The organism is Aequorivita echinoideorum (genome assembly GCF_018476645.1).
Lineage (GTDB): Bacteria > Bacteroidota > Bacteroidia > Flavobacteriales > Flavobacteriaceae > Aequorivita > Aequorivita echinoideorum.
The window spans coordinates 1-115,343 of the sequence record NZ_JAHCTB010000006.1 but is presented as its reverse complement, the minus strand read 5'-3'; the positions used below and the strand labels follow the sequence as shown (position 1 = coordinate 115,343).

At 38.5% G+C, this 115,343-nt stretch carries 118 protein-coding genes and 3 tRNA genes (1 of these 121 running past the window's edge); 51 read left to right on the top strand and 70 right to left on the bottom strand.

What is annotated here, in order from left to right; translation table 11 throughout:
- On the top strand, positions 1-334 hold the 3' portion of the coding sequence (locus tag KIV10_RS13090; RefSeq protein WP_214114467.1) for a phosphatase PAP2 family protein. Its footprint begins 239 nt before the window's first position; the window shows 334 of its 573 coding nt (coding positions 240-573); its start codon lies beyond the left edge, outside the window; the stop codon is at positions 332-334.
- On the opposite strand, the gene KIV10_RS13085 is transcribed toward KIV10_RS13090, so the two are convergent.
- The 8 genes from KIV10_RS13085 to kynU all read right to left on the bottom strand — a co-directional run bounded on the left by KIV10_RS13085 (position 317) and on the right by kynU (position 8,468).
- Positions 317-961 (bottom strand): O-methyltransferase, encoded by a 645-nt coding sequence (locus tag KIV10_RS13085; RefSeq protein ID WP_214114466.1) that lies wholly within the window; start codon positions 959-961, stop codon positions 317-319. The two genes, KIV10_RS13090 and KIV10_RS13085, sit on opposite strands and share 18 nt — an antisense overlap.
- A 45-nt stretch (positions 962-1,006) precedes the next feature.
- The gene (locus tag KIV10_RS13080; RefSeq protein ID WP_214114464.1) at positions 1,007-2,110 is read right to left on the bottom strand and encodes an amidohydrolase family protein; all 1,104 of its coding nucleotides are present in this window, start codon (positions 2,108-2,110) and stop codon (positions 1,007-1,009) included.
- A gap of 24 nt (positions 2,111-2,134) precedes the next feature.
- On the bottom strand, positions 2,135-2,920 hold the full coding sequence (locus KIV10_RS13075) for an SDR family oxidoreductase (RefSeq protein WP_214114463.1): 786 nt from the start codon (positions 2,918-2,920) through the stop codon (positions 2,135-2,137).
- A 71-nt stretch (positions 2,921-2,991) separates the two neighbouring features.
- Positions 2,992-4,440, bottom strand: a complete 1,449-nt coding sequence (locus tag KIV10_RS13070; protein WP_214114462.1) for an aldehyde dehydrogenase — start codon at positions 4,438-4,440, stop codon at positions 2,992-2,994.
- 2 nt (positions 4,441-4,442) lie between these two features.
- Positions 4,443-5,102 carry a hypothetical protein gene (locus KIV10_RS13065; RefSeq protein ID WP_214114460.1) on the bottom strand — a complete coding sequence of 220 codons (660 nt, stop codon included), beginning with the start codon at positions 5,100-5,102 and terminating at the stop codon, positions 4,443-4,445.
- A 25-nt stretch (positions 5,103-5,127) separates the two neighbouring features.
- The gene (locus tag KIV10_RS13060; protein WP_214114459.1) at positions 5,128-5,562 is read right to left on the bottom strand and encodes a RidA family protein; all 435 of its coding nucleotides are present in this window, start codon (positions 5,560-5,562) and stop codon (positions 5,128-5,130) included.
- Positions 5,563-5,678: 116 nt separating this feature from the next.
- Positions 5,679-7,112, bottom strand: coding sequence for an FAD-dependent oxidoreductase (locus KIV10_RS13055; RefSeq protein ID WP_407650205.1), 1,434 nt, complete (start codon positions 7,110-7,112; stop codon positions 5,679-5,681).
- An 84-nt stretch (positions 7,113-7,196) separates the two neighbouring features.
- Positions 7,197-8,468 (bottom strand): kynureninase, encoded by a 1,272-nt coding sequence (gene kynU, locus KIV10_RS13050; protein ID WP_214114455.1) that lies wholly within the window; start codon positions 8,466-8,468, stop codon positions 7,197-7,199.
- A 160-nt stretch (positions 8,469-8,628) separates the two neighbouring features.
- On the opposite strand from kynU, the gene KIV10_RS13045 reads away from it, so the two are divergent.
- Positions 8,629-10,782 (top strand): T9SS type A sorting domain-containing protein, encoded by a 2,154-nt coding sequence (locus KIV10_RS13045; protein WP_214114453.1) that lies wholly within the window; start codon positions 8,629-8,631, stop codon positions 10,780-10,782.
- Positions 10,783-10,786: 4 nt separating this feature from the next.
- Here the strand turns inward: KIV10_RS13045 and KIV10_RS13040 are convergent, their stop codons facing one another.
- Positions 10,787-11,479: a hypothetical protein gene (locus KIV10_RS13040; protein ID WP_214114451.1), complete on the bottom strand. Its 693-nt coding sequence runs from the start codon at positions 11,477-11,479 to the stop codon at positions 10,787-10,789.
- A gap of 68 nt (positions 11,480-11,547) precedes the next feature.
- Between KIV10_RS13040 and KIV10_RS13035 the strand changes: the two genes are divergently transcribed.
- Positions 11,548-11,826: a GNAT family N-acetyltransferase gene (locus KIV10_RS13035; RefSeq protein WP_214114449.1), complete on the top strand. Its 279-nt coding sequence runs from the start codon at positions 11,548-11,550 to the stop codon at positions 11,824-11,826.
- 62 nt (positions 11,827-11,888) lie between these two features.
- On the opposite strand, the gene KIV10_RS14010 is transcribed toward KIV10_RS13035, so the two are convergent.
- The 5 genes from KIV10_RS14010 to KIV10_RS13015 all read right to left on the bottom strand — a co-directional run bounded on the left by KIV10_RS14010 (position 11,889) and on the right by KIV10_RS13015 (position 15,084).
- A complete protein-coding gene (locus KIV10_RS14010; RefSeq protein ID WP_262898442.1) occupies positions 11,889-12,020 on the bottom strand; it encodes a hypothetical protein in 132 nt (43 codons plus the stop codon).
- A gap of 39 nt (positions 12,021-12,059) precedes the next feature.
- Complete coding sequence (locus tag KIV10_RS13030; protein WP_214114443.1) at positions 12,060-12,218, bottom strand: lmo0937 family membrane protein; 159 nt, start codon at positions 12,216-12,218, stop codon at positions 12,060-12,062.
- 184 nt (positions 12,219-12,402) lie between these two features.
- On the bottom strand, positions 12,403-13,062 hold the full coding sequence (gene msrA / locus KIV10_RS13025) for a peptide-methionine (S)-S-oxide reductase MsrA (RefSeq protein ID WP_214114442.1): 660 nt from the start codon (positions 13,060-13,062) through the stop codon (positions 12,403-12,405).
- A 120-nt stretch (positions 13,063-13,182) separates the two neighbouring features.
- On the bottom strand, positions 13,183-13,965 hold the full coding sequence (locus KIV10_RS13020; protein ID WP_214114441.1) for a zinc ribbon domain-containing protein: 783 nt from the start codon (positions 13,963-13,965) through the stop codon (positions 13,183-13,185).
- Positions 13,966-13,968: 3 nt separating this feature from the next.
- A complete protein-coding gene (locus KIV10_RS13015) occupies positions 13,969-15,084 on the bottom strand; it encodes a Nif3-like dinuclear metal center hexameric protein (protein WP_214114440.1) in 1,116 nt (371 codons plus the stop codon).
- Between the two features lie 78 nt (positions 15,085-15,162).
- Between KIV10_RS13015 and lpxK the strand changes: the two genes are divergently transcribed.
- A complete protein-coding gene (gene lpxK / locus KIV10_RS13010; RefSeq protein ID WP_214114438.1) occupies positions 15,163-16,161 on the top strand; it encodes a tetraacyldisaccharide 4'-kinase in 999 nt (332 codons plus the stop codon).
- Here the strand turns inward: lpxK and KIV10_RS13005 are convergent.
- The 6 genes from KIV10_RS13005 to KIV10_RS12980 form a co-directional block, all read right to left on the bottom strand.
- On the bottom strand, positions 16,158-18,395 hold the full coding sequence (locus tag KIV10_RS13005; protein WP_214114437.1) for a response regulator: 2,238 nt from the start codon (positions 18,393-18,395) through the stop codon (positions 16,158-16,160). The two genes, lpxK and KIV10_RS13005, sit on opposite strands and share 4 nt — an antisense overlap.
- Before the next feature lie 45 nt (positions 18,396-18,440).
- Entirely contained in the window at positions 18,441-19,439 is a 999-nt protein-coding gene (gene gap / locus KIV10_RS13000) for a type I glyceraldehyde-3-phosphate dehydrogenase (RefSeq protein ID WP_214114435.1), read from the bottom strand.
- Between the two features lie 15 nt (positions 19,440-19,454).
- Complete coding sequence (gene lipA / locus KIV10_RS12995) at positions 19,455-20,327, bottom strand: lipoyl synthase (protein ID WP_214114434.1); 873 nt, start codon at positions 20,325-20,327, stop codon at positions 19,455-19,457.
- Between the two features lie 81 nt (positions 20,328-20,408).
- Positions 20,409-20,972 carry an RNA polymerase sigma factor gene (locus tag KIV10_RS12990; RefSeq protein WP_214114432.1) on the bottom strand — a complete coding sequence of 188 codons (564 nt, stop codon included), beginning with the start codon at positions 20,970-20,972 and terminating at the stop codon, positions 20,409-20,411.
- On the bottom strand, positions 20,963-22,057 hold the full coding sequence (locus tag KIV10_RS12985; protein ID WP_214114431.1) for a glycosyltransferase: 1,095 nt from the start codon (positions 22,055-22,057) through the stop codon (positions 20,963-20,965). Before KIV10_RS12985 ends, KIV10_RS12990 begins: the two co-directional genes overlap by 10 nt.
- 31 nt (positions 22,058-22,088) lie before the next feature.
- Positions 22,089-22,310 (bottom strand): membrane or secreted protein, encoded by a 222-nt coding sequence (locus KIV10_RS12980; RefSeq protein ID WP_214114430.1) that lies wholly within the window; start codon positions 22,308-22,310, stop codon positions 22,089-22,091.
- A gap of 89 nt (positions 22,311-22,399) precedes the next feature.
- Here KIV10_RS12980 and KIV10_RS12975 point away from each other — a divergent pair, with 89 nt between their 5' ends.
- Positions 22,400-23,011 carry a fasciclin domain-containing protein gene (locus KIV10_RS12975; protein WP_214114428.1) on the top strand — a complete coding sequence of 204 codons (612 nt, stop codon included), beginning with the start codon at positions 22,400-22,402 and terminating at the stop codon, positions 23,009-23,011.
- Here the strand turns inward: KIV10_RS12975 and murB are convergent.
- Together murB and KIV10_RS12965 are read right to left on the bottom strand one after the other, a co-directional pair.
- Positions 23,008-24,021: a UDP-N-acetylmuramate dehydrogenase gene (murB, locus tag KIV10_RS12970; protein ID WP_214114427.1), complete on the bottom strand. Its 1,014-nt coding sequence runs from the start codon at positions 24,019-24,021 to the stop codon at positions 23,008-23,010. The genes KIV10_RS12975 and murB overlap by 4 nt on opposite strands.
- Complete coding sequence (locus KIV10_RS12965; protein WP_214114425.1) at positions 24,021-25,211, bottom strand: pyridoxal phosphate-dependent aminotransferase; 1,191 nt, start codon at positions 25,209-25,211, stop codon at positions 24,021-24,023. Before KIV10_RS12965 ends, murB begins: the two co-directional genes overlap by 1 nt.
- Positions 25,212-25,354: 143 nt before the next feature.
- Here KIV10_RS12965 and KIV10_RS12960 point away from each other — a divergent pair, with 143 nt between their 5' ends.
- Positions 25,355-26,662 (top strand): aspartyl protease family protein, encoded by a 1,308-nt coding sequence (locus KIV10_RS12960; protein ID WP_214114424.1) that lies wholly within the window; start codon positions 25,355-25,357, stop codon positions 26,660-26,662.
- Between the two features lie 58 nt (positions 26,663-26,720).
- On the opposite strand, the gene KIV10_RS12955 is transcribed toward KIV10_RS12960, so the two are convergent.
- Positions 26,721-27,119: a DUF1573 domain-containing protein gene (locus KIV10_RS12955; RefSeq protein ID WP_214114422.1), complete on the bottom strand. Its 399-nt coding sequence runs from the start codon at positions 27,117-27,119 to the stop codon at positions 26,721-26,723.
- A 128-nt stretch (positions 27,120-27,247) separates the two neighbouring features.
- On the opposite strand from KIV10_RS12955, the gene KIV10_RS12950 reads away from it, so the two are divergent.
- Both KIV10_RS12950 and KIV10_RS12945 read left to right on the top strand, forming a co-directional pair.
- Positions 27,248-29,905, top strand: a complete 2,658-nt coding sequence (locus tag KIV10_RS12950) for a valine--tRNA ligase (RefSeq protein WP_214114421.1) — start codon at positions 27,248-27,250, stop codon at positions 29,903-29,905.
- A 360-nt stretch (positions 29,906-30,265) separates the two neighbouring features.
- Positions 30,266-30,508 (top strand): hypothetical protein, encoded by a 243-nt coding sequence (locus KIV10_RS12945; RefSeq protein WP_214114419.1) that lies wholly within the window; start codon positions 30,266-30,268, stop codon positions 30,506-30,508.
- 9 nt (positions 30,509-30,517) lie between these two features.
- Here KIV10_RS12945 and KIV10_RS12940 read toward each other — a convergent pair whose 3' ends face one another.
- From KIV10_RS12940 to rsfS, 6 genes are all read right to left on the bottom strand, one after another.
- A complete protein-coding gene (locus KIV10_RS12940) occupies positions 30,518-30,784 on the bottom strand; it encodes an acyl-CoA-binding protein (RefSeq protein ID WP_214114418.1) in 267 nt (88 codons plus the stop codon).
- Positions 30,784-31,434 carry a phosphatidylserine decarboxylase family protein gene (locus KIV10_RS12935; RefSeq protein ID WP_214114416.1) on the bottom strand — a complete coding sequence of 217 codons (651 nt, stop codon included), beginning with the start codon at positions 31,432-31,434 and terminating at the stop codon, positions 30,784-30,786. The genes KIV10_RS12940 and KIV10_RS12935 overlap by 1 nt, the downstream gene beginning before the upstream one ends.
- Positions 31,424-32,275 (bottom strand): phosphatidate cytidylyltransferase, encoded by an 852-nt coding sequence (locus KIV10_RS12930; protein WP_214114415.1) that lies wholly within the window; start codon positions 32,273-32,275, stop codon positions 31,424-31,426. The genes KIV10_RS12935 and KIV10_RS12930 overlap by 11 nt, the downstream gene beginning before the upstream one ends.
- 2 nt (positions 32,276-32,277) lie before the next feature.
- A complete protein-coding gene (locus tag KIV10_RS12925) occupies positions 32,278-32,889 on the bottom strand; it encodes an LUD domain-containing protein (protein WP_214114413.1) in 612 nt (203 codons plus the stop codon).
- 111 nt (positions 32,890-33,000) lie between these two features.
- On the bottom strand, positions 33,001-34,953 hold the full coding sequence (gene ftsH, locus KIV10_RS12920) for an ATP-dependent zinc metalloprotease FtsH (protein ID WP_214114412.1): 1,953 nt from the start codon (positions 34,951-34,953) through the stop codon (positions 33,001-33,003).
- A gap of 17 nt (positions 34,954-34,970) precedes the next feature.
- Positions 34,971-35,342, bottom strand: a complete 372-nt coding sequence (gene rsfS, locus KIV10_RS12915) for a ribosome silencing factor (protein ID WP_214114410.1) — start codon at positions 35,340-35,342, stop codon at positions 34,971-34,973.
- Positions 35,343-35,425: 83 nt separating this feature from the next.
- Here rsfS and KIV10_RS12910 point away from each other — a divergent pair, with 83 nt between their 5' ends.
- A complete protein-coding gene (locus KIV10_RS12910; protein WP_214114408.1) occupies positions 35,426-36,154 on the top strand; it encodes a biotin--[acetyl-CoA-carboxylase] ligase in 729 nt (242 codons plus the stop codon).
- Positions 36,155-36,158: 4 nt separating this feature from the next.
- Here KIV10_RS12910 and KIV10_RS12905 read toward each other — a convergent pair whose 3' ends face one another.
- Positions 36,159-36,551, bottom strand: a complete 393-nt coding sequence (locus KIV10_RS12905; RefSeq protein ID WP_214114406.1) for an SRPBCC family protein — start codon at positions 36,549-36,551, stop codon at positions 36,159-36,161.
- Between the two features lie 179 nt (positions 36,552-36,730).
- Complete coding sequence (gene pyrE, locus KIV10_RS12900) at positions 36,731-37,372, bottom strand: orotate phosphoribosyltransferase (RefSeq protein WP_214114405.1); 642 nt, start codon at positions 37,370-37,372, stop codon at positions 36,731-36,733.
- Between the two features lie 7 nt (positions 37,373-37,379).
- Between pyrE and KIV10_RS12895 the strand changes: the two genes are divergently transcribed.
- Positions 37,380-38,009, top strand: coding sequence for an NUDIX hydrolase (locus tag KIV10_RS12895; RefSeq protein ID WP_214114403.1), 630 nt, complete (start codon positions 37,380-37,382; stop codon positions 38,007-38,009).
- Here KIV10_RS12895 and KIV10_RS12890 read toward each other — a convergent pair.
- Entirely contained in the window at positions 37,971-39,734 is a 1,764-nt protein-coding gene (locus tag KIV10_RS12890) for a M14 family metallopeptidase (protein WP_246516307.1), read from the bottom strand. The genes KIV10_RS12895 and KIV10_RS12890 overlap by 39 nt on opposite strands.
- 74 nt (positions 39,735-39,808) lie before the next feature.
- On the opposite strand from KIV10_RS12890, the gene KIV10_RS12885 reads away from it, so the two are divergent.
- The gene (locus KIV10_RS12885) at positions 39,809-40,654 is read left to right on the top strand and encodes a T9SS type A sorting domain-containing protein (protein ID WP_214114401.1); all 846 of its coding nucleotides are present in this window, start codon (positions 39,809-39,811) and stop codon (positions 40,652-40,654) included.
- 141 nt (positions 40,655-40,795) lie between these two features.
- On the opposite strand, the gene rho is transcribed toward KIV10_RS12885, so the two are convergent.
- Entirely contained in the window at positions 40,796-42,520 is a 1,725-nt protein-coding gene (gene rho, locus KIV10_RS12880; protein WP_214114400.1) for a transcription termination factor Rho, read from the bottom strand.
- Positions 42,521-42,718: 198 nt separating this feature from the next.
- Between rho and KIV10_RS12875 the strand changes: the two genes are divergently transcribed.
- Positions 42,719-43,129 carry a DUF4293 domain-containing protein gene (locus KIV10_RS12875; protein WP_214114398.1) on the top strand — a complete coding sequence of 137 codons (411 nt, stop codon included), beginning with the start codon at positions 42,719-42,721 and terminating at the stop codon, positions 43,127-43,129.
- Positions 43,130-43,211: 82 nt separating this feature from the next.
- On the opposite strand, the gene KIV10_RS12870 is transcribed toward KIV10_RS12875, so the two are convergent.
- Complete coding sequence (locus KIV10_RS12870) at positions 43,212-43,703, bottom strand: metallophosphoesterase family protein (RefSeq protein WP_214114396.1); 492 nt, start codon at positions 43,701-43,703, stop codon at positions 43,212-43,214.
- Between the two features lie 152 nt (positions 43,704-43,855).
- Between KIV10_RS12870 and truA the strand changes: the two genes are divergently transcribed.
- Both truA and KIV10_RS12860 read left to right on the top strand, forming a co-directional pair.
- Positions 43,856-44,602: a tRNA pseudouridine(38-40) synthase TruA gene (truA, locus tag KIV10_RS12865; RefSeq protein ID WP_214114394.1), complete on the top strand. Its 747-nt coding sequence runs from the start codon at positions 43,856-43,858 to the stop codon at positions 44,600-44,602.
- A 53-nt stretch (positions 44,603-44,655) separates the two neighbouring features.
- Complete coding sequence (locus KIV10_RS12860) at positions 44,656-46,425, top strand: ABC transporter ATP-binding protein (RefSeq protein WP_214114392.1); 1,770 nt, start codon at positions 44,656-44,658, stop codon at positions 46,423-46,425.
- Between the two features lie 2 nt (positions 46,426-46,427).
- On the opposite strand, the gene KIV10_RS12855 is transcribed toward KIV10_RS12860, so the two are convergent.
- From KIV10_RS12855 to folP, 3 genes are all read right to left on the bottom strand, one after another.
- Positions 46,428-47,213, bottom strand: coding sequence for a DUF3667 domain-containing protein (locus KIV10_RS12855; protein WP_214114390.1), 786 nt, complete (start codon positions 47,211-47,213; stop codon positions 46,428-46,430).
- 6 nt (positions 47,214-47,219) lie between these two features.
- Positions 47,220-47,993, bottom strand: coding sequence for a diadenylate cyclase CdaA (gene cdaA / locus KIV10_RS12850; RefSeq protein WP_214114382.1), 774 nt, complete (start codon positions 47,991-47,993; stop codon positions 47,220-47,222).
- A 76-nt stretch (positions 47,994-48,069) separates the two neighbouring features.
- Positions 48,070-48,900, bottom strand: coding sequence for a dihydropteroate synthase (gene folP / locus KIV10_RS12845; RefSeq protein ID WP_246516306.1), 831 nt, complete (start codon positions 48,898-48,900; stop codon positions 48,070-48,072).
- A 53-nt stretch (positions 48,901-48,953) separates the two neighbouring features.
- On the opposite strand from folP, the gene KIV10_RS12840 reads away from it, so the two are divergent.
- From KIV10_RS12840 to KIV10_RS12815, 6 genes are read left to right on the top strand one after another with little or no spacing between them, the layout of a single operon-like run.
- Positions 48,954-49,502: a DUF1599 domain-containing protein gene (locus KIV10_RS12840; protein ID WP_214114380.1), complete on the top strand. Its 549-nt coding sequence runs from the start codon at positions 48,954-48,956 to the stop codon at positions 49,500-49,502.
- Positions 49,503-49,515: 13 nt separating this feature from the next.
- On the top strand, positions 49,516-51,228 hold the full coding sequence (locus KIV10_RS12835) for a BT_3928 family protein (protein ID WP_214114378.1): 1,713 nt from the start codon (positions 49,516-49,518) through the stop codon (positions 51,226-51,228).
- Positions 51,228-52,301 (top strand): ABC transporter permease, encoded by a 1,074-nt coding sequence (locus tag KIV10_RS12830; protein WP_214114376.1) that lies wholly within the window; start codon positions 51,228-51,230, stop codon positions 52,299-52,301. Before KIV10_RS12835 ends, KIV10_RS12830 begins: the two co-directional genes overlap by 1 nt.
- Positions 52,302-52,349: 48 nt before the next feature.
- Positions 52,350-53,105, top strand: a complete 756-nt coding sequence (gene tpiA / locus KIV10_RS12825) for a triose-phosphate isomerase (RefSeq protein WP_214114374.1) — start codon at positions 52,350-52,352, stop codon at positions 53,103-53,105.
- Between the two features lie 47 nt (positions 53,106-53,152).
- The gene (gene prmA, locus KIV10_RS12820; RefSeq protein ID WP_214114373.1) at positions 53,153-53,980 is read left to right on the top strand and encodes a 50S ribosomal protein L11 methyltransferase; all 828 of its coding nucleotides are present in this window, start codon (positions 53,153-53,155) and stop codon (positions 53,978-53,980) included.
- Between the two features lie 45 nt (positions 53,981-54,025).
- Complete coding sequence (locus tag KIV10_RS12815) at positions 54,026-54,301, top strand: ATP-dependent Clp protease adaptor ClpS (RefSeq protein WP_214114370.1); 276 nt, start codon at positions 54,026-54,028, stop codon at positions 54,299-54,301.
- Here KIV10_RS12815 and KIV10_RS12810 read toward each other — a convergent pair.
- Positions 54,298-54,456 (bottom strand): hypothetical protein, encoded by a 159-nt coding sequence (locus KIV10_RS12810; RefSeq protein WP_214114364.1) that lies wholly within the window; start codon positions 54,454-54,456, stop codon positions 54,298-54,300. The two genes, KIV10_RS12815 and KIV10_RS12810, sit on opposite strands and share 4 nt — an antisense overlap.
- Before the next feature lie 121 nt (positions 54,457-54,577).
- Positions 54,578-54,654 (bottom strand) — tRNA-Arg (locus tag KIV10_RS12805).
- 368 nt (positions 54,655-55,022) lie between these two features.
- Between KIV10_RS12805 and KIV10_RS12800 the strand changes: the two genes are divergently transcribed.
- Together KIV10_RS12800 and KIV10_RS12795 are read left to right on the top strand one after the other, a co-directional pair.
- Entirely contained in the window at positions 55,023-55,163 is a 141-nt protein-coding gene (locus tag KIV10_RS12800) for a hypothetical protein (protein WP_214114362.1), read from the top strand.
- A gap of 4 nt (positions 55,164-55,167) precedes the next feature.
- A complete protein-coding gene (locus tag KIV10_RS12795; protein WP_214114360.1) occupies positions 55,168-55,683 on the top strand; it encodes an adenine phosphoribosyltransferase in 516 nt (171 codons plus the stop codon).
- 5 nt (positions 55,684-55,688) lie between these two features.
- On the opposite strand, the gene KIV10_RS12790 is transcribed toward KIV10_RS12795, so the two are convergent.
- Entirely contained in the window at positions 55,689-55,841 is a 153-nt protein-coding gene (locus tag KIV10_RS12790; protein WP_214114358.1) for an SsrA-binding protein, read from the bottom strand.
- A gap of 125 nt (positions 55,842-55,966) precedes the next feature.
- Here KIV10_RS12790 and KIV10_RS12785 point away from each other — a divergent pair, with 125 nt between their 5' ends.
- A complete protein-coding gene (locus KIV10_RS12785; protein WP_214114356.1) occupies positions 55,967-56,920 on the top strand; it encodes a calcium/sodium antiporter in 954 nt (317 codons plus the stop codon).
- 7 nt (positions 56,921-56,927) lie between these two features.
- On the opposite strand, the gene KIV10_RS12780 is transcribed toward KIV10_RS12785, so the two are convergent.
- From KIV10_RS12780 to KIV10_RS12770, 3 genes are read right to left on the bottom strand one after another with little or no spacing between them, the layout of a single operon-like run.
- A complete protein-coding gene (locus KIV10_RS12780) occupies positions 56,928-59,366 on the bottom strand; it encodes a T9SS type B sorting domain-containing protein (protein ID WP_214114354.1) in 2,439 nt (812 codons plus the stop codon).
- Positions 59,367-59,413: 47 nt separating this feature from the next.
- Positions 59,414-60,244 carry an ABC transporter permease gene (locus KIV10_RS12775; protein ID WP_214114352.1) on the bottom strand — a complete coding sequence of 277 codons (831 nt, stop codon included), beginning with the start codon at positions 60,242-60,244 and terminating at the stop codon, positions 59,414-59,416.
- Between the two features lies 1 nt (position 60,245).
- A complete protein-coding gene (locus KIV10_RS12770) occupies positions 60,246-61,142 on the bottom strand; it encodes an ABC transporter ATP-binding protein (RefSeq protein WP_214114350.1) in 897 nt (298 codons plus the stop codon).
- 248 nt (positions 61,143-61,390) lie between these two features.
- Here KIV10_RS12770 and KIV10_RS12765 point away from each other — a divergent pair, with 248 nt between their 5' ends.
- Positions 61,391-62,323 (top strand): peptidylprolyl isomerase, encoded by a 933-nt coding sequence (locus tag KIV10_RS12765; RefSeq protein WP_214114349.1) that lies wholly within the window; start codon positions 61,391-61,393, stop codon positions 62,321-62,323.
- A gap of 63 nt (positions 62,324-62,386) precedes the next feature.
- On the opposite strand, the gene KIV10_RS12760 is transcribed toward KIV10_RS12765, so the two are convergent.
- A complete protein-coding gene (locus tag KIV10_RS12760; protein WP_214114347.1) occupies positions 62,387-62,944 on the bottom strand; it encodes a thioredoxin family protein in 558 nt (185 codons plus the stop codon).
- Between the two features lie 155 nt (positions 62,945-63,099).
- Here KIV10_RS12760 and KIV10_RS12755 point away from each other — a divergent pair, with 155 nt between their 5' ends.
- From KIV10_RS12755 to KIV10_RS12745, 3 genes are read left to right on the top strand one after another with little or no spacing between them, the layout of a single operon-like run.
- Complete coding sequence (locus KIV10_RS12755) at positions 63,100-63,411, top strand: phosphoribosylpyrophosphate synthetase (protein WP_214114345.1); 312 nt, start codon at positions 63,100-63,102, stop codon at positions 63,409-63,411.
- Positions 63,404-63,739: a tRNA-binding protein gene (locus KIV10_RS12750; protein ID WP_214114342.1), complete on the top strand. Its 336-nt coding sequence runs from the start codon at positions 63,404-63,406 to the stop codon at positions 63,737-63,739. Before KIV10_RS12755 ends, KIV10_RS12750 begins: the two co-directional genes overlap by 8 nt.
- Before the next feature lie 34 nt (positions 63,740-63,773).
- Positions 63,774-64,286: a DUF6265 family protein gene (locus KIV10_RS12745; RefSeq protein ID WP_214114340.1), complete on the top strand. Its 513-nt coding sequence runs from the start codon at positions 63,774-63,776 to the stop codon at positions 64,284-64,286.
- On the opposite strand, the gene KIV10_RS12740 is transcribed toward KIV10_RS12745, so the two are convergent.
- From KIV10_RS12740 to KIV10_RS12725, 4 genes are all read right to left on the bottom strand, one after another.
- Positions 64,283-65,899 (bottom strand): SulP family inorganic anion transporter, encoded by a 1,617-nt coding sequence (locus KIV10_RS12740; RefSeq protein ID WP_214114338.1) that lies wholly within the window; start codon positions 65,897-65,899, stop codon positions 64,283-64,285. The two genes, KIV10_RS12745 and KIV10_RS12740, sit on opposite strands and share 4 nt — an antisense overlap.
- 57 nt (positions 65,900-65,956) lie before the next feature.
- Entirely contained in the window at positions 65,957-67,831 is a 1,875-nt protein-coding gene (locus tag KIV10_RS12735; RefSeq protein WP_214114336.1) for a mechanosensitive ion channel domain-containing protein, read from the bottom strand.
- Between the two features lie 122 nt (positions 67,832-67,953).
- Positions 67,954-68,340: a PUR family DNA/RNA-binding protein gene (locus KIV10_RS12730; protein WP_214114334.1), complete on the bottom strand. Its 387-nt coding sequence runs from the start codon at positions 68,338-68,340 to the stop codon at positions 67,954-67,956.
- A gap of 67 nt (positions 68,341-68,407) precedes the next feature.
- On the bottom strand, positions 68,408-70,165 hold the full coding sequence (locus KIV10_RS12725) for an ABC transporter ATP-binding protein (protein ID WP_214114333.1): 1,758 nt from the start codon (positions 70,163-70,165) through the stop codon (positions 68,408-68,410).
- 126 nt (positions 70,166-70,291) lie between these two features.
- Between KIV10_RS12725 and KIV10_RS12720 the strand changes: the two genes are divergently transcribed.
- The 4 genes from KIV10_RS12720 to yajC all read left to right on the top strand — a co-directional run bounded on the left by KIV10_RS12720 (position 70,292) and on the right by yajC (position 73,308).
- On the top strand, positions 70,292-71,392 hold the full coding sequence (locus KIV10_RS12720) for a Glu/Leu/Phe/Val family dehydrogenase (RefSeq protein ID WP_214114325.1): 1,101 nt from the start codon (positions 70,292-70,294) through the stop codon (positions 71,390-71,392).
- An 84-nt stretch (positions 71,393-71,476) separates the two neighbouring features.
- Positions 71,477-72,421 carry a transcription antitermination factor NusB gene (gene nusB / locus KIV10_RS12715; RefSeq protein ID WP_214114323.1) on the top strand — a complete coding sequence of 315 codons (945 nt, stop codon included), beginning with the start codon at positions 71,477-71,479 and terminating at the stop codon, positions 72,419-72,421.
- 52 nt (positions 72,422-72,473) lie between these two features.
- The gene (locus KIV10_RS12710) at positions 72,474-72,983 is read left to right on the top strand and encodes a DUF1573 domain-containing protein (RefSeq protein ID WP_214114321.1); all 510 of its coding nucleotides are present in this window, start codon (positions 72,474-72,476) and stop codon (positions 72,981-72,983) included.
- Between the two features lie 40 nt (positions 72,984-73,023).
- On the top strand, positions 73,024-73,308 hold the full coding sequence (gene yajC / locus KIV10_RS12705) for a preprotein translocase subunit YajC (protein ID WP_214114513.1): 285 nt from the start codon (positions 73,024-73,026) through the stop codon (positions 73,306-73,308).
- 73 nt (positions 73,309-73,381) lie between these two features.
- On the opposite strand, the gene pepT is transcribed toward yajC, so the two are convergent.
- Positions 73,382-74,641, bottom strand: a complete 1,260-nt coding sequence (pepT, locus tag KIV10_RS12700; protein ID WP_214114320.1) for a peptidase T — start codon at positions 74,639-74,641, stop codon at positions 73,382-73,384.
- Between the two features lie 86 nt (positions 74,642-74,727).
- On the opposite strand from pepT, the gene KIV10_RS12695 reads away from it, so the two are divergent.
- The 5 genes from KIV10_RS12695 (at position 74,728) to KIV10_RS12675 (ending at position 79,401) form a co-directional block, all read left to right on the top strand.
- A complete protein-coding gene (locus tag KIV10_RS12695) occupies positions 74,728-75,762 on the top strand; it encodes a quinone-dependent dihydroorotate dehydrogenase (protein WP_214114318.1) in 1,035 nt (344 codons plus the stop codon).
- The gene (locus KIV10_RS12690) at positions 75,759-76,373 is read left to right on the top strand and encodes a LysE family translocator (RefSeq protein WP_214114309.1); all 615 of its coding nucleotides are present in this window, start codon (positions 75,759-75,761) and stop codon (positions 76,371-76,373) included. Before KIV10_RS12695 ends, KIV10_RS12690 begins: the two co-directional genes overlap by 4 nt.
- 104 nt (positions 76,374-76,477) lie before the next feature.
- Positions 76,478-77,341, top strand: coding sequence for a hydroxymethylglutaryl-CoA lyase (locus tag KIV10_RS12685; RefSeq protein WP_214114307.1), 864 nt, complete (start codon positions 76,478-76,480; stop codon positions 77,339-77,341).
- A 1-nt stretch (position 77,342) separates the two neighbouring features.
- Positions 77,343-78,884 (top strand): bifunctional metallophosphatase/5'-nucleotidase, encoded by a 1,542-nt coding sequence (locus tag KIV10_RS12680; protein ID WP_214114305.1) that lies wholly within the window; start codon positions 77,343-77,345, stop codon positions 78,882-78,884.
- A gap of 43 nt (positions 78,885-78,927) precedes the next feature.
- Positions 78,928-79,401, top strand: coding sequence for a heme-binding domain-containing protein (locus KIV10_RS12675; protein WP_214114299.1), 474 nt, complete (start codon positions 78,928-78,930; stop codon positions 79,399-79,401).
- 2 nt (positions 79,402-79,403) lie between these two features.
- Here the strand turns inward: KIV10_RS12675 and KIV10_RS12670 are convergent, their stop codons facing one another.
- Positions 79,404-79,652: a hypothetical protein gene (locus KIV10_RS12670; protein ID WP_214114298.1), complete on the bottom strand. Its 249-nt coding sequence runs from the start codon at positions 79,650-79,652 to the stop codon at positions 79,404-79,406.
- 236 nt (positions 79,653-79,888) lie between these two features.
- On the opposite strand from KIV10_RS12670, the gene guaB reads away from it, so the two are divergent.
- Positions 79,889-81,361, top strand: coding sequence for an IMP dehydrogenase (gene guaB, locus KIV10_RS12665; RefSeq protein WP_214114297.1), 1,473 nt, complete (start codon positions 79,889-79,891; stop codon positions 81,359-81,361).
- 61 nt (positions 81,362-81,422) lie between these two features.
- Here the strand turns inward: guaB and KIV10_RS12660 are convergent, their stop codons facing one another.
- Both KIV10_RS12660 and KIV10_RS12655 read right to left on the bottom strand, forming a co-directional pair.
- Entirely contained in the window at positions 81,423-81,938 is a 516-nt protein-coding gene (locus KIV10_RS12660) for an OmpH family outer membrane protein (protein WP_214114296.1), read from the bottom strand.
- Between the two features lie 148 nt (positions 81,939-82,086).
- Positions 82,087-82,308, bottom strand: a complete 222-nt coding sequence (locus KIV10_RS12655; RefSeq protein WP_246516305.1) for a hypothetical protein — start codon at positions 82,306-82,308, stop codon at positions 82,087-82,089.
- Positions 82,309-82,572: 264 nt separating this feature from the next.
- On the opposite strand from KIV10_RS12655, the gene KIV10_RS12650 reads away from it, so the two are divergent.
- From KIV10_RS12650 to KIV10_RS12630, 5 genes are all read left to right on the top strand, one after another.
- On the top strand, positions 82,573-84,528 hold the full coding sequence (locus KIV10_RS12650; RefSeq protein ID WP_214114294.1) for a peptidylprolyl isomerase: 1,956 nt from the start codon (positions 82,573-82,575) through the stop codon (positions 84,526-84,528).
- Complete coding sequence (locus KIV10_RS12645) at positions 84,525-85,379, top strand: peptidyl-prolyl cis-trans isomerase (protein ID WP_214114293.1); 855 nt, start codon at positions 84,525-84,527, stop codon at positions 85,377-85,379. The genes KIV10_RS12650 and KIV10_RS12645 overlap by 4 nt, the downstream gene beginning before the upstream one ends.
- Positions 85,357-86,814 (top strand): peptidylprolyl isomerase, encoded by a 1,458-nt coding sequence (locus KIV10_RS12640; RefSeq protein WP_317194743.1) that lies wholly within the window; start codon positions 85,357-85,359, stop codon positions 86,812-86,814. The genes KIV10_RS12645 and KIV10_RS12640 overlap by 23 nt, the downstream gene beginning before the upstream one ends.
- A 10-nt stretch (positions 86,815-86,824) precedes the next feature.
- On the top strand, positions 86,825-87,778 hold the full coding sequence (locus KIV10_RS12635; protein ID WP_214114291.1) for an AAA family ATPase: 954 nt from the start codon (positions 86,825-86,827) through the stop codon (positions 87,776-87,778).
- Between the two features lie 261 nt (positions 87,779-88,039).
- Entirely contained in the window at positions 88,040-90,307 is a 2,268-nt protein-coding gene (locus KIV10_RS12630) for an aconitate hydratase (protein ID WP_214114289.1), read from the top strand.
- Between the two features lie 54 nt (positions 90,308-90,361).
- Here KIV10_RS12630 and KIV10_RS12625 read toward each other — a convergent pair whose 3' ends face one another.
- The 8 genes from KIV10_RS12625 to KIV10_RS12590 all read right to left on the bottom strand — a co-directional run bounded on the left by KIV10_RS12625 (position 90,362) and on the right by KIV10_RS12590 (position 97,014).
- On the bottom strand, positions 90,362-91,036 hold the full coding sequence (locus KIV10_RS12625) for a hypothetical protein (RefSeq protein ID WP_214114287.1): 675 nt from the start codon (positions 91,034-91,036) through the stop codon (positions 90,362-90,364).
- 627 nt (positions 91,037-91,663) lie between these two features.
- Positions 91,664-92,278 (bottom strand): SET domain-containing protein, encoded by a 615-nt coding sequence (locus KIV10_RS12620; RefSeq protein WP_214114285.1) that lies wholly within the window; start codon positions 92,276-92,278, stop codon positions 91,664-91,666.
- A gap of 153 nt (positions 92,279-92,431) precedes the next feature.
- Complete coding sequence (locus tag KIV10_RS12615) at positions 92,432-93,124, bottom strand: lycopene cyclase domain-containing protein (protein ID WP_246516304.1); 693 nt, start codon at positions 93,122-93,124, stop codon at positions 92,432-92,434.
- The gene (locus tag KIV10_RS12610; protein WP_214114281.1) at positions 93,124-93,573 is read right to left on the bottom strand and encodes a sterol desaturase family protein; all 450 of its coding nucleotides are present in this window, start codon (positions 93,571-93,573) and stop codon (positions 93,124-93,126) included. The genes KIV10_RS12615 and KIV10_RS12610 overlap by 1 nt, the downstream gene beginning before the upstream one ends.
- A gap of 7 nt (positions 93,574-93,580) precedes the next feature.
- On the bottom strand, positions 93,581-94,423 hold the full coding sequence (locus KIV10_RS12605; RefSeq protein ID WP_214114279.1) for a phytoene/squalene synthase family protein: 843 nt from the start codon (positions 94,421-94,423) through the stop codon (positions 93,581-93,583).
- Positions 94,420-95,886: a phytoene desaturase family protein gene (locus tag KIV10_RS12600; protein WP_214114277.1), complete on the bottom strand. Its 1,467-nt coding sequence runs from the start codon at positions 95,884-95,886 to the stop codon at positions 94,420-94,422. Before KIV10_RS12600 ends, KIV10_RS12605 begins: the two co-directional genes overlap by 4 nt.
- Positions 95,887-95,940: 54 nt before the next feature.
- Positions 95,941-96,840: a MerR family transcriptional regulator gene (locus KIV10_RS12595; RefSeq protein ID WP_214114275.1), complete on the bottom strand. Its 900-nt coding sequence runs from the start codon at positions 96,838-96,840 to the stop codon at positions 95,941-95,943.
- 91 nt (positions 96,841-96,931) lie between these two features.
- Positions 96,932-97,014, bottom strand: a tRNA-Leu gene (locus KIV10_RS12590).
- A gap of 321 nt (positions 97,015-97,335) precedes the next feature.
- On the opposite strand from KIV10_RS12590, the gene KIV10_RS12585 reads away from it, so the two are divergent.
- Positions 97,336-98,565, top strand: coding sequence for a cation:proton antiporter (locus KIV10_RS12585; protein WP_214114273.1), 1,230 nt, complete (start codon positions 97,336-97,338; stop codon positions 98,563-98,565).
- A 62-nt stretch (positions 98,566-98,627) separates the two neighbouring features.
- On the opposite strand, the gene KIV10_RS12580 is transcribed toward KIV10_RS12585, so the two are convergent.
- Positions 98,628-98,700, bottom strand: a tRNA-Lys gene (locus KIV10_RS12580).
- Positions 98,701-98,928: 228 nt separating this feature from the next.
- Between KIV10_RS12580 and KIV10_RS12575 the strand changes: the two genes are divergently transcribed.
- Positions 98,929-99,450 carry a shikimate kinase gene (locus tag KIV10_RS12575; protein ID WP_214114271.1) on the top strand — a complete coding sequence of 174 codons (522 nt, stop codon included), beginning with the start codon at positions 98,929-98,931 and terminating at the stop codon, positions 99,448-99,450.
- On the opposite strand, the gene KIV10_RS12570 is transcribed toward KIV10_RS12575, so the two are convergent.
- Both KIV10_RS12570 and KIV10_RS12565 read right to left on the bottom strand, forming a co-directional pair.
- A complete protein-coding gene (locus tag KIV10_RS12570) occupies positions 99,442-99,945 on the bottom strand; it encodes a phosphoribosyltransferase family protein (protein WP_214114269.1) in 504 nt (167 codons plus the stop codon). The two genes, KIV10_RS12575 and KIV10_RS12570, sit on opposite strands and share 9 nt — an antisense overlap.
- Positions 99,946-99,964: 19 nt before the next feature.
- Positions 99,965-100,354: an RNA-binding S4 domain-containing protein gene (locus tag KIV10_RS12565; protein ID WP_214114267.1), complete on the bottom strand. Its 390-nt coding sequence runs from the start codon at positions 100,352-100,354 to the stop codon at positions 99,965-99,967.
- A 79-nt stretch (positions 100,355-100,433) separates the two neighbouring features.
- On the opposite strand from KIV10_RS12565, the gene KIV10_RS12560 reads away from it, so the two are divergent.
- Entirely contained in the window at positions 100,434-101,354 is a 921-nt protein-coding gene (locus KIV10_RS12560; RefSeq protein WP_246516303.1) for an FKBP-type peptidyl-prolyl cis-trans isomerase, read from the top strand.
- Positions 101,355-101,409: 55 nt separating this feature from the next.
- On the opposite strand, the gene KIV10_RS12555 is transcribed toward KIV10_RS12560, so the two are convergent.
- The gene (locus KIV10_RS12555) at positions 101,410-102,363 is read right to left on the bottom strand and encodes a transketolase family protein (RefSeq protein WP_214114265.1); all 954 of its coding nucleotides are present in this window, start codon (positions 102,361-102,363) and stop codon (positions 101,410-101,412) included.
- Between the two features lie 22 nt (positions 102,364-102,385).
- Positions 102,386-103,231, bottom strand: a complete 846-nt coding sequence (locus KIV10_RS12550) for a transketolase (RefSeq protein ID WP_214114263.1) — start codon at positions 103,229-103,231, stop codon at positions 102,386-102,388.
- Positions 103,232-103,408: 177 nt separating this feature from the next.
- On the opposite strand from KIV10_RS12550, the gene tgt reads away from it, so the two are divergent.
- The 6 genes from tgt to KIV10_RS12520 all read left to right on the top strand — a co-directional run bounded on the left by tgt (position 103,409) and on the right by KIV10_RS12520 (position 110,581).
- Positions 103,409-104,539 (top strand): tRNA guanosine(34) transglycosylase Tgt, encoded by a 1,131-nt coding sequence (gene tgt / locus KIV10_RS12545; protein WP_214114261.1) that lies wholly within the window; start codon positions 103,409-103,411, stop codon positions 104,537-104,539.
- Position 104,540: 1 nt separating this feature from the next.
- Positions 104,541-105,620, top strand: coding sequence for an LptF/LptG family permease (locus KIV10_RS12540; RefSeq protein ID WP_214114259.1), 1,080 nt, complete (start codon positions 104,541-104,543; stop codon positions 105,618-105,620).
- Positions 105,607-106,509 (top strand): DMT family transporter, encoded by a 903-nt coding sequence (locus tag KIV10_RS12535; RefSeq protein WP_214114257.1) that lies wholly within the window; start codon positions 105,607-105,609, stop codon positions 106,507-106,509. Before KIV10_RS12540 ends, KIV10_RS12535 begins: the two co-directional genes overlap by 14 nt.
- Before the next feature lie 51 nt (positions 106,510-106,560).
- Positions 106,561-107,514, top strand: coding sequence for an acetyl-CoA carboxylase carboxyltransferase subunit alpha (locus KIV10_RS12530; protein ID WP_214114255.1), 954 nt, complete (start codon positions 106,561-106,563; stop codon positions 107,512-107,514).
- 167 nt (positions 107,515-107,681) lie between these two features.
- Positions 107,682-109,235 carry a replicative DNA helicase gene (gene dnaB / locus KIV10_RS12525; RefSeq protein WP_214114253.1) on the top strand — a complete coding sequence of 518 codons (1,554 nt, stop codon included), beginning with the start codon at positions 107,682-107,684 and terminating at the stop codon, positions 109,233-109,235.
- A gap of 161 nt (positions 109,236-109,396) precedes the next feature.
- The gene (locus KIV10_RS12520) at positions 109,397-110,581 is read left to right on the top strand and encodes an asparagine synthetase B (protein WP_246516310.1); all 1,185 of its coding nucleotides are present in this window, start codon (positions 109,397-109,399) and stop codon (positions 110,579-110,581) included.
- 11 nt (positions 110,582-110,592) lie between these two features.
- On the opposite strand, the gene KIV10_RS12515 is transcribed toward KIV10_RS12520, so the two are convergent.
- From KIV10_RS12515 to thrS, 5 genes are all read right to left on the bottom strand, one after another.
- Positions 110,593-111,537: an OmpA family protein gene (locus KIV10_RS12515; protein WP_214114249.1), complete on the bottom strand. Its 945-nt coding sequence runs from the start codon at positions 111,535-111,537 to the stop codon at positions 110,593-110,595.
- Between the two features lie 110 nt (positions 111,538-111,647).
- Entirely contained in the window at positions 111,648-111,992 is a 345-nt protein-coding gene (gene rplT, locus KIV10_RS12510; RefSeq protein WP_214114247.1) for a 50S ribosomal protein L20, read from the bottom strand.
- 112 nt (positions 111,993-112,104) lie between these two features.
- Entirely contained in the window at positions 112,105-112,302 is a 198-nt protein-coding gene (gene rpmI / locus KIV10_RS12505; RefSeq protein ID WP_214114246.1) for a 50S ribosomal protein L35, read from the bottom strand.
- A 97-nt stretch (positions 112,303-112,399) separates the two neighbouring features.
- Positions 112,400-112,912: a translation initiation factor IF-3 gene (gene infC, locus KIV10_RS12500; RefSeq protein ID WP_317194746.1), complete on the bottom strand. Its 513-nt coding sequence runs from the start codon at positions 112,910-112,912 to the stop codon at positions 112,400-112,402.
- 58 nt (positions 112,913-112,970) lie between these two features.
- A complete protein-coding gene (thrS, locus tag KIV10_RS12495) occupies positions 112,971-114,917 on the bottom strand; it encodes a threonine--tRNA ligase (protein ID WP_214114244.1) in 1,947 nt (648 codons plus the stop codon).
- Positions 114,918-115,343 lie beyond the last annotated feature (426 nt).

The following is a 115,343-nucleotide window of genomic DNA, read 5'->3' as shown; positions in this document are numbered from 1 at the left end:
TTATGTGGCAAGATTACGACCCAATAATGTGGAGGAATTGGGAAAACTGATTCGCATCCTTCAAAAACCGACCAACTACAGTTTCTTTTCAGGTCACGCATCATCAAGTTTTTCCGTTACCACATTTGTGGTTTTAGCACTTCAGAAATATACCAAATGGATTTATTTGGTTTACCTGTGGCCGTTGATTTTTGTAATGAGCCGTATCTACGTGGGCGTCCATTATCCAAGTGATATCTTTGTGGGAGCCTTGGTAGGAACTACTTTCGCCTTTTTATTTTTCTATTTATGCCGAAAGGTATTGTTGCACAAAAAATTATTCCCGAACGCGTGAAATGGTTAGCCCATCGCGGATTGGCAGTAAAACGGTTTCCAGATTTTCGTGTTCGTTTAATAGTTTATTGTAGAGGAGAAGCGCTTTTGTGTCAACATCATCATTTTTCAAGGGCTCTATCACCTTTCCGCTCCATAGCACGTTATCACTTAAAATCACAGAACCTTTTTTTAGTTTCGAAAGAATTATTTCCAAATAGTTGGGATAATTACTTTTATCCGCATCGATAAATACCAAGTCGAAGGATTTTTCAAGTTTCGGGATTATTTCCAAAGCATTGCCCAAATGTTGAAAAATCTGTTTCCCAAAAGAAGATTTATCAAAATATTTCCGCTGAAAGTCGAACAATTCCTCATTTATATCTATGGTGTGGAGTTCGCCATTCTTCGCCATTCCCTCTGCCAAGCACAATGCGGAATACCCAGTATAGGTGCCAATTTCCAAAATATTTTTAGGCTGTATCAATTTTGAAATCATACTCAAGACGCGCCCCTGAAAATGACCACTTATCATACGCGGCTGCAATTGTTTTTGCCAGGTTTCACGGTTCAATTGTTGCAACAAGTGCGGTTCTGCCTGTGAATGCGTTTCTACATAATCGTTTATTTTATCTGGGAGAAAGTCCATTTTTTAGTGGTCAGTGTCCTTTTTATTCAGAATTATATTTCGACATTAATTTCCCCCTTTGGGGACTAGGGGGCTTATTCTATCCAATAGTTTTTGTTTTGCATTTTCATCATCTCCACATAACCACTGGATAACGTTGTCTTCCCACATTGCGTCTGCTTGTTCTTTAGTTACAATATTTCGCTCCAACGCCAAATCAAGTATTTTTCCGGGATAGGAAGATTGTGGTGCACTTTCCATTTCGCCAAGGGGATAAGGATCGTCCAAACCTACCAAAACCTGCTTGGAACCTTGATTTTTCATTAAAAGCTCCAAGGAACCAGTATCATGGACCAATGTATCGAAGAAAATATTTTTATGCCCCACCGATTTTCGGGGATGCGTTTTTCCTTTAAACAAATCGGGGCGACCATCAAAACCTTGGATTCTTCTTCCCAAATTAATCTGTGCCAATTGTCCGCCGTGCGCAAAGCAGGTACGCATTCCCGGAAATTTATCGGCGTAACCATTCAAAGTAAGGAAATGATAGGCATCGGCGCATTGCGCAAGCATCCAAATAAGGTGAAAACGCCAGGCCGTATTTTCAAGTTTTATGAATTTTTCCCCGTCGTAAGGATGGATTTCAACCGCCAAATTATATTTTGAAGCGAGTTCAAAAATCGGTTCATTTTCTTCGTCAAAAATGCAACGCCACGTTCCTATTGTGTCCATGTAATGCGTTGGCAAGCACAATAATCGAAGATCTAAAGTTTCCACGCAACGTTCTATTTCCCAAAGCGCACCACGCACAAAACCGGGATGTACCACAAAACCACACGTAAATTTTGAAGGATGGTCGTGCTGTATTTTTGCATTGAAATCATTTTGAAACCGAAGCGCTTGCTTCATTTCCTCAACGCGAAGGCCGTTTCCGTACAACTGCGAAAGATTCAAAACCACGGCGTGGTCAATTTTGAAACGCTCCATCCATTCCAACTTTTCATTCAGAAAAAAACTGGAATCGGTAACGGGACGGCTCCAATCTTTTTGAAGCATAAATTTTCGATCCTTATCTACCCAAAAAATTCCCTTATCCTTCATAAACTGAGGGATTTCCTCAGGATAGGGAAGCAGGTGCGAATGGCCGTTAATGCGAAGTTTTCTAGTCATGAGAAATTGTTAGCTTGGTTAAAGTTACAGACTTTTGGTGCGCCCACCATCCACGGGAAGGTTAATTCCGTTAATATAGCTTGCGGCTTCACTAGCTAGAAAAGCAACGGCATTTGCAATTTCACCGGGTTGTGCAAAACGGCGGGCGGGAACAATACTTTTCATAAAATCGCTGGCTTCCTTTTCGGTTTTGTCCATTTTTTTTGCAGCGTTGCCCACAATATCGTCCAATCTGTCCGTAGCTGTAAAACCGGGCAGAACGTTATTTACGGTTATTCCGAATTGGCCAAGCTCATTTGCCAAAGTTTTGCTCCAGCTTGCCACGGCACCGCGAATGGTATTGCTCACACCCAGTCCATCAATCGGCTGTTTTACCGAAGTGGAAATAATATTAATGATTCTTCCATAATCAGCCTTTTTCATTCCGGGAACAACAGCTTGCGCCAAAATTTGATTGCAAATAAGGTGCATTGAAAATGCTTTCTTGAATTCGTCAGTTTCCGCAGAAAAAATAGGTCCGCCTTTCGGTCCGCCGGTATTATTTACCAAAATATGAAAGGTTTTATTTGAAGCAGCCAATTCAGCTTTCTTTTTTACTTCTTCGGGCTTGGTAAAATCTGCCACAAAATAATTGTGTTTTTGTCCCTTTTCGTGCGGAAGCTCGATTAAAGTTTCCTTCAATTTTTCTTCATCGCGCGCAACTAAAGTTACCGTTGCACCCAATTTTGCCAATTGAATTGCTGTTGCTTTTCCAATGCCAGCGGTACTTCCGCAGACTAATGCATTTTTATCTGTTAAATCTAAATTCATATTCAATATTCAATGTTCAATATTCAATTTTTAATCTGCAACCCCAAACCTCAAACCTCAAACCTCAGATCTCATACCTCATACCTAATGCAGACATTTTTCGCCTCCGTAAAAAACCGAAGCGCTTCAAAACCGCCTTCACGGCCCACGCCGCTATCTTTCATTCCGCCGAAAGGCGTGCGCAAATCTCTGTTTAACCACGTATTTACCCAAACTATTCCCGCTTCAATTTCTTTTGAAATACGCATCGTTCGGTTAAGATCTGAAGTCCAAAGTGTTGACGACAAGCCGTATTTTACCGAATTCGCCATTCGCAATGCTTCTTCCTCGGTTTCGAAAGACATAATAGTAACTACGGGACCGAAGATTTCTTCTTGGTTTACACGGCATTGATCATCAAAAACTTCGATAATTGTTGGTTCCAAATAATAGCCATTTTCAAAATCTTTTACCGTTACCCGGTTTCCACCAAATAGGATTTTTCCGCCTTCTTTCTCAGCAATTTTTATATACGATTCCACTTTTTCCAAATGCGGCTTTGAAACCAAAGCTCCAATATTGGTAACGGCATCAAAAGGATTTCCGATTTTCAGTTGCTTCACTTTTTCGACAAAATCTTTTTTGAATTTCTCATAAATTGGTTTTTCAACAAAAATCCTACTTCCGCACAGACAAATTTGTCCTTGATTTGCAAAGGAAGAACGCACAGTAGTTTCCAGCATTTTCTTGTAATCGCAATCGGCGAAGATGAGGTTTGGATTTTTTCCGCCGAGCTCCAAAGATAATTTTTTGAACATCGGTGCAGCCGTTCGTGCAATGTGTTCACCTGTTTTGGTTCCTCCAGTAAAGGAAATCGCTTTAATATTTTTATGCTCCACAATCGCTTGTCCAGCAGATGGTCCCGTACCGTGAACGATATTCAAAACTCCTTTTGGAAGACCCGCTTCGTTGCAGATTTCGCCCAAAAGAAAAGCGGTCAGCGGTGTAACCTCACTCGGTTTTGCAACTACCGTATTTCCCGCGGCAATTGCCGGAGCGATTTTCCAAGAAAATAAGTATAATGGAAGATTCCACGGAGAAATACAACCGACAACACCAATAGGTTGACGAAGGGTAAAATTCATCGTGTTCAAACCAATACTTTCGTGCGCTTCGCTTGAAAATTGGGTGATGGCATTTCCGAAAAAACGAAAGTTCGCGGAGGCTCTTGGAATATCAACTGCCAGCGCCAAGCTAAGCGGTTTGCCGTTATCCTTTGCTTCGGCCTCGGCCAATTCAACTAATTTTTCATCTATTAAATCGGCAACTTTTAAAAGAATGCTGCTTCGCTCGTCAATCGTTGTATTGCTCCATTTTGGAAATGCTTCCTTTGCGGCCTGATAAGCACTTTCAATATCGGTTGCGTCGGAATTTGCTATAAGTGAATATATTTCGCCATTGGACGGATTGTAGTTATCCAACCATTTTTTTGAATGCGGTTCAACATATTCGCCGTTTATGTAGTTTAGGATTTTTTGCATAGTTAACTAACTCCTTGAATTTCAAAAATTAAAATATCTTCATCCAATAAGTCTTTTTTAAGTTTATTTAAAAAGTCGAAAAATGGTTTTATGTTTTCTGCATTCACAGATTCATTCTTTGGAATTGATTCGATTAGTTTTTTTGAAACACTCTTTTGAATCTCATGTAAATCTTTATCTTTTTCCCAAGATACAATTACAAAAGTTGACATAACTGAATAGAATTCATTATAGACAAATTGCATATTGGGTTGATACAATTTTAGAAGTTCCATTTCTTTTAATTCTAATCCAACTAGCCTTTGGCCTACTGGGTATTCCAAAACATCATTAGCATAGATTGTCACAATATTGTCAAAAGCGAGCATTTGCTTGCTTTCCTTTGATGCAAAATCGATATCGGTATTTCTTAATTTATAGGTTGAAATAAAAGGGAAGATTGGTATGGAATCCAATGGATGCATTTCTATAAAATAATCTTTAATGTTCGCACCATATTTCCTTTGATCAAATTCTTTATAACTACCGAAATAAAGGTAACCAAAAATAGTATCTGAATTTTTAGTTACAATTTCAACACTGAATCTATATGTATTGCCAACATCTGCAAACACCTTCGTTACCGAAAACAATAGGAATAAAATGACGAAAAGTGTTTTCATAATTTGAAATATCTACTGCATACTTTTACTGATTACTGCCAAATGGTTTATAAGCCATCGCCTTAATTTCCACCACCAAATGTGGATGTGGTAATTGATGCACAGCAACAGTAGTACGGGTTGGTCCTGTTTCCTTGTTGAAATATTCAGCGTACACTTGATTGTAACCCGCAAAGTCATTCATATTTACCAAAAAACTGGTAACGTCAACCACATCTGCCATGGTGGCGCCTTCGGTTGCAAGATAATCCTTTATGTTTTCAAGTACGGCGCGGGTTTGTTCTTTTATATCGAAATGCATCGTGCCCATTTCATCCACTTTGTGCACGCCAGCGAACGTATTATCTGGCAAACGCGAACTTGTACCACTGATAAATATAAAATCGCCCACACGCTTCACGTGCGGATATGCGCCACGGGGTGTTGCTTTTCCTGCTACCAATCTGCTTTTATTGTTCATAATTTTTTTTATTTATCCTGCAAGGTTTTCAAAACCTTGTAGGTATTTTGTTATTATAATTTTTATACCTACAAGGTGGCCTGCGGCAACACCTTTCAGAAATATAGCAAAACAAGCTAACCAAACGCCACTGCATCATCGTGAAGGATGGCTTCGGTTTCTTTTTTTACCAATTCCAGTTTTTCCCGTAGCAACATTTCTTCGGTAATTTTCCCGTCGTCCAAAAGATTTAAAATTGCTTTGTCCTGTGCGCGTCCGCGTTTTAATGCTTCGGAATAGGATATGGATTCCTTAAAGGTAACCAAAGCATATTTGCTGTAATATTGCTCGGGAAATTCCGCTTCAAATGCGGTTTCCAGTTTTCTTTTTTTCTGAAAAATTTCCATCGCCGTGTGTTCCTTCATTTCGTGAAAATTATCCACCGCCAAATCTGCAATCGCATCGGTATCTTTTTTCCGCCTTTTTTCATATTCCAAAAAAACCGTTTTCCAATCAACTCCTTCCCTTTGGGGAGGCAGGGAGGGGCCCAAAATTTCATCAAAAACTACTACATCCTCAAAAGAAGCATTCATTCCTTGCCCATAAAACGGAACGATTGCGTGGGCGGCATCGCCCATTAAAAGCGTTTTTCCAAAGGCATTCCAAGGCGAACATTTTATTGTTCCCAAAGGTCCGGTAGGGTTTCCAAAGAACTCCTCGGCAAGATTTGGGATCATTTCCACGACATCGGGAAATTCCTTCTTGAAATATTCGTGCACCCTTTCGGGCGAAGTCAAATTCGCAAAACAGTAATCGCTGTCTTCATAAGGAAGGAAAAGCGTAACCGTGAAACTTCCGTCCAGATTTGGAAGTGCAATCAACATATCCTCTCCTCGCGGCCAAATGTGCAGTGCATTTTTATAAGTTCTATAATTGCCATTTTCACCATTTGTTTCGTTTACCGGTAGCGCAGGAATTTCCAACTCTTTATAGCCGTGAGATAACCATTGTTGCGAAAAACTAAAGAGAAACTTATGACTTTCATACATAGTTTTTCTTACTGCGGAACCTGCGCCATCGGTTCCAAAAATAGCATCTGCGGAAATCGTAATTTCTTCTTTTGAACTGTAATTTTTAAAAGTGGCCGAAGCATTTTCTAAATCCAATGTTTCGCAAGCGTGGTTGAAAATGAGTTGCACATTCGGCATTTTTTCGGCTTCATCGAGCAAAAGCATATTCAATCCCGGCCGCGAAATGGAATTGATATATTCATCTTTTCTCCCACTGTACGGACTCAAAAACGTATTGCCTTTTGCATCGTGAATCATTCGGCCGTTCATCGGGATGCACAGTTTTTTTGCCTGTTCTTCAACGCCAGCAAGTCGCAAGCCACGCAAACCTCGATCGCTCAAAGCAAGATTTATCGAACGTCCGGCATCTTGATTCACTTTTCGCAGATCTGGGCGTTTTTCAACCAAAGTCACTTCAAAGCCACGCTGCGCCATTCGCAACGCTAGAAGACTTCCACAGAGTCCAGCACCGATTATTAATATATTGTTATTCATATTTATATTGTATTTGACATAAGACGATAGGACTTAAGATATAAGACAAGTTTTATTGAGTTTTTGTCTTAAGTCCTACGTCGAAAAGTCCTAAGTCAAGTTTTTTAAAACATCCTTTAATTTTTCCGAAAACCGGAACACATCCTCAAAACTATTATAGAGCGGGGCGGGGGCGACTCGGATTACATCCGGCTCGCGCCAATCACTTATTACGCCCGCTTCGGTGAGTTTGGTGTGCAGATTTTTATCGGCATTTTTCACCTGAATTGAAAGTTGGCAGCCACGTTCTTCTGGATTTCTGGGTGTGATAACGTTGATTGAATCGTTTTTCATTTCATCCAATAAAAACTCTAAAAATCCGGTAAGTTTTTCAGATTTTTTCCGAAGGTTTTCAAAACCCGCTTCCGCAAACGTGTCCAAAGATGCTCGAATGGCTGCCATTGATAAAATTGGCGGATTGCTTAATTGCCAACCTTCGGCACCGGGCAAGGCATCAAATTCATGGCGCATATTGAAACGCGTTTTTTTATTATGGCCCCACCAGCCAGCAAATCGGTTGAGATTTTCATTATTAGCGTGGCGTTCGTGAACAAAACATCCTCCAAGACTTCCCGGACCACTGTTTAAATATTTATAGGTGCACCAAACGGCAAAATCGGCGCCGGTTTCGTGTAAATTAGGTTGAATGTTACCCGCACCGTGTGCCAAATCGAAACCTACCCTGCAATTGTGTTTATGGCCTAATTCGGTTATTTTTTTCAGAGGAAAAGATTGCCCAGTATAATAATTGGTGCTTCCAATCATCAGCAAAGCGATTTCGTTTCCTTGGTTTTTCATAATTTCCTCCAAATCCTCAAAACGGCAAAGTTCTTCACCCTTTCTGGGTTTCCATTGAATTAATCCGTCTTTTGGATCAATTCCGTGAAACTTCAATTGGCTCTCGACGGCATATTTATCACTTGGAAATGCATCGCTTTCCACCACAATTTTATATTTTGTTTTGGTAGGCTGGTAAAACGAAACCATCATTAAATGAAGATTGGTGGTCAATGTGTTCATCACGACAACTTCTGAGGGTTTTGCGCCCACGATTTTGCTCATGGTTGAGGTCAAAAATTCGTGATAGGGAAGCCAGGCATGTTTTGCTTCCGTATGCCCTTCAACACCAAAATGTGACCAATCTTTCAGTACTTCGGCTATATATTCTGAAGTGATTTTGGGTTGCAGCCCGAGGGAATTTCCGCAGAGGTAAATAAGTTCTTCGCCATTTTCGTTTTTTGGCAAATGGAATTTGTTTCTGAAGGATGCCAAAGAATCTTCAGCATCTAGTTTTTTGGCATATTCTAAAGTATTTTGAAACATTTTAGGAGGTAAATTTTTCAACTTTTAACAAAAATAGGAATTATAATTTGTTTAATTCGCACTCCTGAAAATTCATTAAAATGGAAGTCAAAAAAAATTCATATTTTCGATTCCCTTTAGTAGGCTTTCAATTAGTTGCGTTTCCTAAATTTCCAAAAATATGCGTAGATTCTTACTTTTGATTTTCTTATTCAACGTAAGTTTATGTTTTTCGCAATCCATAGCACGTGCGTGGAATGAGGAAGTGCTTAATGGGATAAGGAATGATTACGCGCGGCCCACCGTGCACGCCAGAAATTTATTTCATACCTCTGTGGTTATGTATGATATGTGGGCTGTCTTTGACGATCGTGCGGAAACGTATTTTTTAGGAAAGAATATCCACGGTTTTAATTGTGCTTTTGATGGTTTTACTACCGAAATACCCAAGTCCGAAGCGCAGAACATAGCTATTAGTTATGCGGTTTATAGATTGATTCAGCATAGGTTTGCCAATTCCCCAGAAAAATCAATTATTATGAATTCCATTGATAATCTGATGGATACGTTGGGGTATGACAAAAATTATTCGGATACCAATTATAACAATGGAAACCCAGCGGCGCTCGGTAATTATATGGCTTTGAAAATGATTGAATATGGTTTGCAGGATGGTTCCAATGAGGAAAATGGATACGTGAATCAATTTTACGAACCCAAGAATGAACCGTTGAATTTGGATCTTTCGGGAAATGTTACGATGACAGATCCAAACCACTGGCAGCCCCTTAAAATTGAAGCTTATGTGGATCAAAGCGGGCACACCATTCCAGGCGGGCAACCTCCATTTTTAAGTCCAGAGTGGGGAAGGGTTTCCCCATTTTCGCTTACCGAAGAAGACAAGACCGTACAACAGGTTCCCGGATATGACTTTTGGGTATACCATGATCCCGGACCCCCAAGCTTTATAGAAGAGGGAATGGGAATTGATGATTTTTATAAATGGAACTTCTCGCTAGTGGCGGCTTGGGGAGCACATCACGATCCGTCTGATGGGGTGTTGATGGATATTTCTCCAAAAAGTTTAGGGAATCTGCCAATGTCCCAATTTCCTGAGACCTTTGAGCAGTATAAACATTTCTATGATTTGGAAAACGGTGGTGATCCAAGCAGGGGCCGAAATTTGAATCCAGTTACTGGAGAAGCCTACGAACCGCAGATTGTGCATCGCGGTGATTATACTCGTGCCCTTGCTGAATTTTGGGCAGATGGGCCCGATAGCGAAACACCGCCTGGACATTGGTTTGCCATTTTGAATTATGTAAATGACCATCCGCAAACAATCAAAAAAATCAAAGGAAAGGGACCGATTGTTTCAGATTTGGAATGGGATGTAAAGGGATATTTTATCTTGGGCGGGACGATGCACGATATAGCTATAACAGCTTGGGGAATAAAAGGATTTTATGATTTTGTTCGGCCCATTAGTGCCATCCGGTATATGGGCGACCGCGGGCAATCCAGCGATCCCAACGAGATTAGTTATAATCCGCGCGGACTTCCGTTGATACCCGGTCGGGTTGAAGTCGTAAAATCTGGAGATTCTTTGGCAGGTGCCTTCAATGAAAATGTGGGTAAAATGAAACTATTTACGTGGCGCGGCCCAGATTATATAGTGGATCCATTGATTGATGAAGCGGGTGTGGGATGGATATTGGCAGAAGAGTGGTGGCCGTACCAGCGTCCATCCTTTGTTACGCCGCCGTTCGCGGGCTATATTTCTGGCCATTCCACATTTTCACGTGCGGCGGCGCAAGTACTGACCATGTTAACTGGAACTGAATATTTTCCTGGCGGAATGGGAGTTTTTGATATATCGAAAAATGAATTTTTGGTTTTTGAAGAAGGACCCACCCAGGATTTTCAATTGCAATGGGCTACTTATTTTGATGCTTCAGATCAGTGCAGTCTTTCCCGAATCTGGGGCGGAATCCATCCTCCCATTGATGATATTCCAGGAAGAAAAATTGGAAATGAAGTGGGGATTGAAGCTTTTGAATTCGCTGAAAACTACTTTAGCGGTAAAATAGCCGAAGAAGGAATTCTATTCCCAAATCCTGCTGGGGATGAAGTGACCATACTTTATCGTGCAAAGGAACCCCTAACGCTTTCGATCTTTGATGTAAGTGGTAGATTAATCTTAAAAAAGAATGCCGATTTTAATGCAAATAGTAGTATGACTTTAGATGTATCCCAACTTGTTGAAGGAATTTATTTCGTCGATTTATTTGCAGGCAGAGGAAAAATCTGGACGGCGAAAATGATCAAAAAATAAAATTCTATTTTACTGAAATATTTGTAAAATAAAGTTTGAATGCGCCCGTGCTATCTTTGTGCATCGTAGCTATCTCAATTCCATTAAAATTTTTGTAATCTTCCCAAGTTGTTGCCATTGAGGGTTTTTCAGAATTACCTTCACGATAAATCCATTCTTTTATCATATAATTTTCATCATAGAAAAAATCGTAGGCATCGCCAGGGGTATAGCCACCTTCGTTTCCATAAACCACTGTTAGTTGATTCATTTTTTCACCACTTATAGGTGCTGTAACATCCTTTTTTTCTGAAAAAGAAGTACCCTCATCCCACGCTATTTGAAAAGGAGCCAATAGCCAATATTTATCATTAATGAATGCGCCGTCTGATTTTACAATGATGCTGTCCATAACTTTATTACGATTGTAGTTGACGGTATCATTTTCATTTACCATCATAACTTCTCCAGCAATAGGTTTCCACATCCACGAACGCTCGTAATGCTTTTCGCCTCTATCTACGTTGAAAGTAAATTTTATTTCTGAAATATCTTTCCATTTTTCATAACCATTGGCATTGGCAATCCATTGCGCGGTAGTTAGCGTGCTGTCAACAGCTTTTATTTTGTCGCTTGGAGTTTCCAGCGAATCTTTTTTACCATCATTGCAGGCATAAAAACAAATAGAGAATGCTGCCAAAAGTAGAATGTTTTTCATTTTTAGGAAATTTTGATAAATGTAGCCAAATAGTTTATTCTTTATTAATTTTAAATAAAAAAATAGAAATGGAACTAATAGACAATAAACAGAAAAATCGATTTGAGTATAAAATTGAAGATAACAATGCAATTGTAGAGTATAAAATCGATAACAATGTAATTTCCCTAACGCATACGGAGGTGCCGGATGAGCTGCAAGGCCAGGGGATCGCATCAAAAATGACTGAAGAAGTGCTTCAAAATCTCAGTGATAAAAATTTAAAAGTCAAGCCTCTCTGTCCCTTTATAAAATCATATATCAAAAGGAATCCAGAATGGAAAGAAATTGTAGCGGATGGATACTAAAATTATAAAAGCTCTTTCGAAAAAATTTGAAAGAGCTTTTATTTAATGATTAAAGTTGAAGATTAATCTACAGCATCTTCTACATCATCTGCAACATCTTCAATTTCATCACCTACTGTTTTATTTTCCCTGCAGCTAGTGAAACTTGTTGCCATTAATCCGGCAGCGAATAATATTAAAAATACTTTTTTCATTTTTGATAATTTTTAAGTTGATATTAGTTTGAATTTAAATTAGGGTCTGCGTCCAGTTGCCAATCGGTAAAGAATACCAATAATTGCCAGAACAAGTAGGATGTGGATTAGGCTCCCAACGGCTTCTCCGAAACCGAAAAAACCAACCAACCATCCGATAATCAGGATTACTACGATTAACCAAATAATGTCTCCCATAATGTTAAGATTTAAAGTTTTTTTGAATTAGTTATTTTAAAACTACAATAATTCTAACCACCATCGATGGTTTTTAACCGTTGTTTAACGAACTTATCAATAAAAAACCAAATGCGTTACGGAACGTTTCAATTGAGCTAAACAAAAGGCACCCGTAACTTTATATATAACCTATTCTAAAAGACTATTCCTTTAGAAGCTCTGGAAATTTTTTCTTGAAACGTTCAATTCTGGGTATTGATACGTTTTGAATGTACGGATTTTCAGGATGGTTTTTCTCATAGTCTTGATGGTAATTTTCTGCATCCCAAAATTTTTGAAAGGGCATTACCTGCGCGGCTACCTTTTCATTACCTAACGTCTCATTCAGCGCCGCAATTTTTTCATCTATAATTTTCTTTTCTTCAAGATTCTGATAAAAAATAATTGATCGGTACGATTCTCCGCGATCGGGTCCCTGTCCATTCACTTGGGTCACATTTTGCGAGCCAAAATAAACATCAACTAATTGGCTAAACGAAACTAGTTCTGGATCATAAATTACCTCCACAGATTCTGCATTATCCCCGTGATTTTCGTAGGTTGGATTTTTCATTTTGCCACCGCTATAGCCAGAAATTGCTTCTTTTACACCTTTAACGCTTTCGTATACCGCCTCTACGCACCAGAAACACCCACTGGCAAAATACGCACGTTTCAAGCCGTTCTGCATTTCGGTTTGAACTGGGGTTAGCTGTTGTTGTGCCAGAGCTTCCTCTGTTCTGTTTTTTTCATTGGATGGCTTACAAGCCTGGGATAGCGCTAAAGTTAAAGCCAAGAGTGGTAATATTATATATTTTTTCATCTTAAATATTTAAAAATAATGATTTAGTAGTGAGTCCAGATTTATATAAAAACCTTGCATCAAAATACAAAAAAAGCCTCCACGTTTTGTGAAGGCTTTGTTATAATTGAATGTTTTATATTATTTCAATTTCTTGAACATTTCTTGCATTTTCTCACGTTCCTCGTTTGCCAAATCTGGATCTACCAAAATTCTCCCACTATGTTCATCGGTAATAATTTTTTTGCGCCCCGCAATTTCCATCTGAACCTGCGGTGGAATTGTAAAAAAAGAACCTCCTGACGCACCGCGTTCTACGGCAACTACAGCAAGACCATTTTTTACATTGCTACGAATCCTTTTATATGCATTGATGAGGCGTGGTTCAATTTTGGTTTCGAAATCGGTAGATTCTTTCATCAAGGCTTTTTCCTCTTTTTCCGTTTCCTTTAAGATTTCATTGAGCTCAGACTGTTTGTGCTTTAAATGTTCTTTTCGCTCCTCAAATCTCGATTTAGTATCCTCGATAACCTGATTCTTTTGCTCAATTTGTGCACGGTATTCCTTTATGTTCTTTTCTGAAAGTTGAATTTCCAATTCCTGGAATTCAACCTCCTTGCTCAACGAATTGTACTCACGGTTGTTACGTACATTATCCTGTTGGGCGGCGTATTTCTTGATTAAGCTTTTGGATTCTTCAATATTGTTTTTCTTCTCCTTAATTTGGTCTTCAATTACTTCAAGGTCCGCCTGCAATTTTTCAAGGCGTGTGCCCATGCCGGCCACTTCGTCTTCCAAATCTTCAACTTCTAGTGGAAGCTCACCGCGCACGCTTCTTATCTCATCAATTCTGGAATCAATAAGTTGCAGATCATACAAGGCTCTTAACTTCTCTTCAACAGTAACTTCGGTTTTTGTTGCCATAAATTATAAATAGCTAATAGGATTGGTATTTATTTGTGATACAAGTACCTTGCCTGCTGACAAGGAGGGTGCAAAATTAGTGATTTTTTTCTTAAGGAAAGAATGTAAAAGCTCTTTTGTGAACTGCTCACTTTCATAATGGCCAATATCTGCAAAAAGAATTGTATTTTCAGCCTTAAAGAAATCATGGTACTTGAAATCTGCTGATACAAAGGCATCTGCGCCTGCACGTTTGGCTGCTTCTATAGCAAAGCTTCCACTGCCGCCCAGCACTGCTACTTTTTTTATTTTTTTCTGAAGCATTTTTGAATGCCGCACGCAATCTGTCTGCATTGCATCTTTCAGATATTTTAAAAATTTAATTTCATCCATCCCACCTTCAAATTCTCCCATCATTCCCATTCCTATATGTTGGTTCTCATTTTCCAACGTTGTAATTTCATAAGCTACCTCTTCATAAGGATGGTTTTCAAAAAGGGCTTGTAAAATTTTATTTTGAAGATGTTTTCCAAAGGTAACCCCAATCTGGATTTCGTCCTCAAAATGTAATTCGCCCCTATTGCCCAACACTGGATTCGAATTTTCATTTCCGCGGAAACTGCCCTTTCCTTCAATACTGAAACTGCAGTTATCGTAGTTGCCAATGCTACCCGCTCCGGCCTTAAAAAGCGATTCGCGAAGTTCTTCGGCATTTTTTATGGGTACAAAAGTCACTAGCTTTTTAATGGTATTTTTTTGCGGAATCAACACGCTTCTATTTTTTAATCCAAGTTTTTCGCAAATCATTGCATTTACACCATTCCAAGCATTGTCCAGCGCGGTGTGTACGGCAAAAATATTAATGTCATTTTTTATTGCTTTTTTCACGACACGCTGCACATAATCGCTGCCCGTAATTTTTTTCAACCCAGAAAAAATAATGGGGTGAAAACTTACAATGAGATTGCATTTTTTATCAATTGCTTCGTCCACAATAGTTTCCAACGTGTCGAGTGTCACCAAAATGCCAGATACTTTCGCATTTTCATCACCAACAAGCAATCCGGTGTTATCAAAATCCTCGGAGTAACTTAGTGGTGCAAATTCATCCAAAAGCGTAATTACGTTTTTTACTTTCATATTTCGCATTTGTTGTAAATATAGGGTTTATGGCAAATTTAGCTGAAATGTATTTCACGGAATTTGTATTTTCGTTTTATGAAAATTCTGCGTTTTTTGCTATTTCCCTTTTCAATTTTGTACGGTGGCATCACGTATATGCGCAATATTTTGTACGATTATGGGTGGCTTCAAAGCAAAGAATATGAAATCCCAATTATTTGCGTTGGCAATCTTACCACGGGCGGCACGGGAAAATCGCCAATGATCGAGCTTTTGGTTGCATTGCTCAAAAAGAATTTTAAAGTTGGCGTTTTGAGTCGTGGTTATGGAAGAATTACCAAAGGTTTTCACGAGGTTTTTGAAAGGAGTGAAAGTAGTGAAGTAGGCGATGAACCACTTCAAATTAAAAAGAAATTTCCTGAAATAACCGTCGCCGTCTGCGAAAATAGGCAGACTGGAATTGATAAAATAAAATCGAAACTGGATGTGATTTTGCTTGATGATGCGTTTCAGCATAGAAAGGTATCAGCGAAATTCACTATTCTTTTAACGGCCTATACTCAACTTTTTTCCGAAGATTTTATGTTGCCAACCGGTAATCTTCGTGAGCCTCGAAGCGGAAAAAAACGTGCAGATATTATAGTTGTGACCAAATGCCCAACTGGAATTTCTGATGCTGAAATGGCCAAAATTGAACAAAAACTTCGTCTGAAAAAAAATCAGAAAGTATTTTTTTCAAAGATTGGTTATTCTGAAGCTATTCAGAATAAAAATGAGAAATTTCCGATGGATTATTTGATGGGAAAAGAATTTACATTGGTTACCGGAATCGCTAATCCGAAACCGTTAGTGACGTATTTGCATGGGAAGAATTTCAATTTTGAACATAGATCATTTCCAGACCATCACAATTTTACACCTTCAGAAATACAAGCACTGGAAGAGAAAAAACTTATAATTACTACAGAAAAAGATTTTATACGGCTTCAACATTTACAAAATACACACATTTTTTATCTTCCCATTGAAACCATTTTCATAAAAAATGAAGCAGCTTTCAAAAAACAAATTTTCGATGCGGTAGGGCCAAACTAACTTTTATAGATAAAATCGTTGCCCAAAAGCACGCGGTTTATTTTTTCGAAGAAATCATCCGCATTAAAAGGTTTCGGTATAAATTCATTGAAGCCGGCCTTGTAAAAATCCTCGAGATTTTCTTCAATTGTTACGGCAGTGAGCGCAATTATGGGAACGGTAGTATTAAATTCCCTTACTTTTTTAGTGGCCTCAATCCCGCTAATTCCGGGCATGTGAATGTCCATCAACACAACGTCAAAGTTATTTTCCTGAATTTGTTTAATTGCATCTATCCCATTATCCACAACGGTGCATTTCATTTTTTTCTTTTCCAGAATCTTCTTCGTAATCATCTGGTTTATCTTATTATCCTCAACAATAAGTACATTTTTATTCTCTAAAATATCATTGTCAACCGTCACATTGATTTGGTTCAAATTAGTGTGGGTTTTCTTCTCCTCAATGAATTCGTAATTTATTACGAACCAAAATTTGGAACCTTCGCCTAGCTTACTTTCCAGATAAATCTTACTTCCCATAAGCTCGAGCAAGTTTTTCACGATGGAAAGACCAAGCCCGGTACCGCCATATTTTCTGTTGATTTGTAGGGAACCCTGGGAAAAGGATTCAAAAATGCTGTTCTGTTTTTTCTTTGAAATCCCGTCTCCCGTATCCTCAATTTCAAACTGGATAGAAGTAATATTCCCCACTCTTTCTTGGGTAAAAACCCGAACCCAAATTGTCCCGTTTTCGGTGAATTTAATAGAGTTACTAATCAAGTTTATAAGAATCTGCGAAATTTTCAGCGAGTCGCCAATTACCTCTGTGGGAAGATTATTGTCATATTCAAAATTGATTTTGTTCCCTTTCGCCTCGGCAGATTTATTGAGGGCGATTAGTACGCCATCAATTCTTTTTCTAAGATTAAATGGTATTTTTTCAATTTCTACTTTATTGGCTTCCAGCTTATTTAAATCCAAAATATTGTTGATCAACGAAAGAAGATATTCCCCAGAAAATTTTAGTGAATTGAGATGCTCGCGCTGTTCGGGTTTTGGGTTTTCTTCCAAAAGTAAATGTGTGAGCCCAGTCACGGTGTACATTGGCGTCCTAAGCTCGTGCGTAATGGTGGACAAAAATTGCGCTTTTGCTTGCGAAGCTTTTTCAGCCTTTTCTTTTGCTTCCTGAAGCTCCGTGTTTTTATCCTGCAAGAGTTCATTCGCTTTTGCGCGCAAATTGTTGTTTTTATAAAGCGAAAGCGTTAAAAGCGATAAAATTAAGATAAGTGCAATGCTCAACCAGCCTGTGAGTTTTCCAAAAAACAAGGATTTATCCTTTTTGCTGAGGTCGTCTTGCTGGTTTGCGATGATTTCATTTAAATCGCCGATGGCAGATTCTGCCTGAATTCCAGCTTCAATGGCGCTTAAATGGATTTGCTTGAGCGAATCTTTTTTGAAAAGATAGGTTTGTAATTCTTGTTCGGCTTGTATAGTCTTTTTCTGTGAAATGGAAATTTGCGATGAAATTCGATAGCTTTCTACCAATATTTTACTGAAATTTTCCCTTTTTGCAATTTCCAAGGCATTTGATAAGGCTTCTTGCGCTCTGGCAATTGCATTGGTTTCTTTTTCAAAATCCATTAATGAGTATGCATCTGCAAGCGCAACATAGGCGGAAGCTTCCCAAAAAAGATCTCTAAATTCCGTAAAAATGGGAATAGCTCTATTTAAATTTTCAACTGATTTATAATACTTACCTTCCCCGAGCTGTACTAAACCAGTTCCAAAAAAAACCTGTCCCTTAAATTCTGGCAGGTTACTTTTGGATACTAAGGAATCTAGCTTTTTAATATATTTTTCAGCAGATTTGTAATTTCCTTTAGCAATTTCAATAAGCGAATAAAGCTTATAGGCCTTTGCCATCTTAAAATCACTGGTTCCATTATTGAATTTTGCTATAACTTTTTGGGTCTCCTGTTTTGCTTTGTCAAAATATTGCAAATGGTAAAAAAGTTCTGCAATACTTAGTTCCACATCCGGCTTATATTCGGCATAATTGGGTGAGAGAGCTAATTTGGTTGCATTATTTAAGTGGTGGACCGCTATGAGAAAATTTTGGGTTTCCATAGCATTTTCAGCACTTTGCTGTAGCTTTTTGATATTCACAATAGTGTCATTGACTAGGGCAGTTGAAAATGAGCACCACGGAAATAGCAAAGAAATAAGTAAGAAAAGTAGGATTCTGTATTTCAATGGTTATTAACGTATAAGGTTATTTTTCTAACGCGTTAAATATAGTTATTTAGCAGAAATTTTTAACATTAAATCGATAATTCTAGAGGAATAACCTATTTCGTTATCGTACCATCCTATGATTTTTACCATTTTCCCAATTACTGAAGTCATGCCCGCATCAAAAATACAGGAGTGTGTATTTCCAAGAATATCAATTGAGACTATGGGATCTTCCGTGTATTCCAAAATTCCTTCTAAATAAGTTTCTGAAGCCTTTTTGAATGCCTTGTTTATTTCTTCGATTGTAACTTCCTTTTTTACATTTAATGTAATGTCTGTAAGAGAGCCGTCCGGTACGGGTACACGGATGCCACAACCCCCAATAACATCAGCCAAATCAGGAAATATTTTCGTCAATGCTTTCGCAGCTCCCGTGGTCGTGGGAACAATGGATTGACCGGCAGCGCGCGCACGCCTCAAATCCCGATGCGGCTGATCGTGTAGGCTTTGATCCGTCGTGTAGCTATGGACAGTAGTAATATATGCCTGTTCCACGCCACAGAGATCATCAATTACCTTCAACATAGGAGCGGCATTATTTGTGGTGCAGGATGCATTTGAAATGATGGTGTCGTCACGTTGTAAAATCCCATCATTTACACCCAGGACCACGGTTTTAATATTTTCATCTGAAGGTGGAACCGAGAGTATAACCTTCTTTGCGCCATTGTCCAAATGTTTTTGAAGCTGTTCCCGAGATTTAAATTTTCCCGTAGCTTCCACAACGATGTCTACATCTTCCCAATTTATATCGGCAATGTCTTTTTCTGAAGTAAATTTTGTTCTTTTCCCGTTTACTTCGATACTATTTTCTGAAGTAGAAATTTTTTCTTTTAAAACGCCGTGGATACTATCATATTTAAGAAGATGCCCCAAGGTTTTCACATCGGCAAGATCATTTACCGCCACGACTTCTATTTTTGGGTTATCTAGTAAAAGCCTGTAAAGATTTCGGCCAATTCGGCCAAAACCATTTATTCCAACGGTAATTTTATTTTGCATTTTAAGAAGGTTATTTTAGGTAAGATGTTTTTGGGCCTTATAGGAAGAACGTACCAGCGCTCCACTTTCTACGTGTCGGAAGCCCAAATCCAAACCTATAGTCTCATATTTTTTGAACTGGTCCGGTGTTATGAATTCTTTTACGGGCAAGTGTTTTTTTGAAGGCTGCAAATATTGCCCTATAGTAAGAATGTCCAAGCCCACACTGCGTAAATCATGCATAGTTTGCAAAACTTCTTCTTCGGTTTCGCCCAAGCCAAGCATAATTCCGCTTTTCGTTCTTTCCATTCCAGATTGTTTCAGGTAATTTAAGACTTCAAGGCTACGTTCATATTTTGCCTGAATTCTTACTTCGCGGGTAAGGCGTTTCACGGTTTCCATATTGTGCGAAACCACTTCGGGTTTTACTTGAATTATTCTATCAATATTCCGCGTATTTCCTTGAAAATCTGGAATTAATGTTTCCAGCGTTGTTTCAGGGTTCATCCTGCGGATTGCCTTTACCGTTTCAGCCCATATTATAGAGCCCATATCTTTCAAATCATCTCGATCCACCGAGGTTACTACCGCATGTTTTATGTTCATCAATTTTATGGAATGGGCTACTTTTTCGGGTTCATCCCAATCCACTGTCTCGGGTCTTCCGGTTTTTACTCCACAAAATCCGCAGGAACGGGTACAAATATTTCCTAAAATCATAAATGTAGCTGTGCCCTCGCTCCAGCATTCGCCCATATTTGGACAGCTTCCGGAGGTACAAATAGTGTGGAGTTTATATTTATCGACTAGTCCGCGAAGTTCTGTATATTTTTTACCTGTGGGAAGTTTAACGCGCAACCATTTGGGTTTTGGCGCAGGCTTTTGGAGTTCTAATGTTTCTGTGCTCATATATTATACAAAAATATGAAAAATCAACTTGGAAATAGACTACCCAAAAAGCAATCTAAAATTTAAGATAGAAGAAAACTTTTATTTTTCTTGGCTAATTATTTCAGCGAGCAGTTTTCGCGCACGCAATAATCTAACCTTTACATTGTTAAGCGGTTCCTCAAGCGTTTCGGAAATATCATTATAACTCATTTCCTGAAAATACCGCAAATTGATAACTTCCTGATAGTGGGGTTTAAGCTGTTTTATGTACCGCAGTAATTGAGCCAAATTTTGTTCGGTAATCAATTTATCCTCAGGCGTGGGAGAATGGTCTGCAATATGTGTTAGTTGCTCATTTGTGGTATCCAAATTTGTATATACCGAAGCGTTTTTCTTCCGGCTTTTGTCAATTTGAATGTTTTTTGAAATAGTGACCAACCAAGTGGAGAATGAATATTTCTCATCAAAGGAATCTATCTTGTCAAAAGCTTTCGCAAAGGCCTCAATGGTAATATCTTCTGCTTCGTGCTCATTGCGAACGCGTTTCATTTGAAAACCGAAAACCCCATTCCAATAATGATCCAATAAAAATTTGAAAGCGTCCTGTTTTCCCTTTTTCGCATTTTGAATTTGCCTAGTAATTTCCTCGGGGGTTACTTCCATGTTGCGTTTTTTTCGCTTCGGTTGGAAATAAAGATACTCATTTGGTTGAAAATCAAAAACAGTTCGTAAAAAGCAATCAGCGGTATAATATCCGCTTCATTCAATTTTTTAGCGGCTTTCCCAATTACCAAATATTGAATTATGAAACGAAATAAAATCAATCCCAACCCAATTTTCCACGAATCTGAAACCAATACGCAAATTGCTAAAATCCAAAACAATAAGTTGGAAACATAAAATAATCCCAACAAGAATCGATGCTTGAATTTATAAAGTTTTGCGGTTGTGTAGTGGCGTTTTTTCTGGCGCCTCCAGCTTTTCCAAGTTCTTTTTGGCGCTGAATAGGTAAAACTTTCAGGATTAAAACAGATAGATGTGTTCTCGCTCGTGGCGGCTTCGTTCACAAAAAGGTCATCATCGCCAGAAGGAACTTTAATGTGGCTCATATAACCGTTGTTTGCGTAATAAAGTTCACTTGTGTAGGCCAAATTTCTACCTACACCCATATAAGCGTTTCCAACTTCGGCGTATGAAAAATATTGAATTGCAGTCATCAATGTTTCAAAACGGATAATTTTATTCAGAAAACCCTTTTGCTTTTCATAACCGCCATAGCCCAAAACAAGTTGTTTTTCTTCTGAAAAATGTGAAACCATTTCAGAAACCCAGTGTTGCGAAGCAGGCCTACAGTCTGCATCGGTAAACAATAAATGGGTGTTTTTGGAACGTTTTATCCCCAATGTAAGCGCGTATTTTTTATTGGCCCAAAAGGCTTCGTTGTTTCGAACATTTACAATTTGAATCCGTGGATCGGTTTCGGAAAAAGATTCCATCACCTCCAGCGTCTCATCTATTGACGCATCATTTATAAGAATTAAATCAAATTTTGGATAGTCCTGCTCCAGCCAAAGCTGAATATTCTTTTTAAGATTTTCTGCTTCGTTTTTAGCACATACAATGATTGAAACTGGAAAATTTGGGATGCTTTTTTTCGGTGTGGGTTTTAAAAAAGAAAATTTCGAAAAAAGAAAGAAGTATGCGCAGTTTATAGATACCACTGCGTAAAAGGCGTAAAGTAACACCATAAGCAAGTACGGTTGAAGATTTTAAAAGGTTTTAGGATTTTGAACTGGAAGATTGTAATTCCTCTCCGCTGCAATTTTCAAACTGGTCTGGGGTCTTTCCACAAAATCCACAGGCTTGTCTCTCTTTGTTCAAAAACGGACTTTGGCTGGCACACGTTCCGGCAAATTTTCCGTCTTTTTTGCCCCAGATTTTTATGGCAATTCCCGCAACGGCAAGTAACAATAATGCTATGGTAATCAATAAAAGTTTCATAAAATGAATTTGGCTACAAAAATACAATGTTTCTTGGTGATGTGCTGAGAATTTAAGTATTTTTAGCCTCTATTTTAAACTTTTTAACGATGCACACTTTACGTCCTTTACTATTGGTTTTTATATTGGTAACTTCAGCATTTTCCTGTAAAAATGATGTTAAGGATGAAACGCCCACAAGTCAAGAGGATACTACTCAAGTGCCACCAAAAGCTGAAAAAAAGGAATTGACCGAGAAAGATGTTTCGCAAATCAATAGCGTTATGTCCAGGCTAATGTCTGCGGAAGAATCAAAAAAATACACCAGCTTCCTAGTTTCGGCGGGGTTGACTGAAGTTCTTTCAAACGAAGCTGGGCCTTTTACCATTTTGGCACCAGCAAATGAGGCTTTTGATTCCCTAGCGCCAGAAAAAATGCAATTTCTTTTGAATCCAGCCAACAAAGAAAATCTTTCTAAATTATTGAAATCACATATTGTTGAGGGAAAGTATGATTCTGCCACAATGGTACAATCCATAAAAAAGAATAGCGGGAAATTGATGCTTAAAACATTGGATGGTAGTTCTTTGACTGCTTCAACGCGCGATATGGATATAATAATTACCGATCAAAAGGGGACAAAAGCGGTAATGATTAAGAGCGACATTAATGGCTCCAACGGTGTGGTTCACGTTATAAGTAAAGTGTTGAACGTTAATTAAATAACGTTAACTTCGGGCTCAATAAATATTCCCGTCATTTCCTTCACCTTTTTCTGGATTTCCATTGCAAGATTCCAGATTTCCTGTCCGGTAGCGTTCCCGTGATTCACCAAGACCAGCGCCTGCTTTGCGTGCACGCCGGCATCGCCAAAACGTTTTCCCTTAAATCCTGCATTTTCAATGAGCCAGCCCGCGGGAATCTTAAATTCCGTTGGGGATATTTCGTAAAAGGGTGCCTCCGGAAATTTTATTCTGAAATTTTTAAATGTTTCCAAATCCACTACGGGATTTTTAAAGAAACTTCCGCTGTTTCCCAACACGTTTGGATCGGGCAATTTAGATTTCCGAATGGAAATAACGGCTTCGGAAATATTTTGCAAACTTGGATTTTCTATGGTTTTTTCAGCTAAAATAGCTTGAATGTCGCCGTATGAAATATTCTGAAGATGTTGGGATTTTGTAAGCCTGAACGTAACGCTCGTGATGATGTATTTTCCCTTCGCTTCATTTTTAAAAATACTATTTCGGTATTCAAATTTACACGCTTCCTTCGTAAATATTTTTTCATCTAAAGTCGCAATTTCCAGCGCAGTGCAACTTTCAAAAGTATCTTTCAGCTCTACGCCGTACGCACCAATGTTTTGAATGGGAGAGGTCCCCACATTTCCGGGAATAAGCGACAGATTTTCAAGTCCCCCAAAATCATTTTGTATGCAATACTGAACAAAGTCATGCCAGTTTTCACCGGCCATCGCTTTTACAAAAACTTCATTTTCATTTTCAGACACAATTTCAATTCCCTTTAAATTGATCTGAATGACAAATGCATCGAGATTTTGGGTAAGTAGCATATTACTGCCACCGCCGAGAATAAATAGTTTTTCTGAAGGTTTTTGGGAGAGGACTTCCTTTAATTCAGTCACCGTCCCAACCGAAACAAAATAGCGCGCTTGGCAATCAATTCCGAAGGTGTTGAATTCTTTTAGTGATTTATGCTCTTCAATGCGCATTAATCCTGATAATTTTCCAGAGCTATCCTTAAAATATCAACCGCACGCACCAAACTTTCTTTTTTGAGAACATAGGCAATTCTTATTTGGTTGAGCCCAACACCAGCTGAAGAATAAAAACCCGCTGCGGGCGCCACCATGACCGTCTCACCGTTGTCGTCAAAACTCTCCAACAGCCATTGCGCAAAGGCATCGCTATTCTTAACTGGAAGTTCAACGATACAATAAAATGCACCTTTTGGCTCGCCCACCTTTACACCAGGGATTTTCTTTAATGCGGCAACCAATGTATTTCTACGATCTTGGTACTCGGTAATTACTTCATCAAAATAGCTTTGCGGTGTCTGCAAGGCTGCTTCGCTGGCAATTTGGGCGAACGTGGGTGGACTAAGCCGTGCTTGCGCAAATTTAAGTGCCGTGGAAATTACTTGTTTGTTTCGGGATACCAAACAACCCACGCGCGCGCCACACATACTGTATCTTTTTGAAACAGAATCGATTAAAATCCCATATTCTGCCATGCTTTCTTCTTCCAAAATGGAATAATGCTTAGCTCCATCATAAACAAATTCACGATATACTTCATCTGCAACCAAAAACAAATCGTGCTTTTTCACAATTTCGGCCAATTTCTGAATTTCTTCTTTTGAATAAAGATAACCAGTGGGATTTCCAGGATTGCATATTAAAATTGCCTTTGTTTTTGGCGTAATCAATTTTTCAAATTCTGAAATAGGGGGAAGGGCGAAGTTGTCTTCAATTTTTGAAATTACGGGAACTATTTTAACTCCAGAGGCTGTTGCAAACCCGTTATAATTGGCATAAAATGGCTCCGGGATTATAATTTCATCGTCAACATCTGCAATACTTCCCATTGCGAAAAGAAGCGCTTCGCTTCCTCCAGTTGTAACCACAATATCATCGGCTTCTGCGGGAATTTGGTTGTTTTTGTAATATTTAGAAATTTTTTCGCGATATTCTTGGGAGCCTTCGGAACGAGTGTATGCAAGAATTTCCAAATGGTGATGCGCAACCGCATCCATCGCAACTTCGGGAGATTTAATATCTGGCTGGCCAATATTTAAATGGTAAACAGTCTTTTTAGCTTTATAGGCTTTTTCAGCAAATGGAACCAACTTTCTTATGGGCGATTCCGGCATATTTTTTCCTTTGTGCGATACTTGCGGCATAATGAAATATTTTGTCGCAAAGTTGCGAAATATATTTTATAAATCCACGGCAAACGCACCTCTTTGCTGAATTTTTTATATATTCAAAGTACTTGAAAATCAATGAAAAAATAGCATTCCTCATTTTTGCTTCTTGGCTTTTTATGGCGCAAGGTTTAACCGCTTTGGCGCAAAATGGATTTCAACTACCAGAAAAACAGCGACGGGATAAAATCCAATTTGAGTTGGTAAACAATCTCCCCATTATTGATGTTGAATTGAACGGAACCAAATTGTCCTTCATTCTGGATTCCGGCGTAAAATCAACTATATTATTCAGCCTAGAGGCTACGGATAGTCTTGAATTGAAAAATACAGAACCCATCCAGCTTCAAGGTTTGGGCGAGGGTGGCTTTGTGGATGCGTTCAAGAGCCAGGGAAATAAAATAAAGGTTGGTGATGCTATTGATATAGACCATACGCTTTTTATAATTTTTGACAAATCGCTCAATTTTTCTCCGCGCATGGGAATACCCATCCACGGAATCTTGGGTAGTGATTTTTTTCAGAATTTCGTTGTGAAAATTAATTACGCCGCAGAAAATGTGGTGATTTTTAATCCTAAAAGGTATGCGCTTCGCAAATGCAGAAAATGTGTTGATGTGCCCATTATTTTTTCAGGTAAAAAACCATACATTTCGTTGATGCTGAACACGGGCAAGCAGGAGGAAGAAATAACACTGCTCGTGGATTCTGGCTCGAGTGATGCACTTTGGTTGTTTGAGGATTATGGATTTTTAAATGAAAATCCAAAAAATTATTTCACTGATTTTCTGGGCCTCGGCTTGAGCGGAAATATTTATGGAAAAAGAACAAAACTTCCCGAAATTCAATTGGGCGAAATTTCGCTTTTGGATGTAAAAGCTGCATTTCCTGATAAAAATGCCATTGCAAATGCCCAGTCTTTCAAAGAAAGGGATGGAAGTTTGGGCGGTAGTTTTCTTCGGCGTTTTACAGTGGTTATGGATTACGGAAACAAAATAATGCGCTTCAAGAAAAATAGAAAATTCAATGAACCCTTCAATTATAATATGAGTGGCTTAACAATTGAGCACGACGGTTTGGAATTGATTAAAAAGCCCAAAAAATACACGGCGAAAGGGGATAGGTTAATTCAGGATACGGATAATTCACCTTTTAATATTGCTAGTGTTTCCACTAGCAGTCAGTTTGAATTTTCTTTGGTGCCAAAATTTATAGTGGTTGAAATGCGTGAAAATTCCCCAGCCGCACAGGCGGGTATTCTTTTAGAGGACGAAATTGTTAGGGTAAATGGAAAATCAGTCTACGAATATAAACTCTATGAATTGATCGAACTATTTTCGAGCGAAGAAGGTAAAAAGATTGTGCTGGATGTAAATCGTGGAGGCTCTATTAATAAGGTGAAATTCAATTTAAAGAATGTATTCTAAAAAAAAATCGGCTGATAATTTATCAGCCGATTTTATGAATTCTATCAAACTTTCCAGTTTACTTTGTTTTTTCAAGTACGCTTGTGTCATTGCTCATTACCTCACCTTTTATTTTCAAGGCTACTATTGGCTCGCTCGCGTTAGAATAAACGGTAACTGTTTTTCGGATTGGCCCAACACGATTGGTGTCATACTTCACTTGAATTGAGCTACTGGCACCGGGAGCTATGGGCCCGTCCGGTTTTTTAGGTACAGTACATCCGCAGCTAGACTTTACATCGCTTATAATTAATGGGGCATCACCTGTATTAGTAAATTCAAATACGCGAACTCCATCACTACCTTTCGCAATGTTGCCGTAATCTACGGTATCATTGGTGAAACTGATCTTTGCCTGTTGCGCTTCAGCAGTAAAACCTACTAAGGCTACAAGGGCAATAAGGATAAATTTTTTCATGGTTTATTTTATTTAATAATTGCTAAAGTATGTAACTTTTGTACAACCTGCAAAATAACTTATTCACTTTTGTAATCTTGCGGATATGGTTACTTTTGCATTCGGTTGTTCAAAAATCAGACCAAAGTATGGCAATAGACGCTAAATACAACGCAAAAAACATTGAAAATAAATGGTATAGCTACTGGATGGAAAATAATTATTTTCATTCAGAGGTTAATGAAAAAGAACCCTATACCATAGTTATCCCTCCGCCCAATGTTACCGGTGTTTTGCATATGGGCCATATGCTCAATAATACACTGCAAGATGTTTTAATACGAAGGGCTAGATTGAAGGGCTACAATGCGTGCTGGGTTCCGGGTACAGATCACGCATCTATCGCTACCGAAGCAAAAGTGGTAGCAAAGCTGAAAGCTGAAGGGATAGATAAAGCAAGCCTTAGTCGCGATGAATTTTTAAAGCACGCGTGGGATTGGACGCACAAGCACGGTGGGATAATTTTGGAACAGCTTAAAAAATTGGGTGCCTCTTGTGATTGGGAGCGAACCAAATTTACCATGGATGAGGAAATGTCCGCCTCGGTAATAAAGGTTTTTGTTGATTTATACAGAAAAGGAAACATCTATCGCGGTTACCGAATGGTAAATTGGGATCCGCAGGCAAAGACCACACTTTCTGATGAAGAGGTTGTTTATGAAGAAAAACAAGGGAATCTCTATTACCTAAATTATAAAGTGGTTAATGAAGATGGCTCCCCTCTTGCGGATGGGTCGGGGCAGACCTTGACCATTGCGACCACCAGACCCGAAACTATTCTGGGAGATACCGCCATTTGCATCAACCCAAATGATGAACGTTTTTCTCATCTTCGTGGAAAAAGTGCCGTTGTTCCTGTGTGCGGGCGCATAATCCCAATTATTGAAGACGAATATGTGGATGTGGAATTTGGTACCGGCTGCCTGAAAGTTACTCCCGCCCACGATGAAAATGATAAAATGCTGGGCGATAAACACGGTCTTGAAATTATTGATATTTTGAATGATGATGGAACGCTCAATAGTTTTGGTCTTCATTATGAAGGGAAGGATCGTTTTGTGGTTCGAAAGGAAATTATAAAGGAGTTGGAGGCTTCTGGCGTTCTTTCAAAAACTGAAATCCACGTACATAAAGTGGGGACCAGCGAAAGAACCGGCGCGGTTATAGAACCAAAGTTAAGCGACCAATGGTTTCTTAAAATGAAGGATTTGGCGCAACCTGCGTTGGATGCAGTGCTTGAAAAGGATGTTAACCTAGTTCCTGAAAAATTTATAAATACCTACCGCCATTGGATGGAGAATGTGCGTGACTGGAATATCTCACGCCAACTTTGGTGGGGCCAGCAAATTCCTGCCTATTTTTATGGCGATGGTAAAGAGGATTTCGTGGTTGCCGAAACTATTGAAGAGGCGCTTCAACTTGCAAAGGAAAAAACCAACAACCAGCAACTCACAACCGGAAACCTTAAACAGGACCCAGATGCGCTTGACACTTGGTTTTCGTCATGGTTGTGGCCCATTAGTGTTTTCAACGGCATTTTGGAGCCGGACAATGAGGAAATAAAGTATTACTATCCAACCAACGATTTGGTAACCGCGCCCGAAATTCTTTTCTTTTGGGTGGCTCGAATGATTATCGCGGGTTATGAGTATAGAAATGAAAAACCGTTTACCAATGTGTACCTAACGGGAATTGTTCGCGATAAGCAACGCCGAAAAATGAGCAAATCGCTGGGCAATTCACCAGATCCTATCGATTTGATAGATACGTATGGGGCGGATGGCGTACGCGTGGGGATGTTATTGAGCTCCCCCGCGGGTAATGACTTGATGTTTGATGAAGACCTTTGCAAACAGGGGAGTGCCTTTGTGAATAAAATATGGAATGCCTACAGACTGATTGACGGTTGGGAGGTTGATGCGGATAAAGATCTATTGCAGAGCGATACTATTGCGCTTCAATGGTACCGTAGCAAATTCCAAAAAACACTATCTGAAATTGAAAACCATTATGGCAAATACCGCATCAGTGATGCTTTGATGGCGACCTATAAGTTGGTTTGGGATGATTTCTGCTCGTGGCTGTTGGAAATGGTAAAGCCGCCTTTTGGCGAAAAAATTTCAGAGAAAACATATTTGGAAGTCATTTCAGTATTGGAAGATAATCTGAAAATCTTGCATCCATTCGTGCCGTTTATTTCTGAAGAAATCTGGCAACATACAGCACAGCGCAATGTTTACGAAGCTTTGATTATTTCAGAATGGCCAAAACAAGAAGTTTTCAATGAAAAAATTATAAAGGATTTTGAATTTGCCGCTGAGATTATTTCCGGTATTAGGACCATTCGTAAAGAGAAGAACATTTCATTTAAGGATAGTATAAATCTCTCTGTTTTCAATAATGAAGGCGCTTCAGAGCAATTTGATTCCGTGATAAAAAAACTGGGCAACATTTCAGAATTAAATCATATTTCTGAAAAAATTGACGGTGCCCTTTCCTTTAGAGTAAAAAGTAACGAATATTTTATCCCGATTTCTGGTGCCATCAATGTGGAAGAGGAAATCGCGAAACTTTCCGAAGAACTAAAATATACCGAGGGGTTTTTGCGAAGCGTTCAAGGTAAATTAAAGAATGAGCGGTTTGTGAGCGGTGCGCCCGCGCAGGTTGTGGCTTTGGAAAAACAAAAGGAGGCAGATGCGCTTTCCAAAATTGAGACATTGAAGGCGAGTTTGGCAGGGCTTCAATAATAGTTTTAAGGTTTAAACTTTTAACCCGTCAGCGTTCAAACGTTGACGGGTTTTTATTTATTAAAGATTTGGAAAGCACCATATTATAAGGAGGAAGTTACGTTTCAATTAAATATTGCGCTATTTTTTGAAAAATATTGCGCAAAATATTTATAAAAATAGCGCTATATTTTGTGCAATGGTACTTACCTATGTCTAGGTTTCTAAGACGTATTCAATATCTAGGCAACTAACTCTTTCAGATTTGCTAAGCTTTGTTTGCTAAGCGGGCCGTTAAAAAGTCATAATTTATTTTAAAGCAAGGTTAATTATTTCGGTATCAAATGCATTAAAATATATCTTTCGGAAAAATTTAAAATTATGGATCAAGCAAAATATGAGGAAATGGAAGCGATGCTTCACAAGCTGGAAGATATCAAAAACAGCCAAAGAAGTATTATTGACAAGATAAACCACGTAATTACGGATTTATTTCAGCATCCTGATAAAGACTTAGAGAAAGCGATGGAAGCGGCCCACGAGCGTGCTTCAGAAAATGTGGAAAAAATCACCGAGGCAATTGAGGAGTATGAAATAAAATTCAATCAAGCCCAACAATCTTAGTATCGAGTATTACTTCCTATATAGGAAATAATGGTCCACCGTTTCGATATAGAGTTGTTTGGCTTCGTCCTGAGACAAATTACGGGTCTGGAAAAGCGCGTTGGTCTTAAATGCGGAAATAAGCGGTTTGCCACCCTGCGGTATATCATCGTCATTGGTCGCTCTTTTATAGTATGCGTAAAGCCTCAAGAGCGTATCTGCCGGAAAAGGCTCGGTGTGCTCATTTATGCTCTTTACCGCGTGCTTAAAGGCAATATCAATTTCTTCTGAAGTCATTATTTTTCGGCAATAACGGTAATTCCGCCCTTAACCTTTTGGTTAAGGGTTACTTTTATTTTGGCATCCAAGGGTAGAAATATGTCCACTCGCGAACCAAACTTTATGAAGCCGCTATCGTCTGCCTGATTTACGTCTTGGCCGGCTTCGGCGTAATTTACAATTCTCTTTGCCATTGCACCCGCAATCTGCCGATGGAGGACGTCCCCAAAATTTTCATTGTTTACAACTACGGTTGTGCGTTCATTTTCTTCAGAAGATTTTGGGTGCCAGGCAACCAAATATTTCCCCGGGTGATATTTGCTGTATTTAACTTTGCCGCCCACAGGGTAGCGGGTCACGTGTACATTTATGGGGGACATAAATACGGAAACCTGCAACCTTTTATCTTTAAAATATTCTCCTTCAAAAACTTCTTCAATCACTACCACTTTCCCATCTACCGGAGAGAGCACATTATCTGGATGTACCAAAAAGTTGCGCTTCGGATTTCTAAAAAATTGAAGTACCAGCAGTAGCAGAATGATAAGAGTTATGATTATACCACCACGTATTGTGGTGTTCACTACAAAAATATTAGCCAATATGCTGAGAGCTATAACAAGGCCCAGAGTGACTATAATTATTTTAAAACCTTCTTTATGAAACATTATCTACAATTAATAAAAATGCATATACAAATGGACTTGCGTAAATAATACTATCCAGCCTGTCATAAATTCCGCCGTGTCCCGGCATAATAACTCCGCTGTCCTTAACGCCTGCCTGTCTCTTAAATTTTGACTGAATAAGATCCCCAATGGTGCCAAAAATGGCAACTATTACAGCGAGACAAAGCCAAACCCATAGTGGATGGCGGTCCATATTTGTGGGATCATATTTTTCAATGAATTTAAAGATAACAAATCCCGCCAAAAGGGCGCCGAGCAGTCCGCCGAAAAATCCCTCTATGGTTTTTTTTGGCGAAATACGTTCCAATAATTTATGCTTCCCGAAATTTTTCCCCACCAGATAGGCGAAAGTGTCATTGCTCCAAATCAGAATAAATACAGATACTATAAGTCTCGGAGCGAAATTTTCTTCATTAGAAATCCTAGTATCAATATATTTCATTGGTATTAGTGTTAAAAAAACAAAACCACTAATTATATAAAATATTACAGTAATATATTTTTTCTTTTCAAACATTGGAATTTTACTAGTCCAAAGCAAATCTTTTAGAAGAAAGAGATTTACGAAGCTGCTCAATATTAAAAGGAGATAGATTGAATTTTCTTCAAAAACCCTATAACTTAAAAAATAAAAGGCAGCGGCCAAAAGGAAATAAGCTACATAGCTTGTAAGATGGACCAGTTTCAAAAATTCACTTAAAGTTATTGCGGCAAGTACAAAGAAGAGTCCCATAAACCAAGCTCGCGAAGTGAACATCGAGAAAATAATAATTGAAATATAGAGAACGCCCGAAATGGTGCGCACGATAACTTCCCTCATACTTATAAGTCTTCCAGTAGCAACAAATATAGGTTTTTTGTGCTACTTCCATAACTCATAAAATCCTTTTCTTTTTCGGTTTCAAAGTCCTGAATCGTGGTAATATTAGTGGGAATGTAGTTTTCGCTCTGGTGCTTGATAATACGAAGCCCTTCACTTATGGTATCCACAATTTTACTTGTGGTAGAAAAAATAACAAAATTGTACGGGAGCTCTTTAAGCTTCTTTTCTTTTATTTGGTTTGAAGAGAGTAGGATAGAACCATTGTTGCCCACCAAAGATTCGCAAGTGGAAAAGAAAAATGCGGCATCGCCACTTTTGCCGAAGTTGAGGTTAAAGCCATCAAACTTTGAAGTCAAATTTTCATCGATGCAGAAAACGTCCCTTTCATACCAATCGTTCTCCATCAAAATATTGTCAAAAGCTTCCAAAATTTCATCCATATTTTCACAATAGATGAATTTTCCTCCATTCTTTTTAAAATTATACGTGAATTTTTCGTCAATGGGAAGTTTTTGCTCAGGGTAATAGCTGCTTTGCTCTGATGATTTGTCTTTCTTTCGAGACTCTTCAGATTTATAATTTGGATTTAAAAGTCTTTTGAATAGACTCATTAAAAGTGTTTTGAGGAGTTCTTATTAGGATTTACTTCAAATATATAAAATCTCTATTGAAGTTAGGTTGCCCAAAAACAAACTTTTACATCAAAAGAAAAGATAGCAACCTTAAGTGGTTGCTATCTTTTGAACTTGTTCTGGCTTTTGGAATGGGCGTTCTCCAAATATCTTTTCAAGGTTATCCTTGAAAATTACCTCTTTTTCCAATAAAACCGTCGCCAATTCGGTAAGTTTATCCTTATGGTTTTCCAATAAATCTACCGCGCGCTGAAACTGTGTTTCAATTAAAGTAGAAATTTCTTTATCAATAAGCTCTGCGGTTTTTTCACTATAGGGCTTGGAAAAATTATATTCAGATTGGCCGCTGCTATCATAATACGTTAAATTTCCTATTTTGTCATTAAGACCATATATGGTAACCATTGCGCGTGCTTGTTTGGTTACTTTTTCCAAATCACTAAGCGCACCGGTTGAAATTCTATTGAAAATCACTTTTTCTGCGGCACGGCCACCAAGGGCTGCGCACATTTCGTCAAGCATTTGCTCTGGGTGTACAATCAATCGCTCTTCTGGCAAATACCAGGCAGCACCTAATGATTGTCCACGGGGTACAATGGTTACCTTCACGAGAGGAGCAGCATGCTCCAGCATCCAACTTACCGTGGCGTGGCCCGCTTCGTGAAAAGCAATCGCTCGCTTTTCTTCAACGGTTACAATTTTATTTTTCTTCTCAAGACCGCCTACTATTCTATCAACTGCATCGAGAAAGTCCTGTTTACCTACGGCTTTACGCTCATTTCTTGCGGCAATAAGAGCAGCTTCATTGCATACGTTTGCAATATCGGCACCAGAAAATCCTGGGGTTTGCTTCGCAAGAAAATCAGTGTCAAGCTCCTCTTCTTTTTTAATGGGACGAAGGTGAACCTCAAATATTTCCTTACGTTCGCGAACATCTGGCAAATCAACATAAATCTGTCTATCAAAACGTCCGGCACGCATCAATGCTTTATCCAATACATCAGCGCGGTTGGTGGCTGCAAGCACGATAACATTCGTATTTGTGCCAAAACCGTCCATTTCTGTAAGAAGTTGGTTGAGAGTATTTTCACGCTCATCATTACTTCCGCTAAAGTTATTTTTTCCACGGGCACGACCGATGGCATCAATTTCATCGATAAAAATAATAGCTGGTGATTTCTCTTTCGCTTGTTTGAAGAGATCACGAACACGCGATGCTCCCACACCTACAAACATTTCAACAAAATCTGAACCTGAAAGTGAAAAGAACGGAACCTTTGCTTCTCCTGCAACTGCTTTTGCCAACAGCGTTTTACCAGTACCCGGAGGACCTACCAAAAGTGCACCTTTCGGGATTTTTCCACCAAGGGAGGTGTATTTTTCAGGATTTTTCAGGAAATCTACAATTTCCTGAACTTCCTCTTTGGCTCCTTCAAGGCCCGCAACGTCTTTGAAGGTTGTTTTCACATCGGTTTTTTCGTCAAATAATTTTGCTTTTGATTTACCAATGTTGAAAATTTGACCTCCGGCACCACCGGCGCCACCAGCAGACATTCTTCGCATAATGAAAATCCAAATGGCGATGATTACCACGAACGGGAGAATTCCTATCAAAATATCGCCCCAAACATTATTTTCTGTTTCAAAAATTAAAGGGGTGCCTAGACCGTTTTCAGACTTTATCTTCTGGAAATCTTCTTGAAATAGCTGAAGGTCACCAAATTCAAACTGGTAATTTGGATCGTTAGGACCGGGAGCTAAGAATTTATTTTCGCTTTTTTCAGAATGAATAGCTTTTTGTTTGGCCTCCTTTGTAAGGTAAACTTTGGCAATTTTCTTATTTAGCACTTCCACTTTTTCCACATCTCCGGCCCTAAGGTATTCCTCAAACTGCGCTTGTGTGGTTTTGGCAGGCTGCGACCAGCTACTTCCACCGAAAATATTGATGCCAAAAAACAGTACAATTATGGCGACATAAATCCAATAATTATTGAATTTTGGTTTCTTTATATCGTTCTTCTTATTTTTTTTATCTTCAGCCATATGGCAATTTTCTTAATTTAATGTGATGTTTCTATTTTAACTGATTTGGCATCGCCCCACAATCCTTCAATATCATAAAACTCGCGGATGTGTTTTTGGAAAATATGGACAACCACGTGCACATAATCCATAAGTATCCACTCGGCATTATCGCTACCTTCCACGTGCCAAGGTTTTTCCTTCAAAGTTTTGCTTACAGATTTTTGTACGGAATTCACAATGGCATTCACTTGTGTGTTTGAAGTACCATTGCAGATGATAAAATAGTCACAAACAGTATTTTCAATTTCCCTAAGGTCCAGTATTTCAATATCCTTTCCTTTTACTTCTTCAATTCCTCTGATTATTTGAGTTATAAGTTGATCTGTTCCTACTTCTTTTTTCGACATTAATTATTTTAATTTGCGCAAAGTTATTACTTTTTTGTTTCTTGAATGGCCAAAATAACGTAATACTAAAACATTTTACAGGCTTGAAGATAATCAAACTTAATGCCATTGATTCAACAAATACTTACCTCAAAAATTTGTTGAAAATAGAATATCCTGCCGATGGTACCATTGTGCTTGCAAATGAGCAATTGGCGGGTCGGGGACAGCGCAATTCCAGCTGGATTTCAAAAAAAGGGGAGAGCCTTACATTCAGTATATTTAAAAAGTATGACAATCTCTTGGCAGAGGAGCAATTTGCTATTTCAATGGCTGTTGCGCTTGCTGTGAAAGAGGCACTTACTTTTTTCGGCCTGGAGGATTGTCATATAAAATGGCCCAACGACATTCTGTCAGCAAACCGGAAATTATGCGGAATTTTAATCGAAAATGTTCTTGAGAAAAACAGAATCAAACATTCAGTGATAGGAATTGGCTTGAATGTGAACGAAACCGAATTTGATAATCTTCCGCAGGCCAGCTCGCTTTATAGGCAAACTGGTATTAAATATAATTTGGATGAAGTTTTCACCAGCCTCTCAAATGCAATTTTCGAAAAATTGAAAAGTGTTGAAAAAGTTCCTTTTGAAAGTTTGAAAGAAGCATACGAATCTCATCTTTTTCGAAAAGGAAAAATTTCAGTTTTTGAAAATTCTGCCGGAAATCGATTCAACGGAATAATAAATGGTGTTTCTAACAGCGGTGAATTGATCGTTCAAACCGAATCAGCAACCAAAAAATTTACTCTGAAAGAAATAAAATTATTTTATTGAAAGATTAAAGCTGCCCCAGATTGGTTGAAAGTGTATCAATAAATTTGGAAATAGGCCCTTTTACCATCATCGCCATCATCGCATTGAATTCACCTTCAAACAAAAGCTCCACAGTTGATGAATTTTCCGTAACGGGTTCAATATTACCGGTGAGGGCAAATGGAATTTTATCGCTCATGGCGCCTAAAACCACTTTGTTTGGTTTGTCAATCTCTTTCACTTCCAAAGCAATTTCGGGCATTCCCTTTAAAGCAAAGATGAAAGCACGTTCATTCAAAACTTCAAACTTGCTGATGTTTTCAGGCATCAATCCTTCAAAATTCTTTACATCTGCCAAATAATCGCAAAGCTCATTCGCGGATTTTTGAACGGTGACTTTTTTGCTGTTCAGTTTCATTGTTTTGAAGTTTATGGATTTAAAAGTTTATGGGTTTAAAAGTTTAAAAGGTTATGAGTTTAAAAGGTTATGAGTTTAAAAGGTTATGAGTTTAAAAGTTTAAAAGTTTAAAAGGTTTTATTTTTGCTAATTGCTAATTGCTAATTGCTAATTGCTAATTGCTAATTGCTAATTGCCAATCAACGTCCCCACGTATCTGGGTTTTTGCGCCATTCTGCCAGTAATTTCGCCTCTGTTGAATTGATATAATTGGATTTTTCGGCTTGCGCCAGAAGCATGTCATAATTGCTTAACGTGTTCAATTGGACTTTCGCATTTGCAAAATTTTCACGGGCTACCTCAAATCCATAGCTGAAAATTGCGACCATTCCCTTTACATTGGTTTCCGCTTCGTGAAGCGCATCCACGGCAAGAAGACTGCTTTTTCCAGTGCTTATTAAATCTTCCACTACAATTACATTGGTGCCTTTTTCCAGATGTCCCTCAATTTTATTTTGGCGACCGTGGCCTTTGGCTTCGGGCCGTACATAGCAGAAGGGAACATTTAGGTAATCAGCCACAAGAGCTCCTATGCCAATGGCGCCAGTGGCAACGCCTGCAATCATTTCAGGTTTGCCATAAATTTCTTCCACTTGTTTTGCCAGTGTTTCCCGAATGTAATTTCTGATGATGGGATAACTGAGCGTTACGCGATTATCGCAATAGATTGGAGACTTCCAACCAGATGCCCACGTAAATGGGTTTTGTGGTTGCAATTTTATTGCATTAATTTGCAATAGCAACTCAGCGGTTTTTTGTGCCGTTTCTTTGTTTAATATCATTATGCAAATGTATAAAGTTTTTGTTAAAGAAATTCCAATCATTCTCTCCACGGAAGAAAATATTGGCGAGCACTATACCACCATTCCCTTAAAAAAAGCACGTTTCAAAAAGTTGGTGAAGAAAATAAATAATGGGGAGTTGCTCTATGTGAATCTGTACCACAAAAATGCCGAAAAACTGGAGCGTTTTCTTCGGAAAAAAATAAAGGTAGTGGAAGCTGGTGGCGGAATGGTAATTAACAGCAAAAAGGAAATTTTATTTATTCGAAGAAATAAAAAGTGGGATCTCCCGAAAGGAAAGATTGAAAAGGGAGAAACGCACCAGGAAGCTGCTCTGCGCGAGGTAATGGAAGAAACTGGTGTGAAAGATCTTGAAATCAGAAATTTCATTATGAAGACCTATCACGTTTTTACCCGCAACAACAAGTTCCGACTTAAAATTACATATTGGTACGAAATGTTCAGCGATTACGATGGGCCGCTTATCCCGGAACCTTCGGAGGGGATTAAAAAGGTGAAATGGAAAAATTTTGAAAAATCGCAAAAAGCCCTTAGGGATTCCTACGAAAATATAAAACTTCTTTTTCCGAAGGAATATTTAACCACCCACCCGAACGATAGGATAACGAAGGTGTGACTTCTCGTAATAAGGCGATTTTTTGTGAATCCAATCCAACTGAAGATACCAGTTATTTGCAAAATCCGGCTCCGCAGCTTTTTTGGCTTCAAATTCTTTTTCAATTTCTGGATTTTCGGCTAAAAATCTCTCAGCCATATCTTCCCATACATATGGAGAGAAACCTTCCTTTTGCTGTAAAATGGCATCAAAAAAATTCCAATTAAAAAATGAATCGGTAGCGGAAGGTTCCAACGTTTCCAATAGATAACGAAACCCTTTTTGATTTGTTTCGACAATAAAATCTCCTTTTTTCACCAACACGTTCTCCATCGTTTTTGTTAATTGCGTATTGTAATGCAAATAATGCCCCTCAAACGGATTTTTCACGGTTTCGAAGCTCGCTATTCTGTAAACTTCTGCCCTAATAGAAGTATCTTTTTTAACTTGCTTCATTTCTATTTTATTCAATTTCAAAAGTTCCAAAACATTCCAGTACCCCTGCGGAATAATGTAAGCCGAAGGTATAGTAACCGAATCCTTCGCTTTAAAATAATTGTAATACATCACCTCTTTGGTAAACGGTTTGTCCCGAAAATATTTAAGCCGTTGAAATCCAGTTACTTCGCTTTCAACCATTTTTCCCTCAAAACCTTTAAAATTCAGAATTGAAGTTTTGCTGCTATCAACAGTCCAGTTTATAGGATAATATGCGCCCGCTACGTAATTAAGAAAAGATTTCTTCCGAAGCGTCTTTATTTTCTCTGCATCGGCATCAGCACTATTTATGAAGCTTTTCATCAACTCATACGTGCCTTCCGCTCTTTGTTTGTAGGGTTTCAGCATATGTGTTTCCACCATCATTCCCAGCGTATTGAAGAGCGTTGCATACCCCGTGGAATATCTGGGCGAATCCATAAACTGTGTGAAACCAACCTCTGGCACTTGATTAAAAACGTTCACGTATGGGGTAATATCCCAGTTTTTTTGCATTAAAGAATCTTCAAGCGTAGGCATTAATGAGGTGTGAAGATACTTTCCCAATTCATTTCCCAATTTGTTGTGCTGGGTAAATAAATGTGTCAATACGTATTGGTAATCTGCACCATTGCTCACGTGATTATCAACGAATAAATCGGGATCCAATATGTGAAAAATTTCGGCGAAAGCTCGAGCGTTTTTTGTGTCATTTTTTATGAAATCCCGGTTGAGGTCGTAATTTCTGGCATTGCCACGAAAACCGTATTCCTCCGGGCCGTTCTGGTTTGTACGTGTTGTGCTGTTTCTGTTGAGCGCCCCGCCCACATTATATATAGGAATGGTTGCAATAATAGTGTTTTTGGGAGGCCGTAGTTTCCCTTCAGCATAATTTCTGAAAAGCATCAATGTAGCTTCAATCCCATCGGGTTCGCCGGGATGTATTCCATTATTTATTAAAAGAAGATTTTTGTTTTTTTTGTCGAAGTCCTCAAAATTGGCAGATAAATTTTCATTGGGGTTGAAAATGATGACGTGAAGCGGTTTGCCGCTGTCCGTTTCACCAAATTCATAAATTGAGATGGAAGTGTATTTTGATGATATTTTTTCGTAATGACCAATTATTTCGGCATATGTAAATGTTTGATTCTTATCAAATCTCGTTTGACTAGTTTGATTTATTTGGGAATAAGTAAATGTATTTAATATAAAGAATAGAATAGAAATAATCCGCATAATTTTAAGGTTAAGAGTTTTTTCAATTTCCATATTTTAATAAATAAATTTAGGTTTTTTTCAATAACTTATTTAAGTTTGTCGTTATTAATCTAAATCCTTTTAAAATGAAAAAAATTACTTTTATTGTTGCACTTTTTATTAGTGTTGCGTCATTTGCTCAAATAACTTTGACTCAATCTGTTGATCCTACTACGGTTGATGATGGAGGTGTTGCCTGTTGGAGTAGCACGTCAGGTGAATATCGTTTGAATTCTTTTTATAGAGCTTACGATCTCTCAGATTTTGGAGTTACTGGAAATTTCGAGGTGTCTTCTGTTGAATACGGACAAGGTTCTGCAGATGATGGTAAAGTTATTACTTTAAACATTTACACTGTTGATAACATTAATTTAGCGCTAGCAACTTTTACTCTTATAGCTACAGAGACACATACATCTTCATCTGCTGATGATTTAAGTTTAATAAGCGTTCCAATGACCGCTACTATTCCTGCAGGATCAATTGTAGCTTTTGAAGTAAGTGCAGGCGATAGCGGAGCAAATACTGGAGAAACTTATTTTCCAGGTTTAAACGCGGCTGGAGAAAATGGTCCTAGTTATTTGCAATCTGCAGACTGCAGTGTTGCGGTGCCAACTCCTGTAGGTGGTGTAACTGGCGTAGATGAATTTTACGTTATGAATGTTATTGGAGAAAATGTTGAGCTTGGTATTAATGATCTTACTTTATCTCAAATTTCTGTTTATCCAAACCCAACTTCTGATGTTCTTAACTTGAAAGTTCCTTCTTCAGTAGAAGTTTCAAATGTAGCTATGTTTGATGTTCTTGGTAAGCAAGTTTCTGTTTCTTACAACAACGGTGTTATCAACACTGCAAACCTTTCTCAAGGGATCTATATGTTGAAAGTTGAAACTAACGCTGGTACACTTACTCAAAAAGTAGTTAAGCAATAATCAACATTGTTTATGTTATACAAACCGCGGCAACTGTCGCGGTTTTTTATTTCGAAATATCTATACATTAAAAGATACAAATAAATTGAAAAGCCCAAATGGAATCCATTTGGGCTTTTCAATTATAGGAAATTAATCACTTTACCCATTCATAGAAATCAGAAATTCCTCGTTATTCTTAGTCTGTTTAATTCTATCATTAATGAATTCCATGGCTTCCACGGGATTCATATCCGCTAGATATTTGCGCATAACCCACATTCTTTGGATAACATTTTCATCCAGCAACAAATCATCACGACGCGTGCTTGAAGAGGTAAGATCAATAGCTGGGAATATTCTTCGGTTTGAAATCTTTCTATCCAACTGTAATTCCATATTTCCGGTCCCTTTGAACTCTTCAAAAATTACCTCGTCCATTTTTGAGCCGGTTTCGGTCAAAGCAGTTGCAATAATACTCAGCGATCCGCCATTTTCAATATTTCGCGCGGCACCAAAAAAGCGTTTCGGTTTGTGAAGCGCATTTGCATCCACACCACCACTTAAAATCTTACCACTAGCCGGTTGCACGGTATTGTAGGCGCGCGCCAAACGTGTAATGGAATCGAGCAAAATTACTACATCGTGTCCACATTCCACAAGTCTTTTGGCTTTGTCAATCACAATGTTCGCCACACGTACGTGTTCGCTGGCTTCCTTATCAAACGTTGAGGCAACAACCTCGCCGCGAACGTTTCTCTGCATATCTGTAACTTCTTCAGGGCGTTCATCAATTAAAAGAATAATTTGATAAACCTCTGGATGGTTTGCAGCTATTGCGTTGGCAATATCCTTAAGCAACATGGTTTTACCAGTTTTGGGTTGGGATACTATCATCCCGCGCTGACCCTTGCCTATGGGTGCAAAAAGATCAATAATTCTCGTGGAGATTGTACTTTGCTTATCGGCAAGATTGAATTTTTCCTGCGGAAATAAGGGCGTTAAATGCTCAAAAGCAACGCGGTCACGGACCACATTGGGGTTAAGCCCATTAATCTTACTAACTTTTATAAGCGGAAAGTATTTTTCACCTTCCTTCGGTGGACGGACTTCACCCAATACAGTGTCTCCCGTTTTTAAGCCAAAAAGTCGGATTTGCGATTGTGAAACGTAGATATCGTCAGGAGAGGAGAGGTAATTATAATCACTGGAACGCAAAAATCCATATCCATCCTGCATAATATCTAACACACCTTCGCTTTCAATAATTCCATCAAACTCGAAGTCTGGCTCACGGTAACGGTTTCTGGAATCCTTATTTCCGTTTTTGTTGTCGTGGGTGTTGCTATCCTTTCCTTTGTTTGGTGGATTGTTATTTTGGTTTTTCGAGCGGTTATCATTGCCATTATTGTCATTGCGATGCTCGTTTCGCTGGTTTTTATGACGGTTGTCATTATGACCGGAATTACCTTTATCTCTGTTATTTTTTAATTCGTTCTTTTTTGAATCGTTTTTGGAACGATTGTCATCATCACTTTTTTTAGCGTGATGTTGTTTTGGAGAATGCGTTTTTGTATTCCTATTGTCATTGCTTCTGGGAGTACGCTCTCTGTTGCCTTTCTGTTTCTGGTTTGAATCTGATTTGTTTTCTGAAGCATCTTTCACTTCGGCAGATTTTGTATCCGTTTTTGCCTCTGATGGGGTAGAAGATTGATCATCAGTTTTGGTAATTGCCTTTACCGCTTTTGGATTTGAAGCCTGGTAGTCAAGAATCTGATAAACAAGGTCTAATTTTTTCTGGGTGCGGTACTTGGGTACGTTAAGTTCTTTCGCAATTTCCTGAAGCTCAGGCAGCTTTTTATTTTTTAATTCTGAAATTTCAAACATGTAAAATACTATGGGTTTATGTTGCTATAATAATCCTTTTGAGAAGGTAGAGTTGAAAAAAATGTAATCGAAGACTAAGTAACCTCTATTGAGGTGGTTACGAACTGTTACTGCAATAATACAACAATAAATTAAATTCCACCGTTATTTTTATTAAAAAGAAACACTATTTTTGCCAATAATTGTAAGCATTACCAAATGATTCAGCGCATACAGACCATTTATTTAATTATTTCGGCTATGGTTATGGCCTCACTTTTTTTATGGTTTCCCACCGTTGAAGGTTCCAATGGCGCTATTATAATTGAACGAAATGAGCCCGTGGTTTTTGGTCTCGTTTTTGGTTCTATTGCGCTTGCTATTATATCGGCTTTAAGTTTCAAAATACGTAAAAGACAATTCGTTCTTAATCGTATAAACATCATATTAAACTTTGTATTACTAGGAGTTTTCGTTTACAGATCGCTTACTTTATCCGGAGAAACTTTAGTTTCTGAGAAGGGTATTGGGGTGCTACTTCCCATCATTTCTATCGTATTTTTAGTGCTGGCCAATAAGGCCATAAAAAGGGATGAGGACCTTGTAAAATCTGTTGATCGTTTACGGTAAACCAATCTTGGTATATTAGTGCAAAACCCTCGGAGAATGCCATCTTCGAGGGTTTTTTGATTTTTTTCCTTTAGTCAGAAAATTATCTGTCAAATTCAATTACTTCCAGATTTTGTATTTTTTCGTCATCAATCTCAAAACGCAACATGGTGCGTACTTTATGAAATCCATGTTTTCCCACCGCACCAGGGTTAAGGTGCAGCAGCCCCGTAGTTTTATCTGGCATTACTTTCAAAATATGGGAATGCCCACAAATGAAAATTTTCGGCGGATTGCTATAGATTTCTTGCCTAATGGCAGGATTATATCTGCCGGGATAGCCGCCAATATGCGTTATCCAAACATCAATTCCTTCGCACATAAAACGATTGTGCAACGGAAATTCAGACCGGGCATCCATGCCATCTATATTCCCGAAAACCGCCCGAAGGGGCTTTAATTTTTTTATGGAATCCGTAACGGAGAGCTCGCCAATGTCACCTGCGTGCCAAACCTCATCCGCATTTTTAACGTGCTTCAGGATTTTTTCATCTATATATCCGTGGGTGTCACTAAGCAAAAGGATCTTTTTCAAAATGGATTTTTAGATTTTTGCATAATTTGAAGTGCTAAGTTATTTAATATTTTCAATCATTTCACTGCATCGGGCCAGCTAAACATTTAAACTTTAAAACACAGAAACTCCTAAAGTAAGTTGTAATTTTGCCAATTCTGAAAAAGAAAATTTTGCGGTATTTTATCGAAATAGCATACAATGGAAAAAACTACTGTGGTTGGCAACGGCAACCAAACGAAAAAAGTGTGCAACAAACACTAGAGGAAACCCTTTCCACTTTTTTGAGGACTGAAATAAAAATTACCGGCGCTGGACGCACAGATACAGGAGTACATGCCAAACAGCTTTTTGCGCATTTTGATTATAATTTGATTGAAAACAAAGATGATTTTACCTTCAGAATAAATTCATTTCTTCCCAAGGATATTGCGGTTCGGAATATTTTTGAAATGAAACCTGATGCACACGCTCGGTTTGATGCCATTCAGCGAGAATATAAATACATTATTTCGCTTCGGAAGGATCCATTTTCAGAGGATTTTTCGTTTCAAATAAATAACGCGCCAGATGTCCAGCTTATGAATAAGGCCAGTGAAACGTTATTGGGACATAAGGATTTTCAATGTTTTTCAAGGTCAAAAACCGATGTGAAAACCTATTATTGCACAATTGAAAAAGCTTATTGGGAAGCGCGGGATAATAAGCTTATTTTTACCATTGCGGCAGATCGTTTTTTGCGCAATATGGTACGCGCTATCGTGGGAACGCTGCTGGATATTGGTAATGGAAAAAAGACTGTAGAAGATTTTCAGCGGATTTTGGAAAGCAAAAATAGAGCAAAGGCTGGGGCATCCGCGCCAGCAAATGGATTGTTTCTTACGAAAGTTGTTTACCCGAATGATATTTTTTTAAAATAAAACATTCAAAACTGAAAATTATAATTTCACAATAACCAACAAAAGGAGAAAAAGTGTCAGAAAAGACGGGCAACGCATTCGATTTTAAACTTTTTAAGCGATTACTTGCGTATACAAACAGTTACCGTACGGTGTTCTATTTTGTTGCGTTTGCGGCGATTGTAATGTCCGGTCTTGCGGTTTTGCGCCCATATTTATTGGAGCTCGCCATAGATGAATCCATAGTTCCCAAGGATGGCGAGGGATTTATGAAGTACATTATTTTAATGGTAATTGTACTTGTTTTGGAAGTGGTATTCCAATTTGCATTTATCTTTTATACCAATTGGCTTGGGCAAAGTGTAATCAGGGACATACGCACCAAGCTTTTCCGGCTGATGATGAGCTTCAAAATGCAATATTTTGATAAGAGTGCCGTGGGAAGATTGACCACGCGCGCAGTGAATGATGTGGAAACCATCTCGAGTATATTCAGCGAGGGGTTGTTTATGATTATAAGTGACTTGCTGAAAATGCTGGTAATTGCAGGTTTTATGCTAACACAAAGTTGGAGATTGTCGCTCATAGTTTTTATTGTGCTTCCGTTTATTTTGTACGCTACCAGAGTATTTCAAAAAGCAATGAAAGTAGCTTTTGAAGACGTCCGAAACCAAGTGGCAAACCTAAATACTTTTGTGCAGGAGCGCATTACCGGGATGAAAATTGTACAGATTTTCACGCGCGAAGAAACAGAATACCAAAGGTTTAAAGAAATTAATACTGACCATAGAAAAGCGTGGATCAAAACCGTTTGGTACAACTCCATTTTCTTCCCCATTGCAGAGATGACGGGCGCCGTGGCCACAGGTTTGGTGGTTTGGTATGGTGGTCTTAATGTTTTGGCTGGTGGCGCAGTTACACTTGGTGTAATCACGGCATTTATTCAATATGCTGAAATGCTCTTTCGGCCCCTGCGCCAGATTGCGGACAAATTTAATACGCTGCAAATGGGGATGGTTGCGGCAAATAGGGTTTTTGGAATATTGGATACCGAATCGCACATTGCAGATACCGGGACTGTGGATTATACCAATGCAAACGGAGCTATTGAATTCAAAAAAGTGCATTTTGGTTATAATCCTGAGGAAGAGGTGATAAAAGGAATTTCATTTCAAGTAAATCCAGGTGAAACGGTTGCTATTGTGGGAGCTACGGGTGCCGGAAAGAGCACCATCATCAATCTCCTCAATCGGTTTTATGAAATAAATGAAGGCGAAATCTTGGTGGATGGCATTTCACTAAAAGACTATCGATTGGCTTCGCTACGCAGTCAGATTGCCGTGGTTTTACAGGATGTTTTCCTTTTTGCCGATTCTATATTGAACAACATTACACTCAATAATCCAGAAATTTCTGAAGAAGACGTAATAGCTGCGGCGAAGGAAATAGGTGTCCATAAATTTATAAAATCGCTACCGGACGGCTATCATTATAATGTGAAGGAGCGCGGTTCCATGCTATCTTCCGGGCAGCGGCAGTTAATTTCCTTTCTGCGTGCGTACGTAAGCAAACCCAGTATTTTAATTCTTGATGAAGCAACTTCATCCGTAGACACCTATTCGGAAGAAATGATTCAAAAAGCCACGGATAGAATCACGAAAAATCGGACTTCAATAGTGATAGCGCACCGTTTGGCAACCATTAAAAAAGCGGATAAAATCATTGTAATGGATGCTGGAAAAATTGTAGAAGAAGGAACCCACAAAGATCTTCTTAAAATTGAAAAAGGATTCTATAAAAATTTATACGAAGTGCAATTTATGGCAGAAGAAGTGGCTGAATAAATTTATTGCGCAAACTGTTGCAAATTTCCGGTAGCCGCCATAAAAATTATAACCGTAATAACTAAAACAATGTATATTGTGATAAGTATCGCCAAGAAAAACAAAGTCTTGATGATAAGTTGGCCGATTGATAATTTGTAAAGCCGTTTAAAAATGTATGCAAAATAACCTATCTGTACTATTAGAACTGATAGCGTAGCATATCCAAACAGCGTGCTATTCCATACGGTAAGGAAATAGAAAATAACTGAAACAATCGATGCCTGTGAATATCCATAAAGGACGATTATAAGATTTTCAGCGTAATTATATTTTCTTTTATTAAAAAATACTATCCAAGCCATTAGCGACAACAAAGGAATCGATGCAAAAAATATGAGTGATTGATACTCAAAAGTTTTCTGCATAATTTCTTGATTCATCTTTTTTTGCGCAGCGTTCATTTCGTTTTGGTACGAAAAGGCATTTTCAAGCAAATCAGGGAAAAACTTCAGAAAAATAAAGAAGAAAAAACTGGAAAGGGTGATGGCTATTGTGAAGTAGCCGAATGCGTGGATATATCTTTTCCGAAGTCCATTAATGTAACCGCCAATTACCACCTCGGGTTTTTTAAAAAGATCGATAAAAGTCAAAACAGGTTTGCTGGAATCGATACTGAAAAAGGAATTATAGAATTCCTGAAACAAATATTTTAAGGTCAACCGATGCTGGATTACTGCAGCACCGCATTCACGGCAGAAATTATCTTCCGTAGCAAGTGGTTGCTGGCAATTTTTACAGTGGGTCATTTTAAATCAACTTAAATCAGCTTCTAAAATTTTATGAAGTTCCTCGAGATTATCGTACAGAACAAAATCGCCATCCTTTAAATAGGATATTTGCCCATTTTCTTCGGATACAACAAGGCAAACCGCATCGGTTTTTTCAGTAATGCCTACCGCGGCGCGATGCCTCAACCCAAATCGCAACGGGATTTTTCGGTCATTTGAAACTGGCAAAATAACACGTGTGGCGGTAATTCGGTTTTCCTCTATAATCATAGCGCCATCGTGAAGTGGGCTATTTTTGAAAAAAACACTTTCGATAATTGGTTGGTTCACCTGGAGGTTCATTTCGTCCCCAGAGTTTTTCACAAAATCCAGACTGTTGTTTCGTTGTATGACAATAAGCGCCCCGGTATTGGATTCAGACATTTTTCTACAGGCACTTAAAATTCCTTCGATGTTGATTTTTGGGCCATTGTCCTTGCCGAGCATTTTAAATTGTTTGAAAAACCTGCGCCGCGCGTTAAAATTTGTAGAGCCCAACATCAACAGAAATTTTCGTATTTCGGGTTGAAAAACCACGACAAGAGCAAACATTCCTACGCCCAGAAACCCGCCCAGAATTTTGCTCAAAAGCTCCATTTCCAAGAGCTGTGTAACTACGTAAATGGCGTATACGATAATGATTCCCACCAAAATATTGATGGCCACCGTTCCTTTTACAAGATTATAGAGGTAATAGAGCAGGAATGCAACAAGCACGATGTCTACAATATCTATAATGCGAATATCTAAAAAGTCCAAGGTTGTCGGTTTTTTGTAAAAGTACTTTAAAAAATCAATGCTGAAAGTTCAAACTTCAAAGTTTTGGAATTGTAATTTAAGCCAATTTCATTTCATGGTAGAGCGCAACACATTCCATTGCCTCCTTCACATTGTGTACCCGCAGGATGGATGCACCTTTCAAAAGTGCGAACGCATTTAAAACGGTTGTGCCATTGAGTGCATTTTCAGCCGAAGTATTCAAGGTTTTATAGATCATTGATTTTCGGGAAATGCCTACCAAAATTGGGACGTCAAGATTTTGGAAAAGCTCGAGATTATTCATCATTTCAAAACTTTGGGCACTGGTTTTAGCAAACCCGAAGCCCGGATCTGCAATAATATCATTTATACCTTCGGCGCGAGCTATTGCAATTCTTTCAGAAAGAATTTTTAAAACTTCGAGTGTCACATTTTTATAATCCGTAAGCTTTGTCATGGTTTTCGGCGTACCCCGCAGGTGCATTGCAATGTAGGGTACTTTCAGTTTTGCCACGGTCGAAAACATGTCGGCATCGAGCGTTCCGCCAGAAACATCGTTTATAATTGACGCGCCGGCTTCCACGGCAGCTTTGGCCACATCACTTCTAAAAGTGTCAATGGATATCAATGCTTCAGGAAATTTTTTTACAATGGAATTGATTGCCCCGCAAACCCTGTTTTTTTCTTCCTCTATTGACACCTCGGCCGCACCCGGACGTGTGCTGTAGCCGCCAACGTCAAGAAATGTTGCGCCTTCAGAAAGCATTTTTTCCGCCTGTATTAAGATATTCTTTTCTGAAAAAGTTTTACCGCCATCATAAAAGGAATCGGGCGTCACATTTACAATTCCCATAATTTTGGGATGGCTGAGGTCTATTATTGTGCCTTTGCAATTAAGGGTGTGCAATTTTTTAAATTGATTTATTTAAGCGAAATTTACGCAAAATCTTACACTTCTTTATGGAAGCCACTTCAAATCAATACAACGACCAGATTGAAAAGTGCAGGGCGCTATTTATCAATAAAATGCACGATTACGGGAGCGCGTGGCGAATTTTAAGACTTCCGTCATTGACTGATCAAATTTTTATTAAGGCGCAGCGCATTCGCGGTTTGCAGCAAAATGCCGAACGAAAAATTCAGGAGGACGAAGCCAGTGAATTTATAGGAATTATTAATTATTCGGTAATGGCGCTTATCCAGTTGGATAAAGGAGTAGTGGAACAGCCAGATCTCTCGGTAGAGGAAGCAACCCAGTTATATGATGAAAAAGTGGCCATCACCAAACAGTTGATGCTGGATAAAAACCACGATTACGGTGAGGCTTGGCGCGACATGAGGGTGAGTTCGCTAACGGATTTAATTCTTCAGAAAATCCTTCGGGTTAAACAAATTGAGAATAATAGCGGAAAAACTCTGGTTTCCGAAGGAATTGACGCAAATTATCAAGATATGATTAATTACGCGGTTTTTGCGCTGATCCATTTGGAGGATAATTCAGAAAAATAAAAAATACTTTAAAATGAAATACATTGTAGCAATAGCAAGAATCATCGTGGGTGTTCTTTTCATCATAAGCGGATTGATAAAACTGAACGATCCCGTTGGGTTTTCGTTTAAACTGAAAGAATATTTTGCCCCAGAGGTTTTGGACCTTGGCTTTTTGGTTCCTTTCGCATTATTGATTGCTATTTTCGTCGTGATTTTTGAAGTGCTTCTGGGGGTTATGTTGCTACTGGGTTATTTGAGAAAATTTACCGCATGGTGTTTACTTTTAATGATTCTTTTTTTTACTTTTCTCACCTTTTATTCGGCTTACTACAACAAGGTTACCGATTGCGGATGCTTTGGCGATGCCATAAAACTCACGCCCTGGGAATCATTTACAAAAGATATAATATTGCTTGTATTAATTTTGATTCTTTTTATAGGAAGCAAATATATTACGCCCATTTTTTCAAAGGGCGCGCGCAGTATTCTTGTCTTGGCTTCATTTGTGGTTTGTTTGGGAATTACCTATTACGTACTTCAGCATTTACCCATTATTGATTTCAGACCGTATAAAATAGGTGCAAATATTCAAGAGGGAATGTCCGTTCCCGAAGATGCGCCAGGTCCTATTTTTGAATACAAATGGAAATTCAAAATTAACGGCGAGGAAAAAATTATCACAACCAATGGCGATTTTCCGCAGGTGGATGGCGAATTGATTGGTACTGAAACCGAAATGATCCAGGAAGGATACACCCCACCAATCCACGATTTTACGATAGAACGAGATGGTGAGGATTTCACTTCGCAATTTCTGGAAGAAGAAAATTTAGTGGTCGTCATTGCCTACAGTCTTGGCAATACTGAAAAAGATGGCTTTTTACCAATAAAGGAGATTACCGATAAGGCAATAAAAAATGGATATTCCGTAATTGGTTTATCTGCTTCTTCCTTAGAAATGACTGATGATTTGGTGGAAGCCTATAAACTGAATTTCAAGTTTTATTTCTGTGATGAAACTACGCTGAAAACCATTGTTCGAAGCAATCCTGGAATTTTGGAAATAGATAAAGGCACCATAAAACAAAAGTTGCACTGGAATGATGCCCACAAATTGCAATTGCCGCAGGTTGAAAATGCGCAGCCAAAACTTAATTTACAGATGAAACAACGATTGGACAGCATTGCAATTCTGGACCAGAAATATCGAGTTTTAATGCGAACCCAAAACCCCGAGGAACGTGCGGAATTGGGTAAAAAAATGAAGCTAACAGAGGCTGAATATTCTGGGGATCTTCAACAATTGCAGGCTATTCTGGATAACGCAAATATGAAGTATATTGAAAAATTATTTGTACAAAGCGGTTATCCGGGGAAATCGGTAGTTGGCGAACCTACCAATACCGTTGCTTGGGAAGTTTTACAGCATAATCCAGATAAAATTGAAACCTATCTTCCTTTGATAAAAAAAGCTGGCGAGGCTGGAGAAATCCCGATGACCATGGCAGCAACCATGGAAGATCAATATTTGATGAATCAAGGTAAGCCACAAATCTATGGAACACAGGTGCGCGTTGAGGATAGCGGTGAAAAGTATATTTGGCCAATTGAAAACCCAGAAAGCGTAAACGATAGAAGAAAAAAAGCAGGTTTCGATCAAACTGTTGAAGCTTATTCGAAACAGCTATTTGGGGAAGAATTCACCTATGAAAACCGCACGCTCAACGACATAAATATAGATTAGTGCTACGGTACACACTTCAAAAATTAGGTTACGCGCTACTTACGCTTTTCGGAGTTGTTACTGTGATTTTTCTATTGTTTACATTACTTCCGGGAGACCCTGCGCGGATGATGCTTGGGCAGAATGAAACTTCTGAGCAAGTAGAAATCGTAAAAAAGAAATATGGTTTTGACAAACCCGTACACATTCAGTATTTACGGTATCTCAACGATCTTTCTCCCATTTCAATCCACAGTAAAAACAGAGATGATTATACATTTCTTTCTGAAGAAAAATACAACGCAACACCGCTACTTTCTGTAGGTAAAAGTGTTGTTGCCCTTAAAACTCCGTATTTGCGGGAATCTTTTCAGAAAAATGGAAAGGAAGTGAGCCAAGTAATAGCCGAAACGTTACCCAACACATTTATACTGGCCGTATCGGCAATAGTGATTGCAATGGTCATTGGCGTGCTTTTGGGGATTGTTTCCGTTCTCTTTAAAGATGGATTTATTGATAAAGCAATACAGTTGGTCAGTACCTTTGGAATGAGTATTCCTTCCTTTTTCAGCGCCATAATTTTTGCGTGGATTTTTGGTTTTCTTTTGAATGAATATACCCATTTGAATATGACGGGAAGTCTCTATGAGGTTGATGATTTCGGCAACGGAAAATACCTTCAGTTGAAAAATTTAATTCTTCCAGCCATTGTTTTGGGAATTAGACCACTGGCGGTAGTAAGTCAATTGATGCGAAATTCTTTGTTGGAAGTTTTGGATCAGGATTATATTCGCACGGCACGGGCAAAAGGACTTTCATCTTCGCAAATCATTAGAAAACACGCCTTGAAAAATTCCCTAAATCCCGTAATAACGGCAATCTCGGGCTGGTTCGCCTCTATGCTTGCAGGTGCCGTTTTTGTGGAATATATTTTTGGGTGGAACGGTTTGGGGAAAGAAATAGTGGATGCTTTGAACACGCTTGATCTGCCAATAATTATGGGGGCGGTGCTGGTAATTGCCACATTGTTCATTTTAATCAATATTTTTGTGGATATAATTTATGGTTGGCTGGACCCGAAAATTAGTAGATAGTTAAACTATGTTAGCTTAAAAAATTTCAGCAATAAAAAAATAGAATAAATGAGAAAGAAAATAGTAGCCGGAAACTGGAAAATGAATTACGATCTCGCTGAAACTGAAATGTTTCTGGTGGAATTGAAAAAACAGGTTTTCCCGGAAAATGTGACCATTATGATTGCGCCGGCATTTACAAATTTGAACCACTGCTTCAAGTCTTTACGCGAACATCCTGTAGAATTAGTCGCGCAGAATATGCACCAAAGTGAGGATGGCGCATTCACTGGTGAAATTTCCGCTAAAATGCTGAAAAGCGTTGGTACAAAATACGTTATTTTAGGGCATAGTGAGCGTCGCGCATTTTTTGCCGAGGATAATGCAATTCTTGCCGAAAAGGTAAATTCTGCAATTGAAAATGAATTGACAGTGCTTTTCTGCGTTGGCGAAGAATTGAAGGACCGCAAAGACGGAAATTATTTTGAAGTCATTAAAGAACAATTGGAGGAAGGAATTTTTCACGTTTCAGAAACAGCGTGGGAGCGCATCATTATTGCGTATGAACCTGTTTGGGCCATAGGGACTGGCGAAACTGCCACACCGCAACAGGCACAGGAAATGCACGAGTTCATCCGAAAAACAATTGCTGAAAATTATTCAAAAACTATTGCTGAAAGCGTTTCAATTCTATACGGCGGAAGCGTAAAACCAGACAACGCTGCTGAAATTTTTGGACAGAAGGATGTGGATGGCGGACTTATTGGCGGTGCTTCATTGAATGTGGAAAGTTTTATGAAAATTGTCAACGCATTTGAAGATTAATTCACATAAAGCAACATTGGAATTAGCTTGTTGAAATTTAAAAAAAAATGGATTATATCGAATATATTTTCAAAGTGAAACCGCTCCAGCCGGGCACTGAAATCCTAATTGCTGAACTTGGATATGCGGGTTTTGAGAGCTTTGTTGAAACTGAGAATGGCGTGAAAGCATATATACAAAAAGCCGAGTGGGATAATGCCATTTTGGATGGAATTAATTGTTTGGCTTCAAAAGAATTTAAAATTGAATATATCTTTTCAGAAATAGCGCAAATTAATTGGAATGAGGAATGGGAGCGTAATTTTAATCCTATCGAAGTCGATGGAAAATGTACCGTGCGTGCGCCATTTCATACCAAAAAATCGTTTCAATATGAAATTGTTATTGAGCCTAAAATGTCTTTTGGAACAGGTCATCACGAAACCACGTTTATGATGCTTCAATTTATTCTTGAAAATGATTTTCAGAATAAAACTGTACTGGATATGGGCTGCGGTACAGCAGTTTTGGCGATTTTAGCATCAATGCGTGGTGCCTCAAAACTTGACGCCATTGATATTGATGAATGGTGTTTTGAAAATTCAATGGAAAACATCCAGCGTAACGATTGTGAAAATATTTCAGTTTATTTGGGTGATGCTTTCTTGTTGGAGGATAAAAGTTATGATGTAATTATTGCAAACATAAACCGAAACATATTGTTGAATGATATGGAAGCGTATAAAAATAGTTTGAATAAAGGTGGAGCACTTTATTTAAGCGGATTTTACCGCGACGATCTACCAATTATTACTGAGTGCTGCAATAATCTTCAACTTCAATTCGTTGAAAATAAGGAGAAAAATAATTGGGTTGCCGCAAAATTTATTTTGTAAATAGCTATCTTTATAACAATCCCAAATAGAATTTTTATATAGATTATGAGTACCAAAGAAAAAATACAGGAAGATGTTTCCGTAGTTGAAAAGGAAATAAATCAAAATGAAATTGTATTGTATAACGATGAGGTTAATACTTTTGATCACGTTATAAACACATTGATCCACGCGTGCGAGCATACGCCGGAACAAGCAGAGCAATGCTCAATTATTGTGCATTACAAAGGAAAATGCACAGTAAAAACTGGGGAATTTACAGATTTAAAACCTCGCTGTTCCATGCTTTTGGAAGCCGGATTGAGCGCTGAGATTATTTAAACCCAATCCATAAAAAACGCCGTGGCAATTACGGCAGCAGTCAAAATAACAAGTACTATAATAATAAAACTCGCACCAAAGCGGGTTTTTTTATTGTCCTGAAAAATATAATCGCGTTCCGATTTATTGTCTGAATCCTTAACTATCTTGGTCATTGGTTGAAATTTTTATTTCGAAAATAGATAAAATCCTGAAAATTTCACTTTTAAAAAGTTCAAAATTTTACAGTTTAAAAAAAATAAAGCGCAATAGCTTGATTTCAAGTATTGCGCTTTGTGGTGACCTCGCCAGGATTCAAACCTGGAACCTTCTGAGCCGTAATCAGATGCGCTATTCAGTTGCGCCACGAGGCCGATTTAGATTTTTTTTAAACCTCTCGGTTTTGGCATTCTGCGCTATTCTCCCGATAGCTATCGGGATGCGCCACGAGGCCGATTTAGATTTTTTTTAAACCTCTCGGTTTTGGCATTCTGCGCTATTCTCCCGATAGCTATCGGGATGCGCCACGAGGCCAATTTAGAAGCTTTTCGGCTTCTTCGCAAAGGGCAATGATTTTTGCCTAAGCGGGTGCAAATATATTTCTTTTATTATTGGCAGGCAAATTTAGTTTCTCAAAAATTTTTTTATAAAAGAATGATGGATTTCCATAGTTTAACTTTTTCAAAATAAAATGCCATTCAAATTAATTTTATCTTACCATCATAAAATTCATTCAAAAATTATGGAAAAGAAAGAAGAAAAACGCCAAAACAATCGTGAAATGGACGAAAAGAACGATATGGAAAAAGAAGAGAAAACACCCAAAAAAGACAGGGATTGGGATCCAAAACGGGAGCCAAAAAATAAAACAAGCAATACATAACCAAATGCTAGAATTTGAAAAATACATACGGGAAATTGAAGATTTCCCCAAGCCCGGAGTTCATTTTAAGGATATAATGCCTCTTTTGGCCAATAGTGCCGCTACGGAAAAATGCCTAGAGCATTTGCTCGGGATGGTATCTGATTTGAGCATTGATAAAGTTGTGGGTATAGAATCGCGTGGGTTTTTCTTTGGGATGTTGCTCGCGCAAAGACTCGATGCAGGTTTTGTACCTATAAGAAAACCCGGGAAATTGCCTTACACCACATTAAAGGAGCCGTATTTGCTGGAATACGGAATGGATGCGTTGGAAATTCACGAAGATGCTATAACAACTGGCGAGCGTGTATTGTTGCACGACGATGTACTGGCAACGGGCGGCACGGCCCGAGCTGCGTGCAATCTCATAGAAAATTTGGGTGGAAAAATTGTTCAGTGTAACTTTTTGATTGAATTAAAGCCCTTGAACGGAAATCAAAAACTGAAAAAATACGACGTGAAATCGTTGCTGAAATATTAATAAAATTAATCCAAAGCGTTTTTGGTTACCCAAAGTTTATAGGCAAAAATGGCCATTTGCAATTTTGAGGCTTTCGTTAAATCCACATTTTCCTTTGTATAACTGGGCAACAATTTCTTATTTGCGCTTGCCAAAAACTTAAAAAACTTCTTTTTCATCAGTACTATATTTTGGATATTAAAATTGGTTTTAAGTATTTTTCAATACATCCCAATTGCTTCTCATTAAAGATAGCTAAAATTAAAATTCGCTTTTGCTATCTTCGCTTTCTTTAGAAAATTTTATGGATTATTTATACGTTTTTCTTGGTTTGGTTTTATTGGTCGTTGGCGGCGAATACTTGGTTCGGTCTTCCGTTGCGCTTTCCTTTAAATTGCATCTTTCAAAAATGGTTATTGGTTTAACGGTAGTTTCTTTCGCCACTTCAGCGCCAGAATTGTTGGTTAGTTTGCAGGCAGCTCTTACCGGATTTTCTGATATTTCATTAGGAAATGTACTGGGATCAAACATTGCCAACATAGGGATGGTTTTAGGAATTACGGCAATTATTTCACCCTTGGCAATTGATAGGGATTTTTATAAATTGAATTGGCCCGTAATGATGGTGTTGTCTGTTTTGCTCTATTTTATACTGAAAAGTGGGCTTGAAATAAGCCGTTGGGAAGGGGCATTGCTGCTCTCAATTTTATTTGTGTATTTGTGGATGTTGCTCAAAAGAGCAAAAAATCAGCGTGAAACCAGGCCCGTTGATGATAGTATTGATGAAGGATTATCAAAATCCTCGATTGCAAAAATTATTTTGTGGCTCCTGATTGGTGGCGTTGCACTGTATGCGGGAAGCGAATTTTTAGTGAGCGGGGCGGTATCCTTAGCAGAAAGCTTTGGGGTTAGCGAACGGATTATAGCAGTTACAATGATTGCGGTAGGCACCAGTATTCCTGAGCTTGCCGCATCCATTATTGCTGCGCTCAAAAAGGAAAAGGCCATCTCGCTGGGGAATTTGATTGGGTCCAATATTTTTAATATTTCATCGGTATTGGGAATTACGGCTATAATCCAGCCCATTGCCGTTAAAAGTAATGAAGTACTTACAAATGATATTTTCTGGATGCTGGGCTTTGCGGCGATTTTGGTTCCTCTGGCATTCTTACCGAAAAAAATGATGATAGGCAGGAAGCGGGGATTTTTTTTGGTAGGTGCCTATGCACTATTTGTGGCGCTAACAATCTTGGGCTAATTTTCACTTAATAATTGATGTAAACCCAGCCTACAAACGGTTCGGGATATTTGGGATCATTCAGGAAAAGTATGTAATAATAGGTGCCCGTAGGGACAATATTTCCTGTAAACAAAAGCCCTTCCGTTGCTATTCCACCCCAAAAACCATCACTGTTGTGGCCTGTATGTATTAAATTCCCCTCACGAGAAAAAATCTTCAACTCAAAATTTTCATAAATATCAAGCAAATTTGTTATCTCAAAATTATCATTTATACCGTCTCCATTTGGTGAAAAACCTTGTGGGATAATGGGTTTGCAATTTTCAGTTTCAATTAAAAAAGAGGTAATGGCAAAACAGATTTCTGTATCAAGACGAACAAAAATAGTTTGCGGGTCTTCAATATTTTCGTAGGCTGAAGGATTTTCAATAGCGTTTGTAAGGGCCAAGGCATCTTCTTCGCTGGTGTAGTAATTTATAATTTCATCTGAATTATTGGTAATTAAATCATTTTGTGACGTTAGGTCGAAGGTTGCGGTATCAAAACCTTCATCGCATCTCAAAAGATTGGGCAGGTTTGGCAAAGGTGGAATGCTTTCAAAAGTAAAAACTTCAGTATACGTATTGTTGTCCTCACGAATTTCCTCAACAGAACCAATACCGTTGCCATTATCATCCACAACAGCGGTAATGCTAAAGGTTTCTGGAAAATTATCTGGAATTATCAAATTAACGTTTCCAATTTCACTTTCCCCGGGTTCAATACTGCTTTGGGTTTGTGAAATCCCTAAAAATAAACCTTCGGAATAAAAGGAAATCTGCGTGCCGGCGGGTAGGGGACCAGTTGCTTCAATCAAATTAAAAACAGTAAACGGAAGCGAAAGTGCCCTTCCGCGGCAGGCCGTTATTTGTGGTATTTCCACGGTAGCATCTGGTAATGGGCAGAAAATTACTTCCACCGTAAAACTGTCAATTATAAAGCAATCCGGATTTGAAACCCGAATATAAATAGTCTGTGGATTTTCGGTATTTATAAAATTTTCAGGATCTGTGATAGGGTTTTCCTGGGCTTCGGCATCTTCTTGGGAAGTATAGTAGTCAATATTATAAATGGGATCGATTTGTGAGGTTGCCTCGGTAAGATCGAAAGATTCAATCCCAAAAACATCGCAGGTTTCCAAATTTTGAAGCCCGGTAATTACCGGAAATTCCAATAAATGAAAGGGAATTTCATCCTCATTATTTCCTTCATCAATTTCGCTTACAACTCCACTTCCATTTCCAGTATCGTCCGCAATCGCTTTCAGAATAAAATCCGCACCAACACTCAAAGGAATATTCAGTATAATGCTTCCACTTTCCTCACCGCCAATGGCAATATCCGCAACGGTCTGCGATTGACCAACGAGGGTTTCATTCGCATAAAACGAAATGGGAGTGGCGGCGGGCAATATGGCTGTACTGTTAAGATTATAGATGGTGTAATCCACTTCAATTTCCCTATTTCCGCATTCGGTGCCGCCAATGGTATCGTCAATGGTTATTGTAGCATCGGGCAATTCAGTATTTAAAACAGTGACAATATTGTTGATCATCACAAAATCCTGTTCTGATGTAAGCTGAATCGTTGCCGAAGTGTCTCCTGTATTTATAAAGTTTGAAATAGTATAAAAATCCATATCCATATTATACAGTGTGTTCGAGCCTGTATAGCTATTGGTACTATTGAAAACGTTATCTGAAGGATTTAAAGGAGGATTGCTCAATAAATTTCCATTGATTCGCAAACTTTCGTTGTTTGCAATACTGCTATCGCCTTCCCACGCCAGAAAGCCAATTTTTGCTCCGTTTGTGTCTACCACATTTAGGTTTTCCAGTGTAATATTCAAACTTGTATTTTGGCTTGAAACGCTTTCGAGTCCATCAAAAATGGTTACTTGGTTTACAGGTAGTGACGCATCTTCATAAATAACGGTAATAGACCATCCGCCAAAATTTGTAGCAGTACCAATAGGTTGGCAATAGTTGACGATAATTTGCGTGAGGTCAAGATCAGCGAGGGTATAGTTTCCATTACCCGTGTTTATGAGTTGTTGGGTGACATCTGCAAAAGCCGAAAAATATAGATAATCCGTTCCCCCAGAATTAAAAATATGGCTAAAGGTTCTTTGTGCGGAAATAGGAGCCTGATTTAAAGTGACATTGAAATCGCCGGGTCCAGATCCCGCCCAATAAAGGTAGGCGGCAACTATTTGCTGGGACGAATCAAGACTTAGGTTGGCCGAACTGGAGGTAAGAATATCACAGTCCGTATTGCTGCCATTCTCCACTAAATTCAATGTGTTTCCTATCGCGGTATAATCGTATTTTCCATTGAATTGCTGGTACAGCTCAATTTGCTGAGCATAAAGCTGGCTCGCCATTAATGTTAAAATGCCAGACAGAAAATATCGAAATAATTGCATACGCATTGATTGTATGCTAAATATAGAGAAAAATATACAGCCGTGGGTTACAAATCCCTTTTCTTCAAGATAGCATAGGAGCCGTATATGAAAATTGCCGTCCACACCAGTACAATCAATATATTGAAAATGGTTACATCATAACTTTTAGTCAACACCTCGCCCAGTTGATTTGCGGCAGATTGTATTGCGCCCAATCGTGTAAAGGGTTCAACAATAAGGTTGGACATAGCTTCCAGTGGAAAAAACTGCATAACGCTGTCTGCCTGTTCGCGCAATAATCTGTATTCCAGAATGCCCCAGAGAATTTTTTCAGCAATAAACCAAACAAATAGAAATCCCAATGCAAATGCAGATCTTTTTACCAATACGCCCACAAATAGACAGAAGGAAAAGAACCCAACCAGTTTTATAAAATAGGCAAGAATAAATTCCATATTGCTGAAAACAATACCCATTTCATTATAATCTGAAAAAGAAAGGCCAAGCAAGAGGGAAACCACAAAGATGAAGAGTGTGGAAATAGCCGAAAAGAGCAGCACGATCACAAATTTTGATAGCACAAATTCCTTTTTACTGAGGCCATCAATAAGATTTTGCTTTAAAGTTCTATAACTATACTCGTTGCTCATCATAGATACGATCACCACCGCGAGAAAAAATTTCAGAATGGCTGCAATATAGGTGTTGAAATGCCATATAAATGGAAAGTTGAAAATCCCTTGATCCGCAAGCCGAAAATGGATGTCGCCAATGTCAAATTCAATAGAGGCCATAAGGGCTATGAACGCGATAAGGATAAAGTAGATGATTGAAATTACCTTTGCCGCGCGGCTGTAACGTATTTTCTGAAATTCAATAGCCAGTAATCTTCCCATCTTATTTTTGTTTGGTTAGTTCTAAAAATTGTTCTTCAAGGCTTTCCTTGCGCTTCACCAAATGGGAGAGCGTTATTCCTTTTTCAAAAAGAAATCGATTCACCTCGGCCGCATCCATAGGTTGGTTTAAGTAGGCGATCAAATATTCACCATCGCGCTTTATATTTCCAAATTTTGAATTTCCTTCCAAAGCTTGTTCCAGTGCATCCATAGAGTTGCTCTGCATGGTAAGGAAACCGTGGCTGGCGTTCATGGCATCCACACTGCCGGAATATAGGCTCACCCCTTTCCGAAGAATAACAACGTGGCTGCACACTTTTTCTACTTCATCCAGCAAATGCGAAGCCAGCAAAATGGTGGTGCCCAAGCTGGCTATTTTCCGTATTATCTCGCGTATTTGGTGGATTCCCTGAGGGTCCAGCCCGTTGGTGGGCTCATCAAGAATTAATATTTCCGGGTCGTTCAATAATGCTGAAGCGATTGCCAAACGCTGTTTCATCCCCAATGAAAAGGTGCTGAATTTGCTGTCCTTCCTATCCAAAAGACCTACCAATTGTAGTTTTTCTGAAATTTTTTCTTCTGAAACCTCTTTTATTTTACAGACCAGTTGAAGGTTTTGAAAAGCCGTCATATACGGATAGAAATTGGGCCTTTCTATAATGGCGCCCACTTTTTTAAGCGCATCGTGGGTTGAGGTATTGCCATTGAACCATTGGAAATCGCCAGAGGTTTTGTTCACGACATTGAGCACAATGCCCAGCGTCGTACTTTTTCCACTTCCATTGGGCCCTAGGATGCCGTATACATTTCCCTTTTCAATGGTGAATGAGAGATTGTCTACAGCGGTAAGCGAACCAAATTTTTTAGTGAGATTATTGATGTAGAGGATAGTATTCACGTGCGCAAATTTTAAGAAGGTTAGCGTATTACATGACGTATGCTTCGGTTTTTTGTTACAATATTCAATAATTGGAATTTATATTCGATGACAATCTAAATATACGTGCGGGGACGTATAAATATACGTGCAGGGACGTATCTGAACACGTTGGGTAATGTATTAGTAAGGCTAGAGAGATCAATTTTAGCCATCATTCCCAAGTAAAACCGAATTCATTACCTTTGCCAGAACTAAAAACAAAAAAAATGCAAGACGGAATCTACGCAAAGATCACTACTGAAAAAGGTGAAATTCTTATAAAATTAACGTATGAAAAAACCCCAGGAACCGTGGGAAATTTTGTTGCCCTGGCTGAAGGTAACCTAGAAAATAAAGCAAAGCCGCAAGGCACTCCTTATTATGATGGATTGAAATTCCACCGGGTAATTCCAGATTTTATGGTTCAGGGCGGAGACCCCAATGGAACTGGTTCTGGTGGACCTGGCTATCAATTTGATGATGAATTCCACCCAGAATTGCGGCACGATGGTCCGGGTGTACTATCTATGGCCAACGCAGGCAAGGGTACCAACGGTAGTCAGTTTTTTATAACCCACGTTGCCACCCCCTGGCTGGATGATAACCACACCGTTTTTGGGAAAGTGATAGAAGGACAAGACGTTGTGGATAGTATTGCGCAGGGCGATACCATCCAGAAAGTTGAAATTATTCGTGAGGGAGAAAAGGCCAAAAAATGGAACGCCGTTGAAAACTTCAGAAGTTTTACTGGCGCCAAAATGGAGCGCGAGGCGGCTGCAAAAAAACAACAGGAAGAATTGCTGGGCGAGCTTTCACAGGGTTTTGAACAAACAAAAAGTGGACTTCGCTATAAAATAATTCAAAAAGGAGAAGGTAAAAAGGCCGAGAAAGGAAAAACGGTTGCCGTACACTATAAAGGAATGTTGCCGGACGGCAGTGTTTTTGATTCTTCCTATAAACGTGGAAACCCTATCGATTTTGCCTTAGGTAAAGGCCAAGTAATTGAAGGATGGGATGAAGGCATCCAGCTTTTGCAAGTAGGCGATAAGGCTCGTTTTGTTATTCCCAGCGATTTGGGGTACGGTTCAAGAGGTGCCGGAGGGGTAATCCCACCCAATGCAACCTTAATTTTTGATGTGGAATTGATGGATGTGAAATAAATTTAACCGCAAATCAATATACCAAAAAGCCCCAGATATGGGGCTTTTTCATTTTTAGGTTTTTCACTTTTTCCATTTTATATTGCATCCAATACTGGGTTTTTGGTCCTTACGCTGCGCATTATTGCTCAACACATTATCTAGTGCCTCTCTAAGATCGCGGCCATTTACCGGGATTCCATTACCGGGGCGGCTGTTGTCCAATTGTCCGCGGTAAATCAATTTTAAATCGGCGTCAAAAAGGTAAAAATCTGGTGTGCAGGCAGCATCGTACGCCTTCGCTACCTCCTGCGTTTCATCATAGAGATAGGGGAAGGGATAATTGTTTTTGCGCGCGGTGCGCCACATTTCCATCGGGGCGTCTTCGGGATAGTTTTCAATGTCGTTACTGCTTATGGCAACAAACCCAAAACCCGTCACGCGGTAGTCATTACACAGCCTAACAATTTCTTCGTTAACGTGTTTCACGAACGGGCAGTGATTGCAGATAAACATTAACACTGTACCTTTTTCGCCTTTAATGTTGTGTAGGGAAACAGGTTTGTTCGTAACGGTGTCAATCAGCTCAAAATTGGGAGCTTTGGTTCCCAACGGAAGCATGTTCGATTCGGTTCTTGCCATGATTCAGTTTTAAAAATGGGTTGCTACTTCGACTTTAAAATTACAATTTTTGGGGCGGTGCGGTGGGATACTTCAGAATATTTTCTATTAAAGAATCTATAAATCTTTGCCGCTCTAGAATATGTCCATTAATTTTAAGACTTAAACTAACAATTATGAAAAAATCTTATTCATCACTATCGGTAGCAATTGAAGATCTTCAAAAAGATGGCTATACCGAAGATTTCAACCTTGTGGAAGAGGGAATAGAATCCAAAAACCTTAAGCGTGAATGGAAAGCTGGCGAGCTGGACGTTGTAAAATTCTATCGTTTTGAAGGAATGACGGACCCGGGCGACAATACCATTTTGTATTTAATTGAAACTGAAGATGGCGAAAAAGGCTTGCTTGTGGACGTTTACGGTGCCGATACCGGAAATATTTCACCAGAAATGATTGAAAAACTGAAAATTCACCACGATGAATAATCTTTCTTGGGAAGATTTTGAAAAGGTTGAAATGCGCGTGGGCACAATTCTGGAAGCCAAAGATTTTCCAGAATCAAAAAATCCATCCTTTCAACTTAAAATTGATTTCGGTGAAAAAATTGGTGTTCTAAAAAGTTCGGCACAAATTACTGTTCGATATACCAAAGAAGAATTGGTGGGGAAAAAAGTGATTGCCGTTGTCAATTTTCCAAAAAAACAAATCGCCAATTTTATGAGTGAATGTTTGGTGCTGGGCGCGGTGGATGGTAAAAGAGTTACCCTGCTTCAACCCGGATTGCCAGTAGAAAATGGGCTTCGTATATTATAATTTATCCTTTAATTTATCTTAATTCATTTTTCTGATGAAACACATTTTGTTTTTTATTGCCATTCTATGTATGCTGGGTAGCTGTAAAAATGAAGAAGATAAAAATAGAACTGAATCAAGCAAAGTCCAGCGAAATACTGAAAAAATTGATCAATTAAAATGGCTCTTGGGAACCTGGGTAAATGAAAACGGCGCTGAATTTTCACAAGAATCCTGGTCGCGGGAGAACGACAGTGTTTTTACAGCTTTCAGCTTTACCCAAATGGGTGGCGAAACGGTTTTTGCCGAAACCATTGCCCTTCAGGAAAAGGGCAAAAATCTGCTTTTCACTGTGGCAACTGCAAATGATCCCAACGCCCAACCTGTTACGTTCAGAATGATTTCTTCAGAAGACGGAAAATTTATTTTTGAAAACAAAAACAATGATTTTCCGCAGCGAATCATTTATTCCAATCCCGGGCAAGATTCCTTACACGCGTGGATTGAGGGAACTGAAAATGGCGAATTCAAAAAAATTGAATTTAAATTTTCCCGGGAAAAAATCTAGACTTCAGAATCCAATGTATCCGTGACCACATAATAACGCGGGTCTTCCACGGAATTTTCGATAATGGTTTCAAATTCGGGATTCCATTTCAGTAAGAGTGCCTTACAATCTGGACTCAAGTGGGTCAATTTTATCTTTTTCCCTTGGTCAATATACTTGTTTGCTACATTTCTAACGGCTTCCACTCCGGAATGATCCGATATTTTTGATTCAATAAAATCGATTTCTATAGAATTTGGATCTTCCTTTAAATCAAATTTCGAATTAAAATTTTGAACACTTCCGAAGAAAAGTGGCCCCCAGATTTCATACACTTTTGTGCCATCAGTTTTTAATTTTTTTCGCGCCCGAATCATCGTAGCATTTTTCCATGCAAACGAAAGTGCGCTCATAATTACCCCCACGAGCACGGCGATTGCCAAATCCTGCCAAACAGTAACAACAGAAACTGTGATCAAAACAATGGCATCCGTGAGCGGAATTTTATTCAAAATCCTAAAACTGCTCCAAGCGAACGTGCTAATAACAACCATAAACATTACGCCCACCAACGCGGCGATGGGAATTTGCTCGATAAGGGGTGCTGCGAAAAGGACAAAACATAATAGCGCGACGGCGGCGACAATTCCGGATAATCTTCCACGCCCGCCCGAGCTTACATTTATAATGGATTGGCCAATCATTGCACAACCGCCCATGCCCCCAAAAAGACCATTTAATATATTTGCGCCGCCCTGCGCCACGCATTCACGGTTACCGCTGCCTCGGCTTTCGGTCATTTCGTCTATAAGATTTAACGTCATTAGGGATTCAATCAATCCCACCGCAGCCAATAAAAACGCTGTGGATATAAGCAAATCCCAGTAGCCGTTCAATGTTGAAATAAAACTAAAAATTTCGGTTTGAAAGACAGGGAGCGAACCTTTCAAGCCAGTCCCGCCGCCGTCACGTATGAAAGATCCTACGGTACTAACATCAAGATTTCCGAAGATGGTAATACAGGCTACAACAATTATTGCAATTAAAGCTGCCGGAAGTTTTTTGGTGAGTTTTGGCAAGCCGAACATTATCCCCATTGTCAATGCCACAAGAGCGAGCATTATCCACAAATCTGCGCCGGTAATCCATTGCGGTACCGTACCGCGGCTTTCCTTGAAAAGACCTAATTGCGAAAGAAAAATGACTATCGCCAGGCCATTCACAAACCCCATCATCACTGGATGTGGGATAAGGCGTACAAATTTTCCCAATCGGAAAACTCCCGCCATCATTTGAATAACGCCCACAAATAAAAGTGTGATAAAAAGCCATTGGAGTCCGAGGTACTCTACAGGTTCGGCTAATGAAAGACCTACCTCATTTCCTTTTTGTATTAAGTGCACCATCACCACAGCCATTGCGCCGGTTGCTCCAGAAATCATACCCGGTCTACCGCCAAATAGTGCCGTTACCAAGCCCATAATAAATGCTCCGTAAAGGCCAACCAGCGGATCAATTCCAGCAACAAAAGCAAAGGCAACCGCTTCGGGAACTAATGCCAATGCTACAGTGAGGCCTGATAAAATATCGTTTTTTGGGTTGTGGGTAAAATTTTTGAAGAGTGAAAGTATCATATGCCTTGCTTAAAAAAGCGGCAAAGATAGGGTTTTCAGAAAAAAGTGGGTACCCTATTATTTTTCACCTTTGCGTTGTGTTTTCACATTAAAACTTGGTGCTTCGTAGTCTTTCGGCAAATAATCTGATGGGATTGTCGAGGAATTTCCGTCACGCGCGGCTCTGTAATGTGGTGATAGAATTTCGATACCGCGTTCGTTACAGACATCCTGGATATTTTGGTGCAAATCTGAATATATTTTGGCCTGTTTATTGGCCTCGCGCACATAAGCGTTTATTTGGTAAGCCACATAAAAATCTTCCAGACTTGTCTGCAAAACGAAAGGTTGCGGTTCCTTTAAAATTAATTCCGTGCGAAGGGCGGCATCTATAAGGGCTTCGTACATATTTTTCCACGGAACGTCATAGCCAATGGTTACCGTAGTATGGATTATCAATCCCTTTGCTGGAGCGTCACTGCTGTAATTTATGGTGTGACTATTCATAACTGCAGAGTTGGGAATGGAAATAATCTCGTTTTTTATAGTACGCACGCGAGTTACCAATGATGATTTTTCAATAACGTCACCGGTTACTTCCCCAATTTTCACTCGATCGCCGATGGTAAACAGCCGCATGTAAGTTAAGACCAACCCCGCAATAATATTGGATAGCGAACCAGCGGACCCAAAGGTGAACAAAAATCCTAAAAAGACTGAAACCCCCTGAAAAATTGGGGAATCGCTTCCGGGTAAGTATGGAAATATGACCACGAACATAAAAGCAATCGTTAAAATCCGTACAATTTGGTACGTGGGTGCAGCCCAATCCGGATAAAAACCGTTTATGGTTAAATTTCCTTTGGCAATTTCATCTTTCAGAAAATGGATTCCCTTTAATATATATCTAAAAACAATCACAATGACGATGATGGTTATGAGGTTGGGAAGATAATTCCAAAATGCGAGCAACATTTTCTTTACGGGATTCAGAATATATCCAAATAGGGTATCGGCAAAATGCTCCGTCCACGGAAAAATTCCAAAAAGTATGGGCAGCGCGATATAAACGGCTAGCAAAATCACAAACCATTTGACCAATCTATTGATTACCAAAAGTGCATTAACCTGCCGCCTTGCGTCAAACAGTGTGTAATCCTTCAGCTTAATGCCCTTTATTTTTTTATCTTCTTGCCTGTGGATTTTAAGGGCGGTCCATCTGAAAAATTTCGAAATATAAATAATTAAAAACACGATTACAATCAGCACCAATAGTGCAAGACCTATTTCCTTTGCGAGTGTTGAAAAGCTGGTTTCCGCTTTGTATTTTAAAACGGCATCTGTTATTTTCACTCGGTATTCTGCGGCAATTTCCTGCCTCGTTTTATCATACCAAAGCGCTTCATTTTCGGTCACGCTCATTATTATGGTTTCGCCAAAGACAATATCGGTCGTGGTTTCAGAGTCTTCAATTTTTAAAGAATTTTCATTAAACTCCATATTTTCGCTTAATGCCTCAATCCGAGCATTGATAGCCTGCGCACGTTCCTTTGGCGAAAAACTTCCAAGTTTTGAATAAAGAAAAAATAAGGTGTCATTGAAAAAACCAGTAACAGCATAGCCTTTTGCGGTTTGTTTTAGGGAATCTATTCGCTGTTTTTTCTGTTGAAGACGTAAAATTTCAGCTTCATTAATTGCATTAATTTGGGCTTGTAATTCTTCTTTTTTTAAATTGTCCGTGGTCTTAAGCGCGCTTATTTGGGCTTCCAGTTCCGCCTTCTTAATGGAATCTGCCACGCGCTGCTGCTCGATTGTCGCTAGGCGATTATTATACCGTTCGAGAATTTTAATGTTTACGGAATCTGAAACGACTTTTGTACTGTCCTGTGCCCACATTTGCGAGCATCCCAAAAGAAAAAGGAGGGTAAAAATGATGGTTGTGGACTTATTCATCGCAATTTATTTTGGGCTAAAGTAACCAATTCTGCTTATTTCTACTATTAGTATGGCGGACCCTAAAAAAAAACCGGCTTCTTTTGGAAACCGGTTTCAATATAAATTAAAAATTTTATGGACTATATGTCGTCAAATTCGATATCAGTAAAATTACTTGGATCGGCATTTCCGTTGGATTCTACAGTTTCAGCGACATCGTTATTTTCTCTTTTGAAATCCTTTTGGTGGCGCTCGCTAATAACTTCCTCGCCTTTTTCATCAATTACGTAATTGATCATTTCCTCGAGATTATCCCTAAACTCATTGAAATCTTCTTTGTAAAGATAAATCTTGTGTTTTTTGTAATGGTAGCTACCATCGTCGTTCGTAAATTTCTTGCTTTCGGTTATGGTGAGGTAAAAATCTCCAGCCTTCGTTGCTCTTACATCAAAAAAGTAGGTGCGTCTTCCGGCGCGCATTACTTTTGAAAAAATTTCTTCTTGCTCCATCGTGTATTGATCACTCATAATTAATGTTGGTTTGCATTGGTTTTGCCAAAAATCCAAAAAAAATCCAAATAAGCCAAAGCAAAATTTATATTTCTTTTTCCAAAAGTTGTTTTGCGTACAATTCCTTATAATAACCTTCCTTCGCTACTAAGGCCGCGTGCGTTCCCTGCTGAATAATTTTACCATCTTCTAAAACTATTATTTTATCTGCATTTTTCGCCGAAGAAATTCTGTGGCTTACAATAATAGTGGTTTTATTTGCTGAAATTTTCTGAAGATTTTGAAGAATTTCCTCTTCGGTTTCTGTATCTACTGCAGAAAGACAATCATCAAAAAGAAGAATTTGCGGGTTTTTTATAATCGCGCGAGCAATGGAAACACGTTGTTTCTGGCCGCCACTTAGCGTGATTCCGCGCTCTCCCAAAACGGTATCGTACCCCTTGCTAAAACCCTCAATATTGGTGTGCACCGCAGCATTTTTTGCAGCTTCCCTTACTTCATCATCACTCGCATTCTCTTTCCCGAAACGGATGTTGTTTTTTATGGAATCGCTGAACAAAAACGCATCCTGCGGAACGTAGCCCATACTATCACGAAGATCGTTTAGATTCAAATTTTTTATGGAATTGCCATCAATTTTCAACATTCCATCCCCTACATCATAAAGCCTGCCTATAAGTTCTAAAATGGTAGATTTTCCTGAACCGGTATTTCCCACAATTGCGAGCGTTTCGCCGGGTTTAACTGAAAATGAAACATTATTCAAAGCCGTAATTCCGGTGTCAGGGTATGTAAATGTGAGATTATTGAATTCAATATTTCCGCAGATTGGCGTTCTTTCCTCGGTTAAATTTTGAATTGCGGGCTCCACGCTCAAAAATTCATTGATACGCTTTTGAGAAGCTTCGGCCTGTTGTACCATTGAAGTGACCCAACCTACAACGGCCACGGGCCACGTGAGCATATTCACATAAATTAGAAATTCTACAATAGTCCCAAACTCAGCAATCTGTCCATTGATATATCGTGTTCCGCCTATGTAGATTACCAAAATATTGCTTACCCCAATAAGCAACATCATTAATGGGAAAAACAGGGCTTGTACCTTTGCAAGGTCAATATTCTTGTTTTTACTGCCTTCGGCTAAATCCTCAAAATTTTCATTTGTTCGTGGCTCGATTCCATAAGCTTTTATTACCGCAATTCCGCTGAAGCTTTCCTGCGTGAATGTGGTTAATTTTGAAAGGTATTGCTGGACTATCGTCGTGCGGTGATTAATGAGTACGCTCAATTTATAAATGGCAATGGATAGAATGGGAAGTGGAGCAATGGCGTAAAGCGTTAGAATGGGTGCTTTGTAAAACATGTAGGTAACCACCACAATAAATAAGGTTACCGTTGTAATGCTGTACATAAGTGCGGGACCCACATACATGCGCACTTTTGAAACATCCTCACTTATCCTGTTCATTAAATCGCCCGTTCTGTTTTGTTTGTAAAAACCAAGGGAAAGTTTTTCATAATGCTTAAAAACTTCATTTTTAAGGTCGTATTCCACATATCGCGAAACCACGATAAACGTTTGGCGCATCATAAATGTGAAAAGGCCGGAAAGCAGTGCAGCCCCTAAAAGCAATAAAATATTTATAAGCAAACTATGCTTTACGGCCTCAAGATCGGTGATGGTTCCATTTAAATATTGTTTTACCTCTGTAATGGAATCGCCAACCTTCATAGGCACCACAAGCTTAAATACCGTGGCAATAATGGTTATGATAACGCCCAGCAGTAGTCGCCATTTATATTTTACAAAATATTTATTTAAATACCCTAATTCTTTCATTTATTTCAGAAGGCTGGAAAGCTCTTTTTTGAAAATCTTAATTTTAAACTACATCACATTGTGAAATGTACAATAAACAACTATTTTTGCGCATCCTTTTTAAAGGATGTTTAAAAAAAGAAAATTATGGAAACGGAAATTATTAAAACAAACGAACTTCATAAAATGGACCCGGTTTTCGGGCAGTTGTCTTTTGACGATCACGAGCAAATCGTTTTTTGCAACGACAAAGATACTGGTTTAAAAGCAATAATAGGTATTCACAATACTGTTTTGGGTCCTGCTTTGGGTGGCACCAGAATGTGGAATTACGCTAGTGAGTGGGACGCTTTAAACGACGTTTTACGCTTATCGCGCGGAATGACTTTCAAAAGCGCCGTTACCGGATTGAACCTTGGTGGGGGAAAAGCTGTGATAATTGGTGATGCCAAAACGCAGAAAACACCAGAGCTTATGTTGAAGTTTGGAGAATTTGTTCATTCTCTCGCTGGCAAATATATAACTGCGGAAGATGTTGGTATGGCAACTGAGGATATGGATTTGGTAAGAACAGTTACACCGTTTGTTACCGGAATTTCCGAAGATAAAGGTGGTGCCGGAAATCCTTCGCCCATCACAGCCTACGGGGTATTTATGGGAATGAAAGCTGCTGCAAAGCATACCTTTGGCAGTGATTTGCTTGAAGGAAAAACTGTTTTTGTGCAGGGAATAGGAAACGTGGGTGAGGCTTTGGTGGAAAACCTAAGCAACGAAGGGGCTAAAGTTTATATTTCAGACATAAACCAAGACAGGCTTGAAGAAGTTCGAGATAAGTATAGTGTAGATATTTACGGGGGTAAAAACCTTTATGCGGAGGAAATGGACATTTATGCGCCTTGCGCGCTTGGAGCTACTATTAATGACAACACCATAGATCAATTAAATACAAAAATTATTGCAGGAGCCGCCAACAACCAATTGGCAGATGAAAGAAAGCACGGCAAAATGCTTCGCGACAAAGGAATTGTCTACGCCCCAGATTTCCTTATAAATGCAGGTGGAATTATAAATGTTTATGCCGAATTGGAAAATTATGACCGTAAGGAAATAATGCGCAAAACCGAAAATATATACAACACTACATTAGAAATTTTGAAAAAAGCTGAAAGTAACAACATTACTACGCACGAGGCAGCGCTGGCCGTTGCAAAGGCGAGGATTGATGCAAGAAAGCAAGAAAATCAGTAGTAAACTTTTTTAAAACACTATCTTTGCGGCGCACAAGAAAAACCTTGTGCGCTGTTTATTTCTAAATCCAGTTCTTTAAAGATTATGCTTACAAGAAGACATATCCGCGTAAAAGTGTTACAATCCATTTATGCTTATAACCAACGTGAAAATCCGGATATCGATGCTCAGGAAAAATTCCTTTATTACAGTATAGATCAAATGCAGGATTTGTATTTGTTAATGCTTCAATTGCTGTTGGCAATTCGTGAGCAGGCACAAAATTTCGCCTTAAAATCCCAGCAGAAACACTTCGCTACAGATTCTGAAAAAAATCCCAGCCGTACATTCTTAGACAATAAGTTATTGCAACTTATAGATTCAAATCCCATTTTTTCTGAAATTATAAATAAGAAAAAACTGAATTATTGGGAATTGGATAGTGAGTACGCGGTAATACTTTTCAATGAATTGAAATCCCAAGAGTGGTATTTGGAATATTTGAGCCAGAAAAACACAGATTACAAAGAAGATCAAAAATTTATTGTAAAGGTTTATAAGGAAATTATTGCCCCAAATGAAAAATTATATGATTATTTGGAGGACAAGCGGCTTACGTGGATTGATGATTTCCCCATTGTAAACACTGCCCTCGTCAAAATGTTGTCAAAACTTTCTGAAAAGAATGTTGCTACCTTATTAGTTCCAGATCTTTACAAAAATTCGGAGGATAGGGAATTTGCAGTGCAACTTTTCAGGAAAGTGGTATTAAATGAGGCAAAGCTCAATAAAAAGATTGAAGGGAAAACACCAAACTGGGACCAAGAAAGAATTGCAGATATCGACCTTATTATTTTAAAACTTGGGATTTCAGAATTTCTATATTTTCCTTCCATTCCGGTTCGCGCTACTATCAATGAATATTTGGAAATTTCAAAAGAATATTCAACACCAAAAAGCAGTATTTTCATAAATGGAATTTTGGACAAACTCGTAAAAGAAATATTGGAGGAGGGCAGTCTTAATAAAATTGGAAGAGGGCTTCAATAAGAGTAAAAAAATAACTATTTTTGGCGTGTTAAAAATTTAAAAATAATTTATTATGAAAAAATCCCTTTTAATCATTGCAGTTTTATCTGTTTTCGCTTTTACTTCTTGTAAAGATAATGCTGCAGATAAAGTTAATGAAGAAAATGTAGCTTCGGCAGAAGATCGCGATGCAAACTCTGGTAATCTTCCGGTCATTGAGTTTGAAGAGAAACAATTTGATTTTGGAACAATTGACCAAGGAACTGCAGTTGAACACGTTTTTAAATTTAAGAATACTGGTGAAGCACCATTATTAATTGTAAATGCAAAAAGCAGCTGTGGTTGTACTATTCCTGAGTGGACAAAGGAACCTATTGCTCCAGGTGATAGTGGTGAACTATTGGTTAAATTTAATGGTAGTGGTCAAAATCAAGTGAATAAGACAGTAACCTTAACGACTAATACTAAAAACGGAACCGAAACTTTGATGATTAAAGCTTTCGTTAATCCTAAAGAAGGAGGTGCAGTCAATACTACAAATTCTATCGTGAATCCAAATGACCATTCAGGTCACGGCCATTAACACTTATTGTTTCATAAATTAATTATAAAGGCATATTATGATGGAACAAATTCAAGGCTTTTTGCCAATTATTCTTCTTTTTGCGGTTATGTACCTTTTTTTGATACGCCCACAAATGAAGCGTTCAAAACAGGAGAAAAAATTTGCAAACGAGATAAAAAAAGGCGACCGAGTTATTACGAAAAGCGGTCTCCACGGTAAAATTCTTGAATTGTATGATGATGGCACCTGCGTAATTGAATCTGGTGCAGGAAAAATGAAGTTTGAACGTTCGGCCATTTCAATGGAGCTAAGCCAAAAGTTGAACGCTCCCACAAAAAAGTGATTACTGTTCCCTTTTTATTGAGAAACTCCCCTGATTAATATTTTCAGGGGAGTTTTTTTGTACTTAAAAGCATTTATTCTTCTTCCTTGAATGAAGTTTCTGGCAAAGCCACAAGTTTAGCAATGTTCACTATAACTTCCGTCGCTTTTTGCATACTTTCTACTGGCACGTACTCGTACCTACCGTGAAAATTATGGCCTCCAGCAAAAATGTTGGGGCAGGGCAATCCCATAAAGCTAAGCTGTGAACCATCGGTTCCGCCACGTATGGGTTTAATTATAGATTGAATGCCGGCCTGCTCCATGGCTTTTTTTGCAATTTTTACAATGTGCATTACGGGCTCTATTTTTTCGCGCATATTAAAATATTGGTCTTTAATTTCAACCGTTACCACTTCCATTTCAAACTGTTCGTTCAATTCATCTGCAAGTTTTTGCATCATTTCCTTTCGCGCTTCAAAATGAATCTTGTCGTGGTCACGAATAATGTACTGCAGTTTAGTTTCATCAACACTTCCTTTTATGGTATATAAATGAAAAAAACCTTCGCGATCTTCTGTATGCTCAGGAGTTTCTAGCCGCGGCAAAGAATTGATATAATCTGTGGCAATATACATGCTATTTATCATTTTGCCCTTGGCATACCCGGGATGTACAATCTTTCCCTTCACGGTAACCACAGCACCGGCGGCGTTGAAATTTTCATATTCAAGTTCCCCAATCTGGCTGCCATCCATTGTATATGCCCAATCTGCGCCAAATTTTTTTACATCAAATTTATGCGCGCCACGGCCAATTTCTTCATCGGGAGTAAAACCTATTCTAATCTTTCCATGCTTTATTTCTGGGTGATTTATAAGATACTCCATTGCCGAAACTATTTCGGTTATACCTGCTTTATCATCCGCGCCCAAAAGGGTTGTTCCATCCGTAGTTATAAGGGTTTTACCTTTATAAAGAAGTAAATCCTCAAAATAATCTGGAGAGAGAACAATATCCTTCTCTTTATTCAGAATAATATCTTTCCCATTGTAATTTTCAATAATTTGCGGCTTCACGTTGGCTCCGGTAAAATCTGGGGACGTGTCAAAATGGGAAACAAATCCAATTACCGGAACCTCGTACCCAACATTTGAAGGTAGGGTTGCCATAATATATGCATTTTCGTCTATGGTAACCTCCTGCATCCCAATCTGTTTCAATTCATCTGCCAGTTTATTGGCTAGATCCCACTGCTTTGCGGTACTGGGCGTATTCTCGCTGGTGGGGTCACTTTCAGTGTCCACCGTAACGTAACTTATAAATCTGTCAATAATGTGTTGTTTTTCAATCATAATTTTCTTTTTTGCATTGCAAATTAAAACATATTCAAATTAACAAATACATAGATTAATGTATTTTTGCAACACATTTTTCAACCATGTACAAAACCATTATCCGGCCGATATTTTTCAATTTTGACCCTGAAAAAATTCATTACTTCACTTTTTCACTCATTCGGTTTTTCCATAAAATTGGTTTTGGAAGTATTTTCAGAAATAGTTACGAAATCAACAATAAAAATTTGGAACGTGAAGTTTTTGGCTTGAAATTTTCCAATCCAGTAGGGCTTGCCGCGGGTTTTGACAAAGATGCGAAGCTTTATAGGGAGCTTTCAAATTTTGGTTTCGGTTTTATAGAAATTGGGACCGTTACACCAAAACCACAGTCCGGCAATGAAAAACCGCGACTTTTTAGGCTAAAGGAAGATTCCGCAATTATCAACCGAATGGGTTTTAATAACGGTGGGGTAGAAGAAGCCGTTGAACGACTGAAAGCGAATCGACTGGCCCCAGCGGAAAAAAAGGTTTTAATTGGCGGAAATATTGGTAAAAATAAAGTCACACCAAATGAGGAAGCGGTAAACGATTATATTATTTGTTTTGAAGCGCTTTTTGATTACGTGGATTATTTTGTGGTAAATGTAAGTTCGCCGAATACACCAAACTTGCGCGAGCTTCAGGAAAAAGAGCCTTTGACAAAATTATTGCAAACACTTCAGAAGAAAAATGCCTTACAAGAAAACAGAAAACCCATACTTCTGAAAATTGCACCAGATTTAACAAATGAGCAGCTTTTGGATATTATTGAGATAGTTTCAGAAACCAAAATTGACGGAGTAATTGCCACGAACACGACCATTTCACGCAATGGAATTTCTTCAGAAAATAAAAAGGAAATGGGTGGGCTCAGTGGAAAACCTTTGGCCAAGAGAGCTACGGAAGTAATTCGGTTTCTTTCAGAAAAAAGCAATAAGGCCTTCCCAATAATTGGCGTTGGAGGAATCCATTCTGCAAAAGATGCACTGGAAAAATTGGATGCTGGCGCAAGTTTGGTACAACTTTACACAGGTTTCATTTACGAAGGTCCAAGTTTGATTAAAAAAATAAACAAAGCGATTTTAAAAAGAAAATGATTGAAAATCTGATTTCTTTTTCAATTGCTACGCTTGCACTGGCCATTGCCCCGGGACCGGATAATATTTATGTACTCACACAATCTTTGGTAAATGGCACCCGAAGTGGTCTTGCAACAACCGCTGGCTTCATAAGCGGGTGCATTGTGCACACTACACTTTTGGCGTTTGGAATTTCTGCGATTATTGCAGCTTCCAATGAAGTTTTTTACGCCATTAAAATTTTGGGTGCCTGTTACTTACTTTTTTTGGCGTATAAAGTTTATAAAAGCGATGCGCAAATCTCGGTTTCTGCAACTGCGGAGAAAAAACCTTACATCGAACTTTATAAAACTGGGGTAATCATGAATTTGGTAAACCCAAAAGTGCTGATTTTCTTTTTGGCATTTTTTCCTGGCTTTCTTTGGGATGATTCCGGAAATACTGTAGTACAATTTTATATTTTGGGAATCGTGTTTATGCTTATTTCCTTTTTAGTTTTTGGGGGAATTGCAATTTTGGCGGGTACAATTTCAAGGTTTATCCTGAAGCGAAAGGGGGTTGGTGTTTTTTTGAAATGGCTGCAGATTTTAGTGTTTGTGGGCATAGCCATTTACATTGTAATTCCTTAAAATAAAAATCTCTTTGTTTGCAAAACCGATAGGTTTCTAAATTCCTACATATATTTTGTGATTGTAATTTCATATTTCATATTCCAAAAACTATCTTTGAACGGATGCAAAAAGTTAAAATTATAGAATGCCCACGGGATGCCATGCAAGGCATAAAAGATTGGATTCCAACCGAAAAAAAGGTGCAGTATATTCAATCCCTCCTGCGCTGTGGTTTTGATAGCATCGATTTTGGCAGTTTTGTTTCGCCAAAGGCCATTCCACAAATGCAAGATACAGCCGAAGTTCTTTCAAAGCTGGACCTTTCTAACACAAAAAGTAAATTGCTTGCCATTATTGCCAATTTCCGCGGAGCGGAAGATGCCGTAACGCACCCTGAAATAGCATATTTGGGTTATCCTTTTTCTATTTCGGAAAACTTCCAAATGCGAAATACCCACAAAACCATTGCGGAATCTTTGGTAGTGCTTCAGGAAATTCTGAATATCGCCGATAAAAATAATAAAGAGGTGGTAGCCTATCTTTCTATGGGTTTCGGAAATCCATACGGCGACCCGTGGAATGTTGATATCGTAGGCGAATGGACCGAAAAATTGGCCACTATGGGCGTCAAGATTTTATCCCTTAGCGATACGGTGGGCACTTCCACACCAGAAATTATTTCATATTTATTTACTAATTTAATCCCCAAATATCCCCACATTGAGTTCGGCGCGCATTTGCACACCACCCCCAAAGCCTGGCACGAAAAAGTTGATGCAGCATATAAAGCTGGCTGCAGGCGCTTTGATGGTGCCATTCAAGGTTTTGGTGGCTGCCCTATGGCGAAGGACGAACTGACTGGGAATATGCCTACCGAAAAAATGTTGAGCTATTTCACAGCGGAAAAAATTGATAGCAATATTAACCCGATGTCTTTTGAAAGCGCTCACAACGAAGCCACAAAGATTTTTACAAAATACCATTAAAATGAAAAGAGCTTTACTTGCATCATTTTTTATAGGTTTATTTTCAGCAAGTTGTACACTTTTAGAACCCACGGTCGTAGATCCCATAAAGGGAGCCGGGGTTGTTACACTAAAATTTGTACAGCTTAATGATGTTTATGAAATTGCACCCATAAACGGTGGTGAATATGGGGGTTTGGCGCGCGTGGCACACATCCGTGACTCTATAAAACAGGATTTTCCCAATACATATCTTTTTATGGCGGGCGATTTTTTGAATCCTTCTCTTTTGGGAACTTTGGAGGTGGATGGTGAAAAGTTGAACGGCAAACAAATGATAGATGTAATGAATTCAATGGATTTTGATCTTGCTACCTTCGGGAATCATGAATTTGATTTAAGCGAAAAAGATTTGCAAAAACGCTTGAATGAATCAAAATTCACTTGGACTTCGGCAAACGTCCGTCATGTAACGGAAAATGGGGTAGAGCCTTTTACAACCAAATGGGAATTCAGTAATGTTCCAGTTTCAGACTATAGCACATTTACCGCGATGGATGCTGACGGCAATCAGTTGCGGTTTGGGGTTTTCAGCGTTACGTTGCCGTCAAATCCACAGCCATATGTTTATTATGGGGATATTTTTCAAAATGCCGAAAGAGCTTACGATATCGCAATCGAAAAATCAGATTTTGTGGTAGGGCTTACGCACGTTAGCATTAATGATGATATTGAAATTGCAAAGAGAAATCAGGAACTACCTTTGATTATGGGTGGCCACGAGCATTTTAATATATTGGAAAGACAGGGAAGAACGATGATAGCGAAGGCAGATGCCAATGCGAAAAGTGTGTATGTGCACACGCTTATTTTCAACTTACGAACAAAGTATCTTCATATAAATTCTGAGCTTGTGCCTGTAACCGATAAAATTCCATCGGAGGCAAAAGTGGAGCGCGTGGTCAACAAATGGACTGAAAAATTAGATGAAAGTCTTCAAAATGTTGTAGAAAAACCGGATGAGGTTATTTATAATCCCGCCATTCCACTAGATGGCCGCGATGCAGAAAACCGAAGCCAACAAACAAATTTAGGCGGATTGATTACACGTTCCATGGCATATTCTTTTCAGGATAAAGTAGATGCCGCCCTCGTAAATGGGGGTTCTATACGTATTGATGACATGCTTGCCGGGCAATTGGTAAGCCGTGATATTTTCAGAATTTTGCCTTTTGGCGGAAGTGTGGTAAAAGTTGATATTAAAGGCTCACTTCTTAAAGAAGTACTAAATTTCGGAAAACAAAAAAAAGGTAGTGGCGCTTATCTTCAGCGTTATAAAATTTCAGAAAATAATAGTGGGGAATGGTTGATCGATGGAAAACCTATAGCAGCAGCAAAAGTTTACACAGTTGCCTTTAGCGATTATCTTTTAAAGGGACTGGATATTCCATTTTTGACCGAAAAAAATCCTGGAGTAATAAAGCTTTATATCCCTAATGAAAATGAACTTGGAGGTGATATTCGGAAGGCAATTATTGCTTATTTGAAAACGCAAAAAAAATAACGGACTATTTTCATAACAACCTCATTTAGTATATATTTTTAAAATGAAAATTTTTCGCCCTTTATTGATTTTTTTGCTTATTTCCTTCATCATTATTCAGTTTATTAGACCCGAACGCAATAATGGCGGTTATAATAGCATACAATCTTTTGAGGCCGAAACCAAACCTTCGGCGCAGGTGTCAGCAATTTTGAGGGAAAATTGTTACGACTGCCATAGCAATCAAACGCAATACCCCTGGTATGCTGAAATTGCACCTATTTCATTTTGGCTGGCAGACCACATCGCTGAAGGAAAGGAACATTTCAACGTTTCCGAATGGAAATCCTATTCACTTAAAAAGAAAGAACACAAACTTGAGGAACTTGTGGAAGAAGTAGAAAATGGTGAAATGCCATTGCAATCCTACACAATTATTCACGGAAATTTGTCACCTGAAAACACAACACTCTTGCTGCAATGGGCAGGGGTTGCGAGATTACAGTATAGAAATCAACTTCAGGTTTCTTCAAGGTAGATTTAAGCCGAAGCATTTTGGGGTGCCCAATGGGAACATAACATTCCGGGTGCGGCCTTTTGCGGATTGGCGCAGGTCGGGCCTTGGTATCGAGCGCAAGTCACGCAATTGGGATCATCTTTTAATGCAGCTTTCATACTAAAGCTATCGCAAGTGTAGTTAGAATCCACTTTAACACCGTGAATCTTACAAGTTTTATTTGTGAGCAAGTTTTCGCAATTGAGACAACTATTTCCTAATCTGATAGACATACTATTTCTTTTTTTGTTTTTTATAAATTTAAGTATTGAATCATTTGGAATCAATTTAAATAGTTATTTCACAATAGTTTATGTTTAGATTGAATTAAAATTACAATTTCCACTGCGTAATAATTTATACTAAAGGAGTTGCTCAAAACAATGGTTATCTAACATTTAATGTGTAAATTTGCACGCAATTAAAATGTATCCACACATCCGTATTCTTCGGAAAAAAATTAATTGCAATGACTGCACACGACAACAAAATTCTTGGAGAAGGCCTTACTTATGACGATGTACTTTTAGTACCGGCATATTCCGAAATCCTACCGCGAGAAGTTTCCATTTCCACAAAGTTTTCACGCAATATTACGCTAAATGTGCCCATCGTTTCCGCGGCAATGGATACGGTTACGGAAAGTGCGATGGCAATTGCTATTGCCCGCGAGGGTGGAATAGGAGTGCTTCATAAAAATATGACCATCGAGCAACAAGCTGCGGAAGTACGAAAAGTGAAGCGTGCCGAAAGCGGAATGATTATAGACCCCGTTACGCTGCGTAGAGAAAATACTGTGGGCGATGCGCAAAATACAATGCGGGAATACAGTATTGGCGGAATTCCAATAACAGATGATGCCGGAAAATTGATAGGAATTGTCACCAACCGTGACCTTCGTTTTGAAAAAAACCTAAAACGTGAGTTAAGTGAGGTGATGACTTCTGAAAATTTAGTCACCGTAGCGCAAGGAACATCGTTGAAAGAGGCAGAAATTATTCTTCAGCAAAATAAAATTGAAAAGCTTCCCGTTGTTGATGATTCTGGAAAATTATTGGGTTTGATCACTTTTCGGGATATAACAAAGCTTACCCAGAAACCCATTGCCAATAAGGATAAATTTGGAAGACTCCGCGTAGCGGCAGCCCTTGGCGTTACCGCTGATGCCGTTGAGCGCGCCGAAGCTTTGGTAAATGCACAGATTGATGCCGTAATTATTGACACTGCGCATGGGCACACACGAGGTGTTGTGGAAGTTTTAAAGCAAGTGAAGAAAAAATTTCCGGAGCTGGATGTTGTGGTAGGGAATATTGCCACGCCTGAAGCTGCAAAATATCTTGTTGAAGCCGGTGCGGATGCCGTTAAAGTTGGAATTGGGCCCGGTTCCATTTGTACAACTCGCGTGGTGGCGGGAGTCGGTTTTCCACAATTTAGTGCGGTATTGGAAGTTGCCGCTGCAATAAAAGGAAGCGGCGTTCCCGTAATTGCAGATGGTGGAATTCGATATACGGGTGATATTCCAAAGGCAATTGCAGCTGGCGCGGACTCCGTAATGTTGGGGTCGCTATTGGCAGGAACTAAAGAGTCTCCGGGGGAAACTATTATATATGAAGGAAGAAAGTTCAAATCATATCGCGGTATGGGTTCCGTTGAAGCGATGAAGCAAGGCTCAAAAGATAGATATTTCCAGGATGTTGAGGATGACATCAAAAAATTGGTTCCAGAAGGGATCGTGGGGCGTGTGCCTTACAAGGGTGAACTTGTGGAGAGTATGACCCAATTTATTGGCGGTCTGCGCGCCGGGATGGGGTATTGCGGCGCTAAAGATATTGAAACATTGAAGGAGCACGGAAAATTTGTGAAAATTACTTTTTCCGGAATAGCCGAAAGCCACCCGCACGACGTTACCATTACCAAAGAAGCGCCTAATTACAGTAGATAATATTTTGAGAAATAAAAAAAGCGCTGAAATTTCAGCGCTTTTTTTTGGAATAAGGGTTTGGTTAATCCTGCGTGGTTTGTTCCTTTATTACTATACCCATTTCTTTAATTATGGGCAATGTTAAATCATAATTGGGGTCTAAGTAAACCATATCTTGATTGGTTTGCAAAACTTGTGTGTAGCCTTGCGTTGAAGCCACTTTTTCAAGGGCATCGCCTATTTTTTTATAAAGAGGGGACAAAAATTCATTTCTTTTTAAATCCATCAATTTTGCACCATTTTGTTGAAATTTCTGAATATCGGCTTCCAGATTAATCAATGCAGTTTGCTTTTCCTTTTTTTGTTCGGCAGTAAAAGTGGCTTCCCCATTTTTCCATTCATCTGCCAATTTTTTATATTCATCCAACTTTTTATTCAAATCAACATCCAGTTGCTTGCCGTAAGTTTCAAGTTGGGTCTGCACATTTTCAAGTTCTGGCATTTGAGAGAGGATATATTCTACGTCCACCGCGCCCACTTTGCTTTGTGCGAAGGTGCTAATTCCTATAAAAAAGATTGCAATTTTTAAAAATCTCATATCAGCATTTTTTTTTATTTGAAGCGCAATATTACTATAAAAATTAAACTTTTCAGAAAAATAATACCAGCAATTGGAAGTATTATAAGAAGTTATAGATAAATCAAAACTAAAAAAATTAAATAGACCTGAGGAATTTTACGAAATTTTATTCCTCATAAATTTGGCCACGGTGCGGTTTCAAAATTTCGCGTAACGAAGCCACCATTCCTTCATTCACCACCATAAAAGCGGCATGATGCGTTGGAGAATAAGACTGCGTGCCGGTGATGGTTTCTTCCAAATTTTCACTTTCGGCATATTCTGCCAAATGTTTTTCATGATGCTTCGCAGTTAGCGCACCGTTTTCGCCCCTAAAATCCCAAATCATTTTTATTCTTTTTCCCATCGTAGCCTAGTGCCGCTTCGTACTCAAAATATTTTATCAAAGCGGATTTTTAAATTTTGAATTGAAAAGCGTTTGCAATTTACATAATCGAAATCATTTAGCACCGTGCGGTACACTATGTTGGCTTAAAATTCGTTTGCAATTGGTATGCGGCTAACCAAGCTTTTTATTATTTTTGCAGCCTTGCGCGCAAATTTTGGATGGTGCGCATCACTTCAAAAAAATTATATAAATAATTCGGTAAAAATGAAAAAATACAGTCTGCTTTTTCTTTTGTTCGTCACGGCTACAACCGCGGGATTTTCGCAAAGCAAAAAAGAAGTTTTATTGACCATAGACGGAAACCCAGTTTATTCAAATGAATTTAAGCGTGTTTATAAGAAAAATCTGGAGCTGGTCCAGGATGAATCCCAAAAGGATATTGACAGCTACCTCCAATTATTTATAGATTACAAATTGAAAATTGCAGAAGCGAAAGCCCAAGGACTTGATACTGAAAAAACCTATGTAACTGAATTTTCACAATACCGTGACCAACTTTCCAGAAATTATATCTTTGAGGAAAAAGTAACCGAAGGCTTGGCGAAAGAGGCTTACGAGCGGAGTCTGGAAGAAATAAAAGCATCACATATTTTAATTCGGACAGATTACGAGTCGGTTCCACAGGATACGCTTGCCGCCTATAACAAAATAAAATCCATTCGCGAAAGAGCTTTAAAGGGTGAGGATTTTACCGAACTCGCTAAGGCAAATTCCGAAGAGCCCGGCGCAAAGGAATCTGGTGGTAATTTGGGTTATTTTTCAGTGTTTACAATGGTTTATCCTTTTGAAACGGCAGCTTATAATACCAAAAAAGGCGAAATTTCAGAAATTGTAAGAACGCGTTTTGGTTACCATATTATAAAAGTGGAAGACCGCCGAAAAAAGGAACCAAAGATTTCGGTTTCGCACATTATGATTTCCGATAACGAGAGCACCCGTACCTTTGATCCCAAAGAAAGAATCAATGAAATTGCGGCGATGCTGAAGCAGGGTGAATCTTTTGAAAGTCTTGCTAAACAATATTCAGACGATAAAAATTCAGCAGTAAAAGGCGGAAAGCTCAATGCGTTTAGCAAAGGTGACCTTCGCTCTACCGAATTTGAAAATGCTGCTTACGCGCTCAAAAATGCTGGTGATTTAAGTAAGCCCGTGAAAACCGATTTTGGATGGCATATAATTCGCCTTGATGAAAAACTGCCTGCGCAAACGTATGAGCAGGAGCGTGAAATGCTAGAGAAAAGAGTTGCGGACGGTGACCGTTCAAAAATTGTGACAAACGCCGTTAATAAACAGATTAAGGAAAAATACGGTTTCAAAAAAGGACAAAGCTATCTTCCTTATTTCGATACCTATCTTACGGACGAGGTTTTAAAAAGAAGATGGACCATGGACAGCATTCCAGATTCAGAAAATAAAGTGCTTTTCACCATTGGCGATAAAAAGTCTGATTACAGGGATTTTGCAAAATACATCGCTGGCCGTCAGCGCTTCAACAAGCCATATAAAATGAAGGAAACGTTGCTTGTGGATATGTATGATGAATTTGAAACACAGCAACTTAAAGAATATTTCAAAGAAAGACTGGAAGTTGAAAATGAAGATTACGCCGCGATTCTGAACGAATATCGTGATGGACTATTGATTTTTGATGTGATGAACAAGAATATTTGGCAAAAGGCGAAAACGGATTCATTGGGTCTTGAAAAATTCTTTCAAAACAATAAAAACAATTATCAATGGAAACAGCGCGTTGAAGCGGAAATAATTTCTTCAAACTCAAATGATTTTGCGAAGCAGGCGAAGGAAATGTTTTCAAATGGTAAAACAGGCGAGGAAGTAAAAGCTGCGCTAAATACTGGTGAAAAGGTTAATGTAATTTTAACCCAAGGCACCTTTGAGGCTGGCCAAAGGGAGATTCCTGAAAATCTTAATATGAAAAAAGGTGTCTCTGACATTTACAAAAACAACGATTCTTACATTGTAGTAAATGTAAAGCATGTTTTGCCCGCAGGTGCAAAATCACTTGAAGATGTAAAAGGAAAAGCGTTGAGCGACTACCAAAATGAACTTGAGAAAAATTGGATGGAAAGTCTTCATAATAAATATGTGGTTGAGGTCAATAAAAAATCCCTTAAAAAAATCAAGAAAGAGCTGAAGTGATAAGAACGTTCTTCATAACAATCGTTTTACTGCCAGTTTTGGTATCGTGTGATTACTTCACACAGGATGCGGAAAAAACGGCAGTGGCACGTGTAAACGATACCTATTTATATGAAGAAGATATTCAGAAATTGCTAACCGAGAATATTTCGGCAGCGGATAGTACAATCATTGTAACCAATTATATAAACCGTTGGGCGACACAGCAATTACTTATTGATCAAGCTAAAATTAATCTTTCGGCAGAAAAGCTTGATGAATTTTCAAAACTTGTTCAGGAATACCAGAACGATTTATACACTGAAGCATACAAAAACGTAATTGTGAGCCGGCAGCTTGATAGTACTATCGGGGTTCAAGAATATCGAGATTATTATCAAGCCAATAAAGAGAATTTTAAATTGAACGACGTACTTCTGAAAATGCGTTATCTTCAGCTTCCGCCCAATTATGAAGGGCTTGCAAAAGTTCGCGAAAAATTCAACAGATTTAATAAAAAGGATAGGGAAGCACTTAGTACTCAGGATTTTCAGTTTGTATCTTATAACTTTAACGATTCCATTTGGGTCAATAAAGAAGTTTTGGTACAAGCTTTGCCTATAATGGCCACCAATGAGCAGTTATTAAAAAAGTCTAACTTTGCCCAATTGCAAGATTCATTGGGGGTATATTTGGTGAAAATTGAAGATGTGCGAAATCCCGGCGATAATGCGCCGATAACGTATATTCAGCCCACGCTTACCCAAATAATCTTAAATAAGAGAAAACTCGATCTCATAAAAAAACTTGAAACAGATATTACAAAAGATGCAATTAATACAAACAATTTTGAAATATACAGTAATGAATAAAATGCTTCTGCTCTTAATACTTGGCACTTTTGGGCTACAAGCACAGGAGGTAGTTACCGCAGATAGCACCGGCGTTGTAAAAAGCAATGATTCGCTAATGGTTGTTAAACCACTTGCAAAGGATTCCATTAAACCATTTAAACGTTATAAAGCTGAAGGCGTAAGTGCCGTAGTGGGAGAATTTGTAATTCTTGATAGCGATATTGATAAGGCCTACGTTGAAATGAAAAGCCAAGGCGTTTCCATAGAAGACGTTTCCCGTTGCCAATTGATGGGTAAGCTTATGGAGGACAAACTATATGCGCACCAAGCAAAACAGGACAGTATCATGGTTCCGGATGCTGAAATAAATGGCATGATAGACCAACAAATGCAGTATATGATAAGCGAATTGGGCTCTGAGGAAAAAGTAGCTGAATATTACAGAAAAGATAATATTGCAGATTTGCGAAAAGATTTGTTTGAGGTAAATAAAAATATAAAGTTGGCCAATTTGATGCAGCAAAAAATAATTGAAAAACTTGAGGTGACGCCAGAAGAGACGAGAACATTTTTCTTTTCGATACCTGAAGATGAACGTCCGGTTTTTGGCGCCGAGATTGAAATTGCCCAAATTGTGGTAGAACCAGAGGTCACCGAAAAAGCAAAACAGGATGTCATTTCAAAATTGAATCAAATTCGTGCAGATATTATTGATAACGGCGCTAGTTTTTCAACAAAAGCGGTTTTATATTCAAAGGATCCGGGATCTGCCTCCAAGGGTGGATTGTATACCGGAGTGAAAAGAGATTCACCTTGGGCAAAGGAGTTTAAGGACACAGCATTTTCACTGTTGGAAGGTGAAATAAGCGAACCTTTTGAAACAGATTTTGGTTACCATATTCTTTATGTCGAAAAAATTAGAGGTCAAGAAGTGGATGTGCGCCATATCTTGATGTTTCCCGAAGTTTCACAGGAGTCTATCGACAAGGCAAAGACAAAAATGGAAGATATTCGGAATAAAATAGCTTCAGGGGAAATGACTTTTGCAGAGGCAGCACGCCAATTTTCAGATGACAAAGAAACGCGCAACAATGGCGGACAATTAGTCAACCCTGTAAGTTTTGATACCAAGTTTGACCTTACCAAAATGGATCCCACGCTGAGTGCGCAGGTTTACAATCTTACCGAAGGCGAACTTTCAAAAGTAATTACAGACCGCGATTATACGGGCAAAAGCAAATTGAAAATTCTTACCGTTACTAAAAAATACCAAGAGCATCCCGCCGATTATGTAAAAGATTATGAAAGAATACAAAAATTGGCGCTTCGCGAAAAACAGATTAAAGTAATCAATGATTGGCAGAATGATAAAATTGATGAAACATACATCAGCATCAATCAAGATTATCAAGATTGTGAGTACGCGGGAAATTGGTTAAAAAAATCGAATTGAAAATTAAAATATGTCAGACGTAGCAGCAGTTTCCGAACTTGTTTCAAAATATAATTCACTTAAAAAGGAAATAAAGAAAGTAATAGTAGGGCAGGAAGATGTGGTTGAGCAAGTACTTCTTTCCATTTTTTCTGGTGGGCATGCATTGCTTATTGGGGTACCTGGATTGGCCAAAACCCTATTGGTAAATACCGTTGCGGAAGCTTTAGGCTTAAAATTTAAAAGAATCCAGTTTACGCCAGATTTAATGCCCAGCGATATTTTGGGTTCAGAAATATTGGATCAAAATCGCCAGTTCCAGTTTATTAAAGGTCCCATTTTCGCAAATATTATTTTAGCGGATGAAATCAACAGGACGCCGCCAAAAACCCAAGCTGCCTTACTTGAGGCAATGCAGGAAAGAGCCGTTACGGTCGCTGGGAATCATTATAAATTGGATTTGCCATATTTTGTTTTGGCCACACAAAATCCCATTGAACAGGAGGGAACCTATCCCTTACCGGAAGCGCAACTCGACCGATTTATGTTCGCAATCAACTTAGATTATCCTACTTTTTCTGAAGAAGTTGATGTGGTAAAGCGAACTACGGCCGGGCAATCCGAAACAGTACAGCCTCTTTTTACTGCTGCTGAAATTATAAACTTTCAGCAATTAATACGAAGAATTCCCGTTGCCGATAATGTTGTGGAATATGCAGTGACACTTGTAGGAAAAACAAGACCGAGCGGACAATCAGCGCCAGATATCGTGAAAAATTATGTTGATTGGGGTGCCGGGCCAAGAGCTTCTCAAAATCTTATATTAGCCGCTAAAGCAAATGCTGCCCTACACGGTAAATTTTCGCCGGATATTGAGGATGTACAGAAGGTTGCCGTGGGAATTTTAAGGCATAGAATGATTAAAAATTATAAAGCTGAAGCTGAAGGGTTAAGTATTGAAGCAATTATTCAGAAATTGTTTTAATAATCAATAAATGTATAATTTTTTGTCCCGAGAAAATTTGACATAAATTTTCTGGGGACAATTTTTTTATAAATCTTTTGATAAAATTTCTATATCCATAATTTTAATAATCAATTTTTAAATTATTGTTAAAATTATTCAATAAAATATCGTATTCTGTGAATTATATTTATAAATATTGCCACTTCGTTATATATTTTTAAATTTCTTATAATTTTTGTAGTTTTGTAATTCTTCAAAAAAAAATAAAACAAAAAAACTATGGCCTTTGATATCGATATGATCAAAAAAGTGTATTCCCAAATGGCGGAACGGGTTGATAAAGCTCGTGAAATCGTTGGGAAACCGCTTACCCTTTCTGAAAAAATTCTGTATTCGCATTTATGGGACGGGAACCCAAGCACGGCATTTGAGCGGGGTAAACATTATGTGGATTTTGCTCCCGATAGAATTGCTTGTCAAGACGCTACCGCACAAATGGCGCTTCTTCAATTTATGCAAGCAGGTAAAAAAAATGTGGCGGTTCCCACAACCGTACACTGTGATCACTTGATTCAGGCCAAGCAAGGTGCAGCACCAGATTTAAAAAGAGCTAATGAAACAAGCAACGAGGTTTTTGATTTTTTGGAATCTGTATCCAATAAATATGGGATCGGTTTTTGGAAGCCTGGCGCGGGAATTATTCATCAAGTAGTTCTGGAAAATTACGCATTCCCTGGCGGAATGATGATTGGAACAGATTCTCATACCGTAAACGCTGGCGGTTTGGGTATGGTAGCCATTGGGGTTGGTGGAGCTGATGCTGTGGATGTTATGGCTGGAATGCCTTGGGAACTCAAATTTCCAAAATTAATAGGTGTCAAGCTTACAGGTGAACTCAATGGATGGACGGCATCAAAAGATGTTATCTTGAAAGTTGCTGGAATTTTAACGGTAAAAGGTGGAACTGGTTGTATTGTTGAATATTTTGGTCCTGGAGCAAAAAATCTTTCATGTACAGGTAAAGGCACAATTTGCAATATGGGCGCTGAAATAGGTGCAACCACCTCTACATTTGGGTACGATGACGCAATGGAGCGTTTTCTGCGTGCTACCGATAGGGCTGAAATTGCAGACGAAGCAAACAAAATAAGGGAATATTTGACTGGTGATGATGAGGTATACGCAAACCCCGAAGCATATTTTGATCAAGTTATTGAAATTGATTTATCAACACTTCGTCCTCATTTGAATGGTCCCTTTACTCCAGATTTGGCGACCCCGGTGGGCGAATTGGGCGAAAAAGCAAAAAAGAATGACTGGCCCATAAAGGTGGATTGGGGATTGATTGGTTCCTGTACCAATTCTTCTTATGAAGATCTTACACGAGCGGCATCTATTGCACAACAGGCAATCGATAAAAAATTGAGACCAAAGAGCGATTTCGGAATAAATCCCGGTTCGGAACAAATTCGATTTACTGCCGAAAGAGACGGTTTATTACAAGTTTTTGAAAACTTGGGCGCAACCGTTTTCACCAATGCTTGTGGACCTTGTATTGGCCAATGGGATAGAAGTGACCGTAAGGGAGAGGAAAAAAATACAATTGTTCATTCATTCAATAGAAATTTTTCGAAAAGAGCTGACGGAAACCCAAATACGCACGCATTTGTTGGTTCGCCAGAAATGGTAGCTGCCATTGCAATTTCCGGAAGACTGGATTTTGATCCAATGACAGATACACTTTTAAATGATAATGGTGAAGAAGTGAAATTGGACGAGCCACGAGGGCTTGAACTTCCGCCAAAGGGTTTTGAAGTAGATGATAACGGATATTTGGCACCGACTGAAGACGGAAGCAATGTCAAAGTAAAAGTAGCCGAAGACAGTGAGCGTTTACAATTACTGGAACCTTTTGTACCTATCCAAGATTCTGAATTACAGGGAGTAAAATTACTCATCAAAGCATTCGGAAAATGTACCACAGACCATATTTCCATGGCTGGACCTTGGTTGCGATACCGTGGACACTTGGATAACATTGCCAATAATACACTCATCGGGGCGGTAAATGCTTTTAACAAAAAGACAAATTTTGTCAAGAATCAGCTCACTGGCGAATATGGCGGTGTACCAGATGTACAGCGTGAATATAAAGCCAAAGGTATAAAGACCATTGTTGTTGGCGATCATAATTATGGTGAGGGATCTTCGCGGGAACACGCAGCTATGCAACCAAGATTCTTGGGAGTTGCAGCGGTTTTGGTGAAATCTTTTGCGCGCATCCACGAAACAAACCTAAAAAAACAAGGTATGTTGGCATTGACTTTCGCCAATGAAGAAGACTATGATAAAATTCAAGAAAATGATACCTTCAATTTTGTTGATATAGCAGATTTTGCGGAAAATAAACCTTTGTCTATTGAAATAATGCACGAAAATGGTGAAAAGGAAACCATAAAAGTTAATCACACCTATAATGATGCCCAAATTAAATGGTATCGTGAAGGGTCTGCACTTAATTTGATTAAAAAGCAAAACGCTTCCTAAAATATATTAATTCAAATATAAAACTCCTTTCCAATAAATGGGAAGGAGTTTTTTTTATCGTATTTGGTGGATAGTGAAATAACTATCTATGGGAGAACGAAGTAGATTAACGCTTACTAAAGAAGTATATAGTTGAAACCTTATGGTTTCGCCGGCATTTAGTTTTACCAGAGTTTGCACGCTTCTAATGGGTGGTGTAACATTCAAATTTAAGCCAAGTAGAGAAATATTCAAATTTGAAAAATTCTGTTGGACTATTACGGTATTATTTTTAAGAATTTGGATTCCGTAATCTGGTGACGCGGCAATTCCTCCCGAAGAATTTATTTGACCATATACGTGGTAAATTCCATCTTGCTTTGCGGTAAATATATGGGTTGAAGTATTAAATTCGGTATTTGTATCAAACTCTAAATTATTAAAAGGAATGGTGGCCACATTACTTCCTAGGGTAATGGCAATATTCCCACTACCGCTGAAAGTCCCTCGTACTGCGGTTTTAATATGGCTTTCATACACATCTTTCGAAGTAGTTCTGTTTACATTTCCATTTTTTGAAATTACCAAAATGGAATCTTTTGCAATCTCAAGATCATTTTCCTGTTGGGTGGATCTAATTCTTACAGTTCCATCTATGTCAAGCGTCGCAGTGGGATCTGTTGTACCAATACCTACTTGAGAATAAACGGATATATAGAACAGAAGAAATAAGGGCGATAGAAATTTCATCTCATTAAATTTAGGGCGAGATAAATTTACTAATAAATTCTCAAAATGAGACTTTATATTTTATTTTAACAATAATTATCGATTGAAGTAGATTTTATAAAAAATCAGAACAACTTTGTTTAGATCACTTTTATGCTCTTGATTTTACCACTTCGGGATTTCCAATATACGTTTTGGCCCAACGATTCATTTAATTTTAACCTTCCGAAGAAATATCTGACAATATAAAATTGAAAATTATAAGTAGAATGAGATGAATGTAAACTCGTTATAAGTAAACTTCAAATGTTCCTGAGGAGAAATTCTAGTTTTAAGGTTGTTAACCACCTATAGTTCACCCTACATTTTAGAGCTCCCTTCGCTACAGAAGTTGGATGAATTTTATGGGAAGCAAGTTGGCATTTTCTTTTTATATTTTAAAAAAAGAAAACGTATATCGATTTTTGAATAAAAATAAATATACGTTTCCCATTTATTTTCAAATTGAAAAGGGTCAAATTTGATGAAATTCTTTATTGGCTACTATATTTATCATTTCCGAAAGTCTTGGAATTATCATTCGCAAAGATGAACCAAATTGGGATGATAAAAAAAATAGGGATTTTATAAAATTGCTTCTAGAATAATTTAGTTTCCTTTTTCGGCTTCGGCATAACCGTTTTCAGCATAATGGTTTTTCAATATAGAGTCCATTTCACGTTTTCCTTCGGCAATATGTATCACTTTTTTCCAAAGATCGTCCGTCAATAATTCCCGTAGTGGCTGATCAACCTTTGGAATTCTGTGAAATACATCCATAAGTTGCCGATCCCAAACCCCGTGGAAGTTGAGCAGATCATCTGGATAAACCGTTTTCCTGTCCGTGCCTTCCTCAATGCCGGTAAATGGTTCAGAAACATTTAAATACCCATAATCATCCGTAAGTTCCTCGCCGGGATAAATATCGCGAATGGCAATTTCAAAATCATAAGCTGTTGAAAGACAGTTGGATTTAAAACTGTGGTTCACGTAACGTCCATAGTCCCAGCAAAGCACAAAATTTCCTTTGTTGTTTCGGTAGCAATAGGTATCTAAAATATTTTGGGAAATGGGATTTAATTTTTGAACCATTTCTGGGGTGAATTCTCTGTCCAATTCGTCGAGAGCCCAAGTAATAGTGCCGGCAGGAATGAATTCTTTGGCAACAACGCCATAGCCTACTTCCTTACTTATAAGTTTCAGCTCAGTTTTTGGATGTATCATACAATTATGTGGTTTTTCAAATAAATGTACAATAACTTATTTAATAAATGTACGGGTAAACGTGACCGAAAATATTTATTTTTTGACTCATAAAGTGCTGAAATTGAAGTGTCCACCCGAAAGTGAAACTGAATTTCAACTTTTCTGAAAAATTTATATCCGCTTTTTTCTGCTGAAATATTCCATTAATGCGAATACACTTAAAAGCATTCCCAGAGCGTAGATACTGTCTTCAATTGGCACGGTTCCAATTCTTATACCCAAATTTTCCGAATTATTGTACCATACCACTTCATCTTCAATCCAACTTCCCGTAAGTACACCATTCACGAGAAAAAAAGGTATCAAAATAACCAAGAAACTGGGCAGGAAAACTTGAAGTATGTTCTTATCATAATTATAGACCAAACCCAGCAATAGTATGGCATAAGCAAAGTTTACCGCGGTGTACCACCGATTGTAATTATACAGAAGGGTAGCGATCAATACAGTCTGAAGCATTATATAAATAACATCAACAGCTTTGACTGATAGCTTGAATTTTGGAAAGAAATATTGTAATGAATAGTGCGTAAAAAGACAGGCGTAGGGGATGCAAATAAAAAATAGCCATTCCTCCAAAGGGAGTCCAAATAGTTTTGAACCCAAAAGATAATTTTCATTAAATCCCCAAAAACCATTTTTGGTAAAAATAATGTCCCACGGAATAAAAATCGCCATCATTATTGCTATTGATGGAAAGAGAAATTTCCAATACTTATAAAATTTCAATTTTGGATGAAAACTGAATAAAAATGGAACTCCCACTGAAGCGATATTTAACCAAAAATATAAATGCGCCAACATTATTTTTTGAAATACTTGAGTGGTGGCATCAACATCCCGAAGCACTCTCCCTTATCCTTGCCCAAATGTTTATGGTGAATTTTGTGCGCCCTTCGTATACCGCGAGCGTACCAGTTGTTTGCATTTCGAAACATCTTGAAACGCTGATGTATAAAAATATCGTGCACGAAAAAATAAGTGAGCCCATAAGCGAAAATCCCTAGGCCAATCGGTAAACCGGCCCAGAATCCATAGTAATTCCAAGCCACAAAACAACCAATGCTTACAAGTGCGTAGAATAGAAAAAAATAATCATTGCGTTCCCACCAGCTTCCGTGATCCTTATGATGGTGATCTTTATGAAGTTTCCACAAAAACCCGTGCATCACATATTTATGGGTAAACCACGCCATAAATTCCATAATGCAGAAAGTACTAATGAAAATTAAAATCCAAAGAACGGTATTCATTTTTATATTATTTCACCAAATTTAATTGGTATTTCACATAACTGCGCGTAAGCAAACCAAATTTCTCAACATTGGGGACGCGTATACGTTTGTTTTTAATTTCCATTGCCGGTGTTTGCTGCAGTTTCTTTAATAGTCGTCTATAATATCGATAAGCCACAAATACTCCCAATTTTGCATCATTGGGAAGCATCAAAATTCCTTCATACCCTTTGTTGAAATTATCTTCAATTTCTTTTATGATTCGCTGTTTTGAAGTTTCATCGAGCGAATCCAGATTTGTATTGGGAAAATATGAACGACTTAATTGCTCATAGTCTGCCTTTAAGTCCCTCAAAAAATTGACTTTTTGAAATGCGGAACCCAAATTCATTGCGGCATCTTTCAGCTCATCATATTTTTTGGCATCACCTTTTACAAAAACCTTTAGGCACATAAGCCCAACCACGTCTGCGGAGCCATAAATGTAATCTCTGAATTCAGCTTCGGTACTGTAAATGGATTTTGAAAGATCTTGGCGCATACTATCCATAAATGCTTCAATTAGCTCTGAATCAATATTATATTTATGGACGGTATGTTGAAATGAATTTAATATGGGATTTAAGCTTATTTTATCCTCCAAGGCTTCTTCCAAAGACTTTTCAAATCTTGAAAAGAGAACTTCTTTATTGTAGTCGTGAAACGAATCTACAATTTCATCTGCAAAACGCACGAATCCGTAAATATTATAAATGTCCTGCCGTATGGAAGGCGAGACCATTTTTGTAGCCAGTGAAAACGATGTGCTATAGGTTGCGGTCACGTTTTTACTGCAAGTTTGGGATACTATGTCGAAGATTTCTTTCACGCGTTTATGGATTTTTCAATGAGGCCGGCGGCTAGTTTCCCCGAAATCAATGAAGGCGGAACTCCAGGTCCGGGAACGGTTAATTGTCCTGTAAAATACAGATTTTTTATTTTTTTGCTTTTCAATTTAGGTCTTAAAAAAGCGGTTTGCATCAACGTATTTGCCAATCCATAAGCATTGCCTTTATAACTGTTGTAATCAGAAATAAAATCGTTTATACAGAAAGACTCTTTAAATATAACGTATTTTTTTACCTCTTGGGTGGTAATTTTTTCAAAGCGTTCCATTATTTTGCCAAAATATTCTTCACGCAATTCGGCAGTGTCATTTAAACCTGGAGCCAAGGGAACTAAAAATATACCTGCCTCCATTCCATCCGGTGCAACGTGGGCATCTGTTTTTGAAGGAAAACTGGCATAGAAAAGTGGATTTTCAGGCCATTTGGGTTCATCGTAAATTTCTTGGGCGTGCTTCTCAAAATCCACATCAAAGAATAATGAATGATGTTCCACATTTTCCAGTTTTCTACTGAAACCCACGTAGAACATTAATGCCGAAGGCGCAAACGTTTTTTTCTGCCAATAAGATTCCGAATATTGCCGAAAACTTTGTGGGAGAAGTGTTTCAGTGTGGTGATAATCCGCACCGCTCAAAATATAATCGTGCTCAATCGTTTCTCCGTTCACCCTAATTGCTGATGCGGTAGCGCCGGAAAGATTTATTTTTTCAACTTTCTGGTTGGTTTTAATAACCACACCCAACTCTTCAGCCAATTTCTTCATTCCCGCGACTACGCTGTACATTCCATTGACCGGATGAAAAGTGCCGAGTCCAAAATCGGCATAGTTCATAAAACTATAAAATGAAGGAGTATTGCTGGGTTTTGCCCCTAAAAATAAAACTGGAAATTCTAATATTGAAATAAGTTTTGGGTTAGAAAATTCCTTGCGAACATCTCTACTTATGGTACTGAAAAATTGAGAAATTTTTTTAAAAGTAGCAGGTGTTACTAGCTCAAAGGGCGAGACACCCGGTCTGTAAACCAAGTCCTTTATGGCAATATTATAATTATCCTGCGCTTGCGCCATAAATTTCTTCAGTTTTTTTGAGCTCCCTTTTTCTTCCTTTTCAAAAGCATCAATTATTTTTGGCAGTGTATCTTCAATTGCAATTGAATCATTTTGCCCAAAAAACACGCGGTAAGCAGGATTTAATTTAATGAGTTGGTAATAATCAGAAGGCTTTTTTCGGAAATCGCTGAAAAAACGTTCAAACACATCGGGCATCCAGTACCAGGTTGGCCCCATATCAAACACAAAACCGTCTTTTTTAAGCTGCCTCGCCCTGCCTCCAATGCTGTCATTCTTTTCAAAAATTGTTACCGAATTACCCGCTTTCGCCAAATAGCAGGCAGCAGCGAGGGAGGAAAAACCAGAACCAATGACAGCAATCTTTTTATTCATATTGTTTAACGAATTTACAATTAATTTAAACAAATTAGGAATGTCAAAAAAAAATTAGGTTTTATTTAGGTTTTGAAGGTGATTTTTAAAATTCCCCACATTCCCAAAGAAAAGAATATTATCGTGTTTATTGGGCATATTTTCAATTTTCTTTCCGATGATCCACATTTTCAAGTTTCTTTTGAAATTGATTCTATTTTGAAACTCATCAATATATTCCATAATGCTTTCCTCAGTAGAAATGAGGGTCAATGATGTAACAAAAATCAGTTGGGGTGCAAGATCTAAAATGCGTGATAGATTTTCCAAGGATAAATTTGGCCCTAAATATATCGTTTTAAAACCTTCCGAAATAATTTCATAGTTTGCATACAAAAGCCCGATTTCGTGGATTTCCGCAAGGGGAAGATACAGCACAAAGGTTGGCTTGCTGCCATCTGTAATAGATTTTGGTAATAAAGCTGTATGCGCGATGAGTTTATGTTTAACCATTTCTGATATAAAATGCTCATGCGCGGGTTCTACAGTACCATTGTGCCATAAAACACCAATTTCATTCAACAATGGAATGAAAATTTCTTCAAAGATTTCACCCAAACTTTTTTGCTTCAATAAATTTTCAAAAGTGGCATTGAATAATTCGGTATTAAAATCAAACATCGTTGATTTAAAAACTTGAAGGGGATAATTTTGATTCCTTCCAATTTTTGAATTTATTAAATTTTGGATCTGTTCGGGCGTCAAGTTTGCAATGGCAGATATTTTGTGCCCTGAATTATAAAGAAAAACTACATTCAGCAATTTTTTAAGATTGTCTAAATTGTATTTTCTAATATTCGTATTGCTACGTTCGGGCTGCAGAATTTTATAGCGTTTTTCCCAAATCCGGATGGTATGCGCCTTTATGTGCGACAAATTTTCCAGATCCTTTATGCCAAACTCTGTTTTGACCAAATTATAGTGATTTTGAATATGAAGTTAAATTACTGAAAAGAAATGAAACGCACCTTTTAAAAAGGGTAAACTAATATAGTGAAGAAAGTTGTACCCGGGATGGGACTTGAACCCATACGTCCTGAGGACACATGGCCCTCAACCATGCCTGTCTACCAATTCCAGCACCCGGGTAGGTGATTTAAAAATGATTGTATGCTGGTTTTTCACACAACACGAAACATTTTTATACTGATAAATCCCGGCAAATATAAAAAAATATAAATGTTGCGAAGTGCATAAAATTTTATAATTTTTCTAAAAATTGTGCATCAATCAAAATATTTGCAATCTATTCTGAAAACGAGCAGGTTGCATTTAAATCTTTTGCTGATACATTTCGTGATGCTTGAATCGATTGGTGTACTTTTATATCGAATTGTTTTTAATATCAATCTAACTTTTTTGAAACTATAAGCAAGTCTTTTTTGAATATTCAAATCTGAAATTTATTGAATGGATAGTTACATTTTTATATTGATTATAGTGGGTATCGCCACTTTCACAAGTACTTGGATGCCGAAGATATTGCAGAAAACGGGGATTTCTTATTCTATTTTCTACCTAGTTGCTGGTTTTATTCTGTACAAACTTGTACCTCAAAATCTACCCAATCCAATTCCCCAAGACAACGAAAGTCTAACGCTTCACTTAACGGAATTAATTGTAATTATCTCATTGATGGGTGCTGGAATAAAAATTGATCGCGCCTTTTCTTTTAAGAAATGGGAAATTCCCTTAAAATTAGTTGGAATAACAATGTTATTGTGTATTGCAATTTCTACCATTTTAGGTTATTACTTTCTAGGATTAAACATAGCTTCTGCAGTATTGCTAGGCGCAGTATTAGCACCCACAGATCCGGTTCTCGCAGCGGATGTACAAGTAGGCCCGCCCAACGATTCCGGAAAATCTGAAACTAAATTTTCACTTACCGCCGAGGCGGGAATTAATGACGGGATTGCTTTTCCCTTCACTTGGCTTGCAATAACCGTGGGGCTGGTTACCTCCGGTCAAGATGGTAATTATATAGAATGGTTTGGGTTTGATTTGGTTTACCGCATTATCACCGGCATTATTATAGGATTTCTTGTGGGAAGGGGCATTGGGTATTTAGTTTTTAACATTGGTGATAAATATGAAATGCTCAGCACAAAAAACAGTTTGCTGGCCATATCTGTCACACTAATATCGTATGGCTTCGCGGAATTGATTCACGGATACGGGTTTATCGCTGTATTTATAGCAGCCATCACGTTAAGACACTATGAGAAAGGGCATAAATACCACAAGGACATGCATACTTTTACGGATCAAATTGAGCGATTGCTTATATGCGTTTTGCTCATTGTATTTGGCGGAGCGGTTGCTCTTGGGGTGCTGGATGCACTTACTTGGCAAATGGCACTATTCGTTGTCGTTTTCATATTTTTAATTCGTCCGGCAACAGGTTTGCTAGCCTTAAGCACAGTAAAATTAAAGCTGATGCAGAAATTTGCCATAAGTTTCTTTGGCATACGCGGAATGGGCTCCATATTTTATTTGGCTTTCGGTATTAGTGAGTTTGAATTTGATAGTCAAGATGAACTTTGGTCCATTGTGTCTTTTACCGTTCTAATGTCTATTGTAATTCATGGATTTACGGCCACATCTATGATGAGAAATCTGAAGAAAGAAAATCTATAAGTCTAGTTGTTGTCTCATAAAAAAAACCTGTCAAAAATTTTTGACAGGTTTTGTAGATTTTGTGACCTGGCTGGGATTCGAACCCAGGACCACCTCATTAAAAGTGAGGTGCTCTACCAGCTGAGCTACCAAGTCTTCCTTTTTAATAATCGCCAGCCTTATTGGCAATGCGGGTGCAAATATACTATCATTAAATTTATTTTTCAAAAGGAAAATGGATTTAATTTAAGATAAATTCAAATTGCTTGGTTTACAGTACTTCCAGTTCAATAATTTTTTAGTGAACATGTCTTTTTAACCTTTGCATCAAGATTTCTTTCGAATTTTAAATAGAAATTTCAGCTTATTTGCTACTTTCAAAAAATGAAAATAATACTTTTTGGTTACATGGGTAGCGGAAAATCTTCCGTGGGAAAAAATCTGGCAGATAAGCTCAGCTTAAAATTTTTGGATCTCGATGCTGAAATTGAAAGTGTCGAGGGAAAAAATATTGCCTCAATTTTTTCAGATAAAGGAGAAATTTATTTCAGAAAAAAAGAAAATGAAATTCTAAAAAAATTGGTTGCTGAAAATGGTTCTTTCGTAATGGCGACCGGTGGTGGAACGCCATGTTATGGAAACACACTTGAATATATTAAAGATCAGAAAGACATTAAAAGTGTCTATTTGAAAAATTCAATAAAACAACTCACTGAAAGACTTTTTGCGGAAAGGGCCCAACGCCCGCTCATTTCACATTTGGAGTCAAAAAGTATTTTGGAGGATTTCATAAGAAAGCACCTTTTTGAACGTGCCTTTTATTACAACCAGGCAGATTCTATAGTTGATGTTGAAAATCTATCCATACCGGAAATTGTACAGCACGTAAATGAAAAATTATTCTAAGATGGCCTTGTCGTTGTTCTTTTCAAAAATTACCGAAACATTTTCATTTATGGAGGTGGAAAGCGAAATGCCTTTAAAGTCAGCTTTAATAGGGTATTTTTTATGATTTCTATCCACCAAAACCGCAGTTTTGAACTGCTTAAGCGGTACATCAAGAAAATGTTTTACGCCATAGATTAAAGTTGTTCCAGAATGGAGTACGTCATCAACAAGTACCAATGATTTATTTCTGTATTCTTCGGTTTTTAAGGAAGTAGTTATTTCTTTATGCGGATTTTTTTTATCAACATGCACTTCACACAATGTTACGGATAAGGGAGATATTTTTTCAATTTCCGTCTTTAATTTTTTGGCCAATTTGAATCCGTTCTCTACGATACCAGCAATGATTACCTCTTTTTCATCAACATTAGTTTCATAGACTTGGTATGCCATGCGCTTAATTTTATGGGCAATTTGGGTTTTATCAAGAATTATGGTGGTTGTTTGTTGCATGGTTTTGTTTTTTGCTAAATTAATCTAAATCATTCTCATCTTTTGGCTTGTCCGTGAACTCCTCAATATCCCTGCGGTCTTTTTTAGTTGGCCTGCCAACCCCTTTCTTTCGATAGTATGTTTTGGAATATTGCAAAAGTTCATTTGTTTCAAAGGCTTCTTTTGGCGTAATATCCTTTCTATACATATCAACCAGTTTTGCGCCCAACCTACTTTCCGGAAGGTCAAGTACTTCAATCTGATAGTTTATCTGTTCTTTTCGAACTGAAATATTATCGCCGGGATAAACATCGCGCGCAGGTTTTACCACATCACCGTTTACTCGCACCGCTCCTTTCTTACAAGCCTGCGTTGCAATACTTCTGGTTTTAAAGTAGCGTATGCACCACAAATATTTATCAATCCTCATACAAAAGCCTTAATTTCTGCGTTAAACGGGTATACAAAAATAACTGAAAATTGTATCTTGCGCCCTCAAAAATGCTATGATGATAAAAATTAAAAATAAATATATTTTTTTGATTGCCATTGCGGCACTCATGTATTCCTGCAACAATGATGATGATAACGTGGAAATAACCCCACCAAGGGATAGGGGCGAGGAAGCCATACGCGCCCAAGCCGAAATTGAAGGTTTCCTGCAGACTCACTTTTATAATTATGAAGAATTTCAAAACGCGGGGAGCAATCCAGATTTTGACTTTCAAGTTAGGTTTGATAGCATTGCAGGCGATAATTCTGAAAAAACACCTTTGATAGAGCAGGTATCGTCGATTGTGGTTAGGGATAGAATTGACACAAGTGTTGAATATAAATTGTATTACCTTAAAGCCGCTGAGGGTCAGTCTGAAAGCCCAAATTTTTGTGACGCGGTTACCACAAACTATCGCGGAACGTCCTTGGGTCTTGAGACCTTTGATAGTTCGGCTACAGCGGTACGCTTGGATTTGAGTCAAACCATTACTGGATTTCAGGAAATATATCCATTATTCAAAGGTGCGGGAACTGTAAACACCAACCCTGATGGAACTTTTTCCTTTGAAAACTTTGGGGTAGGTGCAGTTTTTGTTCCGTCTGGCTTGGCTTATTATCAATCCGGGAGTTCCTCAATTAGCGCTTACGAACAGCTTATTTTCACTTTCCAAGTTTTTGCGACTGAAATATTGGATCACGATGGAGATGGCATTCCCTCCTTTATGGAAGATTTAAATGGAAATAAAAACTTGTTAGATGACAATACAGATATTGATTCTGAACCGTTGGGGAATAGAGTTCCCAATTATCTTGATGTAGATGATGATGGTGATGGTCGATTAACAAGGGATGAGATAAGAATCGTTGGTGGAAATGTAACTTTTCCAGATTCAAATGGAGATGGAATACCAGATTACTTAGATCCGAATATTTAAATAAAAAAATCCACATCTTAGAAATGTGGATTTTTTTTTATTAGATAAATGACTTTTATTTTCTAGCTATAACTTTTTTTACCGCGTTTTCAATTGCCGCGGCGTTCAAGCCATATTTGTCCATTAATTCCTCAGGAGTACCAGATTCTCCAAAAGTATCTTGGGTAGCAATAAATTCTTGCGGCACCGGATGGTTGGTTGTTAATAATCTTGATACGCTCTCGCCCAAACCTCCCAAAAAATTATGCTCCTCGGCAGTGACAATGCACCCGGTCTTTTTTACACTTTTCAAAATAGCATCATTATCCAGCGGCTTTATAGTATGTATATTTATTACCTCTGCTGAAATGCCTTTATCGTGCAATGCTTCGGCTGCTTGCAACGCTTCCCAAACTAAATGGCCCGTGGCAACAACGGTAACATCGGTTCCTTCCTGCAATTGTATCGCTTTTCCTATTTGGAAATTTTGATCCTCGGGGGTGAAGTTTGCTACTTTGGGTCTTCCAAAACGCAAATAGACAGGTCCTTCATAATCCGCAATGGCTATGGTGGCAGCTTTGGTTTGATTGTAATCGCAGGTATTGATTACGGTCATTCCCGGAAGCATTTTCATAAGGCCAATATCTTCCAAAATTTGATGTGTTGCACCATCCTCACCCAAAGTCAAACCCGCGTGCGAGGCACAAATTTTTACATTTTTACCACTATATGCCACACTTTGGCGAATTTGGTCATAAACTCTTCCCGTGGAAAAATTTGCAAAAGTTCCGGTAAATGGAATTTTACCTCCAATGGTCATTCCTGCAGCCATACCAATCATATTAGCTTCGGCTATTCCCACTTGAAAAAAACGCTCTGGATGATTTGCCTTAAAATCGTCCATTTTTAAGGAGCCGGTAAGATCTGCGCAGAGCGCTACTACATTTTGGTTTTTCTTTCCCAATTCGGTGAGCCCATCACCGAAGCCTGAACGTGTATCTTTTTTACCGGTATCTGTATATTTTTTCATTCGTTTTTTTTAAATTTTCTTTTTAGTAATCTCCTAAAGTAATTGGATTCTGTGAAAGTGCATTTTCCAATTGCTGGTCGTTGGGTGCCTTCCCGTGCCAATCGTGCGTGTGCATCATAAAATCTACTCCATTGCCCATTTCGGTATGCATTAGAATACAGATGGGTTTTGAATTTCCTGTTTTGTCCTTTGCTTTTTCAAGGCCGGAAACTACAGCTTTCAAATCATTTCCTTTTTCAATATCCAAAACTTCCCAACCGAAGGCTTCAAATTTTGCTTTTAAATTTCCTAACGGAAGTACATTTTTAGTAGCCCCATCAATCTGCTGGCCATTTAAATCTACGGTTAGGATGAGGTTGTCCACATTATTTCCAGCGGCATACATCATTGCTTCCCAATTTTGCCCTTCCTGTAATTCGCCATCGCCACAAAGCACATAAATTAAATGCTTGTCCTTGTTCAATTTTTTTGCCTGTGCGGCACCAATTGCAACTGAAATTCCCTGCCCAAGTGAGCCGGAAGCTACCCTAATTCCCGGAAGGCCTTCGTGCGTTGTGGGATGCCCCTGCAACCTTGAGTTTATATGTCTAAATGTTGCCAACTCCTCAACGGGAAAATAGCCCGCACGTGCTAAAACACTATAAAAAACTGGAGATATATGCCCATTTGAAAGAAAAAATAAATCTTCGCCCACACCATCCATTGTAAAATTTTCGTTCCGGTCCATCACTTCATTGTACAGTGCCACAAAAAATTCGGCGCAGCCCAAAGAACCTCCGGGATGACCGGAATTTACCTTATGCACTTGCCGCAAAATGTCCCGGCGTACCTGTGTTACCAAATCTTCAAGTTCTTTATAATTTGCCATAGTTTGTTTAAGTTTTCGTTTTCAAAAATAAAGTATTCGGCAGGCTGTTCAAAATAGATAATACTTCATTTATCAACGATTTCTGACTTTTGTTAACATGCGTTTTAATTCTGAATTCTGACTTCACTATTCATAATTATTAAGTTTATCTTTGCGCACTTAATAAAAATTGCTGGAATGCATTTTAAATTAGAAGCTACAGACTCCCAAGGAAGTGCGCGTGCGGGCACAATCTCGCTCGATCACGGTATCGTGGAAACCCCTATTTTTATGCCCGTTGGCACGGTGGCAACCGTTAAGGGTGTCCATCAAAGAGAATTGCGGGAGGAGATAAATCCAGATATTATTCTGGGTAACACTTACCATCTTTACTTACGGCCGCAAACCCCAATCCTTGAAAAAGCGGGTGGAATCCATAAGTTTATGAACTGGACCGGAAATATTCTTACGGATAGTGGTGGCTACCAAGTATATTCCTTATCTGCTAACAGAAAAATTAAAGAGGAAGGCGTGAAATTTAAAAGTCATATAGACGGAAGTTACCACACCTTTACCCCAGAAAATGTGATGGAAATCCAGCGTACCATCGGGGCCGATATTATTATGGCATTTGATGAATGTACGCCCTATCCATGCGATTATAATTATGCGAAACGATCTATGCATATGACGCACAGATGGCTTGACAGATGCATAAAACACCTTGAAAAAACACCCTTAAAATACGATTACGACCAAACTTTCTTCCCTATTGTCCAAGGAAGTACCTATAAGGATTTGAGAAAACAGTCTGCGGAGTATATTGCTTCTGCAAATGCTAAGGGTAACGCCATTGGTGGACTTTCTGTGGGTGAACCTGCCGAGGAAATGTATGAAATGACCCAAGTGGTTACTGAAATACTTCCGAAAGAAAAACCACGTTATTTGATGGGAGTAGGCACACCGATTAATATTTTGGAAAATATAGCGCTTGGCATTGATATGTTTGACTGTGTAATGCCTACACGTAATGGCCGAAACGGTATGCTTTTCACAGCCGAAGGAACCATAAATATAAAAAATAAAAAATGGGAATCAGATTTCTCGGCAATTGACCCAATGGGGATTACGTGGGTAGATACAGAATATAGTAAAGCCTATTTGCGCCATCTATTTACGGTAAATGAAATGCTGGGCAGACAGATTGCAACCATCCACAATCTTGGATTTTATCTGTGGTTGGTTCGCGAGGCGCGAAAACATATAGTAGCCGGAGATTTTACGCCGTGGAAAAACCAAATGGTAAAACAAATGGACCAACGATTATAAAATGCTGAGCATTCTAGATAGATATATTTTAAAGAGGTATTTGGGCACATTTTCGCTGCTATTATTGCTTTTTATACCTATAGGAATTACGGTACATCTCGCGGAAAAAATCGATAAGATACTGGAGAACGAAGTTCCATTGGTTGAGGTTTTAATCTATCTCTACAATTTCACCATTTATTTTGCCAACCTTCTATTTCCGCTTTTTTTGTTTCTATCAGTAATTTGGTTCACTTCAAAATTGGCAAACAATACGGAGGTTATTGCTTTCTTGAGTAGCGGCGTTAGTTATAACAGGTTTTTGCGCCCCTATATGATTGGAGCAACGCTCGTTTGCATTGCGGCGTTGATTTTCAGTATGTATCTGGCACCAAAGGCTAGTAAAGGCTTCAATGAATTTTCTTATGATTATTTGAAGAAGGGCAAGCAGGATAGGGACCAGAGTAATGTTTATACTCAGATAAATGACAATGATTATATCTACGTGAGTTATTTCAACTTAACCGAAAAAACCGGTAGCAATTTCACTTTGGAACATTTTGAAGGAAATGAAATGACTTATAAAATTGCAGCATCACAAATTAAATATAACGAAGCTGATAGCTCTTATACATTATATAATTACACAAAAAGGAAGGTTGGCGAACAAGGAGATATAATTGCTCGCCTGGCACAGTTGGATACCGTTTTTTCATTTGATATGGAGGATTTGACGCCGGTAAACTATATTGCCGAGACCTTGAGTTTTTTCGAACTGAATGATTTTATTAAAAAAGAAAAGGCGCGCGGGTCAAGTTATATCAATAGGTATGAAGTGGTACGCTACAAACGCTGGAGTTTACCTGTTTCAGCTTATATTCTTACTATTATTGCAGTTGCGGTTTCTTCAGTAAAGAGACGTGGCGGTATGGGAATTAATCTGGCAATAGGAATCGGCATTGGGATGGTTTTTATATTCTTTGATAAGATTTTTGGAACCATGGCGGAACAGAGTTCTTTTTCTCCATTAATAGCCACTTGGTTCCCGAATTTTGTATTTGCAATATTGGCAATTTATCTTTTAAAAAATGCGAAACGATAAGCTTCTCAATTATCTCCACCTTCATTTTATAGTTTTTATTTGGGGCTTTACGGCGGTTTTGGGCGCGCTCATTTCCTTGGAGGCAATTCCGTTGGTGTGGTACAGAATGTTACTGGCAACAGGTTTTATCTTTATTTTCATTTCAATAAGAAAAGAGAAATTGCGCTTTTCGCGTAAAACATTATTGGGTTTTTGTCTTGCGGGATTGATTATTGCATTGCATTGGCTTACTTTTTTTGGAGCCATAAAAGCATCAAATGTATCTGTGACGCTCGCCGTACTTTCAACGGGCGCTTTTTTTGCATCGCTATTGGAACCCATTTTATACGGTCGAAAAATAATTATTTACGAAGTATTATTTGGCTTGGTAGCGGTGGTGGGCCTTTATGTAATTTTTGATGTAGAAGGTTCTTATACAACTGGAATTTTATTGGCATTGGCTTCCGCATTTTTAAGCGCACTCTTTTCAGTTATAAATGGAAAATTCGCACTGCAGCACAAAGCTTCGGTTATTTCATTTTATGAACTTATGTTCGGCGTTTTGGGGATAACCGTTTATTTGGCTTTCGCCGGAAAGTTTAATTCAAAATTTTTTATTTTGAAACCTACGGACTGGGTGTATTTGGTCGTTTTGGCTTCGGCTTGTACAGCCTATGCTTTTATAGCTTCGGTTCACGTAATGAAATGGATAAGCCCCTACACGGTAATGCTTACCATTAATTTGGAGCCCGTTTATGGAATTATTTTAGCGCTCTTGGTTTTAGGCGATTCTGAAAATATGAGTCCACAATTTTACTATGGCGCCGGCATTATTTTAATAACGGTAGTGGCCAACGGAATTATAAAAGTTACCCAACAAAGAAAAAGAAGAAGATTGGCAGATACCTAAAAACAATATTTTTATCTTTGTCAATCACTCCCACAAAAAGTATCAAAAAATATGGAATATCTTGATTTTGAATTACCTATAAAGGAATTACAGGAACAATTTGAGAAGGCTTGCCTTATTGGAGAAGAGAGCAATGTTGACGTGAGCAATACCTGCAAACAGATTGAAAAAAAATTGGCTGCAACTAAAAAGGAAATTTATAAAAACCTAACGCCTTGGCAACGTGTGCAATTGTCCCGTCATCCGGATCGTCCATATACTATGGATTATATAAAGGCCATTTGTGGAGATTCCTTTTTGGAACTTCATGGAGACAGAAATTTTAAGGATGATAAAGCTATGGTGGGTGGTCTCGGAAAAATTGATGACCAAAGCTATATGTTTATTGGGCAACAAAAAGGATACAACACAAAAACACGGCAATTCAGGAATTTTGGGATGGCAAATCCTGAAGGCTACAGAAAGGCATTAAGGTTAATGAAATCTGCCGAAAAGTTCAATATTCCCGTTGTCTGTTTTGTGGATACGCCGGGAGCCTATCCAGGCCTAGAGGCTGAAGAACGCGGCCAAGGCGAGGCCATCGCCCGAAATATTTTGGAAATGACAAGGCTTAAAGTGCCCATTATTGTTGTTATTATTGGCGAAGGCGCAAGCGGTGGCGCGTTAGGTATCGGTGTTGGTGATTCTGTACTAATGCTTGAAAATACTTGGTATTCAGTTATTTCGCCGGAGAGCTGTTCGTCGATTTTATGGCGAAGCTGGGAATTCAAGGAGCAGGCAGCGGAGTCATTGAAGCTTACCGCTACAGACATGAAAAAGCAGAAATTGATAGACGAGATTATCAAAGAACCCTTAGGCGGTGCCCACAGCGATCGGGAATCTACTTTCAAAACAGTTTCGGAGGCAATTTCTGGGGCATATCACGACCTAAAAATGTTATCCCCAAAAGATTTGGTGCATGCCAGAATGGAAAAATATTTGGATATGGGAGCCTTCAAAAACTAATTGTAACAATAGCATACAATAACAGAAATCCGGAGGGAGGCCTTCGGATTTTTTTACGGGTTATCAACATTATTTTGTGTTTATTAACAGTTGGATTGTTGAAGACCTGTGGACATAGAGCTGCAAAAAATAAATCCACCTCTTAACATTTTCTTTACATTCGCCTTATGGAAAAAATTCAGTCTCAAGCCAGTTATGCAACTCGCTCTTCCCAGGTAATTTCGCTTGAAAAAGGAAAATTACCTCCGCAAGCTATTGATTTAGAAGAAGTTGTAATTGGCGCTTTAATGATTGATAAAAAGGGGGTGGATGAAGTGATAGATATTCTTCATCCCGAAGTGTTCTACAAACAGGCGCACCAACATATATTTGAAGCAATACATACATTGTTCGAAAACAGTGAGCCGGTGGACTTATTAACCGTTTCATCGCAATTGAAGAAGCAGGGCAAATTGGAACTCGCTGGAGGGGAGTTTTATCTTATCCAATTGACCCAAAAGGTTTCATCTTCAGCGCATATAGAATTTCACGCACGTATTATTCTTCAGAAATATATTCAGCGAAGTTTGATAAAAATTTCAAATGAAATAATTGAAGATTCATATAACGAGGGTACTGATGTTTTTGATCTTTTGGACAACGCGGAAGCAAAATTATATGAAGTTACCCAAGGAAATATAAAAAGATCTTCGGAAACCGCCCAAAGTTTGGTTATACAAGCTAAAAAGCGAATTGAGGAAATTGCCAATAAGGAAGGATTGTCTGGTGTTCCATCCGGTTTTACAAAGGTTGACAAACTTACATCCGGTTGGCAGCCCAGTGATCTTATAATAATTGCCGCGAGGCCTGGTATGGGTAAAACAGCCCTTACACTTTCCATGGCGCGGAATATTGCCGTGGAACATAATATTCCGGTGGCTTTTTTCTCGTTGGAAATGTCCTCCGTGCAACTTATAACAAGACTTATTTCATCTGAAACTCAATTGAGTTCCGAAAAATTACGTACGGGAAATCTTGAAAAACATGAATGGGAACAGTTGAACGTAAAAGTGAAGGGTCTTGAAAAAGCACCACTTTTTATTGATGACACCCCATCTCTTTCCATTTTCGATTTACGGGCAAAGGCACGTAGACTATCGTCACAACATGGAATTAAACTCATAATCATTGACTATTTGCAATTGATGACTGCTGGAGGAAGCCAAAAAGGTGGTAATAGGGAACAAGAAATTTCTACTATTTCCAGAAACCTAAAGGCGCTGGCGAAAGAATTGAACATTCCTGTAATCGCGCTCTCACAGCTTTCTCGAGCGGTTGAGACCCGCGGCGGGAGCAAACGTCCATTGCTTTCAGATCTTCGTGAGTCTGGAGCTATTGAGCAGGATGCAGATATAGTTTCCTTTATTTACCGACCAGAATACTATAAAATTGATGAATGGGATGACGAAGAACATACGCCCACAGCAGGCCAGGCCGAATTTATTGTAGCCAAGCACCGTAATGGTGGCCTTGATGAAATAAGGTTGAAGTTCATTGGCCATTTGGGTAAATTTGAGAGTCTAGACCAAGATGAAATTCCTATGGAAATTCATTCGAGAATGAATGATGCCGCAAATGACGATAGTTTCAGAACATCAAATCTTCCTTCCGCAAATGAAGCATTTGGTAGTTCCATGAATGACGATCTTTCCGCGGATGATGATAATGATGTCCCTTTTTAGCGAAAAGGAAAACTTGGCTTAAAAATTGTCGTTATATTTAGTGCCACGGAAACTTGGATTTTACCTAGTTTTTTTGAAATTCCATTATGACGAAATACATAGCAATTACCCTAATTTTTTTATTTTCAATCAAAGCATCGGCATCCTACATCCTAATTCCCATGGACGCTGAAACCCAAAAAGAACACTTAAAGGCTTACGGAATCACGTACTGGATATTAGATAAACAACAGAAAGTGAAATGGCTTCTCAATTATCGCGGCGGCTCATTTTTAGTTCCTGATTCTGCTGAAATCCAGCGAGAATGCCAGATTCGAGGGGTTTCCTTTGAGGTAATTTCTGATGGTAAAACGGAACAGATACTTACAGACATAAGTAGTCCATCCAAAAATATGGATGCAGTAGTTCTTGAAAAAGCCCCGAAAATTGCTGTGTATTCCCCGAAAGGAAATCTTCCTTGGGATGATGCCGTAACTATGGTATTGACGTATGCCGAAATTCCTTACGAGGTAATTTATGACGAAGAATTATTGGGCGATCAGTTGATTCTTTACGACTGGTTGCACCTACACCACGAAGACTTTACAGGACAATACGGTAAGTTTTATCGTGCTTATCGTTCTGCACCGTGGTATATTGAAGACAAGAAAAATGCGGAGCTATTAGCCGCAAAATTAGGATATAATAAAGTTTCAGAGGAAAAACTGGATGTGGCGAAGAAAATTCGGGATTATGTGATAGGAGGTGGCTTTATGTTTGCAATGTGCAGTGCAACCGACAGTTTCGACATTGCACTTTCTGCCGAAGGAGTTGATATTTGCGAACCTATGTTTGACGGTGACCCGAGCGAACCTGGCTATCAAAGCAAAATTGATTACAATAAAACATTTGCCTTTACTGATTTTATTTTGGAACGAAGCCCAATGGTCTATGAGTTTTCAAGCATTGATATGACTGAAAAAAGAAGGGTATCAAAAGAAACTGATTATTTCACACTAATGGATTATTCAGCAAAATGGGATCCAATACCTACTATGCTCTGCCAGAACCATACGGCATTGGTGAAAGGTTTTATGGGTCAAACAACTTCGTTTGATCGTGATGAAATTAAAGCAAATGTTTTGGTGATGGGGGAAAATAAAAGCAATGGGGAAGCACGATACATCCACGGAATAAAAGGAAAAGGTTTTTTTACATTTTACGGCGGCCACGATCCGGAAGATTACCAGCATAGAGTAGGGGATGCAAAAACGGAGTTGGCTTTACACCCAAATTCACCGGGATACCGACTTATATTGAACAATGTTCTATTTCCAGCTGCAAAAAAGAAAAAACAAAAGACTTGATCTTTTCAGATTTATTTTCTATTTAAATTTTCGTAGTAATCCTTGGGCGGCAGTACAGTAATTTCCACGCGTCGGTTTTGTTGCTTGTTATGTTCAGTATTGTTGGGAACCCGCGGTTTGCTTTCACCATACGCTTTTATTTCAAATTCGTAGTCTGAACTTTTTTCAAAAATTTCCAGCAATCTGTTTTTTACTGAAATACTTCTATTTTCAGAAAGAATCATATTTGCACTTTCATCTCCATCACTGTCCGTATGCCCTTGAATTAAAATCGTAGCTCTATCCACTTTTTCAATTGAACTTTTAAGGGAGTCCAAACTCTTTTTGGCGGTTTCCTTTAAATCGAACTTTGCGACATCGAAGAGCACATCCGCATCAATAGTCAATTTTATCACGCTATTTATTGCCCCTATTGCATCAATATCTGCACCTGCACTTTTACTTCGGCACAGGTCTTTGAGGTCAGTGATTTTCAGGTAATAATAAACAGTTTCCGTATCTATTTTTGCATCGCTCAATTCAATGGAAGATTTACCGCCAGCAATTTTTCCGGCATAAATCCAATCTTTCCCATTTTGGGAAATTTCTATTTTAGCCGGTTCCAATGACGGGCCTACTTTAAAAATATAAAGATCGTCGCCGGGTAGATTCATAAAACCATTGTCCGTAAATTCAACAGTTAAACTTCCTCCACAGCCCAAAGAGACAAAGTTGGGAGTTTGGTAATTTCTGTAATTTGGTTCCTCCAAACATTGAAGACTATCCCTGTATTTTTGAATGGGAGCGGGTGAACCTACATTAAATTCCACTAATCTATCTGCGAAAGAAATTTCACCCAGTGGGAGGTAAATGGATTTGTACCTATCAATTTTATACAGTTTTCCACTACCCTCTTGGCCGAAAGTAGTACTGCCGAAAAGAGTAATAAAAATAATAAAAACTATAGGCTTGAACATTCAAAAGTAATTTAGACGAAGATACTAAACTTATTTTTTTGAATTTATCCATAAAAAAACCGCCTCATTGCTGAAGCGGTTTGGGCGAAATAATATAGTTTATAAATGTCTTATTTTACTTTGTTTATAATTGCGGCAAAAGCCTCTGGGTGGTTCATGGCCAAATCTGCCAAAACCTTTCGGTTAAGTTCGATTCCGCTATTTTTCAAACTTCCCATAAATTGTGAATAAGACATTCCATGCTGTCTAGCTCCCGCATTTATACGGGTAATCCATAAGGATCTGAAATTTCTCTTTTTTGCACGGCGGTCACGGTAGCTATAAAGCATCGCTTTATCCACTGCGTTTTTTGCAACTGTCCATACATTTTTACGTCTTCCAAAAAAACCTTTGGCTTGTTTAAGAACCTTTTTTCTGCGGGCTCTCTTCGCAACTGAATTTACTGATCTTGGCATAATTTTAATTTTTTTTGTAGTAGGCGATTCCTTAATTCTGAATCATGAATTTTGAATTCTTTAATTGCGCTACTCCAGGGTTTAAATAATTGTTTTAACCGGTTAAGCGGTATTACTTCATTCGAAGCATAAGCTTAACATTGCTCTCATCGGCCTTATCTACTAAAGCATCGTGGGTCAATGCGAGTTTGCGTTTTTTGCTTTTCTTTGTCAAGATGTGGCTTTTAAACGCATGCTTTCTTTTGATTTTACCAGAACCCGTAAGCTTAAAACGCTTTTTGGCACTGGATTTTGTTTTTTGTTTCGGCATGTTTCCTATTATTAATTATTATTTCGCTTTATTTTCAAATTCGGTTCTGAAGAGAATCCGAACGGATTTTTTATTTAGCAATGAACACCGGGACTGTTTATTTTTTCTTTGGAGCAATGAACATAATCATTCGTTTTCCCTCCAGTTTCGGCATTTGTTCAACTTTCCCGAATTCTTCCAAATCGCGGGCAAGGCGCAATAACAAAATTTCACCTTGGTCTTTATAAATGATGGAACGTCCTTTAAAGAAAACATACGCTTTCAACTTAGAGCCTTCCTGCAAAAACTTTTCACCGTGTTTCTTTTTGAACTCATAATCGTGATCGTCCGTATTTGGGCCGAATCGGATTTCCTTGATAGTAACCTTTGTTGCTTTCGCCTTTAAGGCTTTTTCGCGTTTTTTCTGTTCGTAGACAAACTTTTTATAATCTATTACTTTACAGACGGGCGGGTTCGCGTTGGGTGAGATTTCAACAAGATCTAACTCCTGTTCCTCGGCAATATCCCTTGCTTTTCTTAGTGGGTATATTCCTATTTCCACATTATCGCCAACAAGACGCACTTCTTCCGCGCGAATCTTGCCGTTGATGCGGTGTTGATCTTCTTTAATTACCCTTGCAGGTCCCTTACTTCTTTTTCTTCGTATTGCTATGGCTATAAATATTTAGTTATACATTAAATTCTTTCGATTCTTTCTTTATTTCCTGATGGATTAATTCTGAAAAGGCTTTTGCAGTCATTGTTCCCAAGTCGCCTTCACCGTGTTTACGTACAGAAACCGTTCCATCTTTTTCTTCTTGCTCCCCAACAATCAGCATATATGGGATTTTGTTCATTTCAGCTTCCCTTATTTTCTTGCCAATTGTCTCGTTCCTATTGTCAACAAGGGCGCGAATTTCGTCATTTTCAAGCAAATTTAAAACTTTTTGTGCGTATTTTTCATATTTTTCACTTAAAGATAAAATACTGACTTGCTCTGGCATGAGCCACAAAGGGAAATTTCCGCCTGTGTGTTCCAATAAAATAGCCACAAAGCGCTCCATACTTCCAAAGGGTGCCCGGTGAATCATAACTGGGCGGTGGGTTTCATTATCGCTACCTTTGTATTCCAATTCAAATCGTTCCGGTAAATTGTAATCTACCTGAATGGTTCCTAATTGCCAACTTCTACCCAACGCATCCTTGACCATGAAATCCAGTTTGGGTCCATAAAAGGCGGCTTCGCCATACTCAATTTTATAATCGAGACCTTTTGCCTCGGCTGCATTGATGATTGCCTTTTCGGCTTTTTCCCAATTTTCGAGACTGCCAATGTATTTTTCAGGCTTTTCTGGATCTCTTAACGAAACCTGTGTGTAGAAGTTCTCAAAGCCTAGCGAACCGAAAACGTATAAAACTAAATCGATAACATTCTTAAACTCCGCATCCAATTGATCTGGAGTGCAGAAAATGTGTGCATCGTCTTGGGTAAAACCACGAACACGTGTTAAACCGTGAAGCTCGCCACTTTGCTCGTATCTATATACTGTGCCAAATTCCGCAAAGCGCTTCGGCAAATCTTTATAGGACCAAGGTTTACTATTATAAATTTCACAATGATGCGGACAATTCATGGGTTTAAGTAAAAATTCCTCTCCTTCGGCAGGTGTGTGGATAGGCTGAAAGCTATCTGCACCGTACTTAGCGTAGTGACCAGAGGTAACGTAAAGCTCCTTTTGCCCAATATGTGGTGTCACAACCATTTCATATCCAGCTTTTTTCTGGGCTTTCTTCAAAAAATTTTCCAGCCGCTCCCTTAGTGCCGCTCCCTTGGGCATCCATAGTGGTAAACCTTGCCCAACTTTTTGTGAAAAAGTGAAAAGTTCCAATTCCTTTCCTAATTTTCTATGGTCGCGTTTTTTTGCCTCTTCAAGAAGTTCCAAATATTCAGTAAGATCCTTTTGTTTCGGAAAGCTTATTCCATAAATCCGTGTAAGTTGTTTATTCTTTTCATCACCGCGCCAGTAGGCGCCAGCAATACTCATTAATTTGACCGCTTTAACAATGCCGGTATTTGGAATGTGTCCGCCACGACATAAATCTGTAAAAGTATCATGATCACAGAAGGTGATAGTGCCATCCTCGAGGTTCTCTATTAATTCCACCTTATATTCGTTTCCTTGGCTCCTGTAATAATCCAAAGCATCCGCTTTTGAAGACTCACGGATTGAAAATTCGTGCTTGCCGCGTGCGATTTCCAGCATTTTATCTTCAACCTCCTTTAGATCTTTCTCTGAAATGGATGTATCTCCAAAATCTACATCGTAGTAAAAGCCGTTCTCTATTGCTGGCCCAATCGTCAATTTAATTCCGGGATACAGCTCTTCCAGAGCCTGAGCAAGAATATGTGCAGAAGAATGCCAGAAAGCTTTTTTGCCTTCCTCGCTGCTCCATGTGTATAATACCAAGCTTCCATCTTGCTTCAAAGGTGTGGAAACTTCAACTGTAATATTATTGAAATTTGCAGAAATCACATTTCTCGCAAATCCTTCGCTTATGCTTTTTGCGACCTCCATTGGTGTAACGCCAGCCTCAAAATGTTTTACGCTTCCATCAGGTAGGGTAATAGCTATCATATTATAAAAAAATTAAGGCGCAAAGATACTATTAGTTTCTACTGTTTGCAATAAACTGCATATAGTATTGAGATTTCTTTTGGTGCAATACAGCAGAGAAATCTTTATGAATTAAAAATCATTTAAAAGAAAATCTTTAAATATTAGCTACTAATATGAAATTTGATCTAAGCATGAGCATATATATTAAGGTAAAATTAATTGAAAAAAGAATCATTTGTAACTTATATTGATTCAGCAGTTTGAAAAATATCTTCAGTTTTTATTAAAAAAAGGTTACCACAATGTTTGGTAAAAATAAAATCCGTTCTATATTTGCAACCGCTTAGAAAAACAGATAGCTGTTTTTTGCTTGACGCGGGAGGCTCTTGAAATTTTTTGGAATATTTTATTAAAAAGGTATTGCGGGATAGAAAAAGAGTTTTA

Coding starts and splice junctions, on each gene's coding strand:
- KIV10_RS12685 (WP_214114307.1), top strand. CDS start 76,478: ATGCAAAAAGTTAAAATTATAGAATGCCCACGGGATGCCATGCAAGGC.
- KIV10_RS12815 (WP_214114370.1), top strand. CDS start 54,026: ATGAGTACCAAAGAAAAAATACAGGAAGATGTTTCCGTAGTTGAAAAG.
- KIV10_RS12890 (WP_246516307.1), bottom strand. CDS start 39,734: ATGGAAATTGAAAAAACTCTTAACCTTAAAATTATGCGGATTATTTCT.
- rho (WP_214114400.1), bottom strand. CDS start 42,520: ATGTTTGAAATTTCAGAATTAAAAAATAAAAAGCTGCCTGAGCTTCAG.
- KIV10_RS13075 (WP_214114463.1), bottom strand. CDS start 2,920: ATGAATTTAGATTTAACAGATAAAAATGCATTAGTCTGCGGAAGTACC.
- KIV10_RS13020 (WP_214114441.1), bottom strand. CDS start 13,965: ATGGCAACAAAAACCGAAGTTACTGTTGAAGAGAAGTTAAGAGCCTTG.
- KIV10_RS12810 (WP_214114364.1), bottom strand. CDS start 54,456: ATGACCAAGATAGTTAAGGATTCAGACAATAAATCGGAACGCGATTAT.
- KIV10_RS12780 (WP_214114354.1), bottom strand. CDS start 59,366: ATGCAATTATTTCGATATTTTCTGTCTGGCATTTTAACATTAATGGCG.
- pepT (WP_214114320.1), bottom strand. CDS start 74,641: ATGATTGAAAAACAACACATTATTGACAGATTTATAAGTTACGTTACG.
- tpiA (WP_214114374.1), top strand. CDS start 52,350: ATGAGAAAGAAAATAGTAGCCGGAAACTGGAAAATGAATTACGATCTC.
- KIV10_RS12990 (WP_214114432.1), bottom strand. CDS start 20,972: ATGGAAGTAACCCCCGAGGAAATTACTAGGCAAATTCAAAATGCGAAA.
- KIV10_RS12935 (WP_214114416.1), bottom strand. CDS start 31,434: ATGTTTCATAAAGAAGGTTTTAAAATAATTATAGTCACTCTGGGCCTT.
- pyrE (WP_214114405.1), bottom strand. CDS start 37,372: ATGATATTAAACAAAGAAACGGCACAAAAAACCGCTGAGTTGCTATTG.
- KIV10_RS12630 (WP_214114289.1), top strand. CDS start 88,040: ATGGCCTTTGATATCGATATGATCAAAAAAGTGTATTCCCAAATGGCG.
- KIV10_RS13035 (WP_214114449.1), top strand. CDS start 11,548: ATGGAACTAATAGACAATAAACAGAAAAATCGATTTGAGTATAAAATT.
- tgt (WP_214114261.1), top strand. CDS start 103,409: ATGCATTTTAAATTAGAAGCTACAGACTCCCAAGGAAGTGCGCGTGCG.
- KIV10_RS12570 (WP_214114269.1), bottom strand. CDS start 99,945: ATGCAACAAACAACCACCATAATTCTTGATAAAACCCAAATTGCCCAT.
- KIV10_RS12530 (WP_214114255.1), top strand. CDS start 106,561: ATGGAATATCTTGATTTTGAATTACCTATAAAGGAATTACAGGAACAA.
- KIV10_RS12575 (WP_214114271.1), top strand. CDS start 98,929: ATGAAAATAATACTTTTTGGTTACATGGGTAGCGGAAAATCTTCCGTG.
- KIV10_RS12660 (WP_214114296.1), bottom strand. CDS start 81,938: ATGAGATTTTTAAAAATTGCAATCTTTTTTATAGGAATTAGCACCTTC.
- KIV10_RS12555 (WP_214114265.1), bottom strand. CDS start 102,363: ATGAAAAAATATACAGATACCGGTAAAAAAGATACACGTTCAGGCTTC.
- KIV10_RS12885 (WP_214114401.1), top strand. CDS start 39,809: ATGAAAAAAATTACTTTTATTGTTGCACTTTTTATTAGTGTTGCGTCA.
- gap (WP_214114435.1), bottom strand. CDS start 19,439: ATGCAAAATAAAATTACCGTTGGAATAAATGGTTTTGGCCGAATTGGC.
- dnaB (WP_214114253.1), top strand. CDS start 107,682: ATGGAAAAAATTCAGTCTCAAGCCAGTTATGCAACTCGCTCTTCCCAG.
- KIV10_RS12930 (WP_214114415.1), bottom strand. CDS start 32,275: ATGAGGGAAGTTATCGTGCGCACCATTTCGGGCGTTCTCTATATTTCA.
- KIV10_RS12945 (WP_214114419.1), top strand. CDS start 30,266: ATGGATCAAGCAAAATATGAGGAAATGGAAGCGATGCTTCACAAGCTG.
- KIV10_RS12690 (WP_214114309.1), top strand. CDS start 75,759: ATGATTGAAAATCTGATTTCTTTTTCAATTGCTACGCTTGCACTGGCC.
- msrA (WP_214114442.1), bottom strand. CDS start 13,062: ATGAAAAAATATATAATATTACCACTCTTGGCTTTAACTTTAGCGCTA.
- KIV10_RS12795 (WP_214114360.1), top strand. CDS start 55,168: ATGCTAGAATTTGAAAAATACATACGGGAAATTGAAGATTTCCCCAAG.
- ftsH (WP_214114412.1), bottom strand. CDS start 34,953: ATGGCTGAAGATAAAAAAAATAAGAAGAACGATATAAAGAAACCAAAA.
- KIV10_RS12980 (WP_214114430.1), bottom strand. CDS start 22,310: ATGAAACTTTTATTGATTACCATAGCATTATTGTTACTTGCCGTTGCG.
- KIV10_RS13030 (WP_214114443.1), bottom strand. CDS start 12,218: ATGGGAGACATTATTTGGTTAATCGTAGTAATCCTGATTATCGGATGG.
- KIV10_RS12550 (WP_214114263.1), bottom strand. CDS start 103,231: ATGGCAAATTATAAAGAACTTGAAGATTTGGTAACACAGGTACGCCGG.
- KIV10_RS12695 (WP_214114318.1), top strand. CDS start 74,728: ATGTACAAAACCATTATCCGGCCGATATTTTTCAATTTTGACCCTGAA.
- KIV10_RS12950 (WP_214114421.1), top strand. CDS start 27,248: ATGGCAATAGACGCTAAATACAACGCAAAAAACATTGAAAATAAATGG.
- KIV10_RS13015 (WP_214114440.1), bottom strand. CDS start 15,084: ATGAAAGTAAAAAACGTAATTACGCTTTTGGATGAATTTGCACCACTA.
- KIV10_RS12635 (WP_214114291.1), top strand. CDS start 86,825: ATGTCAGACGTAGCAGCAGTTTCCGAACTTGTTTCAAAATATAATTCA.
- KIV10_RS12835 (WP_214114378.1), top strand. CDS start 49,516: ATGAAATACATTGTAGCAATAGCAAGAATCATCGTGGGTGTTCTTTTC.
- KIV10_RS12940 (WP_214114418.1), bottom strand. CDS start 30,784: ATGACTTCAGAAGAAATTGATATTGCCTTTAAGCACGCGGTAAAGAGC.
- KIV10_RS12710 (WP_214114321.1), top strand. CDS start 72,474: ATGAAAAAATCCCTTTTAATCATTGCAGTTTTATCTGTTTTCGCTTTT.
- KIV10_RS12610 (WP_214114281.1), bottom strand. CDS start 93,573: ATGAATACCGTTCTTTGGATTTTAATTTTCATTAGTACTTTCTGCATT.
- KIV10_RS12615 (WP_246516304.1), bottom strand. CDS start 93,124: ATGTTGGCGCATTTATATTTTTGGTTAAATATCGCTTCAGTGGGAGTT.
- KIV10_RS12895 (WP_214114403.1), top strand. CDS start 37,380: ATGTATAAAGTTTTTGTTAAAGAAATTCCAATCATTCTCTCCACGGAA.
- yajC (WP_214114513.1), top strand. CDS start 73,024: ATGGAACAAATTCAAGGCTTTTTGCCAATTATTCTTCTTTTTGCGGTT.
- rplT (WP_214114247.1), bottom strand. CDS start 111,992: ATGCCAAGATCAGTAAATTCAGTTGCGAAGAGAGCCCGCAGAAAAAAG.
- KIV10_RS12965 (WP_214114425.1), bottom strand. CDS start 25,211: ATGCCGCAAGTATCGCACAAAGGAAAAAATATGCCGGAATCGCCCATA.
- lpxK (WP_214114438.1), top strand. CDS start 15,163: ATGAAAATTCTGCGTTTTTTGCTATTTCCCTTTTCAATTTTGTACGGT.
- KIV10_RS12565 (WP_214114267.1), bottom strand. CDS start 100,354: ATGAGGATTGATAAATATTTGTGGTGCATACGCTACTTTAAAACCAGA.
- KIV10_RS12625 (WP_214114287.1), bottom strand. CDS start 91,036: ATGAAATTTCTATCGCCCTTATTTCTTCTGTTCTATATATCCGTTTAT.
- KIV10_RS12655 (WP_246516305.1), bottom strand. CDS start 82,308: ATGATTTGGGATTTTAGGGGCGAAAACGGTGCGCTAACTGCGAAGCAT.
- KIV10_RS12670 (WP_214114298.1), bottom strand. CDS start 79,652: ATGTCTATCAGATTAGGAAATAGTTGTCTCAATTGCGAAAACTTGCTC.
- KIV10_RS14010 (WP_262898442.1), bottom strand. CDS start 12,020: ATGAAAAAAGTATTTTTAATATTATTCGCTGCCGGATTAATGGCAACA.
- KIV10_RS13085 (WP_214114466.1), bottom strand. CDS start 961: ATGGACTTTCTCCCAGATAAAATAAACGATTATGTAGAAACGCATTCA.
- KIV10_RS12740 (WP_214114338.1), bottom strand. CDS start 65,899: ATGATACTTTCACTCTTCAAAAATTTTACCCACAACCCAAAAAACGAT.
- KIV10_RS12680 (WP_214114305.1), top strand. CDS start 77,343: ATGAAAAGAGCTTTACTTGCATCATTTTTTATAGGTTTATTTTCAGCA.
- KIV10_RS12720 (WP_214114325.1), top strand. CDS start 70,292: ATGGAAACGGAAATTATTAAAACAAACGAACTTCATAAAATGGACCCG.
- KIV10_RS13065 (WP_214114460.1), bottom strand. CDS start 5,102: ATGAAAACACTTTTCGTCATTTTATTCCTATTGTTTTCGGTAACGAAG.
- guaB (WP_214114297.1), top strand. CDS start 79,889: ATGACTGCACACGACAACAAAATTCTTGGAGAAGGCCTTACTTATGAC.
- KIV10_RS12905 (WP_214114406.1), bottom strand. CDS start 36,551: ATGAAACTGAACAGCAAAAAAGTCACCGTTCAAAAATCCGCGAATGAG.
- KIV10_RS13060 (WP_214114459.1), bottom strand. CDS start 5,562: ATGAACAATAAAAGCAGATTGGTAGCAGGAAAAGCAACACCCCGTGGC.
- KIV10_RS13070 (WP_214114462.1), bottom strand. CDS start 4,440: ATGCAAAAAATCCTAAACTACATAAACGGCGAATATGTTGAACCGCAT.
- KIV10_RS12675 (WP_214114299.1), top strand. CDS start 78,928: ATGAAAATTTTTCGCCCTTTATTGATTTTTTTGCTTATTTCCTTCATC.
- prmA (WP_214114373.1), top strand. CDS start 53,153: ATGGATTATATCGAATATATTTTCAAAGTGAAACCGCTCCAGCCGGGC.
- KIV10_RS13080 (WP_214114464.1), bottom strand. CDS start 2,110: ATGACTAGAAAACTTCGCATTAACGGCCATTCGCACCTGCTTCCCTAT.
- KIV10_RS12620 (WP_214114285.1), bottom strand. CDS start 92,278: ATGATACATCCAAAAACTGAGCTGAAACTTATAAGTAAGGAAGTAGGC.
- KIV10_RS12925 (WP_214114413.1), bottom strand. CDS start 32,889: ATGAGTCTATTCAAAAGACTTTTAAATCCAAATTATAAATCTGAAGAG.
- KIV10_RS12775 (WP_214114352.1), bottom strand. CDS start 60,244: ATGGGAAGATTACTGGCTATTGAATTTCAGAAAATACGTTACAGCCGC.
- KIV10_RS12840 (WP_214114380.1), top strand. CDS start 48,954: ATGGAAGCCACTTCAAATCAATACAACGACCAGATTGAAAAGTGCAGG.
- KIV10_RS12515 (WP_214114249.1), bottom strand. CDS start 111,537: ATGTTCAAGCCTATAGTTTTTATTATTTTTATTACTCTTTTCGGCAGT.
- KIV10_RS12875 (WP_214114398.1), top strand. CDS start 42,719: ATGATTCAGCGCATACAGACCATTTATTTAATTATTTCGGCTATGGTT.
- KIV10_RS12755 (WP_214114345.1), top strand. CDS start 63,100: ATGAAAAAATCTTATTCATCACTATCGGTAGCAATTGAAGATCTTCAA.
- KIV10_RS12765 (WP_214114349.1), top strand. CDS start 61,391: ATGCAAGACGGAATCTACGCAAAGATCACTACTGAAAAAGGTGAAATT.
- KIV10_RS12725 (WP_214114333.1), bottom strand. CDS start 70,165: ATGAAAGAATTAGGGTATTTAAATAAATATTTTGTAAAATATAAATGG.
- KIV10_RS12985 (WP_214114431.1), bottom strand. CDS start 22,057: ATGGTGTTACTTTACGCCTTTTACGCAGTGGTATCTATAAACTGCGCA.
- KIV10_RS12585 (WP_214114273.1), top strand. CDS start 97,336: ATGGATAGTTACATTTTTATATTGATTATAGTGGGTATCGCCACTTTC.
- nusB (WP_214114323.1), top strand. CDS start 71,477: ATGCTTACAAGAAGACATATCCGCGTAAAAGTGTTACAATCCATTTAT.
- murB (WP_214114427.1), bottom strand. CDS start 24,021: ATGCGCATTGAAGAGCATAAATCACTAAAAGAATTCAACACCTTCGGA.
- KIV10_RS12855 (WP_214114390.1), bottom strand. CDS start 47,213: ATGACCCACTGTAAAAATTGCCAGCAACCACTTGCTACGGAAGATAAT.
- KIV10_RS13040 (WP_214114451.1), bottom strand. CDS start 11,479: ATGAAAAACATTCTACTTTTGGCAGCATTCTCTATTTGTTTTTATGCC.
- kynU (WP_214114455.1), bottom strand. CDS start 8,468: ATGTTTCAAAATACTTTAGAATATGCCAAAAAACTAGATGCTGAAGAT.
- KIV10_RS12800 (WP_214114362.1), top strand. CDS start 55,023: ATGGAAAAGAAAGAAGAAAAACGCCAAAACAATCGTGAAATGGACGAA.
- KIV10_RS12560 (WP_246516303.1), top strand. CDS start 100,434: ATGATAAAAATTAAAAATAAATATATTTTTTTGATTGCCATTGCGGCA.
- KIV10_RS12790 (WP_214114358.1), bottom strand. CDS start 55,841: ATGAAAAAGAAGTTTTTTAAGTTTTTGGCAAGCGCAAATAAGAAATTG.
- KIV10_RS12730 (WP_214114334.1), bottom strand. CDS start 68,340: ATGAGTGATCAATACACGATGGAGCAAGAAGAAATTTTTTCAAAAGTA.
- lipA (WP_214114434.1), bottom strand. CDS start 20,327: ATGAGCACAGAAACATTAGAACTCCAAAAGCCTGCGCCAAAACCCAAA.
- KIV10_RS12960 (WP_214114424.1), top strand. CDS start 25,355: ATGGCGCAAGGTTTAACCGCTTTGGCGCAAAATGGATTTCAACTACCA.
- rpmI (WP_214114246.1), bottom strand. CDS start 112,302: ATGCCGAAACAAAAAACAAAATCCAGTGCCAAAAAGCGTTTTAAGCTT.
- KIV10_RS12745 (WP_214114340.1), top strand. CDS start 63,774: ATGAAACACATTTTGTTTTTTATTGCCATTCTATGTATGCTGGGTAGC.
- rsfS (WP_214114410.1), bottom strand. CDS start 35,342: ATGTCGAAAAAAGAAGTAGGAACAGATCAACTTATAACTCAAATAATC.
- KIV10_RS12520 (WP_246516310.1), top strand. CDS start 109,397: ATGGACGCTGAAACCCAAAAAGAACACTTAAAGGCTTACGGAATCACG.
- KIV10_RS12650 (WP_214114294.1), top strand. CDS start 82,573: ATGAAAAAATACAGTCTGCTTTTTCTTTTGTTCGTCACGGCTACAACC.
- KIV10_RS12540 (WP_214114259.1), top strand. CDS start 104,541: ATGCTGAGCATTCTAGATAGATATATTTTAAAGAGGTATTTGGGCACA.
- KIV10_RS12785 (WP_214114356.1), top strand. CDS start 55,967: ATGGATTATTTATACGTTTTTCTTGGTTTGGTTTTATTGGTCGTTGGC.
- KIV10_RS12535 (WP_214114257.1), top strand. CDS start 105,607: ATGCGAAACGATAAGCTTCTCAATTATCTCCACCTTCATTTTATAGTT.
- thrS (WP_214114244.1), bottom strand. CDS start 114,917: ATGATAGCTATTACCCTACCTGATGGAAGCGTAAAACATTTTGAGGCT.
- KIV10_RS12955 (WP_214114422.1), bottom strand. CDS start 27,119: ATGAAAAAATTTATCCTTATTGCCCTTGTAGCCTTAGTAGGTTTTACT.
- KIV10_RS12975 (WP_214114428.1), top strand. CDS start 22,400: ATGCACACTTTACGTCCTTTACTATTGGTTTTTATATTGGTAACTTCA.
- KIV10_RS12760 (WP_214114347.1), bottom strand. CDS start 62,944: ATGGCAAGAACCGAATCGAACATGCTTCCGTTGGGAACCAAAGCTCCC.
- KIV10_RS13045 (WP_214114453.1), top strand. CDS start 8,629: ATGCGTAGATTCTTACTTTTGATTTTCTTATTCAACGTAAGTTTATGT.
- KIV10_RS12600 (WP_214114277.1), bottom strand. CDS start 95,886: ATGAATAAAAAGATTGCTGTCATTGGTTCTGGTTTTTCCTCCCTCGCT.
- KIV10_RS12750 (WP_214114342.1), top strand. CDS start 63,404: ATGAATAATCTTTCTTGGGAAGATTTTGAAAAGGTTGAAATGCGCGTG.
- KIV10_RS12735 (WP_214114336.1), bottom strand. CDS start 67,831: ATGAATAAGTCCACAACCATCATTTTTACCCTCCTTTTTCTTTTGGGA.